Source organism: Pseudomonas sp. SZ40 (assembly GCF_052958135.1).
The window spans coordinates 284553-390656 of record NZ_JBQWIF010000001.1; the positions used below are offsets into that span (position 1 = coordinate 284553).

The window sequence follows — 106104 nt, forward strand, 5'->3', positions numbered from 1 at the left end:
TCGAGTCCATCGCCGCCATGGATGCGGACGTGATCACCATCGAGACCTCACGCTCGGACATGGAACTGCTGCAGGCCTTCGAGGCTTTCGAGTACCCCAACGAGATCGGCCCGGGCGTCTACGACATCCACTCGCCGCGGGTGCCGGACACCGGCGAAATGGTCAAGCTGATGCGCAAGGCCGTGCGCCGTATCCCAGCCGAGCGCCTGTGGGTCAACCCGGATTGCGGCCTGAAGACCCGCGGCTGGCCAGAGACCGAAGCCGCGCTGGTCAACATGGTCGCCGCCGCCCGTCAGCTGCGCAAGGAGCTGGCCTGAGGCTCCGCCCGCAGCCTCTGGTGCAGCAGTTGTAGGAGCCGGGGGGACGCCTAGTCCCTTGCCGGCGAAAGCGGTGGAAGATTCGCCGATGGTGTCGGAGCGCAGATCGATTCGCTGGCAAGCCAGCTCCTACTGTTTTTCTGTCGGTAGCCTGTGGTTTACCGCCTAACCCGCCAGGTATTGTTCGGTCGAGGTGACGGTCGCATAGGCGAAGGCCAGCGCGGCCATATAGGCTGCCTGGACCTGCGTGGCTGGAACCTGATTGCCTTCGAATTCCTGGTCGCGTGTCGCGCAGGCATCATGGATCACCGTGGTGGCGTAGCCGAAGTCCGCACTGGCGCGGGCGGCGGCATCGATGCACATATGGCTCATGGCGCCGACCAGGGTGATCTGTTCGACGCCTGCCTTGTCGAGCTGCGCCTTCAGATCGGTGTCGCGAAACGCGTTGACCTTGTGCTTGAGCACCACGCTCTCACCCGCCTGCGGCTGCACGCTGGCATGGATCTGCGCACCGCTGGAGCCTGCGGCGAAGAAGGGCGCCCCGTCTCCCTGAAATTCATGACGCACGTGCACCACCGTATCGCCGGCAGCACGAGCGGCTGCCAGCACACGTGCGGCGTTCCGCGCTGCCGCGTCGATGCCGTGCAGCGGCCATTTGCCGTCGGCGAAGTAGTCGTTCTGGATGTCGATCAGAATCAGGGCGCGCTTGCTCATGATGTGCTCCATGGGAAGGGGATGGTTTACACCTTAGCCTGTGCGCCACCGATAGGGGAGGCGGGCGGGGCCGGTCAGCGTTGTGGCGATCTTTCAGACCGCATCTTCAGCCGCCTTGCCGGCAGGGTTCTCGCGGGTCGGCATGGCGAGTATCTCCGGCAGCACTTCGCGCGCGAATACGCCGTGCAGGCGCCACAGCTCGGCGACCGGATCGAGGTGATGATCGACGCGGATATCCCACAGCGGGTACTCCTCGCGGTCGACGATATAGATCACCGCCGAGGATTCGCCATGGCGGTCACCGCCACGGGCATCACCGGCGGACAGGGCATGGATCAGCCGTTCGACCAGCGGCCGATCCTCGCCATGGCGAAAGGCGTCGGCCACGGCGTCCAGCACCTGCGGCCCGACAAGGCGATTGCCCTGCACGGAAAACTGTTCACCGGATAGCGAACCCGCCCAAGGAATGCACTGATCACCCGTCCAGCAGACACTGTCCCCCTCGCGGTCGATCAACGCCAGCTGACGCAGTTCCATGCACGGGTCGGTATCCATCAGCCGTTTGAGTGCTGCGGGGGCTGAATGGCCCTGGCGTAACAATGCCAGCCCGTCGAGGCCCAGGTAGGGATTGACCTGCGCCTGGGTCGCCACCGCCCCAGCACCTGCGGCGGCGTGGCTGAGCAGCTTGCCGACGGCGGGCATGGCGGTAGCGGCGGCAACGCCGAACTGGCCGGTTCTGGGGCAGCGGGCAACGATGGAAAAAGTCATGGCGGCTCCTTTATGCGCATGTGCCTTAGGCCGCGGACCGGTCGCGATCGTTCCGCTTGTCGGTCGTCGCAACGCTATCGGTATTTGTTGATAAGCATTATCATTCGCTGGATTGCCGCCACGCCTCTGGCGCATCGTCACGAGCAACCCCACTTCATGGTCGACCAGCCGTCTTCACTCGAGCCTCGCCAGCCCGATCCGTCCGCGACGGAGCCGGTACAGCGCGATGCTTTCCTGCGCACCTTTCTCGCCCGTCGTGAACAGATGGAAGCGGTGTTGCGGCGGCGCGTCGGTTGCCGGGCAACTGCGGCGGATCTGGTGCAGGAGCTGTTCCTGCGTTTCTGGCGACGGCCCAGTGCGCCGCTCGAAGACATGGGCAGCTACCTGATTCGCAGCGCCCACAACCTGGCCATCGACCATTTGCGCAGCGAGGGCGCGCGCAGCCGTAACGAAGCCGGACTGCTGTCCGAGCAGCGTAATGACACCAGCGTCTCACCGGATGCCGCCCTGGAAGCGGGCAGCGATCTGCGCCGTGTGGAGGCCGCGCTGCGGGGGCTGCCGGAGCGAACCCGGCACATTTTCCTGCTCAATCGAATTCACGGTCAGACCTATGGGCAGATCGCCCGCAGCATGGCGCTTTCCCAGAGCGCCGTAGAAAAACATATGATGCGCGCCCTGGAAGCCTGCAAGGCCAGCGTCATCGACACGCCGGCCAGCCACTCACACGGAAGCGTCGCGCCATGAGCCACGAGTCATTCATACAGGAGGAGTCACTGTCGCGCATCGAACAGGACGCCTGGCTGTGGCTCGGCCGTCTGCAGGGCCAGCCGGGCGACAAGGTACAGATGGCCTTCGAGCAATGGCTGGCCGCCGCGCCCGAGCATGTCGATACCTTCGTGCGCATGCAGTCGCTCTGGCACCTGAGCCGCCCGGCTGCCCAGCGCCTGGCCGAGGAAGAGGCCGCCGCCTTGCAGCAGTACCTGCGCCCGCCGTCGAGCCGCCGCCCTTACTGGGCTTCGGCACTGGCGCTGGCCGCCTGCCTGCTGCTGGTGGTCTGGGGAGGCGGGTGGCAGCCGTTGCGCTGGGTCGATGACCTGGGCGCGGACATGGTCTCGGCACCCGGGCAGGTGCGCAGCGTGACATTGAGCGATGGCTCCACCGTGGTGCTGGATGCCGACAGCGCCATCGCCGTCGAGTACGGCGAGGGCGAGCGGCATGTCGAGCTGCGGCGTGGTGCGGCGTATTTCAGTGTGGTGCCGGGCGATATTCCCTTCACTGTGGCCGCCGCCGGTGGCGAGGCACGGGTGCTCGGCACGCGTTTCGAAGTGCGCCGGTTCGATGATGGCGCCCGGGTCTCGGTGCTACAGGGCCGGGTGGCCGTTCGTGGTGGGCCACTGGAGGCACCGCGGGTGCTCACCGCCGATCAGCAACTGAGTTTTGCCGATGGCGTCAGCGGCAAGTTGCGCAGTGTCGATGCCGAAGCGCTGACTTCCTGGTGTGACGGCCGTCTGAGCTTCTACCGTACGCCGCTGGGCGAAGTGCTCGACGAACTGCGCCGCTATCACCCGGGGCGCATCGTGCTGCTCAACGATGACCTGCGCGAGCGGCGGGTCAGTGGCAGCTTCGCCAGCCAGGATCCCCAGGCGATTCTCGATGCCCTGCAGGGCGTCGTCGGCTTCCAGCAGCACACTGTGCTGGGACGCCTGATCATCCTGCGCTGAAAATATTTTCGCTGGAGGGTGAGGTAAACCCCATCGGCATCCGTGTACTGCTTTGAATGCGACTTTTTCGCAATGAGAACCAGCACCTGGGATGATGAAAGCCATGAATCACCGCACCATGCGTCGGCAGGATGCCACCTTGAAACATGTCGGCCTGGCGGCCCTCCTGCTGAGCACGGGGATGCTGCCACTGGCACCGCCGGCGCTGGCCCAGGCCGTTGCCGATCAGGCGGCGACCTATGTGTTCGCCATACCGGCGCAGCCGCTGCCGCAGGCGCTCGATGCGTTCAGCCGAACCACCGGCCTCAACGTGGTGTATACCGACGAAGCGCCATACGCCGTGCAGGCCTCGGCACTGCAGGGGCGCATGAGCGTCGAGCAGGCGCTGGCCCGCTTGCTGGCCGGCTCCGGTTTCACCTTCGCGCGAGCGGGCGCCGGCACCGTCACGCTGCAGGCAGTGCCTGCCGATGGCGCAGTGAATCTGGGCGCCGTGAACATTCAGTCGCAACGCACCACGGCCTACAGCTATCAGCCACCCGAAACCACCTCGCTGACACGCAGCGACACGTCACTGCTGGATATTCCCCAGGCCGTCGCGGTGGTGCCGGCGCAGGTGCTGCAGGATCAGCAGCCACAGAATCTCGATGATGCCCTGGCCAACGTCAGTGGCATCACCCAGTCCAATACCTTGGGCAGCACGCTCGATGCGGTGATGAAGCGCGGTTTCGGTGACAACCGTGATGGTTCCATCCTGCGTGACGGCATGCGTACCATCCAGGGCCGCAATTTCACCGCCACCGCCGAGCGCGTCGAGGTGCTCAAGGGGCCGTCGTCGATGCTCTACGGCATTCTCGATCCGGGCGGCGTGATCAATGTGGTCAGCAAGAAACCTCAGCTGGAAAGCTACCGTGCCATCACCGGCCGGGCTTCGACCTTTGGCCATGGGAAGAACGGCAGTGGCGGCACGCTCGACCTCACCGGCCCACTGGGCGAAACCGGCCTGGCCTATCGGCTGATCGCCGATTACGACGACGCCGACTACTGGCGTAGCTTCGGCACCAATCGCGACAAGACCTTCGCGCCCTCGCTGGCCTGGTACGGCGAAGACACCACCGTCACCCTCAGCCACGAGTACCGCGAGTATTCGGTGCCTTTCGACCGGGGCACGGTGTTCGTCAATGGCAAGCCGCTCGACATTCCCAGCGAACGTCGTCTGGATGAGCCTTACAACGTCACCGAAGGTCGTTCCAACCTGAGCATCTTCGACCTCTCCCATCAGCTCAACGATGACTGGAAGGCCCATTTCGCCTATAGCTACAACCGCGATACCTATGACGATTACCAGGCGCGGGTGACCAGTGTGAATACCAGCAACGGTACGGTAGGGCGCCGTCTGGATGGCACACGTGGCGCGGTCAGCACCTCGCACTTCGCGACGTTCGACCTGGACGGCAGGGTCGTGCTGGGCGGTATGCGGCACGACCTGTTGATGGGCGTGGATCACGAGTACCGCAAGTTCTACCGCGAGGATCTGATTCGACAGACAACCACGCGCCGGCTCAATTACAACCAGCCTATCTACGGGCTCGACCCGGTGCCCACGACGGTGGTTGCCAGCGACAGCGACCAAACCGATCGAGTGGTCACTCAGTCGGCCTTCATTCAGGACTCCATCCACCTCAACGAGCAATGGATCTTCGTCGCTGGTGCCCGTTATCAGCTATATGACCAGCTTGCCGGGCGTGGGCGGCCGTTCAACAAGAACACCGACATCAACGGCCAGTTGTGGATGCCGCGTGTCGGCCTGGTCTACAAGCTCAACGACGAGCTGTCGCTCTATGGTGGCTACAGTGAATCCTTCAAGCCCAACTCGACGATTGCACCGCAAAGCGGCATCGGCTCTGTCAACGAGATGGCGCCGGAGGAGGGCAAAAGCTGGGAGCTGGGGGCCAAACTGGATATGCCCGGGCGCATCACCGGTACCCTGGCGCTGTTCGATATCGTCAAGGAGAACGTTTCGGTTCTCGATCTCGAGGGCTATCGCCGAGCGGCGGGGGAAGTCCGCTCACGGGGCGTCGAGCTGGATCTCACTGGCCAACTCACTGATCGTATCAGCCTGATCGGCACGTTCGCCTTTACCGATGCAGAGGTGACCAAAGATCCGTCGATCAAAGGCAATCAACTGCAGAACGTCGCCAGGCAAAGCGCTTCGCTGTCTGCGGTCTATGACCTTGGTGCGCTGCTCGGCGGCGATCGCCTCAGAGTGGGCACGGGGGCTCGCTATGTTGGTGATCGCCAGGGGGACTCCGACAACACCTTCACGTTGCCGTCGTATACCGTTGCCGATGCCTTCGCCAGCTATGAGACGCGCCTAGGCGAGAACAAGCTGCGCCTGCAGCTCAACGCCAAGAACCTGTTCGACAAGACCTACTACAGCTCGTCGGTGAACAGTCTCAACGTGTCCATTGGCGAGCCGCGTCAACTGCAACTCTCCAGCACCCTGGAGTTCTGAGCGCGTCCACAATCGCTTCGCCCCGAGGGCGGGGCTCCTACGCGGTGTCTGGTGTCCACGCGAACGCGTAGGAGCTGGCTTGCCGGCGATTGGCAGCCATACCGCGATCTTGCTGAATGGCCACCATCGCATCGCCCGCAAGCGGGCTCCTACGCGGTGTCTGGTATCCACACGAAAGCGTAGGAGCTGGCTTGCCGGCGATTGGTAGCCATACCGCGATCTTGCTGAATGGCCACCATCGCATCGCCCGCAAGCGGGCTCCTACGCGGTGTCTGGTATCCACGCGATGGTGTAGGAGCCGGCTTGCCGGCGATTGGTAGCCATACCGCAATTGTGCAGGATGACCACCATCGCATCGCCCGCAAGCGGGCTCCTACATGGCTCTGGCATCCACGCGAACGCGTAGGAGCCGGCTTGCCGGCGAATGGCAGCCATACCGCGATCTTGCTGAATGGCCACCATCGCATCGCCCGCAAGCGGGCTCCTAGATGGCTCTGGCATCCACGCGAACGCGTAGGAGCCGGCTTGCCGGCGATTGGTAGCCATACCGCGATTGTGCAGGATGACCACCATCGCATCGCCCGCAAGCGGGCACCTACGCGGTGTCTAGTATCCACGCGATGGCGTAGGAGCCGGCTTGCCGGCGAATGGCAGCCATACCGCGATTGTGCAGAATGGCCACCATCGCATCGCCCGCAAGCGGGCACCTACATGGCCCTGGCATCCACGCGAACGCGTAGGAGCCCGCTCGCGGGCGATTCGATCGAGGGCTTCCCCAGAAACGCAGAAGCCCGGCACTTGGCCGGGCTTCTGGTTACCGCGGGGCGATGCTTACTGCACTTCCACCGCCAGGCTTTCGGCGATCTTCTTGTTCCAGATCGCCGGGCCGGTGATGTGTACCGACTCACCGTTGCTGTCGACGGCGACGGTGACCGGCATGTCTTTCACGTCGAACTCGTAGATCGCTTCCATGCCCAGTTCGGCGAACGCCAGCACCTTGGACTTCTTGATCGCCTGAGCCACCAGGTAGGCGGCGCCGCCGACGGCCATCAGGTACACGGCCTTGTTGTCCTTGATCGCTTCGATCGCGGTCGGGCCACGCTCGGATTTGCCGATCATGCCCAGCAGGCCGGTCTGTTCGAGGATCTGACGGGTGAACTTGTCCATCCGCGTGGCGGTGGTCGGGCCGGCAGGGCCAACCACTTCGTCGCCGATCGGGTCGACCGGGCCCACGTAGTAGATGAAGCGGCCTTTCAGATCGACCGGCAGTTCTTCACCCTTGTTGAGCATCTCGACCATGCGCTTGTGCGCGGCGTCGCGACCGGTGAGCATCTTGCCGTTGAGCAGGATGGTCTCGCCCGGCTTCCAGCTCTGCACGTCTTCCGGGGTCAGGGTGTCGAGGTCGACGCGCCGCGCCGACGGACCGGCTTCCCAGACGATTTCCGGGTAGGCGGAGAGGTCCGGTGCTTCCAGCTCGGCCGGGCCGCTGCCATCGAGCACGAAGTGGGCGTGACGGGTCGCGGCGCAGTTGGGGATCATGCATACCGGCAGCGAGGCCGCGTGGGTCGGGTAATCCATGATCTTGACGTCGAGCACGGTGGTCAGGCCGCCCAGGCCCTGGGCGCCGATGCCCAGCTGGTTGACCTTCTCGAACAGCTCAAGACGCAGTTCTTCGATCTTATTCTGCGGGCCACGGGCTTGCAGTTCGTGGATGTCGATGTGCTCCATGAGCACTTCCTTGGCCATCACCGCAGCCTTTTCGGCAGTACCGCCGATGCCGATGCCGAGCATGCCGGGCGGGCACCAGCCAGCGCCCATGGTCGGGACGGTCTTGAGTACCCAGTCGACGATCGAGTCGGACGGGTTGAGCATGGCCATCTTCGACTTGTTCTCCGAGCCGCCGCCCTTGGCTGCGACATCGACCTCGACCTTGTCGCCGGGCACGATGGAGTAGTGGATCACCGCCGGGGTGTTGTCCTTGGTGTTCTTGCGGGCACCGGCCGGGTCGGCCAGGATCGAGGCGCGCAGGACGTTTTCCGGCAGGTTGTAGGCGCGGCGCACGCCTTCGTTGATCATGTCGTCGACGCCCATGGTGGCGCCATCCCAGCGCACATCCATGCCCACCTTGATGAATACGGTGACGATGCCGGTGTCCTGGCAGATCGGACGGTGGCCGGTGGCGCACATGCGCGAGTTGATCAGAATCTGCGCCATGGAATCGCGGGCGGCAGGCGACTCTTCCTTCAGGTAGGCCTCGTGCATGGCCTGAATGAAGTCGACGGGATGGTAATAGGAAATGAATTGCAGGGCGTCGGCGACGCTCTGGATCAGATCGTCTTGCTTGATCACGGTCATGCGGGGCGCTCCCTTATAGGGCAGGAACTTGGGCGCCGGAACATGGCCGGCGCGTTCTAAAAGGCGCGGCAGTATACCGCGGGGCCGACGCCTGGGACACCCGTCAGGGCCCAGCGGCGATAACGCGAAGCGTCGCTAGGCTTTTTCACGGCGCGCGGGTAGAGTGGCGGCTAGTTGCCAGTATGGGACGGAGCCCATGATCCCAAGCAACCGTCGATTGACCCAACGTACGTTACAGAATCTGCTGATCAAGCGTTTCGGCATGGCTGTGGCTACCTATCTGATGATCGCTGCGCTGGCAGGGATTGCCTATTATCACGACCTTTTCAGCGCTTCTGGCAGCTCGGTCGCAGGGCTGCTGGGTATTGCCGTCGTCAGTCAGGCGCTGTTCTTCGCCCTGTTCATGTCGGGCCGCAATCTGACTTTTCGCGACCCCAGCCTCACCGAGGCGCAGGTACTGGTAGGTCTGGGCCTGATGACCGCGATGGTCGCCATGCTCGACGAAGGGCGCGGCAGCCTGCTGCTTATCTATCCCATGTCGTTGCTGTTCGGCCTGTTCCAGCTGCCGCCGAGGGTGTTCTTTCGCTGTGCCGGTCTGGCGTTCCTGGGGTTCGTGCTCATCAACCTGTACGACGCCTACCAGATGCGCATGCGCGATCCCGGTCTGGCTACGCTGCAGGTCTGCGCGCTGGGTCTCGTGCTGTTTTGGCTGAGCCTGTTCGCCTCTTATATGCAGAGCATGCGTCAGCGCATGCGGCAGCGTCGTTTCGCGTTGCAGGCGCATCAGGAAACCCTGCGCGGGATGATGCGCCAGCTCGAAGATCTGGTGGCCACCGACGAACTCACCGGGTTGTGCAACCGCCGTCATTTCCTGCGTCTGGCCGCCCGGGAGCTGGAAGGGCTGGGAGCCAAGCGACGCCATGGGCTGGCGCTGATCGATCTCGATCACTTCAAGAACATCAATGACCGGCATGGCCACGCGGCGGGCGACCGCGTGTTGCAGGCATTTGCCGGGATTGCCACGGCCTGCCTGCGCGACGGCGACATCATCGCCCGTTACGGTGGCGAGGAGTTCGTCCTGCTGGTGCCCAATACCGATGCGGATGCCTTCCTGTCCTGCTGCGAGCGGCTGCGGGTGGCGTTCAGCGAGGCCGAGCCGATAGGTGTTAAAGTGCACAACCTCAGCCTGTCCGTGGGGATGACCCTGGTATCCATGCACGACGACCTCGATGAAGCCCTGCACCGTGCTGATCAGGCGCTGTACCAGGCCAAACGTACCGGGCGCAACCGCTGCGCCTCGACCTGGGAACAGGCGGATGCCTGACCTGCTGGTCGGCGAGCGGCGCGTGAGCGTCGATCCTGCAAGTAACCTGCTCGATTCGCTGCTCGGCGCCGGCATTGCCGTGCCCTACAGTTGCCGCGCCGGCAGTTGCCAGGCATGCCTGGTGCGCTGCCTGGCCGGCGAGCCGCTGGATGCCAAGCCCGAGGCTCTCGATCCGGCGCGTCGGGAGCAGGGGTGGCGCCTGGCGTGTCAGTGCCGAGTGATCGATGATCTGCAGATCCAGTTATTCGACCCCGGACGCGATGGCATCCCTGCACGGATCCAGGCGTGCGACTGGCTGAGCGAGCATGTGTTGCGCTTGCGCCTGTTACCGCAGCAGGCCATGCGCTACCGTGCAGGGCAGCATCTGCTGCTGTGGACGGCCGACGGTATCGCCAGGCCGTATTCGCTGGCCAGCCTGCCGCAGGAAGACAGCTTTCTCGAATTTCACGTGGATTGTCGTCAGCCGGGAGCGTTCAGCGATGCGGCCCGGCAATTCAGGGTCGGGGAGCCTTTGCGCCTGGGCACCTTGAGTGGCGGGGCGCTGCACTACGATCCGGATTGGCAGGCCCGGCCGCTCTGGCTGCTGGGTGTCGGAACCGGCCTTGCGCCGCTGTACGCCATTCTGCGCGAGGCCTTGCGCCAAGCTCATCAGGGGCCGATCCGGGTCATGCATGTGGCGCGCTCGACTCGCGAGCATTACCTGGCCGGCTCGTTGCTCGAACTGGCCGCGCGTCATCCCGCTATACAGCTCGACCTGATCGAGGCGGCAGCGCTGCCCGATGCTCTGGCGGCGCTGCGTCCTGGCTCACGGCAGACCATCGTGCTGACCTGCGGTGGCCCCGACAGCGTTGATGCCATCGCTCGACGCCTCTACCTTGCCGGGCTGCCGCGCAGCCAGCTGTTCTCCGACCTGTTTCTGCCTCACGCCTGAGCGGCTACGCAGTCCGACGCCTATCTCAGAAACCAGAAGGCCCGCGTCGAACGCGGGCCTTCTGGTGGATGCCGCTGGTGGTCAGACCAGAGCGTCACCGACATGCAGGATCTTCATGCCGTTGGTGCCACCGATGGTGTGGTAGCTGTCGCCCTTGGTCAGGATGACCCAGTCGCCTTGCTGGACGAGGCCACGCTTGAGCAGTTCATCCACTGCAGCCTGGCTGACTTCGCCTGGTGGCAGGGCCGCCGGATCGAAGGGGATGGTGTACACGCCACGGAACATCGCCGAACGCGCCTGGGTGTCGCGGTGCGGGGAGAAGGAGTAGATCGGCACCGAGGAGCGGATGCGCGACATGATCAACGGCGTGTAGCCACTTTCGGTGAGGGCGATGATCGCCTTCACGCCTGGGAAGTGGTTGGCCGTGTACATGGCTGCCAGGGCGATGCTTTCGTCGCAGCGCTCGAAGGTTTTGCCGATACGGTGGCTGGAGCTCTTGCCGGTCGGGTGACGCTCGGCGCCGAGGCAGATGCGCGCCATGGCCTGCACGGCTTCCAGCGGGTAGGCGCCGGCGGCGCTTTCTGCCGAGAGCATGACCGCATCGGTGTAGTCGAGCACGGCGTTGGCCACGTCGGACACTTCCGCACGGGTCGGCATCGGGTTCTGGATCATCGACTCCATCATCTGGGTCGCAACGATCACTGCCTTGTTGTGGCGGCGTGCGTGCAGGATGATCTTCTTCTGAATGCCCACCAGCTCGGCGTCGCCGATTTCCACGCCCAGGTCGCCACGGGCAACCATCACCACGTCGCTGGCCTTGATCAGGCCGTCCAGGGTTTCGTCGTCCGCTACAGCTTCGGCGCGTTCGATCTTGGCGACCAGCCAGGCCTTGCCGCCGGACTCGTCACGCAGTTGACGGGCATATTCCATGTCCGCCGCGTCACGCGGAAAGGAAACGGCCAGGTAGTCCAGGTCCATTTCGGCAGCGAGCTTGATGTCGGCCTTGTCCTTTTCGGTCAGGGCTGGCGCGGTCAGGCCACCGCCGCGGCGGTTGATGCCTTTGTGGTCGGACAGCGGACCACCGATCAGCACGACGCAGTTGAGGGTGTCAGCGGTGGTGGTTTCGACACGCATGACCACACGGCCATCGTCGAGCAGCAGTTCGTCACCGACGCCACAATCCTTGACCAGATCCGGGTAGTCGATACCCACGACTTCCTGGTTGCCATCGGTCAGAGGATGGCTGGTGGAAAAGGTGAAGCGATCACCGACCTTCAGCTCGATACGCTTGTTGGCGAACTTGGCGATACGGATCTTCGGCCCTTGCAGGTCGCCCAGCAGGGCGACGTGGCGACCGTGCTTGGCGGCGATGTCCCGCACCAGCTTGGCACGCGCCTTGTGATCTTCGGGCGAGCCGTGGGAGAAGTTCAGACGAGCGACATCCAGCCCTGCGAGAATCAGCTGTTCCAGCATTTCCGGTGAATTGCTGGCTGGGCCGAGGGTGGCGACGATTTTGGTGCGGCGAGCGGTCATGCGCGGACTCCTTAATTGAAGCAGACCGCGAGGCTACTACGCCGCAGCGCTGTAGTCATTGTTCCTCTGCACTACTTTTCGGCAGACAGCTTGACCACCAGCAGGTCGCAGTCCACCGATTCGAGCAGGCGCTCGGCGGTGTGGCCGATGAGAATGGTGTCCAGGCGGCCTCGGGCGATGGCACCCATCACCAGCAGGTCGATTTCGTGCTTGCGCACGAAGCGCGGCAGCATGTTTTCCGGCGCGCCTTCGAGCAGGTGGGCCGATTCCGGGGCGATGCCGTGCTGGCGGACCAGCTCGTCGAACGCCTTGTGGTGCTGCTGCGCGTCGTCGCTGACGTACTGCTGGTAGGTGGCCAGCAACTCGGTATTGTTGAGCAGCGTACGTGGCATTGGCGCATGGCAGTGCACGATGTCGGCATGCAGGCCTAGCGCGGAGGAGAGCGCCAGGCTGGTGTCGATCAGGTGATGATCGAGTGCGGCGGGCTTGTCGTCCTTGTGCAGTGGATCGACGGCGGTGCACAGGTTGCGCCCGCGCCATTCGGCGTGATGCACCAGCCATAGCGGAAACGGGCAGTGGCGCATCAACTGCCAGCAACTGTCGGTCAGCAGCAGACGGCGCAGCAGGTTGTTGTGGGCGGCGGATTTGAGCACCAGATCCGGCTGCAGCTCGGCAGCCGCTTCGAGCACCGTTTCATGCAGGCGCTTGCCCCAGCGCACTTCCTGCTGCAGCGGCAGGCCTTCGTCACGCAACGGGGTGAGCAACTCCTCCAGCCATTTTCCTCGCTGCTCGAGCAGCGCGTCGCGAGCTCTGTTCTGCAGGCTGTTCTCGAGCAGGCTGCCATCCAGCGCGGCGCTATACTCCACCAGCAGCACATGCAGCCGAGCCTGAGTGCCACGGGCCAGCCAGACCGCACGTTCGAGTGCCGGGTGACTGGGTTGGCTGGCGTCGATCACGACCAGGAGCTTTTCGAGTTTCATGGGTCGACCTCGCAGGGTAATTAGGCAGCATTGCACCCCATCGTCCGATGAGGTGCCTTGACCTGAATCAGCTTAGAAGATCGAGCCCACTTGTCCGAGCTGTGCAGCGCGATAACGCAATGCAGCATGTTACCGCTGTTCAGTTTTCCGCGGCCTCGCCGATACGCTGCTCATTGGAGGAGAAACCCATGCGTATTCTGTTGCTGCTGTGCTGTGTTCTGGTCGTTGGCGGGTGTACCCGCATGTCCCTCGATCATCATCTGAACAAGGCCTATCAGGCCTACGATCTGGGCGAGTGCGAGGATGCGCTGCTCTATCTGTCGCAGGCCGAGCGCGCGAGTCGCTCGCGCAGCTACATCCAGCCGGAAATCTCCCTGCTGCGTGGCCAGTGCCTGGAGCGGCAGAACCTGTACATCGACGCGGCGCAGACCTACCAGTTCATCATTGGCCGCTATCCCACCAGTGAATACGCGTTCCGTGCCCGAGCACGGCTGGAAACCCTGCGCCAGCTCGGTCATCATGGTTTGCCGGAGCCCGCCAAGGTATCGCCTGCTCGAGCGCTTTGACGGCCCGAATATCGACTGGGGATTGTCGTGATGCGCATAGGTATCTGCCTGCTTCTTCTACTGCCCACGCTGGCGTTCGGAGAGGTTTATCGCTGGGTGGATGAGCGCGGGCAGGTGCATTACGGGCAGCAACCTCTGGCGGCGGATGCCGACGTGGTGGACGTCCGCCCGCAGGTGGTCGAGCGCGATGCCGCTACCCGGGAGCGCGAGCAGCGCAGCGAACGTTACTTTCAGGCCCGACGCGACGAGCAGGCTCAGGCCTCTCAAGCCCGCAAGCAACTGCAGGGCGAGAGGGCGAAAGAGTGCACGACGCTGCGTAACCGGCTGGCCTCTATGCCAGAGGGACGCCGCTACTACCGACCTGGCGACGATGGCGAGCGCCGCTATTACAGTGATCAGGAGCTGGATGCGGGGCGTGATTACCTGCGCAGCCAGTTATCCGAGCGGTGTAATTGAGGGCTGGTCAGCTCGCCGCACTGCCGCCATACTCAACCGACACTCATAGCGCTTCGCCATTATGAATGCCAATCGCCATATAGAACGGCACCAGCTGCCGTACTACCTCAACGTCTTCAATGCCTTTACCGACAAACCGATCGGTCACCTGGGCAACGTCTCGCTGGATGGCCTGATGTTGATCAGCCAGTTGCCGGTATTGGTGGGCGGCTGTTTCGACATGCGCCTGAAAATCCCCGGGCCGGATGCACTGCGGCACATCGACTTCAGTGCTACCTGCCTCTGGTGCCGCGAGGATGTCACGCCTGGCGGCTTCGATTCCGGGTTCGCGCTGACTGCACCGCCAGCGGAATACGTCGAGATGGTCGAGGCCTTGCGCTACTACTTCAGTTTCCATCCCCTCGCTGCGTCGGTTTGACCAGCGGCTGAACGCTTGCAGCAATTCTCTGTCTGTTCAATACAACGCGCAGAGCCAGCACTGACTGGCATGGCTCTGGTGCCGTTATTCAGCTTTTCTTCGTGCGCGTGTAAGTCTTTGCTTACACCGTCTGTAAGCATTAGTGGCGATTGGTTGTTGGAATGTGCCGCGCCACCCTATTAACTTGTTGATATAAATGATTTTTTAATTATTTGCGAATGGCTGGCTCAGCTAGGCGCGGCTTAAAGGTGCCGTTGTGATTGATACCAGGGCCGTTAATATCTGAACCGTGCTTAGGGAAAAGCACAGGTCGTTAAGGAAAATGGCCAGGACATCGCGGGACGCGATTCATCAGGATGATGAGTTGGGAGTTTAAGGGAATAGGGACAAAAGAGTGGGCGGGTAAAACCGCCCCTTTTTTTCGCCTGCAGAAAAGTGCTCGGTCACTTACGCCGCTCTGCTGATAGCCGCGTTCTCCGAGCTCAGCGGCATTGTCGCGATGGCTGTCGCCGCAACGGTGAGCCATAAAAAATGCCGCGACCCTTTCAGGTAGCGGCATCTCTAGCGGCGGTCTGCACTGCCGAACCCCCGAAGCTTAGCGCTCCAGGTGCTGCAGCTTGTCTTTCACGCCATCCCACTCTTCGGCATCTGCCATCGCGTCTTTGCGCTCGGTGATGTTTGGCCAGACTTCCGCCAGTTCGGCGTTCAGCTCGATATATTCCTGCATGCCATCCGGTATCTCGTCTTCGGAGAAGATGGCCTGCGCCGGGCACTCAGGCTCGCAAAGCGCGCAGTCGATGCATTCATCCGGGTGGATCACCAGGAAGTTCGGGCCTTCGTAGAAGCAGTCCACCGGACAGACTTCCACGCAGTCGGTGTACTTGCACTTGATGCAGTTGTCGGTGACGACGAAGGTCATTTCTAGTTCTCTCCTCGGGCTACGGCAGCGAGCCACTCCTTGATTCAGCAGCTCTCAGGCTCGGGATTGGGGCTGTCAGACCAGGCTAAAGGCTGCAGCGCTTCCGGAGCGCGCGGGATTCTAACAGCTTGTTGACTCCGGCGTTAGACTCGCGCTTTCCATGCATATAACAGTTCGAGCGCCTTGCGTGGGCTGAGATCGTCGGGATTGACCTTCTGCAGCTCTTCCAGCACGGGATGCGGCAGGCTGGAGAACAGATCGCTCTGCATCGGCGCGGCGCTTTGTCCCATGCCTTTGGTCGGCAGATCGTGGGGCAGGCTGGTGGTTTCCAGGCGTGCCAGATGCTCGCGGGCACGCAGGATCACGGTGTCCGGCACCCCTGCCAGTTGCGCGACCGCCAGACCGTAGCTCTGGCTGGCCGGGCCAGGCAGCACGTGGTGCAGGAAGACGATGCGTTCGTTGTGCTCGGTGGCATTGAGGTGCACGTTGGCGACCACCGGCTGGCTTTCCGGCAGGACGGTCAGCTCGAAATAGTGGGTGGCGAACAGCGTGTAGGCCCGCAGGTTGGCCAACTGCTCGGCAGCTGCCCAGGCCAGCGACAGGCCATCGAAGGTGCTGGTACCGCGGCCCACTTCGTCCATCAACACCAGGCTGCGTTCGCTGGCGTTGTGCAGGATGTTGGCGGTCTCGCTCATTTCCACCATGAAGGTCGAACGCCCGCCGGCCAAGTCATCGCTGGAGCCGATCCGGGTGAAGATACGGTCGACCATCGACAGTTCGCAACGCGCGGCTGGTACGAAGCTGCCGATATGGGCGAGCAGCACGATCAGCGCGGTCTGGCGCATGTAGGTGGACTTACCGCCCATGTTCGGGCCGGTGATGATCAGCATCCGTGTGGCATCATCGAGTTTCAGGTCGTTGGCCACGAACGGTGTGGTCAGAACCTGCTCCACCACCGGGTGGCGGCCTTGCTCGATCAACATGCACGGCTCTTCGACGAAGCGCGGGCGGTTGAGATCCAGATTCAGTGCGCGTTCGGCCAGGTTGCTCAGCACGTCCAGCTCTGCCAGTGCCGCAGCGCTGTCCTGCAGCGGGCCCAGGTGGCCGATCAGGCGCTCCAGGAGTTCCTCGTAGAGCTGCTTCTCGCGAGCCAGAGCTCGGCTCTTGGCGGACAGCGCCTTGTCCTCGAACTCCTTGAGCTCCGGGGTGATGAAGCGCTCGGCGCCCTTGAGGGTCTGGCGGCGGATGTAGTCGGCCGGTGCCGACTCTGCCTGTTTGCTCGGCAGTTCGATGAAGTAGCCGTGCACGCGGTTGTAGCCGACCTTGAGGTTGGCCAGGCCGGTACGGGCTTTCTCCCGGGCTTCCAGATCCATCAGGTACTGGCCGGCGTTCTCGCTCAGCGACTGCAGGTCATCGAGTTCGGTGTCGTAGCCGGTTTTCAGCACGCCGCCATCACGGATCACCGCCGGCGGATTGTCGATGATCGCCCGCGACAGCAGCTCGGCCAGCTCCGGGTAGGTGCTGATGGTGGTTGCCAGGGTCGCCAGGTGCGCGCAATCCAGTTGAGTCATTGCCGCCTGCAACTGCGGTAATGCACCCAGGGCGTCGCGCAGGCGAGCCAGGTCACGGGGGCGGGCGTTGCGCAGGCCGATACGGGCCAGAATGCGCTCCAGATCACCGATTTCCTTGAGCTGCGGCTGCAGGGATTCGAAGCGATAGCGGTCCAGCAGGCAGGCGATCGACTCCTGGCGTGCTTCGAGCACGGCGCGGTCGCGCAGCGGACGATTCAGCCAGCGACCGAGCAGGCGGCTGCCCATGGCGGTCTGGCTGCGATCGACGACGGACTGCAGGGTATTGTCGCGGCCGCCGGCCAGGTTGATGTCCAGTTCCAGGTTGCGGCGGCTGGCACCGTCGAGAATCACCGTGTCGTCGATGCGCTCATGACGCAGGCTGCGCAAGTGCGGCAGGGCGGTGCGTTGCGTCTCCTTGGCATAAGCCAGCAGACAGCCGGCCGCACCGATGGCCAGGGTCAGCGTCTCGCAGCCGAAGCCCTTGAGATCCTGAGTGCCGAACTGTTGGCACAGGCTCTTCTGAGCGCTGTCACGCTCGAAATCCCAGGGTGCACGGCGACGCGATCCGCGGCGTTTCTCGGCCGGCAAGCCTTGCGGCCAGTCATCGGGGATCAGCAGCTCGGCAGGGTTGAGGCGCTCGAGTTCGGCCAGCAGGTTTTCCCAGCCGCGGATTTCCATCACGCTGAAGCGCCCGCTGGTGATGTCCAGCACGGCCAGGCCGAACAGGCGCTCGTCACCGAGCACGGCGGCCAGCAGGTTGTCACGGTGCTCGTCTAGCAATGCCTCGTCGCTGACGGTGCCTGGGGTGATGATGCGCACCACCTGGCGTTCCACCGGGCCCTTGCTGGTGGCCGGATCACCGATCTGCTCGCAGATGACCACCGACTCACCCAGCTTGACCAGCTTGGCCAGGTAGCCCTCGGCGGCGTGGTAAGGAATGCCGCACATCGGTATCGCCTGGCCGGCGGACTGGCCGCGGGCGGTCAGGGTGATGTCGAGAAGCTTGGCGGCTTTCTTCGCGTCTTCGTAGAAGATTTCGTAGAAATCGCCCATGCGATAGAACATCAGCTGATCAGGGTGCTGGTTCTTCAGTCTCCAGTACTGCTGCATCATCGGGGTGTGGCTGGAGAGGTCGGAATTGCTGGGGTTAGCTGCTGGCTGTCTATTTGACATAAGGGATTCGTCTAAAACTCTTCGGAATTCTTGGGCATGTTCGGGGCTTGGGCGACTTTGTGTTTTCGGCCCCGGATGTAGCGTTGAGTCATGCGGCTGTCTGTGTGGCCACCCAGCCTCTGTGCGTCTTTACCTTCACCATCGGCGTCTGTCAGGGACTTCGCGCGCAGGTCGTGGATCGTGACGTTGTCTATCTGCGCCTGCTCACGAGCGCGAACGAAGGCATCTTTCACTGTTGCGTATGATACCGGCCTGCCGCCGCCTCGGGTGCAGAACAGTGTAAGGCCACGAACCTTGCGCGGCAGTGCCTTGGCCCGATCGATGACGCCCTGGATGTCATGCGTCATCACCACGATCAGCTTGGCACCGGTTTTCTTCTGGGTGAACTCGATGCCTTCGGCAGACAAATCGGCCAGGCGGATCGAGAGGACGTCGCTGATCCTCTGCCCAGTGAGATAAGCCAGTTCGAAAATTACCCGCATGTACTCCGAGCAGTGGGCCATCAGGGCGTGGAACTCCGCATCGGTTATGTAGCGATCGCGCTTTTTCTCGGCGTGCCGGCGTATCCCCGTGCAGGGGTTGCTGTCGACCAGCTGCCATTCAAGGGCGTACTGGAACACCACGCGCAGGAACGAAAGGATCCGGTTGCACATGTTCGGCGTGCTGGCCAGGTTGGTTTTGATGGCGGCAACGTGCTTGGGTAGCACCTGGTGCGGCTCGAACTCGGCAAGCATCACTTTAAGGCGCTCTGCGGCGATGGAGTATTGATCGACGGTGCTTTTTGACAGCGCTTTGCAGTGATGCTCCATGACCTGGTCTATCAGGCGGGCCATGCCGCCTTCGGCTGGAGCCATCAGCAGTTTGGCGTAAGCCAGCAGCGCCGCTTGGTAGTCGGTGTCCAGGCGCGTCCATTTGCCTTTCTTCACAAGGTAGTACGCACCGTGCTTCTGGTACATGCAGGCCGGCAGGTGCCGATCCTTCTTTCGCGGCCGCATGGCTGCTCCTTCCTGTTAGCCCGTCAAGCGTAGACGAGGCTCCTTCTTTGGTTTCGTACCCTGCCCAGCGAGGCGCGATAATACGACCTCGCGCAGCACCTTGGGTACGCCATCTCCGCCGACGACATAACCGAACTGCTCGGCCTTCAGCCATTTGATTTGAGCTGAAGGCCTGCTGTATCCGGTGAGCTCGGCCACTTCCTCTTGCGATAGAAACATGGCTACCTCGATCCCGGCTGTGGCCGGTGAGTGGGGTTACTGTTCGATGCGTTTGAACTCGACGACCCAGACCCAGGGGTTGCTCTCCCAGTCGCCGCCGGTTGACTCCCACAGTTCTCTCCACTGCTTCCGCAGGTCGACCTCAGCGTCGTGCTCACGCAGGGTAGTGCTCAGGCCTTCTGCGATGATCTGTTCAGTGCTGATGTCCTGCAGGCGCTCTACGCGTACAGCAGTTATTTCCAGCAGGAGACGGCAGGCCCAGCGAGGCATATGAATGCTTGGCCTGAAACCGTAGGTCTGGAAAGGCTTGGCCTGGGCGCCCCTGGCGACCTCTACCGGAAAGCGTCGGTGAAATTCAGTCCATGAGTTGCGCTCGTTGGCCTTGTAGACCACCACGCAGTTGTCGGTAAATTTCTCGTGCAGCTGCCAGGCCTCGCGCACCCACAACCGTTCGCCCCGGCTGCCGTTTGGGTATGTCCCGAATTCTCCGAGCTCCATTGCGCAAGCCTCTTCCGTCTCGCCAAATACGCAGAATCCGTAGCGCGCATCTCGTTGGCCCACCGCACTCCAGCGATGGCGAGTTTCTCCTTGTGAGACGTCTTCCTTCGGGATCTGCAAGCCCTTAACTGGGCGCCGCGTCACCGTCTTCCGGCCTTCGAGAATGGCGCGCACCATTGCGCCGCTGAACAGGATCGGTCTTTCCCTGGTTACTGACATGTCGCTTCCTCGGCCTTGGCTGGCGCTTTGGGGTGGGTTGGTTTCGGGTGGAACTCGTCCGCGGCGATCAGGAACTTATGGTTTGTGAACACGGGGATGCCGAGCTGTTTGGCCCGCGCGACTTCGGCAAGGGTGCCGTTGCTGTTCTGCCAGCCTGGGACGAGCACGACGGCGGCGCACTTCTCCATGAGGAGCATTGTGCCGGCCAGCCAGTAATCGTCCGGGTAGTCCAGATCCTCTTCCATGTGGGCGGTGTTGAGGTGCGGGCACACGGGAAACCAGCCTTCGCGCGCTGCGTGCACGGCGATCTCCCGGGCGTTGGCGATGTTGCGGGCAATAGATGCCCGATCCGGCCCTCGGTAGGGGCCGGCGATGTAGATGAGTTTCATGGTGACCTCGGCGCCGGCTGGCGCGGATGGTTATCGAACGGGTGGCGTGACGGGCGTGCAGCGCAGGCAACTCGAGCTGTTGGTGGGGTTGCCGCAGGAGCGGCAGAGCGGGGCGGTCAAGTCTTCTGTTCCTTTCGCTTGCGGGCGGCTATGGCGATGCTTTTCGACATCTGAGCCAGGCCGCCAACAACATCGTCCGGGAGGATTGCTCCATTGCAGTGAGGGCATAGCGGGGCCATCGTGTGGCTTCGCCAGTATTCATCCATCTTCTTGGCTGCTCGGCTCCTGATCGCGAACTTCTCGGCCTCGGCCAGTTCTTTCGCCCGGCGGTTGATCCTGACCTGGGCAGCACTGAAGACGCCAACGACCTGCATGAATGCATCGAAAGGTTCAACCTCGCTCTCGCAGTCACTGCACCAGACGCGCCGTTCGGTGCCGTCGTAAACCAACTGTTTATGCCGGCACGAAGACAGCGGGCGCCGGGTCTTTCCCCGGGCGACGCGAAGGTCTTCGATAGTCACAACCTTGGGGCCATGCAGGTAATCTTGCGGTTGGATTGGCGCGTCGCTCATCGTGGCACCTCAACGATTTTGTTGGCGGCAACAGAATGGTCTGCATACTCTCCATGCTGGGCGCGCCGCCTACTGGCTTCTTGCGCATCAAATTGCGCCTTGGTGCTGCCGCAATAACCGAACGAACAGCCGTGCTCATGGCACTCGGTGCGGTTGCATACAGATCGGTACCCCGTGCCGCCGCACATGCTGCAATCTCCGGACGCATGCTGAGGGCATCGGTAGACTTCGCCGGTATTGCCGTAGCGCTGGGCGTTAAGTCCGCCTGTTCCAGCGTCTGGAACCACGGGAACAAATAACATGGTCATGCTGATTTCCTCTTTTCGATGGAGCAGCCGCGTGCCAGCTCCACAAGCCATTCAGCTAGCGCGGGTGGGGTGTGTTCGCGTTCGGCCTTGGTAATTGATGGCAAGCGCGGATAGCTTTTGGTCGGGCGCACGCAATGGGTCGGTCGCCCAGAGCGGCGTGGGATCTTGGGAATGGCTGCAGGCGGGCATCCTACGATGTAGAGCCATGTTGCCTTCTCTGCGCGATGTCCCCAGTGGAACTGCTCAACCTCCAGCGTCCAGCCTCCGTATTCATCAGGAAACTCACCTGGGTGTGGCATGCGGCAGTGATTAAAGAGTGTGCTTTCTGCTGGGTGCTCAAGTACCCCCCCTTGTTCTCGCACTTGCTGTACAGCCCAAACTCCTAAAGCCTTTTCATCTGGTCGGCCTTTGGCGAATTGTCGAAGCCTTCCCCACATTCGACAGGGCGGATGCGCTACAAGCGGCATGCCACCGTTAAAGCTTCGGGCATCCCGGTCGATGTCGTACACGTCACAGCCATTCAGGGTCTTATAGATGCTGTCCGCACGTGCGAACAGAACGGCAACGTCCATGCGATTCTCCGAGCAAGCGCCGCCCTCAATACTGGGATGGCGGCGCATTGGTTGATGTTTAATTCTTCGGATAGGTCTTGGTAAGCCAGCCATTGACGGCATGGCCGCGCTTAAGCACCAGGTTGGCGAGCGCCGCCCGATCCTTCTGGCTGTGGGTGGCCTGGGTGAGCAGGCCGAAGTAGCTGTTGGCGGTTTCGCGTAACTGTTCGGCTGGCGTTTGGGCGGTTCGCTTGAGCGCCTGCGCAACGGAGCGCTTACGGGTGATGCGGCGCCAGGGCTTGATGACGTGGCCGACGAAGTCCAGACCGCGGTCAACGGGCTGAAGGATGGTCTTCTTGGGATTCAGCTTCGCGCCCAGGGTGGGCAGGAAGATGTTGATCTGCTCGAGCCATTCGTTCAGTTGCTGGGGGGACTCGTGCAGCAGCACGAAGTCGTCGACGTAGCGGATGTAGTGCTTGACGCCGAGGTTGTGCTTGCAGAACTGGTCGAGCGCATCGAGGTAGACATTGGCGAAGAACTGCGACGACAGGTTGCCGATCGGCAAGCCTTTGCTTGCCGGTTGAACGGCCAGTCGCTTGTGCTGCGGCACCTTGTTGAAGAGGTGCGCCGGGCTTCGTGTTTCGTAGTTCTCGCGCGGGTCGTGCATCAGCACCTGGTGGGCGAGTGAGCGCCACCATGGTTCGGTGATGCGTGGCCGTAGCTGCTGCCAGAGCACTTGCTTGTCGATGGCTACGAAGAAGTTGGCCAGGTCGCACTTGAGGTACCAGCAGGGCTTTGACCAATTCTGGCTGGCGCTGCGCACTTTCGCTTCGAGCCTCCGGCCTGCGTACAGGGTGCCGCGCCCAGGGATGCATGCACAGCTGTCGGCGATGAAGCTGCTTTCGATCCTGGCGCCCACGTGGTTGTAGAGCAGGTGGTGCACGATGCGATCGCGGAACTCGGCGGCCCACACCTCGCGGTGCTTGGGCCGGGTGACCACGAAACAGATTGAGCGGCCTGGCCGGTAGTGGCCGGCGAGCAGGTCGCGGTGGAGTTGCATCAGGTTCCGTTCCAGGTGCTGCTCGAATGCCAGCGCGCTGGCGCTGTTGCGCTTGGAGCGCCGGCAATCGTAGTAAGCCTGTACCAGATCGCTGAAGGGGTAGGGAGCACCATTCGAATCTGCGGACGGGGCGGACGCGGAGCTCGTTGTTCTTGTCGTTGTTGTTCTGATTGCCATCATCGAAGTTCATGTTGAATGCGTTGTTGGCGGAGCGCTGCGACCAATCGTGCTATCTACGTCGCCAGACCGATTGCTCAGCCTGGTAACTGCGCGAGACCTACACGGACGCTTTAGACCGGCGGTATCCCTGCTGCGCATGGCGGTGGCCAACGGGCCAGCGGCACGACCAGATTCAAGTCGCACAGTCCTGAGGGCCGTAACCCTCAGGAAGCGGGCGCGGATGCTGTGCTGCGTTTCCAGGCGTTGGCCTGTTTGCCGATAGAGGCCGTCAGCTCGATGGCGGCCGCATGCTGCGGCACGCTGATGAAGCGCTTCTCCTTGAAGAGCCGGAGAAGGAATTCGATCACCTGCACACGCTCGACGAGCTCACCCAGGTGCAGGCGCTTCTCGCGGGCCGCGTTGGCCCGTGCGATCAGCACCATTACCTCGATGCACTCGTCTCGCACCTTGGCGCCAAGCCCTGCCTTCAAGTCACGCGGGATGCTGCGCGTGATATCCGTAGATAGGCTCAGCAGGTCAAAGGCCACTTTGTGGATGGGGAGATTGGTGTGCATTGCCATCGGCTTCTTCCTTGAGGCGCCGGCCGCAAGCGGCCGGAATTAAATAAGCGAATTAATCAATTAATACGCTGCGGACGGGGCGGACGCGGAGCTCGTAGTCCTTGCCGTAGTGGTACTGATAGCCACCAGCGAAGGTCATGACGAATGCGCTGTAGGCGGAGCGCTGCGAACTCGACCAGTAGGCTCGATCCTGAAAGGCATTAGGATCTCCCGCGCGGAACCCGTCATGCGCGGTCTGGGCCGGGTAGTCCTCGCTGTACATCAGGCCGACGGGGTCACTGTTGGGGTTGTCTCCGGATCGGTTGTATTCCCAGTTCGATTCCGTGGTCGGCTTTAAGTGGCGGTACTGCAGCTCCTGGGCATCACGTGCGGGGATAGCCCAGTCGCTGAACCCGCCGATTTCTAGACCAAGTACGCGTTGGGCAAGATCGCTTCCCGCTGCCGCCATTGCTTCGGTGTTGGCCCGGCTGTCGGTGAAGCTGTCGGCGCCATTGATCTTTACGCCGTACTCACCCCACTGCCCGGTCAGCTCGAACTCTGCTGGCGCCGTGATGACGGCAAAGCTCTTGCCGTCCTGCATCAGGATGCCCGTGAAGAATCCCCCCGCAAACGGCTGGCCGATCTGCAGTGGTGAATCGGCCGATTCTTTCTGAATATTGCTCATGTGCTGCTCCTTTCTGAAGGCAACAAAAAAGGCGCTGATGCGCCCTTGGGTCGAATGAATGAAGGATTAAATGAAGAATCTGCGGACGGGGCGGACGCGGAGCTCGTCGTCCTTGACGTAGTCGTACTGACGGCCAGCATCGAAGTACATGTAGAATGCGTAGTAGGCGGAGCGCTGCGAGCTAGACCAGTAGTAGCAGTCCTTCCTGAACAGATCGGCCACATGCAGCCAGCAGTGGTAGAGCTCGCCTGCTGCAGGCAGATAGAAGTCGGTGTGACCGTCAGCCTCATAGCTGGCCGCTTCGTTCGCTGCCTGGTGATCGCCGGATTCGACGAGCGCCAATGTGTTGGCCAGTCCATCGAGCTTGCTGGTAGCGGCTGACTCTTTGCCGCGCCCGCCCCATTCGTGGGCCCCTAAATCTTCGGCTGAGACGATCAGGTAATGGGCAGGCACACCATCACTCGCAGCTACGAGGCCAGCGTTGTGCCCGCCCTGGCCTGGCCAGTATTCGCCAAGCGCTGGAACCTGCTCGATATCAAGCGACGCGGTGGTCGGCGCCGGGAGCGAAACGCTGCCGGTATGGCCAAGCAGGGCCGCAATTACAGCCGTTGCAAGCAGTTGCGCGGGAACCTTGACGGTGTAGCCGTCCGGTGTCTTTACGGTTATCTGTTCACGCTTCATGGATATGCCTCTCGGTGGATTAGGATGCAGGCGGCTGGCGCTTCCCAGCACGCATCTGGCCTGGTCATTCCTGGCCCCGGATTCGCCTGCAGGTGATCAGTGGTTTTAGTGGTCTGGATCGTCGCCAGTATTGCGCCGAAGTTCGCGGCGGCTTTCTTCTTCGAAGCGGCGCGCCACCTTTTCCGATATCCGAATTTCGTGGCGCGGTGGCTTTAGGAATGTATCGGCGCCTTCGGGGCCGAGTGCGTGCAGGTTGATGATTATGTGCTGCATGGCCTCGGTGCTCGACTTCAAGCCGCCCCAGCGCATCAGGTCCGCCATCATGGCCAGGGTTCCGGGCCGTACGCGGTGCCGCAGCTCTTCCTCGCCGGCAGCCTTCTTCTTGGCCTCCGACTTTGCCGTGCGCTCTGCTTGGGATCTGGCCATTACGCCTCCAGGTCTATCTGCGGACCGCGTTGGACGCTGTGCTTCTTCATCAGTCGCATGACTGATTTGGGGTCGATATCGGTGGCGGCTGCCATTTCCCGTATCTTGGCGCCGGTGAGAGCCATCGCCTTTATGACTTCGAGTCGCGCCTTGGCTTCGGCATGCCGGGTAGCGTTGCGGGCGATCATCTTGGCGTCGACCTGGCGAATGGCCGGACTCTGCTTCGAGGCAGCCACCTGCTTGGGCTTCTCGGGGTTGGCGATGACGAAGGGAATTCTTTTATCAGTGCCGCAGATGATGGGCAGGGTTTGCACGGGGCCGTGCTCGGCTTCGTAGGCGGCCATGAGGCTGGCCAGTTCGCTGCGCGTTGGGTTGCGCAGCTGTATTCCGGATTGATCGATCATGGTGGCTACACCTGTTATGCGGTTCCGTTTTCCAGCGCCTGCTGGAGCCAGCGTGCTTCACGGACGGTTTCACGAAAGCCGAGCACCTTGCCGGTGTCGGCATCCAGGATGCGCACCATTGCATTGCCGGTGATCTCCAGGCGGGTGGCGCGCGGTTTGATGGCAATGCGCTGTTGGGCCTGCTGACGCACTTGAGCGCTGCGCTGCAGGAGGGCTGGCAGTGCTGCCATGGTTTGGCGGGCGAGGGCGAGTGCGTTCATGTTGTGCTCCGTGCTGTGCTGTTTGCGGCGGTGTGCAGGGCAATGGCGGCGCAGAGAATGCGTGCTTCGTGCATGGCGTCGTCGAGTGCGTGGTGCTTCTCCCCGACAAAAGGGGTGTTGGCCTTTGCCTCGGGATACAGATCAACGATCGTGCGCAGGTCGCGATCATTCCAGTACGGCCAGGGGCGCTCTATGTGGGATCGCCTGAAAGCCGTTGTGATGATCACGTTGTCGAAGGTGGCGCCGTTGCCCCAGACGAATGGCCGCCCGTGCGTAGCCGTAGGCCTGTCGATAAACTCGGCCAATTCCAGCAAGGCCTCGTTGATCGGCAGGCGATTGTGGTGGTCGTAAATCTCTGCCCGCGCCGCATCGCTCTGCTGTAGCCAGAAGTCGAAGGTCGAGGCATCTGTCTCGCCACCCCAGGAGATGGAGCTTTCGGTATCCACTCGCCTGTAAAAACCGGTGCTGATGGCGCCGCTCTCGATGCGCACGCAGGCGATGGCTGCAATTGCAGCGCCCGGCGTCTTGCCCAGGGTTTCGAGGTCGAGGACGTAGTGCGTGGCCTTGATCAGCGGGTGTTGTGCCTGGTTGGCCAGGGCCAGCGTTGCGAGCTGTTGGTTCATTCCGGTTCCTTGCCTGTAGGTCAGGCGGCCATTGGCATCTCTTCGACCTTCCGAGCGATGCGCACCTGTGAATAGGTGCGCGGCTCGTTGGGGCGGCGAACGATTGGGGTTTGAGGGAGGTGCCCGGTACCGAGCATCAGGGCCAAGGCCAGAGGGGCGATGATGCCGCGGCGCATGGCCTCGACGACCAGGCCGCGCACGCTGCGCTGCATGCCGAGCTTGAAGCGCGCTTCGGTCAGGCGCTTGCCGACGGCGTCTTCGCTGATGCCCATGTGGCGGGCGATCTGCTTCTGCGTTTTGTCTTGCGCGGAGTACAGGATGGCCAGCAGCTGGCGCTCCGGCACGCCCTTGTCGCGGCGGCCCTGCCAGCCTTCAATGGTGATGGTGTTTTCCATGGATCTTCCTTGGGTAACCGCATTGGTCAGACGCCAGGCGCGGGTGACCAAACCCAGCGTGAATGGCTGGCCTGGCGTCTGCCGATGCGGTTTGGTGACCAACTGCCCTCTGGCGAGGGCAGCAAGAGCAATGAATGAATTACTGAATGAATCTGCGGACGGGGCGGACGCGGAGCGCGCAGGACTTGCCGGTGCTGTACTGATCGCCATCATCGAAGCCCAAGTGGAATGCGACGTTGGCGGAGCGCTGCGAGCTGCTCCAGACCCATCCGCTCAGCTTGCCGTTGAGATTCAGCCACACCTCGTAGAGCTCGGCCGCGGACGGCAGGTAGAAGTCGCCATGGCCTTCGGCGACGTAGTTGCTTGCTGCCTTTGCTGCTGGGTATTGAGCACCCGCTGCAACCAGTGCCTGGGTATTGGCCAGCCCATCGGTGAGGCTGGTGGCCTCGGTCAGGTCGTCGTACGGGCCCCACTCGAAGCGTCCGGGCAGTTCATCACCGAGTATAAGGTGGTAGCCCTCGGCGCCGTTGCGAGCCGGGATGAAGCCGGCGTAGATGCCGCCCTGGCCGGGGAATGGTTGGCCGATGGCGGGGAGTTGGATGGGTTGTTTGGTGGTCATGGCGTGTTCCTTGTCGGGTGATTTCCCGTCTGGCCCTCGGTGGAAGGCCAGCCAGTGAAATCTGTTCTCTCCGCATCGCGACCAGGTCATTCACTCGGTTCGGTCAGCACCTCGTTTGCAGCTCGGCCCCTCAGTTGGCTTCGCTGCAGTACGCCGGTCGCTGGTGCGCGCTGCGGTTTGTTACTCACCTGACTTTCTGTCGCCCCACAGGTGATGGCCGGGGCTGCCTCGCCGGTTTCCCGGCTAGCTGTTCATGGCGCTGGTTGTTAAAGAGCGGTGCCTTGCGGCGGCGGCGCTTTGTTCTGCGCCGCGATGGGATAAATATGCAATAACGCATAAATACCTGTCAATGCATAAGTGCATAAATATTTTCGACTGCGCAAACAAAAGCCCGCACATGGCGGGCTTGGGCAGGGCATCAGGCAGAAACGAAAAGCCCGGCGCTTGGCCGGGCTGATTTGAATCTGCTGGCGCTACTCGATATCGATGATCTCGATGAGGCGCAGAATGGTATAGAGCGCAATCTTGTCGTCGTGGGCGGTATGAACCCTCACGTCGACCACGTAGGCTTTGCGGTAAATGAACTCTTCATCAAGCACCATGCGCTGCTTGATTGACTCATCAGCAAATGAAACGCTCACTGCTCGATCTGAAATTTCATCGATCTTGCCCTTATCGCCAGCCTTGGTGCTGACCTTGCTACTGGTGCTCGCCCAGTAGAATAGAACGCCTTCGCGGTCTTTCATCTCAGTGGACTTTCGCGTGTCGGCAAGACGCTTCCTGGCGAATCCAAGAACCTCCTGAGCCTGGGTCTCCGCGAGGGTCACGTTGACGGTGACATCTCCGTTTACGGTGATTGTTCCAATGTTCATCTGCGCTCCTTGATCGTGCACCGTTGGGCGAACGATGTTGGAGATATTCTTGAGTGTCTTTCGCTCATCTGCAAGCTTGGGGCGCTCGGCTTCGCCCCTAGCCCAGTCAAACAGGGACTTCAGGTAAGTGGCGTAATCCGTGATTGACATCATGGTGTCGAGAAGCGGGAGAGTCCCGGCTATCGCGGGCGCGAGGATCGTGATTATGCTTCCGTCTCGTACTGACCCTACTATCAGGCGGCAGGCCTCCTGCTCTGTGGCGGAGACGTGCAGGGCCATGAACTGGACGTACTCGTCCTCCAGGGCGATCATGGCCTGCGCGTAAGTTGTCGCGTCTACCGGCTTTCGATTCTTGATCTCATAGCGAAGCCTTTGAAGATCACCGACTGACTCGACTGTCATCCTTGAAACCCCTTTCCGTATAGTCCGTCACCACAACACCGACGACCAGAACACCTTGCCGATGACGCTGATATTCTTCTCGGCCAGGTCGGCGCGGCTGTATTCCTCGTCCGGGTGCTCTTCGCGGTTGAAGCTGCGCACGCGCAGGCCACCGCCTGGCAGGCGGTAAAGCGTCTTCACGCGCAGCTCGCCATCATGGTCGATCGCGTACGTCTTGCCGTCGGTGACGCTGGTGCAGCCGCGATCCACGCCGACCGTGCTGCCATGAGGGAGCACGGGCTCCATGCTGTTGCCGGCCACGGACACACACACGGCATTTTCTGGCTGTACGCCTTGGTTGCGCAGGGTGATCTTGCCGAAGCGCAGCTTGCGCCGAGACGACTGCTGCACTGATGTGCGTCCGCTCCCTGCGGACAACTCCACTTCCTTGAGGAACGGCACATAGACCTCGTCATCTTCCAGCGGGGTGTCGTCATCCCAGACGTCCATCGGGCCGAGCATCACGGCGTTGGCTTCGGGCTTGTGCTGCGGATCCCCCGCGCTATCTGGTGATATCCCGCCCAAATCAGTGAGGGGCTGATAACCCCTTAATTGATCCGTGGTCACCCCAAGGTAGTCAGCCAAGGGCTTAACGGTGTCGTCTTTAGGGCTTTTGATCTTCTTGGCGAGAATGCGCTGGACAGTCGATTGCACGACTCCGGCGCCGCGCGCCGCTTCCGTTGGAGTGATTCCCTTGGCAGCAAGAAGCTCGGAGAGGATTTGATGAATAGTTCTTTTATGCATGGATGCAATGGTGCCACTCGGTAATGCATACGGGAATCCGCTGTTGCGTTGACGAATATGCGAAAATGCATAGAATGAGCATAATCGACCAAGAGGACTCTTCATGAGCACGCAGACATTGAAGGAAAAGGTCGTCGATCTTCTTGGCGTCGCCACTTACAAGGTGATTGCTCAGCGCGCTGGATGCGACACGTCGACGATTTTCAGGATTCGCAACGGGGACATCGCCAACCCGAGCTATTCGGTGGGTAAGGCGATTGACGAAATGCACCAGGAGCATGCGAAGGCCAAGCGCCGGAAGCCAGCCGCCTGACCACGCTGCACATCCTACCTAGGCGCCGGCCGATTCGGCAGGAGGGTGAGGGGGATGGTTTTTTATCCAGTGCCTGAATCGCAGGCAATAAAAAGCCCGGTGGCTAGACCGGGCTCCATGTAGCAGTACAACAAGAGGCTCGGATTATGAGCAAACCCCTTTCAACTGGCAATACCGAGCGTGGCGCGCCACGTTTTGGTGTGCTGCCAATCGTGGCGCGTGGTGATAGCCATGGCTGGTGATTGGATCAAGATGCGTACGGATCTGCTGACCAGCCCGAAGGTTGTACGCATGGCGTCCGCTTTGAATGCGGACAGGTTTCGGATCGTCGGCGGATTGCTGTCCGTTTGGAGTCTGTTTGATGCGCATTCTGCGGACGGTTCTCTCGAAGGTTACTCGCTCAGCTCTCTTGATGATCTGGCGGCATGGCCGGGGTTTTCCGCGGCCATGGTGTCAGTCGGCTGGCTGCTCGAACAGGGCGCAAGCCTAGACCTGCCGCGCTTTGAGGCCCACAACGGTGCCTCTGCAAAGCGCCGCGCGCAGGACGCTGACAGGAAGAGGGAAGTCCGTAATGCGTCCGCTTCTGATGCGGACGGAAAGCGGACTAGAGAAGAGAAGAGAAGAGATAAAGAACAACAACAGGCCGGCAACCCTGTTGCTGCAATCGAGGCTCGCCAACGCTTCGAGATGTTCGAGGGTTGGGCGCCGGATGAGGTGAGCCTGGCCACGCACCTGAAGCTGATCGGCATCACTGCCGACCAGGTGACGCCTGAGGCGATCAAGGAATTCGTTTCGTACTGGATGACTCGCGACACGATGAACAACCAGGCGGCTTGGTGCCGTGAGCTGGTGGCGTCGATCAAGCGCAGTGGCGTCCGCGCTGCTGCTGCTCCATCTGCCCGGGCCGGGCGAACTAGCCAGCATACCGAGCTGGCCAACCAAGACCCACATGCCGGACTGGAGGCCAAATCAGATGGCTCGTACAGGCTCTGAATCCCTAGGCGCGAGTTTGGCGCGCCTGAAGCAATCAGCGGGTATCACGGGAACCGCCACGGCCAAATGCCCTGAGCACGGTGATTACATCGCCAGCGTGCTGCGTGATGACGTGCTCTCGGGGTGCCCTGAGTGTTCGCGCATCGAGCAGGCGCAGGTTGAGCTGCTCGAGCGTGCCGAGCAGCAGCGGTTGGCGGTGGCTGCGCGCCTCGAACGGCAGCTTGGTCAGGCGCTGATTCCGCTGCGGTTCAAGGACAAGACCTTCGAGAACTATCGGGCCACCTCTGAGCGGCAGCAGGTAGCGTTGCAGCTGTGCATGGATTACGCGAACAACTTCCCGGACAACGCCGCGGCCGGGCGCTGCCTGATGCTGCTGGGCCACGTGGGCAATGGCAAGACGCACCTGGCGGTGTCCGTGGGCTCTGTGGTGGTTGAGCACCACCGACGCAACGTGATGTACACGACCGTTTCGAGGGTGTGCCAGCAGGTTAAGGCGAGTTACGGCAAGGAGGCGGCGCAGAGCGAGCGCGAGGCGCTGGAGGTGTTCCGTACGCCTGACCTGCTGATTCTCGACGAGGTGGGCGCGAGCTATGGGACGGACTTCGAGCGGATGGTGATGTTCGAGGTGATCAACGCCCGGTACGAGGAGATGAAGCCGACGATCGTGATTTCGAACCTGTTCGCCCAGGCCCTGGCCGGGGCACTTGGCGACCGCACGGTGGATCGGCTGCGCGAGGGCGACGGCGTGGTGGTGGTTTTCGACTGGCAGAGCGCCCGGCGGGGTGAGGCATGAACTGCCTGACCGAAGCCCAGCGCATCACCGCCAGCCTGCTGGAGCGGGACGGCTTCGCCTTCGACGGCCGTAGCCGCTCGGTTATCCGGATGAAGCGCGGGAATGACTGCCGATTGGTGCAACTGGATGGTGTGCAGAAGCGCGCACTTGGGGCGAAACGATGAAGAAGAACTGGACCGTGATTGCCGGTGGGTGTCGCTTCCTGATGGGCGGCCCAGTCGAGCTGTCCAGGGAAGAGGCTCTGCGTGAGGCGCGTTTGATTTGGGCTGATGGAGAGGTGGTTTGATGGCTGATCGTCTGCGGGTTCGTATGGACCCTGACAATCCTGCGGTGTGCCGTACGCCGGACGGTTACCTGATCTTCCGCACGATGTGGCGATTCGGGCAGGTCGCCGTTATCCGCCCGGGAGGCAGCATGCCGATTTGCTGGACCAGCACCTTTGATGACGTGGTGAGGGCGATCGAGGCGGATCGTGCCGCCAAGGCGGTGCGCTGATGGCCAAGAAGCCAGGATTCCGCACCGTGGGCGATGTGGTCGAGTGGTGGCTGTCGAGGATCGAGGGCGATCGCACTCGCAGCGAGAAGTACCGCTCGAGCATGGGCTGCCTGATGCGCAAACACGTCTTGCCCCGCGTGGGGAAAGTTGCATTGCGCAAGGTGGATCGGGTGACCCTGGATGATCAGTTGGTGTTCCCAATGCACCAAGAGCTGGCGCCGCGCACGGTGCAGAAGGCGCTGCAGGGGCTTCGCCAGGCGTTCGCCATGGCCGAGACGCAGAGGCGCATGGACAGCAACCCGCTGGCAGGCACGACCTTCCGTGATTTCTACAAGGGCAAGCTGCGGCCGAAACCGGCGGCGCTGTCGCGGGTCGACCTGGCCGATCTGGTGCAGCACCTGGTGGCAGTGTTCAGCGCGGACCCGGCCAAGGGCATGTTGCCGCTGATGATGCTGGCCCACGGCACGCGTATCGCCGAGACGCTGGCGGCGCGCTGGGGCCATATGTCTCTGGATGAGCGGGTGTGGGTGATCCCGGAGGCGAACACGAAGAGCCGCCGCGAGCATGTGCTGCCGCTGACCACCCAGGTGCTTGGTCTACTGCGCCGGTACCGCGCCGCACTGCCGGATGCTCGTTTGAAGACGGCCTGGCTGTTCCCGGTGCGTGGCGGTGCCGGTATGGCGCTGACCAGTGGCCATGCGCTGATGCGTGAGGTGAGCGGCCGGCATTGGACGAGCCATGACCTGCGCAAGCTGATGCGCTCCAGCCTGGCGGACATCGGCGTCGATCACATGGTGGGCGAACTGCTGATCAACCATGCCCTGGGCGTGACCACCGAAACCTACCTGACACGCGACGCGATGGAGCGCCGGCGCGAGGCCTTGGAGCGCTGGCATGCACGCCTCGATGAGTGCGGTTTCGCCGATGCGCACGGCCAAATAGTGGCTGTTCCTGCACTTCTTAAAAATGACTGCAAGCCAGAAGCGGCGGGCGATAGCGCCGTTTCCGGTATTTCTACGTGGGGAGGGTGAAAAATGCTGGGATACACGACGAAACGAGAGGCCATCAAGCTGGGGTGCACCCATTACGGCAGCTACTACGGCATCCCGGTCTGGATGGGTGATGTCGATTCGGAGGCGCCTCTGGTCTTCGCCAAGTGGGCGCCGCTCGACTTCCTGATCTTCCCGTTCTCGATCATCGAGGGGCTGCTACATCCCCTGGTGCACGGTCGCGATAGCCAACCGATGTTCATGTTCAAAGTTCTGGGCGAGATCAAGCCGTGACTGCCGTCATGCATCAGCACCAGCGCTGCGAGATATGCCATGGCTCCGGCGTTTACCGAGGCATCTACCACCTGAACGGCTGCGTGGCCTGCAACGGAGCGGGCGTGGTGCTGGCGTCTGGCGAGGCCATGAGCCAAGAAGAGGCGATCGCCTACCTGCGCAAGGAGCTGACCGCCGCCGAGCGCCGCGCACCACGCCCGGTCCGCAAGACCATCGCCGGCGATGCCGAGCAGTACCAGCAAGCCAACAAACGCGGCCCTGGTGGCTCGCATTACGCGGGAGATTGACCATGGCTGAAGCGATCAAGAGCTGGAGGCTGCCGAAGCTGAGCGCGCGGCGCCCGTCGGTGGACTACGAAGGAATGGAGCAGGCCGCGCTGTTCAACTGGCTGCGCGTGCGCCACCCAGCAGCCGCCGCGCTGGCATACCACGTGCCGAACGGCGGGCATCGGGTTAAGGCGGTTGCTGCCAAGCTGAAGGCCCAGGGGGTTAAGGCGGGCGTGAGCGACATCGTGTTGCCGATGGCTCGCGGCGGGTTCTTCGGCCTGTACATCGAGTTCAAGGCCTCGGCGCCGCACAGCGCCGTGGTCAGCCAGTCGCAGCGGGACTTCCTGCACGACGTGGCGCAGCAAGGCTACAAGGCGGTGGTGTGCCGCGGGCTGGACGAAGCAATCAAGGTGATCGACGCGTATCTGGCGAGCGCGCCGACGGTAGTGGTTAACGGGGGAGTAGGGCGATGATCTATCCAAGCGTGCAGAGTGCAGTGGTATCGGCCCTGGCGGCCGAGTGCATCGACAACACGAGTAAGCAGGCCTGGCAGAAGCTGATCGACCTGGACACCATGCGTGCGGGGTCGGGTGTTTCCGGTTCGGATCGCATGCAGGCCGATTGCTGGGTGTTCGCCCGGCTGCACAGCCAGCTGATCCCTAGGCACTGGAACGCGCTGGTGGCGAAGTACAGCACGCACAAGGGGCGGAAGGTGCAGGCGATCAGCGCCTTGGTGCCGGTGGTGGCGTCTCCTTCAAAGCAGCTGTTCAAGGCCAAGGCGGTGACAGTGTGGGCTATCCCGAAGTTGCGAGGCGTGGAGGGCAAGCGCTCTGCCAACATAATCGTGTTGCCGGCCGAGTTCTACGATATGAATACGTGGGACCTCGACGGCCGCCCGGAGTCGACCCGTCGCGAGTGGCGGCGCAACATCCACAAGGTGCTGGAGGAGATGGTTGGCGAGGCACTTAAGGCTGCCGAGCAGATCCTGCTGGCCGAGGGTGTTCTGCACCAGCAGGCCGCGTAAATACCTGTTGACACAACGCCAGCGCTCCATCACTATTTTTCACATCCTGCCGATCTTACGTATGAAGGATCGTCGCACAGAAGCCCCGCCAATGAGCGGGGCTTTTTCGTTTCTGCACCCAGACCTGGACAAGCCCATGTTCGAAGCCTTGCCCACAACCCTGTCGGGCTGGCTTGGATGGGTTGCCATGGCCGTGGTAACTGCCGTCGTCTACTTCCCCAAAGCCTGGGCCGAGCGCCGTGGCGAGAGCCGGGAGAACGACAGGCTGATGAATGCGCTTGCCGAAGAGCGAGCCCTTCGAAAGGAAGCCGAGTCTCAGCTCGAACAAGCCAACCAGCAAATCTACGCCCTGATCCGGGAGTTCAGCGACATCAAAGCAGCCAATGCCCAGATGGAGCTGAAGATCAGTTACCTCACCAGAGAGATCGAGGCCCTGCGGCAGCAGCTGCAGCGGAGTGACCAATCATGAGTGACGAAGAACTGAAACGCCGGATGGGTAAAGGCCGGCGCTTGTGGGACCACCACGGCAGCTGGTTGCTGCTGGTGGTGATCGGTATCAGCTGCTTCATGGCTGGCGGACAGTTCCAGGCCTACAGCGACGAGAAGACGCTGAAGACAGTAATCGAGTCGCACGAACGACAAGACGCACAGCGTGTGACTCGCATCCGAGAGCTATTGGCTCAGGTCGATGATCTGCAGTCTCGCCTCGTGCCGCAGGCTAGTCAGGCTGCGAAGAGTGCACAGCAGGCGGCAGAGAAGGCTACCGAGGCGGTAGAGAAAGCCTCGGCGTTGCCATGACTTTCAAGGTCACCTTCACCGGCCTGCGTGAGCGACTGCAGCAGCTCGATCACCTGGAGCGTGAGCAGCTGCCATTCGCTGCAGCACTCGCCTTGACCAGCACAGCCCAGGAAGTGAAGGCAGGTTTGGTAGAGGAGATGCAGTCGGTCTTCGATAGGCCAACCCGTGCCACGCTCAACAGCCTGTTCATCCAGCCCGCAACCAAGGCGCGCATGGAAGCCAGGGTATGGATCAAGGACGGTCTGTCGCAGAACTCGGCCGGCAACATGGTGGGCACGCAGCACGAGTGGGACAAGGGGAGTGCTGCGACTGTCTGGCTGACCCCTCAGGTTAGAGGGGGGCTCAGGAACCAGAAGGGTACCGAGCGGATGCTAAACAGGCGTGGTGTGCTGCCTGCTGGCAAGTATGTGATGCCAGGCAAAGGTATCAAGCTGGACTCGCACGGCAACATCCCGCGCGGAACGCTGACCAAGATCCTCTCTGGTGCTGGCCTCTTCACCGAGGAAGGCTACGACGCCAACGCTACACGCAGCGGCAGGAGCTCAGCCAAGGGCAACTCTAAGCGCTACTTCCTGATGCGCAAAGGCCGTCAGGCAATCGGTGTCGCCGAGCGCACTGGATGGGGCAAGGGCAGTAGGAACAAGATCAAGATGGTCTTGGCCTTCACCGATGCGCCGTCGTACTCAAGGCGCTTCCGCTTCTTTGAAGTGGCCGAAGCGATCGCAGAAGACCAGCTTCCAATCCAGTTTGAGAAGGCCATGGCTCGCGCCCTGGCTACACGGGCTCGATGATTCGGGGCACTGGCGTGCTACACCCCACCCCAAAAGGTACTCCCGGACGGGGGTGGCCTCGAGGGTAATTCGGGCCCCGCTCGACATCCATGTATGACCTTTTTCCAGAGGTTGGTTGTTGTTTAGTCATGGCCAAAAACGAAACAACCAGGCAGCCGGGATGGTTGAACAAATCCGAGATGGCAAAGTCGCTCGGCATTTCCCCGCAAGCCTTTGATAAATGGGACGTCGAGCCAGTCGCCCGTATCGGTCGTGAGGCGTTTTATCGCGTGCAGGATGTGGTGCAAAACCGCCTCGATAACGCCGCCAAGAAACACCAACCCAGCGGGTCAGACGGCGAGGTTCTCGATCCGCTGATCGAGTACAAGCTGATGCAGGAGCGCCTGCGCCTCACCACGGCCCAGGCATACGCCGTCGAACAGAAGAACCAGGTAAACGACAAGGTCCTGATACCGGCGCCTTTCGTCACGTTCGCCCTGGAGAAAATCGCTTCGAAGATCGGCTCCAAACTCGAAACCGTCGGCAAGACAGTCAGCCGCCGCCACCCAGACATCGACGCTCGGATACTGGAAACCACGGAGCGAGAGATCGCCCTGGCTCGCAATATCGCCGCGCAGTTCGGCGACGAACTACCGGGATATCTCGATGAGTACCTTGCAACCTTGGATTCATGACCTCGGCAAAGCCGTACGGTTAGGGTTGCAGGCCCTGTCCAAAGATCCGCCGATGACGGCGGTGCAGTGGGCCGATGAGCACTTCTACATGTCGTCCGAGTCTTCGTATCACGAAGGCAAGTGGACGACCGACCCGTTTCAGGTCGCCATCCTCAACGCGATGGGTAATGACCTGATCGCCGTCGTCAACTTCGTGAAGTCGGCGAGGATCGGTTACACCAAGCTTCTGCTGGCCAACATTGGCTACAAGCTGCAGCACAAGCGCCGCAACATCGTGATGTGGAGCCCGACGGACACAGATGCCAAGGGCATCAGCAAGCGTCATGTCGATGGTCTCGTGCGCGACGTTCCGGTCATCAAGGAATTGGCACCCTGGTTCGGTAAGAAGCACCGCGATAACACCATCGAGGCGAAGACTTTCTCGAACCGTAAGAGCCTGTGGATTCGCGGCGGTACCGCCTCGGGCAACTACCGCGAGCTGTCGGCAGACGAAACGATCTACGACGAACTGTCCAACTTCGACCCCGACATCGAGGGCGAGGGCGATGCGGTCACCTTGGGCGACAAGCGCCTGGACGGTGCCACGTACCCGAAGTCGATCCGGGGCTCCACGCCGAAGAAGGCGGGCAGCTGCCAGATCAACAAGGCCGCTGAAGAGTCACCCATTCGCCTGCGCTTCTACGTGGACTGCCCGCACTGCCAGCACGAGCAAACACTGAAGTTCGGTGGGAAGGATTGCGGCTACGGTCTCAAGTGGGAGAAGGACGCCCTCGGCCAGGCCACCAAAGCTTGGTACGTGTGCGAGAGCTGTGGCGACAACTTCTACCACCAGGACATGGTTGCTGCCTCACCGCATGGCCGCTGGATCTGCGAAGTGACCGGCATCTGGACGCGCGACTCCATGGACTGGTTCGACAAGGACGACCAGCCCATACGCACGCCCAAGTCGGTCGCCTTCTACTGCTGGGCCATTTACAGCACCTGGTCAGCCTGGCTGAAGATCGCGGAAGAGTGGCTGAAGATCAAAGGCGACCGCGAGAAGCTGATCACCTTCACCAACACCACGCTCGGCGAGATGTGGGAGGAGGTGCAATCTAAGGTCGATTGGGAAGCGCTTTACGGTCGCCGCGAGGTATGGACCGGCCAGGCTCCGCAACGCGCCGTGGTGCTGACCGGATTCATCGATACCCAGGACGACCGACTCGAAGGCCGGGTATGGGCATTTGGGCCCGGTGAAGAAGCGTGGCTAGTTTACCGGTTCATCCTCATGGGCGATCCGGCCAGCGAAGAGCTACAGCGCAAGGCAGGGATAGAACTGCAGCGGCAGTTCACCCGCGCTGATGGCCTGATCATGAAGGTAGACCGCTGGGGCTGGGACTCCGGCGGCCACTACACCGACGAAGTCTACGCCGCCAGCCGCAAGCATGGCCTGCTCTGGGTGATCCCAACCAAGGGCGCAAGCCAGTACGGCAAGCCCATTGCCAACATGCCGCGCACTAAGAACAAGGCCAAGGTCTACCTGACCGAGATCGGTACAGACAACGCAAAGGAGCTGATCTACAGCCGCCTCAAGCTGGAAGTCGACACGGCCAAATCGCAGGCCGGCGAGTGCCAGCCTGGCGTGATCCATCTGCCGGCAAACAGCGACATCTGCGACGAAAGCGAGGTGAAGCAGCTGACCTCCGAGGTCAAGGTGCCGAAGATCGTCAACGGCCTGCGGGTTCACCGCTGGGATGCCCAGGGCCGCCGCAACGAGGCGCTCGACTGCCTGGTTGGGGCAATCGCCGCGCTGCGCATCAGTCAGCAGCGTTTCGGCTTGGATCTCGACGCCCTGGCAGAAGAGCCTCAGGTCGGCGGCGAGTCAGCCGTGAGCACTGAAGAACGCCCACGGGCCAAATCCAATTTCTGGAAACGATAGCGATGGCCTACACCCTCGAGCAATACGAGGCGCTACAGGCGGCAATCGCGGGCGGCGAGCTGTCCGTCCGCTATGCCGACCGCAGCGTCACCTACCGCAGTGTCGACGAGATGCTGAAGATCCTGCGCCTGATGCGCGATGACCTGGGCCTCAATGCTGACTGTAACCGCGGTCGCACCTTAACTTCGTTCTCCAAAGGTTACTGACCATGCGCCTCATCGACGACCTGTTTCCCGGCTACGCCGCGAAGCGTGCGACGGCGCGCGTGCAGAAGCTCCAGGCTGATATCACGCTCGAGGTAATGAAGCGCCGTTTCGAAGGTGCCGCCGGCGGCCGCCGCAACGCGGGCTGGCGTGCCACCGGAGCAGACGCCAACGCCGAGAATGGCCCGGCCCTGGCTCTACTGCGCAACCGCGCCCGCGACTTGCGCCGTAACAACCCGTACGCCGAGCGCGCTATCAGCGGCATCGCTGACAACGTGGTCGGCTATGGCATCGTGCCGAGCCCAAAGTCTGCCAAGGATCGCGAAAACAAGCGGCTTGCTGATCTATGGGCAAGCTGGGGCGAAACCACCGAGTGCGACGCGGATGGCCTAGAAAACTTCTACGGCCTCCAGCACAAGGTGACCGAGTGCGCCGCGGAGGCGGGCGAGTGCTTGATCCGCCGGCGCCGTCGCTATGCCTCGGATGGCCTGAGCGTGCCGCTGCAGTTGCAGCTGCTCGAGCCGGACTTTATCGACGACGCCAAGAATGGCGATGTCGGCGCGAACACGATCATTCAGGGCATCGAGTTCGACGCCATCGGAAAGCGGGTGGCGTACTGGCTGTTCGATCAGCACCCCGGCGCCAATCGCGCAATGCGCGCGCTGCAGTCCAAGCGCGTGCCGGCAGAGGATGTGATTCATGTCTTCCTGCCGAAGCGAGTTGGGCAGGTTCGCGGTTACACCTGGTTGGCGCCGGTGATGCAGCGCCTGCGCAACTTTGACGAGATGGAAGACGCCGTCATGGAGCAGGCCAAGATTGCTGCCTGCTTTGCCGCCTTCGTCACCAACGATGGTTCGGCAACCGGTGGTAAGGCCCCACCGCTCATCGAGCGGATGGAGCCGGGCATGATCCAGCAGTTGGCCGCCGGCGAGCAGGTGAGCACCGCCGCCCCGCCAACCTTCAACGGTTACCAGCCGTACTCCTGGCAGGCGTTACACGCCATCGCCGTAGGCCTCGGCGTGCCGTACGAACTCATGGTCGGCGACCTGAAAGGCGTGAACTTCTCCAGCGGCCGCATGGGCTGGCTGCACTTCGCTCGACGGGTTGATGTGTGGCAGTGGCGCATGTTGATCCCGCAGATGTGTGAGCGCGTGTGGGAGTGGTTCATGGAAGCACAGGCACTGCTGCCCGGTGGCGTGCTGGCAGACGTGAATGCTGAGTGGGTGCCGCCGCGCCGCGAAATGGTCGACCCCAAGTCGGAGACGCAAACCGTCAAGGATCGACTGCGCAGTGGCCTGGTCACCTGGCCGAACGCCCTACGCGAGCTGGGTATTACCGACCCGGACGGCCACGCCGCCGAGATCGCCAAATACAACGAACTGTTCGACAAGCTCGGCCTGGTGCTCGACTGCGACCCACGCAAGGTATCCGACGCCGGCCTTACCCAGGCCCGGACGGCGGGCACCGTGATCCCATCGACGGACGTCGATCCGCCGGCAAACAACGACGAGAGCCAGACCAATGACGGCGACGACGAAAACGCTTGAAACACCTGTACAGCACATCCGCGCGGTAGTTCGCCCCGGCTCACTGAACATCGAAGACCGCACCGTAGAAATCACCTGGACCACTGGCTCGCGCGGCAAGCGCTGGTCCTGGTCCATCGGCGAGTACATGGAAGAGCTGGAGGTCAGCGACACCGCTATCCGCATGGATCGCCTGAACAACGGTGCCCCGTTCCTCAACGCGCACGGCCAGTGGGATCTCGACGATGTCATCGGCGTGGTTGACCGTGCCTGGCTGGAGGGTGGCCAGGGCCACGCGGTGATCCGTTTCAGCTCCCGCGACGACGTCGAGCCGATCTTCAAGGACGTCAAGGATGGCATCCTGCGCAACATCAGCGTGGGCTACATGGTGCACCGCTACATCCTCGTGGAAGAGGGTGAAGAGAGCCTGCCGATCTATCGGGCCTCCGACTGGGAGCCTACTGAAATCTCCCTGGTGCCGATCGGCTTCGACGACGGCGCCAAGGTGCGCAGCGCGGCTACGCCGGCTGAGTACAAGGGCAAGCGCACCACCACAATTTTCGAAACTCGGGAAGCCGAACAGCCACCCGAACCGCAGGCCGACGCGCCTAAAACCCCAGAGGAAACAGCAATGACCGAAGAAGAGAAGCGCGCGGCCGAAGAGCAGGTACGCCGTGAAGCCCAGGACGCCGAGCGCAAGCGCAGCCTCACCATCCGCCAGATGGCGCGCAAGGTTGGCCTGGGTGATGACGTGGCCGACGAGATGATCGAGCGTGGCCTGGCAGTGGCCGATGCGAGCAGCGAGATGATCGACAAGCTGGCAGCCAAACAGGCTGGCGAGCAGGGCCAGACTCGCAGCGCTCACGCCACTCAGGTGACCAGTGAGCTGGACGCTTCCGTGCTGGCCGCCAAGCGCGGCGCCATGGAAAACGCCCTGCAGAACCGCTGCGATCCGAAGATCAAGCTGGAAGATACCGCCCGCGAGTTCCGCGGCATGCGCCTGATCGACATGGCCCGCGAGTCCATCGAGCTGGTGGGCGGCAATGTGCGCGGCATGACGCCTCAGGAAGTGGCCCGCGCCGCCCTGGGCTGCGACCGCCAAGCATTCCGCGCCGCGGGCATGCACACCACCAGCGACTTCCCGCTGCTGCTGGGCAACACCGTCAACCGAACCCTGCGAGCGGGCTATGAGCTGGCCCCGCAGACCTGGCGCCCGCTGGGCCGCCAGACCACCGTGCCGGACTTCCGCGCGGTAACTCGCGCCGCCCTCGGTGACATCTCCGCGCTGGAGAAGGTCAACGAGCACGGCGAATACAAGTACGGCACCCTCAGCGAGGATGGTGCGCCGCTGAAGGTTGCCAAGTTTGGCAAGATTATCGCCATCACCTGGGAATCCATCGTCAACGACGACCTCGGCGCCATGACCCGCATTCCGCAGGCCCTCGGCGCTGCAGCCGCGCAGACCGAATCGGATCTGATCTGGGCGCTTATTCTGGGCGCTACCCAGTTTGTCGACGGCAAGCCGGTTTTCGATGCCGACCACGGCAACGTCGCCGCCTCCGGTGGTGCAATCAACACCACCACGCTGGCCGCTGCACGCGCCGCGATGCGCAAGCAGAAGTCCAAGGCGGGCCATTTCCTCAACATCGGCCCGGAATACCTGGTGGTCGGCCCGGACAAAGAGCTGGAGGCCTACCAGTTCACCAGCTCCAACTACGTGCCGGCCAAGAACGCCGACATCAACGACGCCCGCAACACTGCGCTGACGGTCATCGTTGATGCCCGCATCACCGGCAACCAGTGGTACCTGTTCGCCGCGCCGGGCGTGGTGGATACCTTCGAATACGCCTACCTGGAAGGCGAGCAGGGCGTGTTCACCGAAACCCGCGAGGGCTTCGAGGTGGACGGCATGGAGATCAAGGCCCGCCTCGTATTCGGCGGTGCCTGGATCGACTACCGCGGCGCCTACAAGAACCCGGGCGCCTGATCCCGACCAACACCGCATAAGGGCGCCAGAGGGCGCCCTTGTTGTTTCCGCCTTTCAGATTCGAGGGAATCACCGTGAAGAACTTCAAACAGCATGGCGACATGATTACCATCGTCGCCGCCGCAATTATCGCGTCGGGTCAGTTGGTTCGCCTCAACAGTCTTGTCGGCGTGGCCGCTGGCAATGCCGCGGTGGGCGAAGAGTGCGAGCTCAAGACCACCGGCGTATTCGAGGTGCCGAAAACCAGCGCCCAGGCATGGGAGACCGGGCAGCCCGTCTACATGATCTCCGGCAGTGGCCTGGTCACCAACGTGCCCGGTACCGGCAACTACCTGCTCGGCGTGGCTGTGAAGGCCGCTGCCAACCCATCCGCCGTCGGCACCGTTCGCCTGAACGGCACCTTCGGTCACCCGGTAACGGCCTAAGCCATGAGCTGGGCCGCCATGCGCGACCGCATGCAGAAGCGCGTGGTCGCAACCCTCAAGGACGGGCACGCCCAATACCTCGCCCCCAACAACGCCGCCCCGGTGAACTGCATCGAGGTGATCATCGATCACAACCTGGTGCAGAACGGACCGGAAGGCGTGTGGCGCAGTGATGCGATCGGGATCAGCTTCCGCGCGGAGCAGCTGCGCAGCGTTCAGCGCGGCGGTGTGTTCGTCACGCCAGGCAAGCGCTACCTCGTCGAAGACACCATATCCGACGATGGCACGTGGATTGTCGCCGCCTGCATGGAGGACAAGCCATGACCACCAACCCCCTGAGCCTCGGCCGCAAGGCCCTGGCGCAGCACCTGCTGTCGATCACAGTGGATAACGGCTACCTCACCAATGCCGGCCAGAACGTCAAATCGGGCTGGTTCAACGAGGTGTTGGAGAGCGACAAGGTGGGTTTCCCCATCATCGTCGTGCAGAAGGCGAAGGACTTGCCGCCGAAGCGTGGTCCAGAGGGGCATATCAGTCAGGTGGGCTTCTACGTAATCGGCGCCGTCAGCGTGGGGTTGGACAACTACGAGGACGCCCTCGATGACCTGCAGGTCGACCTGCAGCGCGCACTGATCACGTCAGAGGGCCAGCCCGCTGCATGGTTACCGTTCCGCAGTGGCATCACCCGCATCACCATCGGCGCGCCCGAGCAGTTCCCGCCAGGCAATGGCGAGAAGGCCGCCACCGTTCTAATCCCCGTGCACCTGCACACCGTTATCGAAAGGTAATCCCATGGAAACCAGCGCACCTGCCGCCAAGGCGGCGGAGTCGGCTGAGCCGAGAAAAGCACCGACGACCGAGGTAACCCTCGCGAAGGCTCACACCCATGCCGGCAAGCAATACGCCGCCAAGGACCCCATCAAAGTCACCGCTCGCCAGAAGGCCTTCCTGCAAGAAGCAGGCGTGCTGGCTGACGAAGCCAAGCAGGAGAAGTGATCCATGATCCGTAAAGAAACCGTGGTGATCGGTGGTCACCTCAAGGCGCGCGAGTACGGCAGCGGCCTGCCGTTCCAGAAGGTCGGTTTGGTGTCGACCATCCAGCACACCACCGAAACCAACTCGCTGACCCTGGGTGATACCACCACCCCACAGGGCGGTGAGTACGACTCGCTCGACCGCGTGACCTCCATGGGCCTCGCCATCAACTTCCGCGAGATATTCACCTGGGTGCTGAGCGCGCTGGTGTGGGGTGACTCCACCACCGTACCGGCATCCACCCACACCGCCGAGATCAAGCAGGCAGGCGTCGACGGCACCATTGCCCTCGACCACATGCCGCTGACAATTGCCGGCGTGACCAATGTGGTTGCAGGCGCCCCCGGCACCACCGAGTTCGACGAGTTCGACGACTGGGTGATGACCGGCTCTGGCATCGAAGTGGTCGCAGGTGGCGCGCTGGAAGCGGCCATCATCGCAGCTGCCCCAGGTGCACCGTACCTCGTCGCCATCGACTACAGCAGCGCTGCTGTCGACGTGATCGAGGCTCTGACCAACAGCGGCAAGACCTTCGAATTCCTGTTCGAGGGTGAGAACGCCGCCGGTACCCAGAAGCGTGTCGAAGCGCGATTCTTCATGTGCCGCCTGAACCTGGCCACCACCATGGACTGGATCAATACCGAAGACTTCGGCGCCTTCGAAGCCACCGCCAAGGTCCTGCGCGACGATACCAAGGTCGGCGCCGGCACCTCGAAGTACTTCCGAATCAAGAAGGAGCTGCCTGCCTCTGTGTAAGGGGTAGGGCCAGGGATGGCCATTTGTTCCGTTTTTAAAAGAGGTGAGGCTATGCAACCTTCAATGCCGGTCGTCACTTTGCGGCTGGGGGCCACCCTTGGCGGGATCAGTCTTGATCTTTCGGTTGGCATTTCGCGCGAAGCTTTTGAAAGCGCAGCTGCAGGCGCATCAATTGGGTCGTCGCCGACAGGTACTCAATTTGAACCTTTGGATCTAGATCTGCCGGGTCTTTGTTCCCAAATGCCTGAGCTGCTTTTGCAAGGGCTGCAAGTCCAGCATCGAAATCTGGCCGCTGAGTCATTGCGGTTGCTCCAGCTTGAAGTTGACGAGAACCGCAGCGTACTAGCGGCTAGCCCGCTGCAGTAGCTGGGATTTCGTACAGCTTGGCCGCTTTACTTAAATACCTCGGATTCGAGGGATTTAATCCAGAGCCAGAGCGGCCGCGCCGGCGGAACCTGGCTTCATCCCAAGCTGGCTGTCGCGTTCGCCCGTTGGATCTCGCCGGACTTCGCCGTCTGGGCCGACCTGCACATCGACGCACTGCTGCGCGGAGAGCTGAACGAAAAGCAGCAATTCGACCGGGCCTGTAAGCGGCTCAACGATGCCCAGGCCGTTGCCAGCCTGAGCGGCCGAGAGCTGGCGGCCTGGCGCCGCAAGAAGCCCGCACTGATCGAGAAGGTCGAGCACTGGCGACATGAGTTGCAGCTCACATTGGGGCTTGAGGTTGCTTGAACAGAATCCATGGTTTCGGCTGCTGGGTTTCGGTGCTGGCGCTGCGATGGTAGATTCCCGCCATTGAATGGGAGGGAAGCCAATGGGAAGTCCTAATCAGCATCTAGGGGTCGGGCCAAAATCAAGCCCAGCTGCGCCTGGTAGCACGTTCAAGTGGGTCATTATCCCGATAGCATTGCTCCTTCTGCTATCTGGGCTGGTGGCTAATAAGTACTTTCAAATAAAGAACCATATGGCCCCAATCGCAGATGGCGCCATTCCTGAGCGTATCGGATGTGATGATGGTTGCGACCTTCTGAATCGTTACGAAGGCTGGCAACCATATCTTGTCCGTGTAGCGGAAGTGGCGCGTAGGGATTACAGCTGTAAAAGGGTCGATTACGTAAGTGTTTCGACTGAAAGTGCGCTGTTAGACAATCCAAAATTTTTTGTCGTGTGCGATGGGCTCAACGGCGAGACCTATACGACGCAGCATTTCAAGAAAGTCGTCGATATACAGTATCGAAAACTAAACCTCTGACAAAACCCGCTTCTGCGGGTTTTTTATTACCCGGAGAACAGCATGAGTGATTCAGCGGCGAAGGGCGTCGTTAGCGTTGGGCCCCAAGACAACCGGCGAGATATCGTCGTTTCCGAGCTGACGGTCGCTCAGATGCGACAGGTTATGCTGCTCAACACTTGGCCGGGCGACGACCCTAGCCAGGAAGATCTGATGCACTACCAGTTGGACAACTTCCTATTCGATGGCTGCCGGCTGAGTGACCTGGGCGTTATGGCCAATCTCAAGAAGGAAGAGATCAGCCAGCTAACGGGTACCGAACTGCACAAGGTGCTCGCCAAGGCCAAGGAGCTAAACGCGGATTTTTTCGGCGCTCTGGTTCGAATGAAAGCGGCCCAGAGCACTTCCTGAGTGATCTCGAATCCTGCATCGCCGTGCTGGGCCGCATCGGCCACCCCAATGCAATCAACTATCCCTGGCGCCTATTTAAACGCTGCTTGAAGGAGTGACCCATGGCTGAGGTAGAACTCAAGCTGACGGCCGATATGGCTGATGCCACCAAGGGGGTAGGCGGATTCCGCAAGGAATATCAGGAGCTGGTCAAGGCGATCCAGAAGCCTATCGGGCAAATCGATGCCTTGCAGAAAACTCAGGAGACGGCAAAGAAGGCCGCCGCCGAGTTCTATGCAGCAAAGCGTAGCGTCGACAATCTCAAGGCCGCCGTCGCGGCAACGGCTCAGCCTATAAAGGGGCTAGATCGTGATTTGGCCCGCGCAGAGCGCACGCTCAGCAGCGCGACTCGCGCATTCGAGTTGCAGAAGAATAGGGTGCGCGAGCAGCGTGCCGAGCTGAAAGCGGCGGGCGTGGACTACCGCAACCTGGCCACCGAGCAGCAACGCCTGCAGGGCGCCCTGGCTGGCGCAATGGGCAAAGGCCAGGCAGATGCCAGCATCAGTCGGGCAATGGATACCTTCGGAGTTACCAAGCTTCGAGAGTTGCGCGCCCAGTTGGTGACTCTTCGTTCCGACTACGCTCGCCTGTCCCAGGCAGGGCAGATGTCCGCTCAAGAGCGCATCGGTGCGGAAATCCAGTACCAGGCTTCGCTTCGCCGTACTCAGCAGCAGATTGCGGCTCTTGGAAGTGAATCAGGAGAGGGAGGTAGTGGCTCTGGGGTTGCGGCTATCACGGCGCGTATAGCCGCGGTCACAGCAGTTGCTTACACGCTGCAGAGGGCGACAAGCTTCTATTTCAATGCTGCCGACGCCGTCGGTGAGCTTGAGGACCGGATGCGCAATGCGCTGCCTACCCAAGAAGAGTATGAGCGTTCTCAGTCTCGCCTGGAGGATGCCTCGCGCCGACTACGTGTCCCAATTGCGCAGGTTACTGAGCTTTTCCTGGGGACCCTGACGCCGTTAAAAGATATGGGGTTCTCCACCGCCCAGGTGACTGACTTGGTCGGGGCTCTGAACGCCGGTTTGGTCGCCAATAGCATCAAGGGTGAGCGAGCGGCGTCTGTAATTGATGCGATCAACAAGGGTATGCAAACCGGTGTAATCCGCGGCGACGCTTTCAATGCGGTGTTACTCAACTCGAGCGCACTGACTGACGCTCTAACCAAGAGCCTCGGTGTCAGTCGAGGTGAGCTGATTCGCATGGCAAATGCTGGCGAGTTGACGACCGAGAAGTTCGTAAACGCGATGTCCGAACAATCGGCAGCGCTAATCGGGATGGCCGATGCCATGCGTGTTACCGGTAGTGATGCGTGGGCAACTTTCACTCAGTCGGTAGAGAAGCTTATCGGAGCGATCGACAAGATATCTGGTGCTTCGGAGGCCGCCACCAAGGGACTGGATAAGATATCCGACTCTATTAACGACCTTGCGGATGGCAAAACAGAAAAGGCTTTGACTCTCCTGAATAGTCTGGCCATCACTGCCGGCAAGCAACTAGGCACGCTACTGCCAGGCGCTGGTGCTATTGCCAATTTGGCGGATGGTTACCAGCAATACAGCGCCCAGGCTACTGATGCCCTGGAAGACGTCACTGACGCCGAGGAAACTGCGAGGAGCGAGTCTGAAAGGATCAACGAGCAACGTCTCGCCGAGCAGCGCGCCTGGGCTACCAAGTTCAACGAATCCATCCAGAACGACTTGGTGAACCCGTTCAAGACGGCGCTCAATGATCAGGTGGCCGCTCAGAACCGGGCAAACTCGAAGCTGCGCAAGGCGCAGGATGAGCAGGTCGCCACACAGAAGCGCTACAGCGATGCGCTGAAGAAACTGCGTGACGGAGCAGCCGGCCCGGCATCTTTCGGTAGCGCGCAGAACCTGCGCGTAGCTGCCAACCGCGCCCTTACTGACGGGGACTTCAAGCGCGCCAAGCAGTACGCCCAGGAATCCCTGGACATGCTGATGAAGATCGCTGAAGAGGGTGGTAACACCTATGGTTTCACCGGCCTCATCAAGGGGCTGCAGGCCATCGAGCAGCAGGCGGATAAGTCGCTGATCGCCGCTGCCGACGCAGAGCGCACTGCTCAGATCGAGAAAGTTCGGGCGATGAAGAAGGAGTTCGAGGAGCTCAAGAACTTCAAGATATCGCCAACCATTGACGATGAGGCACTTGCAGCGGCCACCGCGAAGATGAAGCGGTGGTCGGAGATGATGGGCAAATCGCTCACCATCGATCCGCGCTCACCGTCAACGAGCGTGCAGCCGCCGGAAGGATGGCGGCCGCCGATGGTGCTGCCGAAATCTGGCGGGGCATCGGCAGGCAAGCCTGCAACTCCGACGAGCACAGTCAGCGTAACGAAACCGAGCACTACGCCGACTGTGCAGGCCGTGATTGAGCCCGTATCGATCAAGAAGCCCAAGACGCCCACGCTGGTGGCGCTCGAAGTGCCAACCAACCCCAACTGGATCCGTGAGGGAAATTCCTTCCGGCAGAAGCCACTGGATGTGGATGCGAAGCCGAAATGGGTGCAGGACGGCAACTCGTTCACGAACAAGCCAGTTGAGGTGGATGCAAAGCCGAAGTGGGTGCGAAACGGCAACAGTTTCTCTGACGCCCCAGTAGAGGTTGATGTGGTCGCCAAGAAGGTGGCCCCGCCAGAAGGCGAGCCGCTGAAGGTGCCAGCGCTTCTGCAGCCTCTGCCTCTGCCGGCGGATACCCCGCCAGTTGAGGTGAAGAGCGCGATCGACGAGGCGTCGAAGGCTGCCGTTACGCAGCAGTTTGGAGATTTCATCCAGACACTGAGCAATAGCGCGGTTATCACCTTCAAGATGCAGGTGCCTTCGCTGGTTACGGGGGATGTGGCGCCGCTGCCAGGGCTTGCCACTGGAGGTCCGGTTCGCGGCCCTGGTACCGGCACAAGCGACAGCGTGCTGATGTGGGGCTCGAATGGTGAGTACATGCAACCAACGGCTGCGGTGGACTACTACGGACTGGACTTCATGGAGAAGATCCGCCGGCGCGAGCTGCCGCGGCACGCAACGGGTGGGCAGATTGGCATGGCGCCGCCGCGCTCCCTGCCCGCGGCGCCTCAGGCCAGTCAGGCTCTGCTGGACCGCGCTGCCGGCCCTGAGCACATGGGCTCCTTCGACTTCAATTTCGGCGGCGAGTCCGTGACGGTGATGGTGCCGCAGTCGCAACAGCCGAACATGGAGCGACTGGCCCGGAAGTTTGGCCGCCCACGGTAACAACCAGCCCGCCACCCGGCGGGCTTCTTATTTCTGGAGCAGTACGAATGGCACTCCCTCAAATCATGTTGGGCGGTGTGCCGCTCGTGCTGCATGCCGGCGCGCCGGACGAGTCGGTGGAGCCGATTGGGGGTAATACGCTGCTGCGCATGAGTGATGGCACAGCAGTAAAGCAACAGCACTGGGCGAAGAGTGCCGGCACGATCAGCGGCAGCGGCTGGATGCCGCCAGGCCTCGACGGGCTGGACTACACCCAGCCGCTTGAGCTGCGTAGCACCAAAGTGCAGAACATGGTGGGTGATGGGCCGGAGTTCAGCCTCACCGGTACGCCACGTCCGGACGTCGCCCCCTGGGCTCAGGCCATGATTGGCCGCGATTGGGTGGCGGTGCCATGCACTTACGCCGATGGCGTGGTCACCGTACCGCCTGTTGAAGGCGCCACGCTGTACCAGGCCAGCTACCTGCCGGTGTTCTCCGTTTTCGCGAACAAGCCCGGTGGCTCGCAGAGCAGCGCCACGGCCAGCCATAGCTGGACAATCAACTGGGAAGAGGCCTGACATGATCAACGGATACCCGCTCAACAGCGGCCCGCTGAACGCGTTCCGGGCCGGTAGTGCGCCGCAGCCTGATCCAGAGTATCGGGTGCACGGCACCTCATACGTGTGGCGGGTACGGCTGCTGGTGGGGGGCGTGGACATGACGGCCATGCTCACCCGCCAGTTGGATGTCGACCGTGAGGAGGGCGCCGCCGCCGTGGCGGGCTTCAGCCTCTACCTGGCGCCCGGGCAGCCGGTTCTGCCGAACGAATGGATCGGTAAGGCCGTGACGATCGACTACATGAGCCGCGACCGCTACGGCGTTGTGACCGAGGCGCGCCTGTACACTGGCCTGCTCGAGCTGCCCACCTGGGACGCCACCACCCGCGTACTGGGCTGCGAGTGCAGCGACCAGCTGCAGCAACGCATCGAAGGTCTGAGCGTCGAACAGATAGACGTGCTGTGCGGCGGCTACTGGTCGGCGGATGTGTTCGAGCCCGTGGAGGGCCGCAGCCGCTGGGACTACGCCGGCGAGCGCATGAGCACCCGCCCGGCCAGCCTGGACGCCGACACGCAGGGCAACCTGCGCACCACCAGTTGGTACGCCGCTGCCACGCCGCACTACGTATTCGGCCCCGGCCAGACGCTGGACGGCAGCGTGCAGCTCGAGCTGCAGGCCCACGGCGGTACCACGAACTATGTCGAGATCACGCTCGACTACCGGTACAGCCGCCTGTGGCAAGCGAACCAGTCATTTGGCTGGACGCACCCTGAGACGGACGGAGCCAGTGGCCTGCAGGGCTTCTGCCGGTGGCGTACATACTCCACTGAGCTGCCGACTACAGAAATGATCGAGAGCGCCATTACCGGCAGTGGCCTGGCCCTCATCGGCGGCATTGGCGGCACACAGCTACCCATGTCGATGGCCAACCCTTGCGGGGATGGAAATCCCTGGGTTAACTCATTTCCAGGGCTTTGGCTGATCGCGACGGCTACCGGCGCACGCCGTTGGGTGCAGACCGTTACCGAGAAATACAGCCTGGTGCTGCACACCCCGCTGGGCGAGAACGAAGCCACGCGCGTGATCAGCCGAGACTCAGCCAGTTTCGAAATCGAGAACAGCCGCACCGATGACTGGGAAAGCGATGCACCGACGGGACAGGGCCGCCAGGAAGATCTGGCCGACAACGCCCGCCGAGTTGCGGCGCTGGAGTGCCTGCTGCACCGAGGCAGCACCACGCTTGTAAGCGCCCACCGCGGCACCACCCTGAGCTTTCAGGTGCCAACCGATATGGCGCTGGACATCGACCTTGTGCACACGCTGCAGGTGGCAGACAAGGCCGCGGCGACTGGCAAGTGCCGGCGCATTCAGCATGTGCTGGACCTCGGCGCGGGCACGGCAATCACCACTATCAACGTTGCGGTGATGCACGGCGGCGGCGTAAGCGACCCGCTGAATGTGCCGGCATCGCCTGACACCTCGCTGCCCAACCCATCGGGCGGTGGCGCAGCGCTCGGCACGCAGCTCGGCGGGCGTAAGAACCACCCCGTAACCGGTTTGCCTATCCAGCCCTATGACGAAACCAGGCTTGGCTTCAGTGGTAACTGGTCCGTAGCGGACGACACGAGTGCCGAGCAGTTCCCGCGCCGGTTCGACGTGGAGGCCCGCGATATCCCCGAGCAGTACCGCGACGAGCGCACCGCTACCGCCGCGGCGACCTATCGCGTGGGCATTCCCAATGATCCTTTGGAGCTGTGAGCATGTCACCAGGCGAAAGAGAGCGCCGGGCTATCCAGCCGCGCAACACCGCTGAGCGTCGAGCGGCAGATGGCGCGGCCGCCCGCCGAGCGACTGGCCAGGCCATGGTCGAGCGCCGCACAGGCAAGAGCCAGGCCGACGACATCAATGCCCTGGTTTCTCCGCCACGCCAGCAGCGCAGCCTGAGAACGGTAGAACCGCGCGGTGGGCTTCCCGCCCAACGCGGTTCTGGCACCTACGTTGCTCCGCCGGCCAGCTCCGGCGGTAGCGGCGTGGCCAGCCCGCTCACTGTGCAGCAGATCGTTTACGCGGAAGAGCCCAGCTACGTGGCCACCTTCGATGCCAGCGGCTACTTCGCAGTGAAGAAGATCGCACGGATGGTCATGGTCGACGCCGAAGGCCGGCAGATCATTGTCGAGGGCTTTGACGACCTGGACGAAAACGGCAACACAAAATCACCGGAGGCTCCAGATGGCGGGTAACTGGCCACCCAGTGCAATCACCAACATCGATCCGCTGCCGTATCACGGCCTGGTGTACACCCTTGAGGGCAACCCGCAGGTGATGCTGGACCCCATGGACGGTCGCGCGCCCGTGCCCATGCCGGCGTTCTACTCGATGTATTTGGGCGAAGGCCGCCGGATTGCGGACTACGCCGCGCAGCAGAATGGCTACTTGTGGGACATCGGCATGCCGGACCCGCGGCCCAACGCAGAGATCGAGGAAGCCGGGGGCAAGTTGCTTGGCCGGCGAATCGTCGGTGCCGGGAACCACCTGCCAGTACGGCTGGGTGAACTGACGCGTCACCTGTTCGTCTACGGCACCCTGTTCGAGGGGCAGATCCGGCTTCAGGTGCAGCCGCGAGGCGGCGTGGGCCGAATTCTCACGCAGATTCCACTGAGTGAAGTGGAGATCGACTGGTCCAAGGCGGCTATTGAGTACGACGGCTCGCTCGCGTCGCGCCAAATGCCAGAGCCCAGGTACAGCGTAGGCAAACTGGACATCAGCCCCGACGGCACACGCCATTTGTTCGGCGTGAGCCTTGCTGGTCTGGCAGACACTGCGGGTTGGGCGACCACCATGGTGGCGATCATTGAGCTGGTGCTCAGCCTGGATGACCAGGGCGAGTTAAAGGGCTCGCCCACGATTCGACACACCGCCGCCGAGCTGCTGGGCGACTACACCTTCACGGTGAACAGCAATCTCGGACGCCTGACCGGCGTAGCATCAGGTTTCCCCAGCTGTACGATGCAGCCCGAAGTGCAGAACTTTCCCAACGAGTCGTCGGGCAATGACGGCGCGCGCGGCTGGGAGAGCAAGCGCGAGGCCGTGGTGGTGGGCGCTGTTTACGGGGATGACGGAATCGACTTCATCACTGCTGACTACGTTGACCAACGCCAGGAGACGATCACCACTACGACCAGCCCATATCAGTACGGCACGCCGAACGAAGAGCTGGGCGTCTGCGAGCCTTGGCAGCCCGGGCAGTCCCCGCCCATGCCGCCTACGCGTCAGACGGTGAACCGCGTATACAGGTATGAACTGACATTCAAGTTCCGGGGATCGAGCATCAATGTCTGGATGAGCTCGGAGCGGAGCGTAAGCCTGACCAAGCCGGGCAGCGGTGCTGCAACAGGAACGACGACCGCGATTGATTCTGCCTCTGCCGGCCTGGCGCGCAGCCTTGAAGGGGCGGTTACCCAGAACTCGCTTGACTCGCTGGACAAGATCAATCCCCGCAACGACGGCGGCCTGATTTATCTTCCAGCTGCCTTGTGGGCCACGAACTACTACACGGTAAGCGCGGTGGTAAGGCGCAATTGGGTGTCCCTGGCCACGTTCGAGAGCTACAGCCAAACCGGCCAGCCCGGCTACAAGACATTCTGGGGGCCGCTGCTTACGCCGCTCGGTGTCGCTGGTGAAACTACCGAGTACCCAATACGCACAGCTAGCGGATCGGGATCATTGGTACCGAACTTCATCTACAACGCTGCCTTCAGCCCCCTCACCGGCCAGGCCGTTCGCGAATGCGACATGCCCGGGCGAACCATCGCAGGATTCATATGAACTACGTGAACAACTGGAGTCGGCCGGTGACGCTGGCTATCGGCGCGACGGCACTCGAGCTCGATCTGCCAGACGGTGAATATCGGCTGACGCTCACAGATAGTGCGGCTGAGCCCACTCGCTGGGAAATCATCGACGCGGTGGTGACCAGCGGAACAGCGACTCTCGCTCGCCAGCAGGAAGGAACGCTCGAGCAAAGCTGGCCGGCGGGCAGCACCATCTTCAACGCGGTGACTGCGGGCACGCTCATTCAGATGGATTCCCGGATAGCGGCGATCGAGGAAGGCGGCGGCGCTGGTGCGATCATAGCGGGGAGCCCGCCCGGCGAGACTGACATGCCGACAGCCGTAGGTGCGTTCTACTCGGTGCCAGGGATGGGCTTATGGGTATCGAACGGTACGGAATTCGGTAGCGACTGGATGGTATTAAGTGGGCTGATGCGCTCTGGGTTCATATACAACTCAGGTTTTCCTGGTGGCTCCTACTCGGTTGCTTACCCCGCTCGGAACTTGCGAGTTGAGGTGGACGGGCCTTTCAGCGGGACATTTCCGGCGACCCTGATCATGCCCTGGACTGGCCAGCCATATGGGCTAAGCATCGAAATTCTGCCACGGGAGGCGACCGCGTTTGCGCTGAGTCTCGATTTCAGCTTGATGGGCGCTCAGGCCTATGCGGCTATCGAAAACAGAGGGGTCGTAAGCGCTTCGGCATCAGCCGAGGGCAGCATCGTCACTGTGACTGTTGGGGAGGCATGCCTGCTCAAGCTCGTCAGCGTTCTGCGAGATGGCGAGTTCTTCGATCTTGAATTCCAGCTCGAACCGATTACCCCTTCGACTTACCTATCCACTGACGGTTAAAACCATCCTACTGGAGTAGCCAGCCATGCAGCCGGCCTGCCTTTCCCTGCGCGTGATTCCTGGCGCCACCCTGCGCAAACCTCTGCTGCTGATGCAGCCGCTCTACACCTACCGCCCCATTACGGCCATCGAGCCGACCGCGCCGCTGCGCCTGACAGTGCCAGCTCACGGCCTGCCCGGCGACTGGCCAACTTGGGTCGAGGGCGCAAGCCAGTGGAGCGCGCTAAATCGAGAAAAAGGCCGCGAGGGTTTCCGTATTGCGCGGGTGATCGACGCGGACACCATCGAATACAACGAGCTGAACGGAACTGGCCAACGCGCGCAGGGCGGCCAGCTCGTTTACCAGTTGCCTGTCGACCTGACCGGCATCACCGCCCGCCTGGTCATTGTGCCGGAGCAGGGCAAAGCCCTTGAGCTGAGCACCGAGAGCGGCGGGCTGCTTATCGAGGGCCCTGGTCAGCTGGTGCTGGTAATCAGCGCTGCTGAAACCGGGGCGCTGACATGGGCCAAGGGCGAATACACCCTCGACATCACCTGGAGTAACGGCGACGTCAGCCGGTGGCTGCATGGCCCTGTCGAGCTGAGCAACGGAGGTTGCTGCCATGGCTGACGCTCCAGTCGTGCTGGTGGATGCCCAGCCTTTTGCGCTGGTGGTCGAGCGGCAGGAAGTGTTCACCGTTGTGACTGCGGCGGGTGGTCAGGGACCGCCGGGGCGGCCGGGCATCGGCGGCGCCGAGATCAGCAAAGATGCTGGAAACCAGATTGAACAACGCCCTGACGGGCTCTTCGTCCCGCCGCATGAGTGGCAAACCACCGATTGGTAATTAGGAGGCCACATGGCCCTGACTGCTTTCTACAAGGTCACCACGCTGCCCGCCACGCTGGCAGCCAACGCCTTCTACTACGTGCTCAATGGCAACTACGCCGAAAGCTACGTGACCGACAACGCGGGAGTGGCCAAGGCCCTCGGCAACAGCTCGATGATCAACGCCCTGATCGACCAGGCTCTGGCGAACTGGTCCGGTGCCGCCAGCACTGTCTCCATCGTGGCTGACATCGCGGCGCGTGACGCTCTGATCGTCGGTCTGGATGCGAACGCCATGATCCTGGTGGTAGACGCGACGGGAGACCCGACTGTCAACGCCGGCTCAGCGCTGTACGCCTACGCGGCAGATACGGAAACCACCTACAAGATCGCGGAATACGAGTCCATGGACGTGGCGCTGAACTGGTCCGATATCGTCGGAGGGCCAAGCTCGACGCCGGCACAGATCGATACCGCCGTAAGCCAGGCCCACAGCCATGCCAACAAGTCCACGCTCGACAAGCTGAGCGAGGATGTGGAGGGCCTGCTGTTCAACGGCCAGGGCGTGAGCAGCCGTTGGGCTACCAACAATTGGTGAACACATGGCGCACGTCAAATTCCACAAGTACGTCGCTGCGTTGCCGGCCCAGCTGGATCCAGATGCTATCTACTACGTTCGGGCCGGGGCAGGATTTGACATGTACGTGACCAACGGGTCCGGAGAAATATCTGCCTACCCGCTGAATCGCGCGACACCTATGGCTGTGCCGTCGTTTCTCTCTAATGGCGCGCTTCTGCGCCTACCCCTCACCCCTAACAATTCGCTGCCGGTGGCGAGCGCCGGCGGACCTACATTAAGCATTCCGGTGATCCTCAATGGCTGAATCACGCCCGCTCAAACTTACAGACATGGGGAGCGGCACAGGCCGCCTTGAGGAGTTCGCAAATGGCGACACTTTGCCTGTATCAACTATCCCCGACCTTCCTATTGGCAAGATCAGCGGGCTTCAGGCAGCCATTTTGGCAGCTGGCACGACTATGCCAGCACTGCTCACCGCTACGCCTATCTCGGCATCCTCCGCAGTAGCGGGCTTCGAAGCTGCCAAGCTCAATAGCGCACCTGTCCGGGTGCTAAGCCAATCCAATGCGGGCGGGTGGCTGACTGCGTTAGGGACAACGGCGCCTTACATCGATATCGCTCTCCCTTTCGGCGTGGTTATCGGTGACTCGATAGCTGAAGGGCATCCCTCAACGCATGGCCGGCTACACCCAGATGGAAGCGCTGGATACATAGATAACTATGCGAGCACACCTGGGCAACCAAGCTACGAGCTTTCGCGCCTGACTGGTTCTCACTGGTATAACCAAGGGATTGGCAGCCAAACCAGCGCTGATGTGCTCGGCAGATTTGACAGGGATGCCTTGGGGCTCGTGTCGGACCCTGGGGATGGGCGAGGTAACAAAACCCTGCCCGGTAAGCCCTACATCTGCCTGGTAATCGTCGGTGCCAACGATGTAGCGGGCAATGTTTCGGAAGCTGCGCTCAAGGAAAACTTGCAAGCGATGCTTGCAAAGTTGCTATCGGCTGGCGTCATGCCCGTATTCAGTACAGTCGCGCCGTCTTCCAGCTACACCGCAAGTCAGCGGGCCGCAGCGCAGAGGATCAACGCTTGGATGCTCACGACGTTCGCGGGGTTTGGCGCGGTTGTTTTCGATCTCTATAGCTGGGGATCAGACGGCGCGGCTGGCATCAAATCCGATCGCTATATCGATACCATTCACCCTTCGCGAGCGGGCTACGCCCAACTTGCATTGGACATCTACTCCTCCATTCGCAGAGGCATCTGCAGCAGCACCCTACGGCTGGACTTCAAAGCCGACCCAGTAACCCCGCCGACCAACTGGGTGCTCCCCGCAAAAGTTAGGATTGCCAGGGAGGGCGTTACACTTGAGGGCGTGGTCTCGGGCGACTGGATTGTATTTTCTCTTGCGACGCTGCCTGCTCTGCAGTCTCCAGTAGTGCGCGTTTCGCTGGTTGCGCCCGGTACTGGGAACTCCGGCATCACCGGCGCCCAGGTGGGCCTATCTGCCGCTCGCCCGGCCGCGAGCGGTGCCTCAGGTGCTGCCGGCGTAGCCGTCGCGGCAACACTCAGCAAAACAAGCGAAGGAGTGTGGGAGTTCAACCCAGCCTTTGCCCAGCGCGGTGTTTATTCGGTCAGCGCTGGCCCTAGTGGATTGACGATCACCTGTGAGCAGGTGTCGATGATCATGTGCGGGAACGTGGGATCTGCAGCGGTTGCTAACAAGATAAAAGTCTCGGCCTCATGGGGACTCCAGCCAGTTACCTCATTCACGCTGCAATTTGGTAACGGGGATGTAGCGCTTGATCCGACCACGACTGCCGTCCCCAATGGTACCTATTACTCTCTTGTTGGTCCCTCGGTCTGAAATAGCGCCGTAGCCCGACAAAGACAAATCAGCCCGCTGCGTGCGGGCTTTTTCATGCCCGGAGAAAACCATGAGCACCAGTCGCGGCATCCGCAACAACAACCCTGGCAACATCGATTTCAACCCGCGAAACAAGTGGAACGGTCAGCTCGGCCTGGAACTGGGTGTGCCTCGCCCGCGCTTCGCTCGCTTCGACGAGCCGGAGAACGGAATACGCGCCCTTGGCAAGCTGCTGCTCAACTACCGAGGCAAAGACGGCCTGCCCGGTGTCGGTGGCCCAGGCATCGACACGGTGCGTGAAACGATCAACCGCTGGGCGCCTGGACACGAGAACGACACCGAGGCCTACATCGCTTCGGTGGCCAAAGCATTGCGCGTGAAGCCAGCTGACATCATCGATGTTCGGCAGCCCGATACGCTTCGCACATTCGTTGTGTCGATCATCAAGCACGAGAACGGCGCACAGCCATACAAGCCTGAAGTGATCGAAGAAGGTATTCGGCGGGCACTGGCATGACCTGGCTGAAGCTGATGCCCGGCAAAGCCATCGCGGCGGTGGTCACGGTGCTGCTGCTCATGGCCCTGGCCGCTGGCAGCGCCTGGCGCTATCAGGAGAAGAGCTACAGCGCCCAACTGAGCGACCAGGCCCTCAGGTATGAGCGCCAGATTGGCCAGCAGGCCGACCTGCACGCCGCAACACTGGCGGAGATCGGCCGCGCCGCCGCCGCGCAGGAGCGGCGTAACCAAGAGCAGCGCCTGCTGCTCGAGCAACAGCTGCAGGCCTCGTCCGAAACCGAATACAGGAAGCTCACCGATGCTGAAAAGAATGCTGCCCGCCTGCGTGATCGCCTCGCTACTGCTGAGCTCCGGCTGTCAGTCCTCCTTGCCAGCCCCGGCGCTGCAGGTGCTGCCAGTGGCAACGGAGTGTCCACGCCCGCCGGCCCCGGATGCTTGGTGGATGGCGCCGGCCGAGCCGACATTGACCCAGGAGCTGCTCAACGAATTGTCGGCATCGCCGATCGAGGCGATCGGGCAATAATCGCCCTGACCGCGTGCCAGGCGTGGGTGGAGAAGGTGTCGAAAGGGGGAGGGTGAATGCGCCCAGAACGGGCAAGAGGGGTGTCTAATACTAAGTTCGTCTATCTTGGATTTACCCGTCTGTAGCCCGGATAAGTGCTGGTTCAGTATTAGACGATATAGGGGTAGGGCATATGCACGGCGCGGCCTTCAGCCTCAACAATCCGCTACTGCTGCATCATCGGGGTGTGGCTGGAGAGGTCGCTTTGGCTCATCGTGTCGAGTGTCCGGCTGATTAGCAAAAGCGCCTAGTGTACGGTATCGACCCCATCACCTTTAACCCCGGAGCGCAGATGAATTTCGATGATCAGCCCCTGAGCAGACTCGCCGCTCGGCTTGGCGAGGCACTGCTGGAACGTGGTGCTCAGGTCACCACTGCCGAATCCTGTACGGGGGGCGGCATTGCCGAAGCCATCACTCGCATCGCCGGCAGCTCGGCCTGGTTCGAAGCGGGTTACGTCACGTACTCCAACACCCAGAAGACCCGTCAGCTCGGCGTGCCCGAGGCGCTCTTCAGCAGTGTGGGCGCGGTCAGCCGTGAAGTGGTCGAGGCCATGGTGCGTGGGGCCCAGACCCATAGTGGCGCGCGTTATGCCACGGCAGTAAGCGGTGTGGCGGGGCCCGCTGGTGGCAGCGCGGAGAAGCCGGTCGGCACGGTGTGGATCGCCTGGGCCGATGGCGGGCAGGTGTTCACCAGGCGTTTCCAGTTCCCCGGCTCCCGTGACGCGGTGCGCGCGCAGACCGTGGAAGCGGCCCTGCTCGGACTAATGCGACTACTGGTACAAGAAAATCCATCAGTGGGGTAGGCGAGTGACGAACCCTGTGGAATAATACTGGCTACTTATACAGTTATTGGCCGTCAGGCCCTTCTGATCACGTGAGGAATGTAATGGACGAGAACAAGAAGCGCGCTTTGTCGGCTGCACTGGGCCAGATCGAGAAGCAGTTCGGCAAAGGCGCGGTGATGCGCATGGGCGACCATGATCGTCAGGCGATTCCAGCCATTTCCACTGGCTCTCTGGGCCTAGACATCGCGCTGGGTATCGGTGGTCTGCCGAAAGGCCGCATCGTCGAAATCTACGGCCCGGAATCCTCGGGCAAGACCACCCTGACCTTGTCGGTCATCGCCGAAGCGCAGCGCATGGGCGCCACCTGTGCCTTCGTCGACGCCGAGCACGCACTGGACCCGGATTATGCCGGCAAGCTGGGCGTCAACGTCGACGACCTGCTGGTTTCGCAGCCGGATACTGGCGAACAGGCACTGGAAATCACCGACATGCTGGTGCGCTCCAACGCCATCGACGTGATCATCGTCGACTCCGTGGCGGCACTGGTACCGAAGGCCGAAATCGAAGGTGAGATGGGCGACATGCACGTCGGCCTGCAGGCTCGTCTGATGTCCCAGGCGCTGCGCAAGATCACCGGCAACATCAAGAACGCCAACTGCCTGGTCATCTTCATCAACCAGATCCGCATGAAGATCGGTGTGATGTTCGGTAGCCCGGAAACCACTACCGGTGGTAACGCCCTGAAGTTCTACGCTTCGGTTCGTCTGGATATCCGTCGCACCGGCGCCGTGAAGGAAGGCGACGAAGTGGTCGGTAGCGAAACTCGCGTCAAGGTGGTCAAGAACAAGGTGGCACCGCCATTCCGCCAGGCCGAGTTCCAGATCCTGTACGGCAAGGGCATTTACCGTAACGGCGAGATCATCGACCTGGGCGTACAGCAGGGTCTGGTCGAGAAAGCCGGTGCCTGGTACAGCTACCAGGGCAACAAGATCGGTCAGGGCAAGGCTAACGCCGCCAAGTACCTGGAAGACAACCCGGAAGTGGGCCGCGCCATCGAAGGCCTGATCCGCGAGAAGTTGCTCGTTGTCAGCCCTACCGTCAAAGCCAATTCGGGCGCTGAAGTCGACGCCGAAGTCGACCTCTGATTCCAGCTCGTGGCCGTGATACTGGATAACGTGCAAGCGGTGCGTCATACCGCCATGGATCTGCTGGCGCGCCGTGAACATGGCCGGGTCGAGCTGTCGCGCAAACTGCGACAGCGCGGCGCCAGCGATGAGCATATCGAGGCCGCTCTCGACCGCTTGAGCGAAGAAGGGCTGCTTTGCGAGGCACGTTATCTGGAAAGCTTCATCAGTTATCGGGCGCGCTCGGGCTTTGGCCCGCAGCGCATTCGTGACGACCTTTCCCAGCGCGGCCTTGCCCGTGCCGATATCGAACAGGCACTGCGTGACAGCGGTATCGACTGGCGCGATGGCCTGCAACAAACCTGGCAACGCAAGTTTGCCGGGCAGCTACCGACCGATGCCCGTGAGCGGGCCAAGCAAATGCGTTTTCTGGTTTACCGCGGCTATCCAATGGATCTGGTCGGGCAACTGATGCGCGGTTCGCTCGACGACTGACAACGCTCGCCATTGGCAGGCAGCGGTGCTCGGATTTCGCATGGGAACCATCCAATCACTCCAATCGGTGGGCTGAAGCCCACCACACTACCTGTGCGCACCCGCTGTAGGGTGGGCTTCAGGCCACCAGATTCATGCCCGCTTCCGCCACTCCCTCGCCATTGCTGCGGGAAATTCGTCGAAAAGACGACGAGCAGAAGGCTCTGAGCCGCCCTGCGCTCAGGTCAGCCAATTCTGGGGCAGGTTGATCACATCGAGCAATTCACGCAACCGCCCGGCGCTACGACCGCTGAACGCGAAGGTCAGTCTCGGTTTGTCGCGTAGTTGCGGCCCGTCCGTTTCCACGCTGCCACTGAGCTGCTGCTGTATATCGCCGCTCTTGCACAGATCGCTGAAGTGCAGATTCAGCTGCTCGAGGGCGCGATCCGTCAGTGGGTGGTGCATGCGAATAACGAACTGTTGCTTCAGCCAGCGGCTGGAGTGGAAGTTGGCGTAGAAGCGATCGATGGCCTCGGCAGCCTCGTCGACATCATGCACCAGCTGCATCAGGTTCATGTCACTGGCGAGTATGTAGCCGTTGCTGTCCAGGTTCTGCTGGATGTAGTCGAGCAAGCCCTGCCAGAACGTGCCGCCGGGTTCGTCCAGCAGAATCACCGGTACCAGTGGGCTCTTGCCGGTCTGGATCAGGGTGATGACTTCCAGCGCTTCGTCGAGGGTGCCGAAGCCGCCGGGGCAGAGCACGAGGGCGTCGGCTTCCTTGACGAAGAACAGCTTGCGCAGAAAGAAGAAGTGAAACGACAGCAGGTTGTCGCTGCCTTGCATGGTCGCGTTTGCAGATTGCTCGAAGGGCAGGGTGATATTGAAACCCAGGCTGTTTTCACGGCCGGCACCTTCATGGGCCGCGGCCATGATGCCACCGCCTGCGCCGGTGATGATCATCAGGTCGTGGCGGGCCAGGGTCGCGCCCAGGTCGCGCGCCAGGGCGTATACCGGGTGGCCGGGCTGGGTCCGGGCAGAGCCGAATACGGTAACCTTGCGGCGATGCCGGAAGCGTTCCAGCACGCTGAAGGCACGCTCCATCTCACGCAGGGTCTGCAGCATGATCTTGGCGTCCCAGCGGTTGCGGTCGGCCTGGGCCATGCGGGCCACGGTGGCGAGCATTTCCCGGTACAGCGCGAGGTTGGGGCTGTCTGGTGGCGTTATTCGAGCTGCCAGCTCGTCGAGGCTGTCCGCCAGCTCGGTGCCGGTAGCTGGCGGTTGACGGGAAAGATGGGCGTTCGCGTGATCATCCATAGCGCTTCTCCTTTTCGTCAGCGCCCCCTGGGTTACCTGTGCCGAGGCGCCTCGAGACTTGTCACTGGGTACCTGGCTTACAGCCGGCAATCGGACTTGCTGAAGCGTTCGGTGGTGACTGGGCGATTGCTCTGGATTTCACTGAAGTCATAGCGCAGTACCGCTCCGCTGGCCAGCAGCTTGCGGAAGCCGGGGTTGGCGCACACGCTGTTGGCCAGCTGCGCGCGAACGGTGTCGGGGTTGCCGCGCATCTGCGAGGCGTGCCCCGGGCGAACGCTGAGGTGGTTGATCAGCTCGTTGCCCTGCACCGTATACCCCTGATCGAGGATGTCCTCGTTGATGGCGCGGGGCGTGCCGACGCTGCTTTCGCGAGCCACTTTTTCCAGCGTTTGCGTCAGCTCGTAGCCTTTTAGCGAAGCAGCATGCGCCGTCGGGACGAGAAGGCTGACGAGTAGGGCGGAAAGGGCGAAACGCTGCATGGCTGACTCCTGAAGACGGTAAGCGGTAATAGACCCGGCTCTTCTCTTTATGTTCGCTTTGGCGAGGTGCATCGACGGGCAATGGATGGATGTTACCAATCCTGGGCGCTGCATGGAGATTGGTGATCTATCTTGCCGTCGAAGTCCAACGTGGTGCTGGCGCAATTGATAGACTACGCGCCCTTCGTTACGCGACTCCAGATGGCCATGCCCTTTTCTGCCTTCGATCCGCTGTTTTCTGCTCGTCCGGGCAAACGCTCATGAGCCACGCCGTTGCTGCACTGCGTGCCGCGCGCCTGGCGCGTAGCGTCAAGCCGTTCCTGGCCAGGGGTTCGCGGGCCGAGCGCTGCCCGGATTGTCGTCTGGCGCGCAGCCATTGCCTGTGTGCCTGGCGTCCACAGGTGTCGGCGAAGGCCGGGGTATGTCTGCTGATGCACGACGTCGAGGCGCTGAAACCGAGCAATACCGGCTGGCTGATCGCCGATGTGGTCGCGGATACCTCGGCCTTCGGCTGGTCGCGTACCGAGGTCGATCCGCTGCTGCCCGCGTTGCTGAGCGAGCCCCAGTGGCAGCCGTATCTGGTCTTTCCGGGCGAATATGCCGAGGCCGAGCGGGTGGTGAGCTCCGTGCAAGTGGGCGCGGGCAAGCGGCCATTGTTCGTGATGCTCGATGCGACCTGGACCCAGGCACGCAAGATGTTTCGCAAAAGTCCGTATCTCGATACGTTGCCGGTACTCAGCCTGCAGCCGGAGGCCTTGTCACGCTATCGGCTGCGCCGCTCCAAGCGCGATGATCACCTGTGCACCGCCGAGGTTGCGGCGTTGTGCCTGGAACTGGCGGGCGATGAACACGCCGCCGACGCCCTGAATGCCTATCTGGATGTCTTCAGCGAGCATTATCTGGCATCCAAGGCACCCCGCGCCGTGGACCTGGAAAACGAGCTGCACCAGCGTCTCAAGGCCTTTCTGCAATAACGGAAGCGGACGGTTTCGGCCAGAGCTGAGCCAGCAACATGCCACCGAACATCAACGCACAACCGAAATAGCCCCGTGCCGACAGCGATTCTCCCAGCAGCAGGGCACCGGCGATGGCCGCGAACACGGCTTCCAGCGACAGGATGATCGCCGCATGGGAGGCAATCGCGTGTCTCTGCGCCACCACCTGCAGGGTGAAGCCCACCGCCACGCCGAAGATGCCGCCATACAGAATCGCTGGCATGGCCTGGGCGATCTCGGCGCCTGGCAGGTCTTCGAAGATCAGCGCCAGCGCCAGGCTGATCAGCGCGCAGGTGACGAACTGTACCAGGGCCAGGAGCAGCGCATCGTGACGTGTGGCGAAGAACCCCACCAACAGCACGTGCACCCCCCAGACGAATGCCCCAGCCAGTTGCAGCCAGTCCCCGGACGCGACCTGAAAGCCGTCACCGACGCTCAGCAGGAACATGCCGACCACTGCCAGCGAAGCGCCCAGCCAGATGCCCATGCCGGTCTTGTGGCCCAGCATCAGGCCGAGTAGCGGCACCACGATCACGTAGAGCCCAGTGATGAAGCCCGAGTTGGTGACGCTGGTGAACAGCAGGCCAACCTGCTGCAGGTTGATGCCCAGTGCCAGTACCGCGCCCATCAGGCAGCCGCCGAGTAGCAGCGGACGGCTCAAGGGCGACGCGGGCTGTTTGCTGCGCCGACGCAGCAGCATCAGCAATGGCAGTAGCACGACCACGGCCAGAGCGAAGCGCAGGCCGCTGTAGAGAAAGGGGCCGATGGCATCCATACCCAGGCGCTGGGCCACGAACGAAGAGCCCCAGATCATGGCGGTCAGCAACATCAGCAGATCGGCACGCAGCGCTTGGTTGGGCATCGTCGGCATCCTGGCGAGAAGGGCGCAGACTTTGCCGCAAAGCTTCGCGCTTGACCACCCCGTCTGCGCTGGGCATTCTGGTGGGTGCCGTACGCCCCGCTGTAATCCGTGATACGGCCTGCCTATAAAAAGAACAGGATATGCCATGGTCGCTTACGAAATCCTGATAGCTGATGATCACCCCCTGTTTCGCAGTGCGCTGCAGCAAGCCCTGACAATGGGGCTTGGTGCTGGCGTGCGACTGGTCGAAGTGGCCAGCATCGCCGAGCTGGAAGCCCGGTTGGCGGAGAAAACCGATTGGGATCTGGTGCTGCTCGACCTCAACATGCCTGGTGCCTATGGGTTCTCCGGGCTGGTGCTGTTGCGCGGCCAGTACCCGCAGATTCCCGTGGTGATGATTTCCGCCCAGGAAGAGGCTGCCGTGGTGGTACGTTCCCGTGAGTTCGGCGCCAGCGGGTTCATTCCCAAATCCAGCTCGCTGGAAGTGATCCAGCAAGCCGTACGCCAGGTGCTCGACGGTGAAGTCTGGTGGCCACCGCAGAGCGATGAGGCCATCAGCCTGTCGTCCGAAGCCAAGGCGGCCAGCGCGGGGCTGGCCAGCCTGACGCCACAGCAGTTTCGCGTGCTGACCATGGTTTGCGAAGGCCTGCTGAACAAGCAGATCGCTTATGAACTGAGTGTTTCCGAAGCCACGGTGAAAGCTCACGTCACGGCGATCTTCCGCAAGCTCGGCGTGCGCACCCGCACCCAGGCGGCACTGCTTCTGCAACAACTGGAGTCTGTGCCCGCCGCCTGAGCAGGTGCTTGGGCAACCGATTGTGCGGGATTTTTTTCGGCCTCTGGCGTACCCTGCCGGCCTTTTCCTGTCGCGGTTCGCTGTCATGTCGCCATTCAAAGGACAAACCGGGTTAAAGCGTATTCTCAATGCCGCCGGCTATTCGCTGGATGGCCTGCGCGCCGCCTTCGTCGGCGAAGCGGCGTTCCGCCAATTGGTATTGCTCAACGTCGTTCTGATTCCGCTGGCACTGCTGCTCGACGTCAGCCGTGGCGAACGTGCCCTGATGGTCGCCGCCTGCCTGTTGGCGCTGATCGTCGAGCTGCTCAACTCCGCCGTCGAAGCGGCCATCGACCGCATTTCCCTCGACCTGCATCCCTTGTCGAAGAGCGCCAAGGACATGGGCAGCGCCGCGCAACTGGTGTCACTGACGCTGATCGCCAGCGTCTGGGGCATCATCCTGCTGGGCTAGCGCACCTCGGGCAGCACGATCTCGTCGCTGCGGCGGATACCTGCCGTCAGCGCCCGGCACATGTCGAGAAATTCGCGCATGGCTGCGGTCTGGTATTTCTGCCGATGCCAGATGAAATAGAACTGCCGGCGCAGATCCAGATCCGGGGTCTCCACCGGCACCAGGCTGCCGCGGCGGAAGGCGTCGCGCAGTGCCAGGCGCGAGATGCAGCTGATGCCCAGGCCCGACTCCACGGCACGCTTGATCGCCTCGGTGTGTTCCAGCTCCAGGCGAATGTTCAGGGCGTCGGAGTGGTGACGCATGGCCTGGTCGAAGGTCAGGCGGGTGCCGGAACCCTGTTCGCGGAGAATCCAGGCTTCGCCGCTCAGCTCCCGGATGCTCGCGTGGCCTCGCTGCGCAAGGGGATGCTGAGGGGCGCAGAACACCACCAACTCATCTTCAACCCAGCTCTGCACCTCGATATCCGGATGGTTGCAGTCCCCTTCGATCAGACCCAGATCAATTTCATAATGCGCGACCTGTTGCACGATATGCGCAGTGTTCTGGACGTGGAGTTTCACCTGGCTTTCCGGGTGGACCTTCATGAAGCCGCCGATCAGCAAGGTCGCCAGGTAGTTACCGATGGTCAGGGTCGCGCCCACTGCCAGTGAGCCGAAACCGGATTTGCCGTTGAGCAGGTCTTCGATTTCCTTGGCCTGATCCAGCAGTGCCACGGCCTGCGGAAGCAACTGGCGGCCCAGGGCGTTGAGGCTCAGGCGCTTGCCGGCCCGGTCGAACAGCTGGCAGCTCGATTGCCGCTCCAGCTCGGTAATCGAGGTGCTGGCTGCCGACTGGGAAAGGGCGAGGAGGGTAGCGGCTCTGGATACGCTCTCCTGCTGGGCGACGGCGACGAACACTTGAAGTTGACGGAGAGTAAATCGCATATCTATATAACCGATAACCTATATCTTGATAATTCATTTAACAGATATTGTGGCCGCGATTAGAATGCCGCGCAATTGCGCTTAAGAATCAGCGCGTCTGAAGTTTTTAGGAGCCCGTACATGAGCAACATGAACCACGAACGCGTTCTCAGTGTTCACCACTGGAATGACACGCTGTTCAGCTTCAAGTGCACCCGCGATCCGGGTCTGCGCTTCGAGAATGGCCAGTTCGTGATGATCGGCCTGCAGCAGGAAAACGGCCGCCCGCTCATGCGCGCATATTCCATCGCCAGCCCGAATTGGGAAGAGCACCTGGAGTTCTTCAGCATCAAGGTGCCGGATGGTCCGCTGACCTCGCAGTTGCAGCACCTCAAGGAAGGCGACGAAGTCATCATCAGCAAGAAGCCCACCGGTACGCTGGTGCTGGATGACCTGAACCCTGGCAAGCATCTGTACCTGCTCAGCACCGGCACCGGTCTGGCGCCCTTCATGAGCGTGATCCAGGACCCGGAAACCTATGAGCGCTTCGAGAAGGTGATCCTGGTTCACGGTGTTCGCTACGTCAACGAAGTGGCCTACCGTGAGTTCATCACCGAGCACCTGCCGCAGAACGAATTCTTCGGTGATGCGCTGAAGGAAAAGTTGATCTACTACCCGACCGTGACACGTGAGCCGTTCGAGAATCAGGGGCGTCTGACCGACCTGATGCGCAGTGGCAAACTGTTCGCGGACATCGGCCTGCCGCCGATCAACCCGCAGGACGACCGTGCGATGATCTGCGGCAGCCCCAGCATGCTCGACGAGACCAGCGAAGTGCTCGACAGCTTCGGCCTGAAGATCTCCGCGCGCATGCGTGAGCCAGGTGACTATCTGATCGAGCGCGCCTTCGTCGAGAAGTGAGTTAGGAGCAGCTGCGCGTCGGCCCTGCGGCGTTGAAAGCAAACTCAAAATGCTCATGTACAGAAGTACAGTCGCCCGCGACCCCGGCCGCTTTTTCGTTTGCTTTTGTGGGGGCGCCTAGCCCTTGCATGGCTCTAGCTCGCAAGCTCCTCGATTCAGTATCAAAAAATCCGGAGCGCCTAAGGCGTTCCGGATTTTTTATGCCTCTAATATTTAATTCGAGCACAAAAAAACGGGAGCCTTGGCTCCCGTTCTTGTTTGCAGCTGACCTTTACTCTTCCATCTGCGACTGCAGATAGTTCTGCAGACCAACGGCCTTGATCAGGCTGAGTTGAGTTTCGAGCCAGTCGATGTGCTCTTCCTCGGACTCGAGGATGTCTTCGAGCAGTTCACGGCTGGCATAGTCGCCCACGCTCTCGCAGTAGGCGATGGCCGCTTTCAGGTCGATGTGCGCCTTGTGCTCGATCCGCAGGTCGCATTCGAGCATTTCCTGGGTGTTTTCGCCGATCAGGATCTTGCCCAGGTCTTGCAGGTTCGGCAGGCCTTCGAGGAACAGGATGCGCTTGATCAGCTTGTCCGCGTGTTTCATCTCGTCGATGGACTCGTGGTACTCGTGCTTGCCCAGCTTGGTCAGGCCCCAGTCTTCATACATGCGAGCGTGAAGGAAGTACTGGTTGATCGCTACCAGCTCGTTGCCAAGGATCTTGTTCAAATGCTGGATAACTGTCTTGTCGCCTTTCATGGTGGAGCCCGTCCTGCCTGGAAATGAGTAACCGATGGCGAATTCTGGGCTTGCAAAATAAGACTGTCAAACGTAAGTTATTGAAATATAAGTGAAAATAAATATAAATACGAATGTTTAAGTTATGCGTCTTGGCGCTAACTCATTGAATTATGGGCATAAAAAAACCGGATACGAGATCCGGTTCTTCGAAAAACGGCCTATTTAGGCGGCAACAAAATTTCCTGGGTAGGTCATCGCCACCTGACTTTGTTGCACTTCGCCCAGTGTTTCGCGAACGACCTGCTTGGCCAAGCACGCACATTTGCCACATTGACTGGCAACGCCCAACGTTTCACGGACTTCACGGTAGCTGCAGCAACCTTCATAGATTGCTTCGCGGATCTGACCGTCGGTGACACCTTCGCAGAGGCAGACGTACATGGCTTGGCCCGTCGTTTGGCTGAGACTGATGGCGAAGGATACTAATGTTAATGAGAATGCGTGTCAAAGATAAACCGACTCTTGATTGGCTCACATCGGTAACTTTGGATGAGCGGCAGTCTCGCGAGGCCCAGAATCCGTATGCGTGGTTTTCGGATCGGTCTGAGGGCCAATAAAAAACCGGCACGAGGCCGGTTTTTCATTCGCAGGCAGGGCTCAATCGATCTGCGTGCACAGTCCTTCATCGAGGCCGAGCATGATATTGAGGTTCTGCACCGCAGCACCCGAGGCGCCCTTGCCGAGGTTATCGAGCTTGGCTACCAGCAGGGCCTGCTTGCCGTCGCTCGCACCATACACCTGCAACTCGGCGCGATTGCTACCGTTCAGGCCGTGGGGCGTGATGAACGGCGCCGAATCGGCAGGGATCTCGTTGTAGGGCAGAACCTGCACGAACTGCTCGCCCCGGTAATAATCGCTCAGGGCTTTTTGCAGCTCGACGCCGTTACTGCCTTGCAGAGGGATTATCACCAGCATGCCCTGGTCGTAACTACCGACCGCTGGCTGGAAGATGGGGCGTGCCTGCAGGCCGCTCCAGTGCTGGATCTCCGGAATGTGCTTGTGATCGAAGCCCAGGCCGTAGGCTGCGTAGACCGGCGCACCTTCCTGCTCATAGCGTTCGACCATCTTGGTACCGCCACCGGTGTAGCCGGATACGGCGTTGATGCACAGTTCGCGATCGGAGCCGAGCAGGCCCGCTTCGATGAGCGGGCGCAGCAGCAGAATGGCGCCGGTGGCGTAGCAGCCAGGGTTGCTCACGGCGGCGGCCTTGGCGATGGCCTCGCGTTGGCCCTTGGCCAGTTCGGCCATGCCGAACACCCAGTCACTGGCGGTGCGGTGTGCAGAACTGGCATCGAGCACCCGGCAGCCGACTTCACGAGCTTGAGTAGCCGTTTCTTTAGCCGCATCGTCAGGCAGGCACAGCACGGTCACGTCGACCGAACGCATCAGCTCGAGCTTGGCCTCTACGTCACGGCGTTTGTCGTGGTCAATGGTGACCACTTCGATCTGCGGGTGGTTGGCCAGCCGCTGGCGAATCTGCAGGCCTGTGGTGCCGGCCTGCCCATCGATGAAGATCTGATATTTTTTCATGGCACTCACTCGTCGAAATCTTCCCAGCCGCCCATTTCCTTCCAGCGATTGACGATGCCGCAGAACAGCTCGGCGGTCTTCTCGGTGTCATAGCGGGCGGAGTGGGCTTCACGGCCGTCGAACTCGATGCCAGCGGCCTGGCACGCCTTGGCCAGCACGGTCTGCCCGTAGGCGAGGCCGGCGAGGCTGGCGGTGTCGAAGCTGGAGAAGGGGTGGAAGGGATTGCGCTTGAGGTCACAGCGAGCGACCGCGGCATTCAGGAAGCCCAGGTCGAAGCTGCTGTTGTGGCCGACCAGAATGGCGCGCTTGCAGCCATTGGCCTTCAGGGATTTGCGCAGGCCGCGGAAAATCTCGGTCAGCGCGTGCTCTTCGCTCACCGCCATGCGCAGCGGGTGATCGAGCTTGATGCCGGTGAACTCCAGGGCCGCCTGTTCGATATTGGCGCCTTCGAACGGCTCGACCCGGAAGAAATGCGTGTGATCCGGATACAGGTAGCCGCTCTCGTCCATGCCGATGGTGGTGGCCGCGATCTCCAGCAGGGCATCGGTGGCGCTGTTGAAGCCGCCGGTCTCGACATCCACCACGACCGGCAGGTAGCCGCGAAAGCGCGCTGCCATGGGATGGCGCGGGCCGCTGCTGCTCGGCTGATCCTGGTCGTCTTCGTACTGTTCTTCGCTCATTGCCCTGCCTCCAGCAGACGCCAGCGCAGCGATTCGCCCGCGCGCAAGGGGATTACCGTCTGCTCGCCGAATGGCAGGCTGGCCGGTGCGTTCCACGACTCACGCACCAGGGTGATGGTGTCGGTATTGCGTGGTAGAGCGTAGAAGTCCGGGCCGAAGTGGCTGGCGAAGGCTTCCAGTTTGTCCAGCGCGCCACGCTGCTCGAAGGCCTCGGCATACAGCTCGATGGCCGCATAGGCGGTGTAGCAGCCAGCGCAGCCGCAGGCGTTTTCCTTGGCGTGCTGCGCATGGGGGGCCGAGTCGGTACCCAGGAAGAACTTCGGATTGCCGCTGGTGGCTGCATCGAGCAGCGCTTCCTGGTGCGTGTTGCGCTTGAGGATCGGCAGGCAATAGAAGTGCGGACGAATGCCGCCGACCAGCATGTGGTTGCGGTTGTACAGCAGGTGCTGGGGGGTGATGGTGGCGCCGACGTTGGCCGGTGCTTCCTTGACGAACTGGGCGGCATCACCGGTGGTGATGTGCTCGAATACCACTTTCAAGGTCGGGAAGCGTTCCACCAGACGACGCATGTGTTCGTCGATGAAGGCTTTTTCGCGATCGAAGACGTCGATCTCGGCGCGGGTGACCTCGCCGTGTACCAGCAGCGGCATGCCGGTTTCTGCCAGGGCCTCGAGGGCGCCTGTGATGTTGTCCAGGCTGGTCACGCCAGAGTCGGAGTTGGTGGTCGCCCCGGCTGGGTACATCTTCGCGGCATAGACGATGCCGCTGGCCTTGGCTGCGCGGATGTCGTCACCGCTGGTGCGATCGGTGAGATACAGCACCATCAACGGCTCGAACTGGCTGCCGGCTGGCCGCGCGTCGAGGATGCGCTGGCGGTAGCCAACGGCCTCGCTGGCGTTGCGCACCGGCGGCACCAGGTTGGGCATGATGATCGCGCGGGCGAAGGTACGGGCGACATCGGCCACGGTGTGCGGCAGTACCGCGCCATCGCGCAGGTGAATGTGCCAGTCGTCAGGACGCAGCAGGGTGATGCGGTCGGTCATTGAGGCTTCCAGGCGGGGGCGAAACATGCCCGGAATGCTACCGGAAAAGGCCGGCGGGGGCACGCCGCAGATAGGCCATCGCACGGCTCAAGTTTTCCCCGCCTGCACCGATACCCACAGGGAACGTTGTGTTTTCTTGTGGAGCTCGCTGTGCGCCAGCCTCTTTTCCTCATCGTCGGATTGCTCGCCGGCGCAGGCTTGAGTCTGCCTGCGGCCGCGATCAGCTTCCAGACTCGTCTGGAAAAGGTCGAATGGCAGGTGGCCGGCGACCAGTTCGAGTGTCGCCTGACGCAACCGATCACCGATTTCGGTTCGGGACAGTTCGTGCGCCGCGCTGGTGAGCAGGCGACCTTTCGCCTGCAGCCTCGGGAGCGCTGGCTGGGCAGGGGCTCGGCGACGCTGCTGGCGGCAGCCGCGCCCTGGCAGCCGGGGCGCGGCGACATCAACCTCGGTGTGGTCAGTGTCGGCAGCGGCGAAGTGCCGTTCAACAGCAGCCAGGAGCAGGCCGGGCGTTTGCTGACCGGTCTGCTGGAAGGGCGCAGCCCGCTGGTGCGCCATCGCAGCTCGATGGGCGGCGATCTCGAAGTGCGGATGCTGCCGGTGCGTTTTCGCAAGGCCTACGAGGATTACCTGAACTGCACCGCCAAGCTGCTACCGGTCAACTTCGACCAGGTCCGGCAGTCCACCATCGGCTTCCCGGGCGGCGGGGCAGAGCTCGACCCCATGGCCAAGGCCAGGCTGGAGATCATTCTCGATTTCATGAAGGCCGACCCGACGGTCAACCGCATCGAGCTGGACGGTCACTCCGACAACAGCGGCAACCGCCTGACCAACCGTGACCTGTCGCGCCGCCGTGCGTTGGCGGTGATGGAGTACTTCAAGGCCCAGGGCATCCCCGAAGAGCGCATCGTCATGCGCTTCCACGGCGAGCGTTATCCGCTGGCGCCCAACACCACTGCCGCCAACCGGGAAAGGAACCGCAGGGTTTCCATAAAGCTGGAAAAAGTGCCCGAAGCCCCCGTGCAGCCTGTCGAACAAGCTGCTCCACCGGTGCCTTCCACGCCTGCCGCCACCTCCTGATCCTGTCGCTTCAATGCCATGGCCTGTCGCACCCCTGTAAATCGCGGGCCATGGGCAGTAGAATCACGGGCTTTCCGAACAACCCGTGGAGTGGATGGCATGGCGGACGTCAAAAAGGTAGTTCTGGCCTATTCCGGTGGCCTGGACACCTCGGTGATCCTCAAGTGGCTGCAAGATACCTATAACTGTGAAGTGGTGACCTTCACCGCCGATCTCGGTCAGGGCGAAGAGGTCGAGCCGGCCCGCGCCAAGGCCAAGGCAATGGGCGTCAAGGAAATCTACATCGATGACCTGCGCGAAGAGTTCGTTCGCGACTTCGTCTACCCGATGTTCCGCGCCAACACCGTTTACGAAGGCGAGTACCTGCTGGGTACCTCCATCGCTCGCCCGCTGATCGCCAAGCGCCTGATCGAAATCGCCAACGAGACCGGTGCCGACGCCATCTCCCATGGCGCGACCGGCAAGGGCAACGACCAGGTTCGCTTCGAACTGGGTGCCTATGCCCTCAAGCCTGGTGTCAAAGTCATCGCTCCCTGGCGCGAGTGGGACCTGCTGTCCCGCGAGAAGCTGATGGACTACGCCGAGAAGCATGCGATCCCGATCGAGCGTCACGGCAAGAAGAAATCGCCGTACTCCATGGATGCCAACCTGCTGCACATCTCCTATGAAGGCGGCGTGCTGGAAGACACCTGGACCGAGCACGAAGAAGACATGTGGCGCTGGACCAAGTCGCCTGAAGCGGCTCCGGATACCCCGACCTACATCGAGCTGACCTACAAGGCCGGCGACATCGTCGCCATCGACGGCAAGGCGCTGAGCCCGGCTACCGTGCTGGCCGAACTGAACCGCATCGGCGGCGAGAACGGCATCGGCCGTCTGGACATCGTCGAGAACCGTTACGTGGGCATGAAGTCCCGTGGCTGCTACGAGACCCCGGGCGGCACCATCATGCTCAAGGCGCATCGCGCCATCGAGTCGATCACCCTGGACCGCGAAGTCGCTCACCTGAAAGACGAGCTGATGCCGAAGTACGCCAGCCTGATCTACAACGGTTTCTGGTGGAGCCCGGAGCGCCTGATGCTGCAACAGATGATCGACGCTTCCCAGGCCAACGTGAATGGTGTGGTGCGTCTGAAACTGTACAAGGGCAACGTCATCGTCACTGGCCGTCAATCCGACGACTCGCTGTTCGATGCCAACATCGCCACCTTCGAAGAAGACGGCGGTGCCTACAACCAGGCCGACGCGGCGGGCTTCATCAAGCTCAATGCGCTGCGCCTGCGCATCGCTGCTGGCAAGGATCGCAAGCTGCTGTAAGGCAGCGGCGTTCCAGCCCCCATCCACACCGGGCCCTGCATTGCTCAGGGTCCCGGTGTGCGATTCTCCGTAAGCATCACCCACGACGTATCAACCGGCTCCCTTGGCGATCTCGCTGCAGGGCGGTTTTGCTGTGGGCGTGATGATTGTCAGGAGTGCCGCCGACCGGCTAGGCAGGGCGGCGGAGCTGGCCGGGCGAGCGCCCAGCCATGGGGGCGGGAGGGCTCAGGCCTTGCGGGTCAGCGGCTGCTGTTCGAAGCTGACGCCTGCCAGGCCGCTGCTCATCAGGGCGCGGATGTTGGCGTGGTCACTGCCTTCAGGGGTGGCCAGAACGCTGCGGTAGTGTTCGCCAAAGCACAGCAGGGCTTCCTTGTCGCTCAGGTTTTCGAGCAGAGCCAGGCCGAGGGTCTTGCACGAGCCTTCGTTCTGGCCAGCCGCGTTGCTGACATCGCCGTTGCGAAAGGCGCTGGGCTGATAGGCATAGTGCTCAGTAATGAAGGCCAGGGTCTCGGCGAAGGCGAAATGCTCGCCGCTCAGGCGGGCGCGGAAGTCGTTCAGGTGGCTCATGCTGTTCCTTTCGGGGTCTTGGCGTTGAAGGCAGCCTGTTGCTCGGCGCTGGCTTCGGTCTGGTACTTGGCCTTCCATTCGGCGTAGGGCATGCCATACACCTCTTCACGGGCCTGATCCGGGGTGATCGCGATATCGAGGTCGTCAGCTGCGGCCTTGTACCACTTGGACAGGCAGTTGCGGCAGAAGCCGGCCAGATTCATCAGGTCGATGTTCTGTACGTCCGGCCTTTCGCGCAGGTGCTGAACCAGGCGGCGATAGGCGGCTGCTTCCAGTTCGAGACGTTCTTGATCATTCATGGCGATGCACTCTGGAGGGCGTGGCGGCGATGATAGAAGCCGGCGGGCAGGTCGGCAACAGGGCCGCCTGCCGATTGCGGCGGATCAGCGATGGCCGGCGAGGGTGATCGACACCGACTCGGCGAAGCGCAGGGCGTGTGGCTTGTCGACTTCCACTTCAGCGTAGCGCACCGTTTCGTTGGCCATCACCAGGTCGAGAATTTCCTGGGTCAGGCGTTCCAGCAGGGCGAAGCGGTTGCCTTCGACATGGCTGATGATGGCCTTGGTGATGGTCCGGTAGTTGAGGGCGTGATCGATGTCGTTGTCACGCACCGCGTCGACGGCCGGGTAAAGGATGGTCAGGTTGATCAGCACGTCCTGCTTGTTGTTGATCTCTTCTTCCTTGATGCCGATGAAGGTGCGCAGGCGCAGATCCTTGACGCGGATACGCGCCATGCCAGGTTCCAGTCTGGGCATGGTTACTTGCTCCGTCCGATCAGTTGCAGGAATTCATGGCGCGTATTGTAGGACTCGCGGAAGGCGCCGAGCATCACTGAGGTGCTCATCACCGAGTTCTGTTTCTCTACGCCACGCATCATCATGCACATGTGCTGGGCCTCGATGACCACGGCCACGCCTGCGGCCTGGGTGACTTCCTCGATGGCGTTGGCGATCTGCCGGGTAAGGTTTTCCTGGATCTGCAGGCGGCGTGCGTACATGTCGACGATACGGGCGATCTTCGACAGCCCCAGCACCTTGCCGGTGGGGATGTACGCCACGTGAGCCTTGCCAATGAACGGCAGCAGGTGGTGTTCGCAGAGCGAGTACAGTTCGACGTCCTTGACGATCACCATCTCGTCGCTGTCGGAGCTGAACAGCGCGCCGTTGACCACCTCCTCAAGGCTCTTCTCATAGCCGTTGCACAGGTACTGCATGGCCTTGGCGGCGCGCTTGGGGGTATCCAGCAAACCTTCGCGCTCGGGGTTCTCGCCGATGCCGAGGAGGATTTCGCGGTAATGATTGGGCAGTAATGGGTTCATCTTCATTGTCCTCGCGGCGCCTCACTTGAGGTGGCGGCCGCCGTTCACGGTCAGGGTGGTGCCGGTAATGTAGGGGGTGTCCAGCAGATAGCGCAGGCTCTGGTAAATCACATGAGGCCCGGGCTCGAAGCCCAGTGCCGATTTGCCGAGCGCCTTGGTGCGGTATTCGGCGTCGTCTTGCGGGTTGAACATCAGCAGGGCCGGGGCGATGCCATTGACCTTGATGCGCGGGGCGAAGCGCGCAGCGAAGGACAGGGTCAGGCTGTCCAGGCCCGCCTTGCTGGCGCAGTACGCCGGGCGGTTGCCGCTGCCCTTGCGCACCACGTCATCGCTGATGTGGATGATGTCCGCCTGTTCGCTGCGCTGTAGCAGCGCGGCGCAGTGCAGGTTGATCAGGTAGGGCGCCAGCATGTGCACGGTGAACAGTTGCTGGAAGGCCGCGGCTTCGTCGCCGGACGTTTCCGCGAACCAGGCCGATGCGTTGTGCACGATGGCGCGCAACGTATCGGTATGGCGCTGCAAGCGTTCGATGAAGGCGAGAATGCTCGCCTCGTCCGTGAAATCGGCATGCAGGGTCAGCACGCCGCGCTCACGCAGTTTCTCCAGTTCAGGCCTGTCACTGCGGTAGGTGACGATCAAGGAGTGGCCGTCATCGAGCAGCCGTTCTGCGCAATGGAGGCCGACACGCTGGCTGGCGCCGGTGATCAGGATCGGGGCGTTGCTGACGCTCATGGGAAATGGCCGGGAGTGAACGGGAAAGGCGCCGTTATGAAGGTCGGTAGCCTTGGCCATGCAACGTTATAGTAGCCACAGAAGCTGTACAACCCTTCGTACAGTGTGGGAAAGCGATGCGCCATGGCCTGCGAGGGCCATGGCGTTCCCGGCTCAGCGGCCGGTGGAGGGGCTCACGCGGCGCATCAGGCCGGCGGGACGGTTGCCCTGCAGCCATGGAGCCAGCAGGCGGGTGACCAGAGGGATGAACAGGTAGGTCATCAGCGGCGTTAGCGCCAGGGTGCTGAGCAGCACGCGGGTCACCAGCGGAACGTCCGCCAGCAGGCCGCCGAACAACAGGTTGAAGCCAAGTGAAACCGGGAAGAAGGCCAGCCAGATGGCGATGGTCTGCTTCCAGCGCGGAGGTTGCCGCAGGCCGCTGCCGAACCAGGCGTCTATACCCAGAGCGCGCTGCTCATGGGGCTGAGCGAAGAGCCCCTTGCCGCGGCTGAGCCAGGCACGACGAGAGGCGGAGTGCTCCCAGGCGGCCATGGTCTGCTCGTCGGTAAAGCGAAATACCATCTGGAATTCGTCGTCGTCTGGCGGCGGAGCCAGTACGCCAGAGCCCAGATAGCCGGGGAAGTCGGTAGCCAGTTGCTCGCCTTCGCGTAGCCAGGCGATGAAATCCTGATAGCGCCCGTTGGCGACACGGCGCGCCACCATGAGGGTGACCGGTTCGGTAGACATCGTGTATCTCCTGCAGAGCACCTGGCCAGGGTAGGGTCAGGCGGATAGCGCGGCTCGGGGTGGTGAGTCGCGTCTTGAACGCAGCAAGGATTATTCCTGTTTTGTACAAATTATCCAGCAATGTCGTGCGTAACCGCTAAAAAACGCTTCAAGCCCGGCAGTTGCAAGGGCTTCGAGTCTTGGTCGCCTGTCGACGTTCGGAATTTTTGCAGGCCATCATGGCCCCTTGGAGCATCAATCATGCCCTGTTTCAGGGCGCCTGCCGGTGCAATGAAGTGCTACGGAGCCGACGATCGCCCATGTACAGGATTTGTACAACTAAACTGAAAGGCACCCGCAGCTGGAGTAGACTTGCAGGCTTCTGACCCTGCTGCGGTTTTTCTTATGTCCGATCTGGTTGGTTCCGTACCTTTCAACTCAAGCGCTTTCAAGGAAGAGGAACTGTTTCCGATTCGCGAAGTGGCTCGGTTGACGGGTGTGAACCCTGTGACGCTACGTGCCTGGGAGCGGCGCTACGGCCTGATCCAGCCGGTGCGTACCGACAGTGGTCATCGCCTGTACTCACCTGTCGACGTGGAGACGGTACGCAGCGTGCTGGCCTGGATCGAACGCGGGGTGCCGGTCAGCAAGGTCGGTCGGATCCTCGCTCGCCACGCTGCCAGTGAAACCAGCGGTGCTCCGACTTACGAGTCGGCTACGTCGGGCGAATGGGCGCAGTGGCAGAGCCGCCTGCTGGAGGCCGTGCAGGCTTACGACGAGGCCGAGCTGGACCGCGTGTACGGGCAGGTCTTTTCCAGCTACCCGCTGTCGGTCACCTTTCAGGACATCATCATGCCGCTCTGGCAGCGCCTGCTGCTGCGTCATGGTCGTCCTGGGTACGGCAGTGAATGGCTGTTCTTCGATACCTTCCTGCGTGGCCGTGTGTTGCAGCGCTTGCACAACCTGCGCGATCAGCCTGGGGGCCGCCTGCTGCTGGTGGCACTGCCGGGGCGTTGCCGCGAACTGGAGCTGCTGGTCACCGGCCTGCTGCTGAACCCGGCCGATGTCGCCGTGCATGTACTGGGCATCGGTCAGTCGCTGGAAGAGCTGCCGCAGGTGTGCGGCAGGATGCGGCCAGTGGCGGTGGTGGTGTTTTCCAACCAGGCGCCGGTCGCGGATACCCCGCAGGCGCTGGAGCGCCTGGCGCTCGCTCTCGAATGCCCGGTCGCGCTGGTGGGCGAGGGGGCCGATCTGCTCGAGGAAGGGTTGCGCGGTTCAACCATCGCCTGCCTGGGAAGCGAGGGCCGTCTGATGCGTCGGCGTCTGCGGCAGTTTCTGGCGGGTCGCCTGGATACCTGAGGCCGCTTGTTTCAGAGCGGGTGGGCGCGGGGATACAGACTGCGGTGTTGCTGATAGAGGTAGCTCTGCAGGCGTTCGCCGTTGTCTTCGTCCAGCGTCAGCTCATAGGCCAGCATGCCGTCGTCGGTAACGCGCACCAGGCTGCCCTGCAGCGTGATCGGCTGCACCTCATCGACATCCAGATCGAGGCTGAAACGCTCGGGCGGCGAGGCTTTTGCGGTTTGCGCCACCAACAGACCGCTTAGCGACAGTTCATGGATGAACAGGCTGCCCGGCTGCCCGTCGCGTGCCAGCAGGGGGCGCGGCGGGTCGAGTGGCAGGCGCCAGGCGCGGTCGAACGAGCCCTCTTCGAAAATCTGCGGCACCCCCAGTTCCAGATGCGGGGTGTTCTGCTCGTCGGTGACCAGATGAGGCGTGAACGACAGGCGCTGATTGGCGACATGCGCCTCGATCGTCAGTTGTTCCATGGCGGCGCAACTGGCCAGCAGCTCGGCGGTCTGCCGCGCGGCATCGACCTGCAGGCCCGGATCGGAGTCGACCGGGGCAGGGCTGTTTTCGGTAAGTTGTTGTATGAATTCCATTTCGAGGGGAGTCAGGAGCGACGAATCTTGCATGACGGCTTTCTGCGCAAGGTGGGAGCACCCTTATGACAACTCGCCAGCGGTTTCGTTACCGTACGTCCGTCGTTTCAATTCATCCAGCTCGACTTGCAGGGCCTGCACCTCGGCCTCCAGCTTCCTGACCCGCTCCTGATTCTGCACATGCTCGCTGACGTTCTTCTGAATGCCGATGAAGTAGGTCAGTTGATCGCCTTCATTGAATACCGGGGTGATCGACAACTCGTTCCAGAAAGGACTGCCATCCTTGCGATAGTTGCGGATCACCTGGCGGCAGGGTTGCTGGGTGCGCACGGCTTCGCGGATGAGGGCCAGCGCCGGCTGGTCGCGATCCCCTGCCTGGAGAAAGCGACAGTCCTGATAGAGGATTTCTTCGCTGCTGTAGCCGGTCAGGGCTTCAAATGCCGGATTGGCGTAGATGAGGATGTTGTCCTCTCCTTCCTGCTCGGCGACCACGATGCCGTCATTCGAAGCATCGACCACCAGTTGCAGCAGTTTGGCGTTGATCATTTCCTGCGTCCCTCAGCCATTTTCGCCAGTTTATCAGAGGCCCGCCCGGCCGCTGTCGTCCTGCTGCGTGGCGGCGCCGAACGAGCGCTCGCGCAATGCGGCATAATGCTCGGCACAGCCCTGAACATACGGAGTTTTCATGAAAGTCGCGATTCTGTCCGGGTCGGTTTATGGCACCGCCGAAGAGGTGGCCCGACACGCTGAGGGTTTGTTGAAACAGGCCGGCTTCGACGCCTGGCACAACCCGCGGGCGAACCTGGAGGATGTCCTGGCGTTCGGCCCGCAGGGGTTTCTGGTGGTGACGTCTACCACCGGTATGGGGGAGTTGCCGGATAACCTGCAGCCGCTGTACTACGCGATCCGTGATCGCTTCCCTGCCTGGAGCGGCCTGCCCGGCGGTGTGATCGCGCTGGGTGATTCGAGTTATGGCGATACCTACTGTGCGGGGGGCGAGCTGGTGCGCGAGCTGTTCGCTGAACTGAGCATCCGCGAAGTGCTGCCCATGCTGCGCGTGGATGCCAGTGAAAGCGTCACCCCCGAGCAGGACGCCGAACCCTGGCTCGCCGAGTTGGTCGAGGCCCTGCGCGGGTAACGACCGTTTATCCTGCGAGGCGAACATTGTTGAACCAAGGCCGGTCGGGTGTAGGGAGCGTTCGCTTCATTGAAGAAAGCGGGCGAGCTTCCCCACCAACTTGGATGAAAGGTGACGACAATGAACAAGATGAAAATCCCAGCTCTCGTACTCAGCGGCCTGCTGGCCGGTGCCGTTCTGCCAGCCATCGCGGATTCCAGTGCTCCGGCACCGGGAACCACCGCGCCGACGTCGCCTACCACGCCAGGTGCTCCACCTAGCGACAACGGCACCATGACCCCGGGAACCACCACGCCCGGCACCACTACCCCGGGTACCGATGGCAGCACCACGGCGCCAGGTACCGGAACCGGTACGGGTAATGGCACTGGCGCCGGCTCCGACCCAATGCCCGGCGGCACCGGCGGCAATGGTGGCGGTACCGGTGGCGCAGGCAGTGGCACGGGTGATGGTACCGGTGGCGGTGCAGGCAGTGGCGCAGGTGGCGCTGGCGGTGCCGGTGGTGGTGCTGGCCAGTAAGTCATGAGCCAGGTGCAGGTGTTTCCGGCCAGCAGGTCGGGAGTGCCCGCCCGATTCGCAGGCGACCGCGGCTAGCGGTCGCCTTCAGCGATTCCCCTTGATGCCGTATTTGCGCAGCCGTGTGGCGATGGCGCTATGCGATGTGTTGAGTCGGGCAGCCAGTTGCCGAGTGGAGGGATGGCTGGCGTAGAGTTTCTCAAGCAACTCCTTCTCGAAAGCTGCGACCGCGGCCTCCAGGCTGCCGACTTCCCCTCCGGTTTGTTGGGTGACGGCGGTGTTGGCGATGTCCAGATCGCCGATCTGTACAAGATTGCTGTCGCATATCGCCGCCGCGCGAAAGATCACGTTCTGCAGTTGGCGCACGTTGCCCGGCCAGCGATTGCCCAGCAGGGCGGGGTAGGTGTCCGGGGTCAGTCGGCACTGGGTTCGCTGGATCTGCGCACAGGCGTGTTGCATGAAGTGTCGAGCCAGCAGCAGGATGTCCTGGCCGCGTTCTCGCAATGGAGGCACCTGCAGGTTGAGCACGTTCAGGCGGTAGAAAAGATCCTCGCGAAACTCCCCTTCGGCGACCATCCGCTCCAGGTTGCGGTGCGTGGCACTGATGATGCGCACGTCGACGCGCTCTTCGCGGTCCCCGCCAACCCGGCGGAAGGTGCCGTCACTGAGAAAACGCAGCAGCTTGGCCTGCAGATAAGGCGACATCTCGCCAATCTCGTCGAGAAATACCGTGCCGTGATTGGCCAGTTCCAGCAGCCCCGGCTTGCCACCGCGCTGCGCACCGGTGAACGCCCCGGGGGCATAGCCGAACAGCTCGCTCTCGGCGAGGCTTTCCGGTAGGGCGGCACAGTTCAAGGCCAGGAATGGCGCGCTGTGGCGCGTGCTGATGGCGTGGCAGGCGCGTGCCACCAGCTCTTTGCCAGTACCGGTTTCGCCATGGATCAGCAGCGGCGCGTCGAGGGTCGCCACTCGCTGGGCACGGGCCTTGAGGGTGCGGATGGGCGCCGAGTCGCCGAGCAATGAGTCGAAGCCTTCCGCATGGTCATGATGCAGCGCCGCCAGGCGTGCACCGATGCGGCTGGGCTCATAAAGGGTGAGCAGAGCGCCGGCCAGTTGGCCCATGTCGGCCGATTCACTGATGGGCGTGGCGTCGAGCAGCAGCGCCTGGCCGTTCAGCGTCACCTCGCGCAGTGGCAGGCGGAAATGCTGGTCGAGCAGTGCCTGTTGCAGATCCGTTTCGGCGAACAGTTCGCCAAGCGCCACGCCTTCCGGCTCACGGCCACACAGGGCGATCAACGCCGGGTTGGCCAGCAGCACGCGGCCGTCACCATCGACCGCCAGCACCGGATCGGTCATCGCCGCCAGCAGGGCATCGAGCTGCAGGCGACGGCGCTGTCCGGGCAGAATGTCGACCACCGTCACCGCCTGCACACCACGCACCTTGAACAGTGCTTCGCGCAGCTCGTCGAGCACCGCGGCACTGAGGGTCGGGGCGTCGATATAGACGTTGGGCGGCACCATCTCCACGGCATCGAGATTGAGGTTGCGACCGCCCAACAGGGCCAGCACTTCCTGGGTGATGCCGACGCGATCGATGAAGGTAACGTGAATGCGCATGGGGGGGCCGGGCAGCGGTGAACGGTGGCGCAGTATGCCCGGTCTGTCCGCTGACGTTAACCGGTGCGCATCGTTAACCTGAGCGTAACGTTATGACGCCGCGCTTGATTGATGGGGTTGGTCCACGCTCCTACTGTGATGCCACGACAGCGGAACTCGTGGAGTCATTAATGACAACTACAATCGCCCCACCGCCGCAGTGGTCGCGCCGCCGTGCCGAAAAGGCCCGGCGTCTCGATCAGGTGCGTGCCCTCGCCGATGGCGTGGTCTTGCCCAGCGACAAGATAGTCGCCGCGCTCGAAGCGCTGATCGCCCCAGGCGATCGCGTGGTGCTCGAAGGCAACAACCAGAAGCAGGCGGACTTCCTCTCCCGCTCGCTGGCCCAGACCGACCCGGGTCGCCTGCATGACCTGCACATGATCATGCCCAGCGTCAGCCGCGCCGAGCACCTGGATCTGTTCGAGCGCGGCATCGCCCGCAAGCTCGACTTCTCCTTTGCCGGCCCGCAGAGTCTGCGCATCAGCCAGTTGCTCGAAGACGGCCTGCTCGAAGTGGGTGCCATCCACACCTATATCGAGCTGTACTCGCGACTGCTGGTCGACCTGATTCCCAATGTCGCCCTGGTTGCCGGCTTCCAGGCCGACCGCCACGGCAACATCTACACCGGGCCGAGCACCGAAGACACGCCGGCGCTGGTCGAGCCCACGGCCTTCAGCGACGGCATCGTCATCTTTCAGGTCAACGAGATCGTCGACGAACTGCCTCGGGTGGACATCCCTGCGTCCTGGGTCGACTTCGTGGTGGTGGCGGACAAGCCGTTCTACATCGAGCCGCTGTTCACCCGTGATCCGCGCCATATCAAGCCCGTGCATGTGCTGATGGCGATGATGGCGATCCGCGGCATTTACCAGAAGCACAACGTGCAGTCGCTCAACCATGGCATCGGCTTCAATACCGCCGCCATCGAACTGATCCTGCCGACCTACGGCGAGTCCCTCGGCCTGAAGGGCAAGATCTGCCGCAACTGGACGCTCAACCCGCACCCGACGCTGATCCCCGCCATCGAGACCGGCTGGGTCGAGAGCGTGCACTGTTTCGGCACCGAACTGGGCATGGAAGGCTATATCGCTCAGCGTCCGGACGTGTTCTTCACCGGTCGCGACGGCTCCATGCGGTCCAACCGACTGATGTGCCAGCTGGCCGGCCAATACGCCGTCGACCTGTTCATCGGCGCGACCCTGCAGGTCGATGGCGACGGTCATTCTTCCACCGTGACTCGCGGTCGCCTGGCCGGTTTCGGTGGCGCACCGAACATGGGGCATGACCCGCGTGGACGCCGCCACAGCACGCCTGCCTGGCTGGACATGCGCCCTGCGCAGAGCGAAGCGCCTCTGCTGGAGCGGGGCAAGAAGCTGGTGGTGCAGATGGTCGAGACCTTTCAGGAGGGTGGCAAGCCGACCTTCGTGGAAACCCTCGATGCCGTCGGCGTGGCGCAAAAGGCGGGCATGCCGCTGGCGCCGATCATGATCTACGGCGACGACGTCACCCACCTGCTGACCGAGGAAGGCATCGCCTACCTGTACAAGGCCCGCTCGCTGGAGGAGCGCCAGGCGATGATCGCCGCCGTCGCTGGCGTTACCAGCATCGGTCTGCGCCACAACCCGAAAGATACCGAGCGCATGCGCCGTGAAGGGCTGATCGCCTTGCCGGAAGACCTCGGCATCCGCCGCGCCGACGCCAGCCGTGAACTGCTGGCGGCCAAGAGCATCGCCGAATTGGTCGAGTGGTCCGGCGGCCTCTACAACCCGCCCGCCAAATTCAGGAGCTGGTGATGAGTGCGATCCATTCCAAGCAGCCGCAGCGGTCGCTCGACGAGTACCTGGCAGATCTGGCGGTGGACGTGCTGATCGACGAAGCCGATCTGTCACCCAAGCCCGGGCTGGTCGATAAACGCGGCAGTGGTGCCCATCAGGATCTGCATCTGGGCCTGATGCATGCCTCTGCATTGTCGCTATGGCCATGTTTCAGGGCGATGGCAGAGGCTGCGCTGAGCGAAGGCGAGGTTACCCAAACACTGCGCGAAGCCCTCGGCCGTATAGGCCGCGAAGGTGAGCAGGAAATGCTGCGCGTCACCGCTGGCGTCAACACCCACCGCGGCGCCATCTGGGCGCTCGGGCTGCTGTGTGCCGCCGCGGCGCAGGACAGCCGCCAACTCACCGTCAGCAACGTGGCGGTCCGTGCTGCCCGTATCGCGTTGCTCGATGACCGAGCGGCGCCGGTCAGCAGCGATAGCCACGGTGCCCAGGTGTGTCGGCTCTATGGCGTTCATGGCGCCCGCGAGGAGGCGCAACAGGCGTTCCCGTCGGTCATTCAACATGCGTTGCCCCAGTTGGCCAGCAGCCGTGCGGCTGGCGCCGGCGAGCAGAACGCCCGGCTGGATGCCTTGCTGGCGATCATGAGTCAGTTGGCCGACACCTGCGTGCTTTACCGCGCGGGCCTCGAAGGGCTGCGCTGCGTGCAGAGTGGCGCCCGCGCCGTGCTCGATGCCGGTGGCGTAGCCAGCCTGGCTGGGCGCCGCCGTCTGCGTGAACTGGAAGGCGACATGTTGCAACTGCGCGCCTCGCCAGGCGGTGCAGCCGATCTACTCGCCGCCTGCCTGTTTCTCGACCGCCTGCAGCCTGGTCTGCCGGCCCAGCTTGGGAGTCTCTGAACATGGAAACCCTGTCCTTCCAATTCCCCGCCGGGGCACCGGCCCGTAATCGCGCCCTGGTCGGCTGTGTCGGCTCCGGCGATCTCGAGGTGCTGCTGGAGCCCGGTACCGATGGCACCCTGGCGATTCAAGTGGTGACCTCGGTAAACGGTAGCGCGCCGCGCTGGCAGCAGCTGTTCGAGCGCATGTTCCGCGAGCAGCACCTGCCGGCGCTGAACATAGAGATTCACGATTTCGGCGCAACGCCCGGCGTGGTGCGTCTGCGTCTGGAACAAGGCTTCGAGGAGCTGACCCATGACTGACGCCACCATCCAGCGGTTGCTCGAACAGCGCAGCTTCACCGAGCTCGGTGCACGTCAGCGGGCCCGCGCTCTGCTCGATGCGGGCAGTTTTCGCGAGTTGGTCGATCCGTTCGCCAGGCTGGTCTCGCCGTGGCTACCCCTGCAGGGCATCGTGCCCCAGGCCGACGACGGGGTCGTGGTTGCCAAGGGGTTGATCGACGCGCAGCCCGCGGTGGTGATTGCCATCGAAGGTGCTTTCCAGGGCGGCAGCCTGGGTGAGGTGGGCGGCGCGAAGATTGCCGGCGCATTGGAGTTGGCCGCGCAGGACAACCGCGACGGTACGCCGACCCGCGCTGTACTGCTGCTGGAGACTGGTGGCGTACGCCTGCAGGAGGCCAACCTCGGTCTGGCGGCGATTGCCGAGATCCAGGCGGCGATCGTCGATCTGCGCCAGTACCAGCCGGTGATCGGCCTGGTGGCCGGCCCGGTCGGCTGCTTTGGCGGCATGTCGATCGCCGCAGGTCTGTGCAGTTATCTGCTGGTCACCCGCGAGGCTCGCCTGGGACTCAACGGACCGCAGGTGATCGAGCAGGAGGCGGGAATCGATGAGTACGACTCACGGGATCGCCCCTTCATCTGGAGCCTCACCGGCGGTGAACAGCGCCATGCCAGCGCGCTGGTGGACCGCTACGTGGCCGACGACGTCGAACCGATTCGCCAGACGCTGATCGAGCTGTTGCGTCAGGGCAAGCCTGCGCTGGAGCGCAGTCGTCGCCATGCCTGGTTCCTCGAGCGCCTGCAGGGCGTCGACACCCGCGTGCAGGCCGATGCCGCTGCGGTGCGCAGCGCCTTTCAAGGAGAACAGTCATGAGTGGTGCAAGCGAACAACGCGGACGTAGCTGGTTTCAGGCACTGACCAGAGGCGCCACGCCGCTGGAGGGCCTGCCAGCTTCGCTGCTGGTGGCCGACGGCATGCTTGGCGAGCAGCCGGTGCGCTACCTTGCGGTGGTAGCCGATGGCAACAATCCGTTTCCCCGTGCCCGCGATGGTGAAGTAGGACTGCTCGAGGGTTGGGGGCTGGCCAAGGCGGTGGATGACGCCATTCAGGCCGATGCCGAGGGGCCGCAAAAGCGGGCGCTGATCGCCATCGTCGACGTGCCGAGCCAGGCCTACGGTCGTCGGGAAGAGGCTTACGGCATTCACCAGGCTCTGGCCGCGGCGGTCGACAGTTATGCCCGTGCCCGTTTGGCCGGGCATGCGGTGATCGGCCTTTTGGTCGGCAAGGCGATGTCCGGTGCCTTTCTGGCTCACGGTTACCAGGCACAGCGGCTGATCGCCCTGCGCGATCCTGGCGTCATGGTGCATGCGATGGGCAAGTCTGCTGCCGCACGGATCACGCTACGCAGCGTCGAGGAACTGGAAAGCCTGGCAGCCAGCATCCCGCCCATGGCGTACGACCTGGACAGTTACGCTTCCCTCGGCCTGCTCTGGGAAACCCTGTCGGTCGAGAACATTGCAGAGCCTACCGGCGGCGATCGCACGCGGGTGGAGGGCTGCCTGGTCCAGGCATTGGCTGATATCGCCGGTGGCAGCAAGGATCTGCGCAGCCGCCTGGGGGCGCCCAATCGGGCGGCGTCTTCCCGCGTACGCGAGCTATTGCGCGCCCAGTGGTAGGGGGACGGTCGTCGTTGCCTGGATCGAGGACTCGTTGATGGTCAATGAAAGGTCGCCGGTGCCCATCCCCCATGATCTGCTGTGGGGCTTGGCTGCCGCACAACTGCCGCTGGACGCTCCGGCCTGGGTGCATGGCGCCCTGAGCCGTCACGCCCCGGTGGTGGTGCGCCGTGCCCTGGCCGAGCCAGGTTGGGTTGCCGTGGGCGTTCGCGGCCGAGTGCGGGAGGAGCGTTTCGCTACCTGGATGCGCCTTGACCAGGTGCGCCGACGCGTCAGCCCGGAGGGGGTCGCGCGTAGCGGGCGCTGGCTGCGCCATGCCAACGGCGCCTGGCCGGCACTGCGTGCGCTGGCCTGGCTCGCGCCACAGCTCGACCGTGCCGGCCTGCGCTGGGGCGTGACGGGAAGCCTTGGTTTCGAGCTGGCCAGTGGGCTGTGCGCTGCGCACCCGGCCAGCGACCTGGATCTGCTGATACGCGCCGCCCAGCCAGTACCACGGGCCTGGGCCGGACAATTGTGCACATTGATCGACTCGGCACCGGGCAGCATCGACGTGCAGCTGGAAACTCCGCACGGCGCGCTGGCCCTACGTGAGTGGGCAAGTGGCGCAGCACGGGTTCTGCTCAAGAGCAACGCCGGGCCACTGCTGGTCAGCGACCCCTGGGCTGCAGAGCGATCGGTGGCATGAGCACGCTCTGGGCGTTCCCCGGCCAGGGCGCGCAGCAGCCCGGCATGTTGCATGACTTGCCGGCTGAGCCCGCCGTTCGGGCGTGCCTGGACGAAGCCGCAGCGGTGCTCAATGAGGCGCTCTGCGATCTGGATTCCGCCGAGGCCTTGCGGGGCACCCGCGCCGTACAACTGTGCTTGCTGATCGCCGGCGTGGCGGGTGCCCGATTGTTGACGGCGCGAGGACTGAAGCCCGACTACGTCGCCGGGCTGTCTATCGGAGCCTACGCCGCTGCGGTAGTCGCCGATGCGCTGAGTTTTGCCGATGCGCTGCGTCTGGTCGCTCTGCGTGGCCAGTTGATGCAGCAAGCCTATCCCCAGGGCTACGGCATGACGGCGATTCTCGGCCTCGATCTGAACCGTATCGAGCGCTTGCTGGCTGAGGTGAACGGCCCGCAATCGCCGGTGTTCCTGGCCAATATCAATGCCGAAAACCAGTTGGTGATCGCCGGCAGCCGCGCCGCCATGCAGGCCGTGGGCGAGCGTGCCCGGGCTGCCGGTGCAGGGGCGGTCAAGCCGCTGGCGGTCAGCGTCCCCTCGCACTGCGCGCTGCTCACCGAACCCGCCGCCAGGTTGAACGAAGCGTTCGCCACGGTCACCCTGCGGCGTCCGGCCGTCCGTTACCTGAGTGGTAGCAGCGCGCGACTGTTGAGCGAACCTGATGCGCTGCGCGATGACCTGGCCAACAACATGTGCCGAATCGTGGATTGGTACGGCACCTTGCAGACGGCGTTCGAGCGGGGCGTGCGGCTGCACCTCGAGCTGCCGCCTGGCAGCGTGCTGAGCGGGCTGGCCCGGCGCGTCTTCGAGCCGGGCATGGCCATCGCCTTTCAGGGCGCGCGTCTGGATACGCTGGACGCCCTGCTGCGTCAGGAGGTGAGCCAGAGCCGATAACAACGCCCGATTGCCGAAGCACAAGAACAATAACTTCGATGCGTCACGAGGATAAAAACAATGATCACCTACCGACGAACTCCACTCGCCATCCTTACTCTGGCCGGCTTCATCACGCCGCAGGCCGTCGTGCAAAGGGCGGTAGCCGCTTGGGTGTGCGCATGAGCAGACGCGCAGCACCGCACGGCCAGGCAGCACCCATGGATGGCGTGTCGCCATCGGATGAAACCAACCAGGTGTCTCGGGAGGGCGTATGAGTCCGGAAATCGCAACGATCATCGGTCTGGTGATCATGTTCATCGTGGCCACGGCCCTGCCCATCAACATGGGCGCCGTCGGCTTCGCATTGGCGTTCATCGTCGGCGGTATCTGGGTCGGCATGGGGGGCAAGGAGGTTCTAGCGGGGTTCCCCGCCGATCTGTTCCTGACCCTGGTCGGCATTACCTATCTGTTCGCCATCGCCCAGAAGAACGGCACCATCGACCTGCTGGTGCATTGGGCGGTGAAGGGCGTGCGCGGCCATATCGTGGCCATTCCGTGGGTGATGTTCATCGTCACCGCTGTGCTCACCGCCTTCGGCGCGCTGGGGCCAGCGGCGGTCGCGATCATCGGTCCGGTCGCGCTGCGTTTCGCCAAGCAGTACGAGATCAACCCGTTGATGATGGGCCTGCTGGTGATCCACGGGGCGCAGGCGGGCGGGTTCTCGCCGATCAGCGTGTACGGTGGCATCACCAACCAGGTGGTGCAGAAGGCCGGGCTGGACGTCACGGAAATGGCCGTGTTCCTCACCAGCCTCGGCTTCAACCTGCTGATGGCGTTCATCTGCTTCTTCGCTTTTGGCGGTATCGCACTGTTGCGCCGTGGACGTGCCGTGGCCGATGAGCCGTTGATCGCCGGTGTGCAGGCGTCGTCGCGTCAGTTCGCCATCGAGGGCCATGGCGCGGTGGTCAGTGCCGGTGGCGGCACCTTGTCCAATAACCCGCAGGCGCTGGATGAGGTGCGCATCAACCGCGATCACCTGATCACCCTGGTTGGTCTGCTGGGCCTGGGCATCGCTGCGCTGGTGTATGACCTCAACGTCGGTCTGGTGGCGATCACCGTGGCCGTCGCTATTGCGGTGATCTCGCCGTCCGCGCAGAAGGGCGCCGTGGACGGCATCAGCTGGTCCACGGTGCTGCTGATCAGTGGTGTGGTGACCTACGTCGCCGTGCTGCAGAAGGCCGGTGCAGTCGACTTCGTCGGTCATGGCGTCAGCGCCATCGGTATTCCGCTGCTGGGAGCACTGCTGGTCTGCTATGTCGGTGGCATCGTCTCCGCCTTCGCGTCTTCGGCGGCCGTGCTGGGCGCCACGATTCCGCTGGCGGTACCGTTCCTGATGCAGGGCCAGCTCAGCGCTGCAGGCGTGATCTGTGCGCTGGCGGTGTCCTCCACGGTGGTGGACGTCAGCCCGTTCTCCACCAATGGCGCGTTGGTGGTGGCTTCGGCGGCGAAGGAAGAGCGCGAGGCGTTGTTCCGTCGTTTCCTCGTCTACAGCGGGCTGGTGGTGGCCTTCGGCCCGCTGCTGGCCTGGTTGCTGTTCGTGGTGCCGGGCTGGATGTAACCCACCGGGCTGGCCTCAGGCATTCAGCCCGAGGCTGTACATGCGGCATTCGGCAAGGAGCGCGAGCAGGTTGGGGTCGCGCTCCTTGGCTTTGAGAAACACCACGCCGATGTGCTGCTGCAGGTGGTACTTGGTCTGAAGTGCAATCAGCTTCACGCGGTTCTCGTACACCGCCGCGATGCGCCCCGGCAGCAGGGCATAACCCACGCCGGAACTGACCATGCTGAGCAGGGTGAAGATGTCGTTCACCTGCATGGCCACATTGGGCTCGAACCCCGCCTGCTGAAATACCCGCACACCGTCCTGGTGGGTGGCGAAGCCCTGGGTCAGGGTGATGAAGGTGGATTCGCGCAGGTCGGCCAGGTCCACTTCGGCCTGCTCGGCGAAGGGCGAGTCCACCGGTACGGCGAGGAAGATGTCATCGGAAAACAGCGGCAGTTGCTCGCAATCGGGATGGGGATCGCAGTCGCTCAGGGCGACCAGAATCGCGTCCAGCTCCATGTTCTTCAGCTTGTACATGAGGTCGATGTTGGAGCCGAGAATCAGGTCGATATTCAACTCGCTGCGCCGTATCTTCAGGCCCATGATCAACTGCGGTACGGTTTTCACCGTCAGTGAATACAGCGAGCCGAGCTTGAAGCGCTCGGCCGAGAATCCGGCTGCTTCGCGGGTCAGGCGTACCGTGTCGACCACGTCCTTCACCAACTGGCGAGCCTTTTCCTCCAGCACGTAGGCGCTTTCGAGGGGAATCAGATTGCGCCCTTCGTGCTTGAACAGCGGGCAGCGCAGGGCGCTTTCCAGCGAATGAATGGCGCGGTGCACGCTAACGTTGCTGGTGTCCAGCTCGCTCGCGGCTTTGGTCAGGTTGCCGCAGCGCATGAAGGCCAGAAAGATTTCCAGCTTCTTGAGCGTCAGTTCTTCATCTATCTGCATGGGCCAGATCCACTCCTTGGCAGGGGGCTGGCCCGATTGTGACGCAGATCGGCAGGGGCTACAAAATCAACCGCAGGCGATGCGCTCGATCACTTCCGCTTCGCTGATGTCGATGTTCAGGCGTTGAGAGTCGTAATCCAGGGTGACCATGTCGCCAGGCGAGAGTACCCGTGCGGTGCGTGCGCCGGACTGCTGGCGTGCCTGTTCGACGATTTCCGCGGTGGCGACCTGACCGAGCAGGCCCTGGGCGGCTTCGGCACTGCATTTGCCGTTGTTATTGGCGGGTTTCGAGGCCTGGGTGGGCGCTGTGTCGGTCGAACTGCAGCCGGCGAGCACGGCGAGCAGGGCGGCGCCGCCAATCAGGTGTTTGAAAGCCATTGCATGATCCTTGTGTCTGAAGGGTTCACTGTGAAGTACCAGAGTGTGCCGTGTATCGGACTGTCTTGTCGTGCCCGTGTTCCGAATTCGACCTATCCACAGGCTGTCGAGGTGCGCCTGGTCGCCATCGAACCCCGTGATGGCGCGCGCTCCGCCGAGCGGGGCAGCGTGGCGTGTAGCATTTCTTTACAATGGCCGACTGTTTCCAGGATCAAGGCAATGCCGTGCAATCGGTCATTTCTATTCAGCAGTTGAACAAAACCTATGCGTCCGGGCATCCGGCGCTGAAATCCATCGATCTGGACATCCACAAGGGCGAGATCTTCGCGCTGCTGGGTCCCAACGGCGCCGGCAAGACCACGCTGATCAGCATCATCTGCGGCATCGTCAATCCCGGCAGCGGTTCGGTGACGGTTGGCGGCCACGACATCCTGCGTGATTACCGGGCGGCCCGGTCGAAGATCGGCCTGGTGCCCCAGGAGCTGTTCAACGAAGGTTTCGAAAGCGTGTGGGCAGCGGTGCGCTTCAGCCGTGGCCTGTTCGGCAAGGCGCCGGACAACGCGTATCTGGAGCAACTGCTGCGCGACCTGTCGCTGTGGGACAAGAAGGATGCGCGCATCTTCGAACTGTCCGGCGGCATGAAACGCCGGGTGATGATCGCCAAGGCGCTGTCCCACGAACCGGAGATCCTCTTTCTCGACGAGCCGACCGCCGGGGTCGACGTCGAACTGCGCCGCAACATGTGGGAAATGGTGCGCAAGCTGCGCGAACGCGGCGTGACCATCATCCTGACCACCCACTACATCGAGGAGGCCGAGGAAATGGCCGACCGCATCGGCGTGATCCGCAAGGGCGAGATCATTCTGGTGCAGGACAAGGACACCCTGATGCGTCAGCTCGGCAAGAAACAGCTGACCTTGCACCTGCAGCAGCCGTTGAGCGAACTGCCGCCGGCGCTGCAGCGTGATGACCTGCAATTGCGCGACGACGGCCACGAGCTGGTCTACAGCTTCGACGGCCAGCAGGAGGACACCGGCATCGCCGCATTGCTGCAGGTGCTGGCGCAGCACGGCATCGCCTTCAAGGATCTGCAGTCGAGCGAGAGTTCGCTGGAGGACATCTTCGTCAGTCTGGTGAGGGATCGGATATGAATTTCTACGCGATCCGCGCCATCTACCTGTTCGAACTGGCCCGCACCTGGCGCACCCTGCTGCAGAGCATCGCCACGCCGGTGATCACCACCTCGCTGTACTTCGTGGTGTTCGGCTCGGCCATCGGTTCGAGCATGACCCAGGTGCATGGCGTCAGCTATGGTGCCTTCATCATCCCCGGCCTGATCATGCTGGCGCTGCTGACCGAGAGCATCTCCAACGCCTCGTTCGGCATCTACATGCCCAAATACTCGGGCACCATCTACGAGGTGCTGTCGGCGCCGATTTCCTACCTGGAAATTCTCCTCGGCTACGTGGGCGCGGCGGCCACCAAGTCCATCGTGCTCGGCCTGATCATCCTCGCCACGGCGCGGCTGTTCGTCGATTTCGAGATTCTCCATCCGTTCTGGATGCTGGCCTTCCTGGTGCTCACGGCGCTGACCTTCAGCCTGTTCGGCTTCATCATCGGCGTGTGGGCCGACGGCTGGGAGAAGCTGCAGATCGTCCCTGCGCTGATCGTTACGCCACTGACCTTTCTCGGCGGCAGCTTCTACTCGATCAGCATGCTGCCACCGGTATGGCAGACGGTGACCCTGTTCAACCCGGTGGTCTACCTGATCAGTGCGTTCCGCTGGAGCTTCTACGGCGTATCCGACGTCAACGTGCTGGTCAGCCTGGGGATGATTCTCGGCTTCCTGCTGGCGTGCATCCTTACCGTTGGCTGGATCTTTAAAACCGGCTATCGCCTGAAAAGCTGAAAAAAACTGCTGCGCGTCGGCCCTGCTGCGTTAAAAACGGGCTCGAAATGCTCATGTACAAAAGTACATTGCGCTTTCTCGCCTGTTTTTGCCTTGCATGATCCTAGCTCGCGAGTTTTTCGCAGGGTGTGAAAGGGTGGGTTCCAGGCTTTTTTCATGCCATTATCCGGCGCAGAAGAATTCCGAGAATGGTCATGCTGGACGAGTTACTCCAACGCGTTCGAGGCTACAGCCCGCACTTCATGGAGGCCCAGGAGGGTTTTCCCGAGGCTGCGGTGCTGGTGCCCATCACCCGCAGCGATGAGCCCGAAGTGGTACTCACCCTGCGCGCCAGTGGTCTGTCCACCCACGGTGGCGAAGTCGCCTTTCCCGGTGGCCGCCGCGACCCGGAAGACCGCGACCTGATCGACACCGCCCTGCGCGAGGCCGAAGAGGAAATCGGCCTGCCGCCCGGCCTCGTGGAGATCGTCGGTCCGCTCAGCACGCTGGTTTCCAGGCACGGCATTCAGGTCACGCCCTATGTCGGGGTGGTGCCTGACTTCGTCGACTACCAGGCCAACGATGGCGAGATCGCCGCGGTGTTTTCCGTGCCCCTGGCGTTCTTCCGTGATGACCCCCGTGAAGTCACCCACCGCATCGATTACCTCGGCCATAGCTGGTACGTGCCGAGCTACCGCTATGGTGAGTACAAGATCTGGGGGCTGACGGCGATCATGCTGGTGGAGCTGGTCAATCTGGTCTTTGATGCCGGTATCGACATGCAGCGCCCACCCGAGTACTACATTCACCTCACGTGAGCCTGGCTCCGAGACTTTCGCCATGAAATACCGCCTGGGCAATGCCCGTGTCGAACAGCATCCGCAAAGCTGGGTCGCTCCCAGCGCCACCCTGATCGGCAAGGTACGCCTCGAGGCGCGGGCCAGTGTCTGGTTCGGCGCGGTGCTGCGTGGCGACAACGAACTCATCCATATCGGCGAGGACAGCAACGTCCAGGACGGTGCGGTCATGCACACCGACATGGGCTCACCGCTGACCCTGGGCAAGGGCGTCACCGTGGGCCACAACGCCATGTTGCATGGTTGTTCGGTCGGTGATTACAGCCTGGTCGGCATCAACGCCGTGGTGCTCAATGGCGCGCGTATCGGCAAGCACTGCATCATCGGCGCCAACGCGCTGATCGCCGAGGGCAAGGAAATTCCCGATGGTTCGCTGGTGGTGGGCTCGCCCGGCAAGGTGGTGCGTGAGCTCACCGAGCAGCAGAAGAAACTGCTCGAAGCCAGTGCCGCTCACTATGTACAGAACGCCAGGCGTTATGCCACCGATCTCGCCGAGCAGGAAGACTGATGCAAACCGCCGAACGTCCCGTCGCCTCACCCTGCGTGCACGTCTGTGCACTGGACGAGGAGGACATCTGCATCGGTTGCCAGCGCAACGTCGACGAGATCACCCGCTGGAGCCGCATGGAAAACGCCGAGCGCCGCCAAGTGCTGCAGCTGTGCCATGAACGTGCCCGTGACAAAGGCATCCTGCTCTAGCGGGGCGCGCCGGCCCATTGCGACGCATCCCACGCAGGCAGCGGCTCCGATCAGTCGTTACGCGCTCCGCCGAACGCCGCGCAGCCACGGATCAGCTTGCCATTGAGGCGTAGCTCGGCGCTCAGGTGCTGTACCGCGCCGCTCATGGTGTCGACGCAACGCTGCGGCGCTATCCACAGTTCCACGCGCTGGCCATTGGCTTCGCTGGTCAGGTTGATGCGGCCATCGGGCAGTTGCTCTTCCATGTAGGGCAGCGCCAGGGGCTCGTGCTCCGGACCGCTGAGCACCATGCCCTGATTGCTCACGGTCACGCTCCAGAACGGCTCCTGGCCGCTGGCGCGCACCAGTGTGCGCTTGAAGTTGGGGTCGTCGCAGCCATGGCCTTCACCCTGCAGCCGATACACGCGGCTCAGCTCGAAGCCGCCGTCGGCACCGCTGATCTTGGTCGACCCCATCTGCCCGCGCAGGTCGGCGAACAGAACGGAATGACCATCGCCCAACAGCTCGCTGCTGTCCTGGGTGATACCGGTGCTGCCCTCGCCGATGGCGAAGCGGCGTGGATCGCTACAGGGGGAAAACCATAGCTGGCCGGCTTCGCGAGTCAGCTGGCCCTGCAGGCGTGTCTGCGATTTTTCCGGGTCCACGGGCTTGCCCGTATACACCGCGCAACTGGCGAACAGTGGCAACAGGGTGAACACTAGGAATTTGCGGCTGATAGGCATGTGGCTCTCCGTTTGCGAGCGGCCACGTTACCGAGGCCGCTGGGCAATCTCAAGGGACGCCAACGATGATCCGCTGCAAGCGTGTTTACCAGGCGCAGGAGGAGGGCGACGGCTACCGGGTGCTGGTCGACCGCCTGTGGCCATGAGGTTGTCGCAACGATGCGCTGCACCACGATGAGTGGCTGCCAGCTGTAGCACCTTCCGCCGAACTGCGCCGCCAGTTCTTACCGCGTCGAGGTGTTCGACGCCTTTCGTGAGGGCTGTCGCCGCGAGTTAGCGGCACACCCCGAGTATTGGCAAAGCCTGCTGACGCGCGCCGCAGCAGGCAAGCTGACGCTGTTGTACGCCGCCTGCAACAGGGAGCACAACAACGCCCGGGTACTGCAGGATTTTCTGGAAGATGAGCTGGAGCGGCGTGGCGCGAGTAGCTCGCTGGTGCGTTATGCGGGCGAGCTGTAGGACTTACAAGCTGTTTACGATCATTCGCCGTAACTCCGCACGTAGAGACTGTAACGTGGCGGAAACGGCCGGCTGACCGCCACTTGTGGGAACGGGCCATGCCCGTGATTTCGCGGGCATGGACCAGGTGTCCCCGCCCGTTCCCACAGGTACTGCATCAATGGCTGCTCCTGCCTTATTGCAGTCGATTCCGGATACAAACTCCCAAAAAATCAAAGGTCTTTAACGGGGCTCGACACCTACCGGGCGCATGAAGCTGCGCTCGTAACTGATGATGCAGCGGTTCTGCTGTGCATAGGCGAAGGCCTCCAGGCACTCGGCATCTTGCATCGAGCGCTCACGGTACTCCTCGTAGGTGGCCAGGCTGGGGAAGCTGAACAGTGCCAGGGCCACGTTGTTGGCACCTTCCGATGGCAGGAAGTAGCCGTGATGCTGGCCGCCGAATTTCTCCACCAGGGGTATCCATAATTTTGCGTAGTGCTCGAACTCGGCCAATTGGTACGGGTCGATGATGTAGCGCAGGTAGCAGGTGATCATGAGGGGCTCCTTGACGGCGGGCAGCATAGCTCAGCTCAACAGCGCTTGGCACTTAGCCGAATGTCTGTCCCAACTGCCGCAGTGTCTCGCTGGTCTTTCGTAGCGTTGCATCCTTCGCGAAGACGGCAAGGTAGATCAACAGGCCATTGGGCAGCAGCAGAAAGCCGGCGAGCCAGAGGTTGAAAGCAATGCCGAACAGCGCGTAAAGCGACAGCCCCAGCACCACCGCCAGCAGCAGAAAAAAGCCGAGACGTGTGCCGGTGAAGCTTCTGCGTTCTATATCGAGTGGGGTAAAGCTTTTCATTCATGACACTCCTTCATACAGCCAGCAGCCGCTCCAGCAACCAGGCGGCAGCCGGGCCCAGCGGCCGTTCCCGCGACCAGACCACATCCACCGCAACCTGCTTGGGCCAGCCGTTGATGGCCAGTTCCTGCAGGCGATCCCCGCCATGGCCCATGACCAACTGGCGAGGCAGGGCAGCCCAGCCAAAGCCCAGCGTGGCCATCTCCAGCAGCAGCAGATAGTCCGGCGCCGACCAGCAGCGCCCGCCACTGCCCGGCAGATCGTCCAGTTCTTCTTCCTGCTTCGCCACAGTGCTCAGGCGCAGTACGCGCCAGTGGGCCAGATCATCCGCAGTGACTCGCGGTAACTGGCTGAGCGGATGCCCTCTGGCGACGAATAGACCGAAATCTGCACAGTCGGCCAGGCTGGCGTGGGCCAGTTCCGGCGGATAACTGGGTTGTGCAGCGAGCAGGCCAAGATTGACCCGGCCCTGGCCGACCAAGTCGAGAACATCAGCGTGCTCGGCGAAAAAACACTCGAATTCCAGATCCGGGTAGCGCTGGTCGAGCTCCACCAGACGAGCCTGATACTGGCTCGCCTGGTAGGCGTCCGACAGCACAAGGGTCAGCTTGGGCTCCAGGCCCGCAGCCAATTGTCCGGCCTGGCGCAGCAGGCGATCGGATGCGGCCAGCACATCCTGCACCCGGCTCAAGAGGCTGCAGCCGGCCTCGGTCAGCGTTAGCTGGCGCGCGCCGCGTACGAACAGGCTGACGTTGAGGTCGATTTCCAGCCGCGCAATGGATTCGCTGACCGTCGACTGGCTTTTGCCCAGGCGCCGGGCCGCGGCACTGAACGAGCCGGTGGCGGCCGCCTGGGCAAAAGCCTGGAGAGATTCGGGAGAAAGATTCATATCGGTTTTTCCGATGGTTGGCAACTTTGCTCTGGCTGTTTTTCCGATGAGGATAGCTCCATCGACGTTACCTTGCGAGTCATCAGAAATGAGTCAGTCCAATCAGATCGCCCGTCGCTCCCTCAAGGAGCGCGTGCTGCATGCAACCCTGTTCGAAGTGATCGCCGTGGTGGTGTGCGCGCCGCTGCTGGCCTGGGCCATGGGTAAATCCCTGGCGCACATGGGCGCCCTGACGCTGATGTTCTCGGCCATCGCCATGCTCTGGAACATGATCTTCAACATGCTGTTTGATGCCGCGCAGCGCCGCATGGGTTTCGAGCGCGGCCTTTGGGCGCGGATCAGCCACGCCTTGCTGTTCGAGGCAGGCCTGATTCTGGTGCTGGTACCGCTGGCGGCCTGGTGGCTGTCGATCAGCCTGGTGGCGGCATTCTTCCTGGATATCGGCCTGATCCTGTTCTTCCTGCCCTACACCCTGGGCTACAACCTGGCTTACGACAGCCTGCGCGAGCGTTACTTCCAGCGTCGCCAAGCCAGCGAACTGGCCTGCCGCTAATCGCCTGGCTTTGGCCACGGCCTGCCACGCTGCAGGCCGTCGGCCGAGCGTCATGCGGCTTGTGATCCGCTGCCGGCAACCCCTAAGCTTCGCGGTTTACGGTTCCCCCGAAGGCAAGGGCATGGCTACTCAGAGTATCGTCGTTCCGCGGATTTCCAGCTTCCCCGGCCATGAGCGCAAGGCGCAGCAGATCCTTCGCTGGCTGGCCAAGCGCGATATCGTCGAGGCGCTGCCGACCACCTGTGGGCGCAATGGCATGGCCTACGCCATCGCGCCTGGAGCGAGCAGGGTGGTCGAGTTCGCCGAGCGGCTGCCGTTCGGCCAGCCCATCAATGGGCTGGAAGTCATCTACCGGCGCTGCATCTACACGCCCGTCGACGGCTTCCTCGAAGAGGCGGGTTGCCCCGAATGCCGCAAGGAGATCGGCGAGGCGTTGTTCGAAAGCCTGGACGAGTGGACGCCAGGAGAAACCGACAACTTCACCTGCCCCGAATGCAGGCACGAAGACGACATCAACGGTTTCCTGTTCCTGCAGCCTTGCGGCTTTTCCAACCTGGGTTTCATCTTCAATGGCTGGGCCGATGCGCGGTTCACGCCTGCCTTTCTCGAAGAGTTCGCCGAACGGCTGGGGTATCCCGTCGCGCTGGTAAGCGCCTAGGTTTATTACGCAGGCAACGCCCTGCCTGGTATGGCGATCCGCCAGTGATGCGGCGTTGCAAGGGGAGGGGGAGCTCTTCCCTGAGCCTGAATAGATCAGGCTGCATGAATGCTCATCGGTTCCCCGCCAGCTGAGAATCATTGATATTAATTGCCGAACGGTCGATATCCATTCTTTACATTGAGTGACAGGGGCTGACTCGGTATAATGGCGCGCTTCCAATTTTCCCGTCTGGGAGCCCCCGCCATGCTGCGTATCAGTCAAGAAGCTCTTACCTTCGACGACGTTTTACTTATCCCCGGTTTCTCCGATGTTCTGCCGAAGGACGTCAGCCTCAAGACTCGCCTCACCCGTGGCATCGAGTTGAATATTCCGCTGCTGTCCGCGGCCATGGATACCGTGACCGAAGCCCGCCTGGCCATCGCCATGGCGCAGGAAGGCGGCATCGGCATCATCCACAAGAACATGACCATCGAGCAGCAGGCTGCCGAAGTGCGCAAGGTCAAGAAGTTCGAAGCCGGTGTGGTCAAGGACCCGATCACCATCGAGGCCGACGCGACCGTGCGCGACCTGTTCGAACTGACTCGCCAGAACAACATCTCCGGCGTTCCCGTGCTGAGCAATGGTGATCTGGTCGGTATCGTCACCTCCCGTGACGTGCGCTTCGAGAACCGCCTGGACGCTACCGTCCGTGAAGTGATGACCCCCAAAGAGCGTCTCGTCACGGTCAAGGAAGGCGCTGCCAAGGACGTCGTTCGCGATCTGCTGCACAAGCACCGTATCGAGAAAGTCCTGATCGTCGACGATGCCTTCACCCTCAAGGGCATGATGACCGTCAAGGACATCGAAAAAGCCAAGGCCTACCCGCTGGCCAGCAAGGATGACCAGGGTCGTCTGCGCGTGGGTGCTGCCGTCGGTACGGGTGCCGACACCGGTGACCGCGTTGCCGCGTTGGCCAATGCCGGTGTTGACGTGATCATCGTCGACACCGCCCATGGCCACTCCAAGGGCGTGATCGAGCGCGTGCGCTGGGTCAAGCAGAACTTCCCGGATATCCAGGTGATCGGCGGCAACATCGCCACCGGCGCTGCCGCATTGGCCCTGGCCGAAGCGGGCGCCGATGCGGTCAAGGTCGGCATCGGCCCTGGCTCGATCTGCACCACCCGTATCGTCGCCGGTGTCGGCGTGCCGCAGATCTCCGCAGTGGCCAACGTCGCCGCCGCGCTGGAAGGCAGCGGTATTCCATTGATCGCCGATGGTGGCATCCGTTTCTCCGGTGACCTGTCCAAGGCCATCGTTGCCGGTGCTTCCTGCGTGATGATCGGCTCCATGCTGGCCGGTACCGAAGAAGCTCCAGGCGAGATCGAGCTGTTCCAGGGCCGCTCCTACAAGGCCTACCGCGGCATGGGCTCGCTGGGCGCCATGTCCCAGGCTCAGGGTTCCTCGGATCGCTACTTCCAGGACTCCGCTGCCGGTGCCGAGAAGCTGGTGCCTGAAGGCATCGAAGGCCGCGTGGCCTACAAGGGCGCCATGGGTTCCATCGTCCATCAACTGATGGGCGGTCTGCGGGCCTCCATGGGTTACACCGGCTGCGGCACCATCGAAGAGATGCGCACCAAGCCCGAGTTCGTCCGCATCACCGGTGCCGGCATGGCCGAATCCCACGTCCATGACGTGCAGATCACCAAAGAAGCGCCGAACTACCGGGTAGGTTGATGCTTCGGTAATACCTGTAAGCGGGGCTGTTATCGACAGCCCCGCGTTGTTTCTGCTTACCACTGACGAGAACTAGTCATGGCCCTCGACATTCACGCTCACCGCATCCTGATCCTCGATTTCGGTTCCCAGTACACCCAGCTGATCGCCCGCCGCGTGCGCGAGATCGGCGTGTATTGCGAACTGCACCCGTTCGACATGGACGATGACGCGATTCGCGAATTCGCACCGCGCGGCGTCATCCTCGCCGGTGGCCCGGAGTCGGTACACGAAGCCAACAGCCCGCGTTGCCCGCAAGCGGTATTCGACCTCGGCGTGCCGGTATTCGGCATCTGCTACGGCATGCAGACCATGGCCGAGCAGCTCGGTGGCCGAGTGGCCGGTTCCGACCTGCGCGAATTCGGTTACGCCCGCGTCGATGTGGTCGGCAAGAGTCGCATCCTCGATGGCATCGAAGACCATGTCGATGCCGACGGCGTATTCGGCCTGGACGTGTGGATGAGCCACGGCGACAAGGTCACCGAGATCCCGGCTGGATTCCATGTGCTGGCCAGCACGCCGAGCTGCCCGATTGCCGGCATGTTCGACGACGACCGTAACTATTACGGCGTGCAGTTCCACCCGGAAGTGACTCACACCAAGCAGGGCGAACGCATCCTGTCGCGCTTCATTCTCGACATCTGCGGCTGTGAAGCCCTGTGGACGCCGTCGAAAATCGCCGAAGACGCCATCGCCCAGGTGCGCGCCCAGGTCGGCGATGCCAACGTACTGCTCGGCTTGTCCGGCGGTGTGGACTCCTCGGTGGTCGCGGCGCTGCTGCACAAGGCCATCGGCGATCAGCTGACCTGCGTATTCGTCGACAACGGCCTGCTGCGCCTGCACGAAGGCGAGCAGGTGATGGCCATGTTCGCCGAGAACATGGGCGTCAAGGTGATCCGCGCCAACGCCGAGGCGCAGTTCCTCGACAACCTGGCCGGCGAAGCCGACCCGGAGAAGAAGCGCAAGATCATCGGCCGCACCTTCATCGACGTGTTCGATGCCCAGGCCAGCCAGCTCGACAACATCCAGTTCCTTGCTCAAGGCACCATCTACCCGGACGTGATCGAGTCCGCTGGCGCCAAGAGCGGCAAGGCGCACGTGATCAAGTCGCACCACAACGTCGGCGGCTTGCCCGAGGAAATGAACCTCAAGCTGGTCGAGCCACTGCGCGAGCTGTTCAAGGACGAAGTGCGTCGCCTCGGCCTCGAGCTGGGCCTGCCCTACGACATGGTCTACCGCCATCCATTCCCGGGCCCGGGCCTGGGCGTGCGCATTCTCGGCGAAGTGAAGAAGGAATACGCCGACCTGCTGCGTCGTGCCGACCACATCTTCATCGAAGAACTGCGCAAGGCCGACTGGTACCACAAGGTCAGCCAGGCGTTCGTGGTGTTCCAGCCGGTGAAATCGGTTGGCGTGGTCGGTGACGGCCGTCGTTACGCCTGGGTCGTGGCCCTGCGTGCGGTGGAAACCATCGACTTCATGACCGCCCGCTGGGCACACCTGCCGTACGAACTGCTGGAAACCGTCAGCGGCCGCATCATCAACGAAATCGACGGCATCTCCCGCGTCACTTACGACGTATCGAGCAAGCCGCCAGCGACCATCGAGTGGGAATGATCCCGCGTCCGGTGTAAGCCGGTAGTAACTGCTCAGGAAAACCAAAAGCCCGCGTAATTGCGGGCTTTTGGCTTTTTGCGTCTGACATTCTCGCAGCCCTAAGTTACAAGGCAGCCGCTAATCTCATATGGATCAACTTTGATGGGTTGGATCATCACACTATGATGGATAGGAACCCACTGATTAACGCCATTATGGACGCTCTGATGATTGCGATGTATCAGGCCGAGACGAGCGTGGCCAAGTGCCCGAATTTCAACGGAACCAAGAGCCGCATTGGTGCTGACTGTCAGAGCAATGGCGGAAAAATAAATCTGTCCCCTTTTGTCCAACAGCAACCCTCGCTGGTCACGTCAAGCGGGGACATATCCATCAAATTCCCAGTCCATCACTTCAGCCAAGTTACCGGTACTCCTATGGGGCACAGCCGCGCGCACAAGCTCGGCTGTGTGCACTGCCCACTACACTGGCTACGCTGCTGATCGCCGGCCACCCGTGCTTGCCGCTAATAGGGCATTCCAGCAGAATGTACCGAAGCCACATGACGGCCAGCAGGTCGTTCCCACATGTGCAGACCGCCCCGAGAGAACGCCGACATGAAACTCCGCCCCTGCATCGCCGCATGCATGCTTGCACTGCTTCCTACGGCCTTGATGGCGCAGGTACCAACGGAACTGTTGGGTGGTGGCAATTCGGCGAATGACGGGAAAATGGCAAACACGCCGTTCTACAAAAGCAAGGAAGGCATTTGGGTGCTGTCGCACAAGTCGGTGAACGATGGCTACCAGTGCTCCGTAGGTTTCATCACCGAGACGGCCTCGCTGAAAATTGCAGGTCCGTGGGATGCCGAAATGGCCAAAAAAGGCGACGGGATGCTGTGGTTCAACAGCAAGGACATTCCCCAGGTAAAAGCCCCTAAGACCGTAAGAGTCACATTCGGCAATGGGCTGGGCAATGCTGATGTCGGGGCCTACCAGATACCCGGCAGTGACGGCCAGGGAGGGGGTTTCATCCTGTCGCTCAAGTTTGACTCGGTTCTGAAGGATAAAAGCGACACTGCCCACTACACCATCGGCATGGATGGCAAGTCCATGGTCGATATAAAACCCATTGCCGTGCAGGCCGCCTATAGGCGTTTGAAGGAATGCATGGCGGTGCGGGTAAAGTAAGCCCCCGGACTACAGCTCCGGGGCAGTACGTTACACCGCCTTACCGTGCCGTCTATTGGCCGGGCGCGTTCATGATGTCGGCGCAGGCATGCATGCCGCGGGTATCCCCTGCAGAGTCAGCCGTCACCCGGACATCGACAACCTTGTATACGTTGTCCGACTCGTCCGGCATCAGGACATAGCGCACGTTGCAATACTGCCAACCGCCCGCCGTGCCCATTGGGGCGCCATTGAAAGCATTCACCCACTGCACCTGGTTGTCGTACGAACTGCCGTAGGAAAGAAAGCGCATCCCACCGGCATCATTGATTGCCGGCGGCCCGTTCGCCACGACCACATCGTGTTCTGTCTTCCCCACCCACAGCTGGACCAGCGTTGACTCGGCCCGCGACAGCTTGCGCTTGCCGCGCAATTGCGCAGCCTTGGTGGTAAAGGAAAGTTCTCCGCCAAGCTTCTTGAGCGTTGCATTGGTCTCATCTGCTTCACGGTCAACTCTCGACTTGAGCTCGGCCATGTTTCGTTTGAGTCCGGCGATTTCATCCGGCGTCATTTCCCGCGCGGCTACCGAGGGTGGACGTACCGCGTCCTTCCAGATGTGCTTCCAGGTGAAATCCGCCGCATCCTCACCAGTACCTATCGGAACCGCGCCCAAAACATGGATGCCCAGCCCTTCCATATTTTTTGCAAGCAGTTCGTTATTGATGGAGCGGTCCGGGTTACCCGACGCCTGCAGTGCGCTCGAGAAAGCATCCGGCTGACAGGCAATGCGATAGGCCTGCAGCAAGGTGTAGCTCGAGGTCGTCTGCCAATCCGTGGGTTGTGTTGCTTCGTACCTGTCCTTCTTCCGGGACCAGGTTCCACCTCCATTGGAACGGAACCTGATGGTGTCTACCTCCGGCAAGGATGCAAGTTTGATCTCGACATCTTTCGGAACCCGCACATTGCTTCCGTTCAAGTCCGGCATGATCATGCGATTCATGTTGGGGCATTCGAATTGCGCCGCCATGACCGTCCAATGAGGCTTGTCCGCCGCCTCGT

At 62.2% G+C, this 106104-nt stretch carries 131 protein-coding genes and 1 pseudogene (2 of these 132 running past the window's edge); 80 read left to right on the top strand and 52 right to left on the bottom strand.

Annotated features, from left to right (window positions below):
• Positions 1 to 317: the 3' portion of a 5-methyltetrahydropteroyltriglutamate--homocysteine S-methyltransferase gene (gene metE, locus ACT9T4_RS01205; protein ID WP_499115077.1), read on the top strand. Its footprint begins 1981 nt before the window's first position; only the last 317 of its 2298 coding nucleotides appear in the window; its start codon lies off the left edge, out of view; it ends in the stop codon at positions 315 to 317.
• A 165-nt stretch (positions 318 to 482) separates the two neighbouring features.
• On the opposite strand, the gene ACT9T4_RS01210 is transcribed toward metE, so the two are convergent.
• Entirely contained in the window at positions 483 to 1031 is a 549-nt protein-coding gene (locus tag ACT9T4_RS01210) for a cysteine hydrolase family protein (RefSeq protein WP_042554537.1), read from the bottom strand.
• 93 nt (positions 1032 to 1124) lie between these two features.
• A complete protein-coding gene (locus ACT9T4_RS01215) occupies positions 1125 to 1799 on the bottom strand; it encodes a DUF1028 domain-containing protein (RefSeq protein WP_042554538.1) in 675 nt (224 codons plus the stop codon).
• A 156-nt stretch (positions 1800 to 1955) separates the two neighbouring features.
• Between ACT9T4_RS01215 and ACT9T4_RS01220 the strand changes: the two genes are divergently transcribed.
• The 3 genes from ACT9T4_RS01220 (at position 1956) to ACT9T4_RS01230 (ending at position 6032) form a co-directional block, all read left to right on the top strand.
• On the top strand, positions 1956 to 2543 hold the full coding sequence (locus ACT9T4_RS01220) for an RNA polymerase sigma factor (protein ID WP_042554539.1): 588 nt from the start codon (positions 1956 to 1958) through the stop codon (positions 2541 to 2543).
• On the top strand, positions 2540 to 3520 hold the full coding sequence (locus ACT9T4_RS01225) for a FecR family protein (protein ID WP_042554540.1): 981 nt from the start codon (positions 2540 to 2542) through the stop codon (positions 3518 to 3520). Before ACT9T4_RS01220 ends, ACT9T4_RS01225 begins: the two co-directional genes overlap by 4 nt.
• A gap of 103 nt (positions 3521 to 3623) precedes the next feature.
• On the top strand, positions 3624 to 6032 hold the full coding sequence (locus ACT9T4_RS01230; RefSeq protein WP_499115078.1) for a TonB-dependent siderophore receptor: 2409 nt from the start codon (positions 3624 to 3626) through the stop codon (positions 6030 to 6032).
• 831 nt (positions 6033 to 6863) lie between these two features.
• Here ACT9T4_RS01230 and ACT9T4_RS01235 read toward each other — a convergent pair.
• Positions 6864 to 8387 carry a fumarate hydratase gene (locus ACT9T4_RS01235; RefSeq protein ID WP_042552060.1) on the bottom strand — a complete coding sequence of 508 codons (1524 nt, stop codon included), beginning with the start codon at positions 8385 to 8387 and terminating at the stop codon, positions 6864 to 6866.
• A gap of 196 nt (positions 8388 to 8583) precedes the next feature.
• Here ACT9T4_RS01235 and ACT9T4_RS01240 point away from each other — a divergent pair, with 196 nt between their 5' ends.
• Together ACT9T4_RS01240 and ACT9T4_RS01245 are read left to right on the top strand one after the other, a co-directional pair.
• The gene (locus ACT9T4_RS01240; RefSeq protein ID WP_499115079.1) at positions 8584 to 9711 is read left to right on the top strand and encodes a GGDEF domain-containing protein; all 1128 of its coding nucleotides are present in this window, start codon (positions 8584 to 8586) and stop codon (positions 9709 to 9711) included.
• On the top strand, positions 9704 to 10642 hold the full coding sequence (locus ACT9T4_RS01245) for an iron-sulfur-binding ferredoxin reductase (protein ID WP_499115080.1): 939 nt from the start codon (positions 9704 to 9706) through the stop codon (positions 10640 to 10642). Before ACT9T4_RS01240 ends, ACT9T4_RS01245 begins: the two co-directional genes overlap by 8 nt.
• An 81-nt stretch (positions 10643 to 10723) precedes the next feature.
• Here ACT9T4_RS01245 and pyk read toward each other — a convergent pair whose 3' ends face one another.
• Complete coding sequence (gene pyk / locus ACT9T4_RS01250; RefSeq protein WP_042552057.1) at positions 10724 to 12175, bottom strand: pyruvate kinase; 1452 nt, start codon at positions 12173 to 12175, stop codon at positions 10724 to 10726.
• Between the two features lie 71 nt (positions 12176 to 12246).
• Positions 12247 to 13155: a universal stress protein gene (locus tag ACT9T4_RS01255; RefSeq protein WP_179538823.1), complete on the bottom strand. Its 909-nt coding sequence runs from the start codon at positions 13153 to 13155 to the stop codon at positions 12247 to 12249.
• Positions 13156 to 13343: 188 nt separating this feature from the next.
• Between ACT9T4_RS01255 and ACT9T4_RS01260 the strand changes: the two genes are divergently transcribed.
• The 3 genes from ACT9T4_RS01260 (at position 13344) to ACT9T4_RS01270 (ending at position 14595) form a co-directional block, all read left to right on the top strand.
• Positions 13344 to 13721 (top strand): tetratricopeptide repeat protein, encoded by a 378-nt coding sequence (locus ACT9T4_RS01260; RefSeq protein ID WP_042552055.1) that lies wholly within the window; start codon positions 13344 to 13346, stop codon positions 13719 to 13721.
• 30 nt (positions 13722 to 13751) lie between these two features.
• Positions 13752 to 14177, top strand: a complete 426-nt coding sequence (locus tag ACT9T4_RS01265; protein ID WP_042552054.1) for a DUF4124 domain-containing protein — start codon at positions 13752 to 13754, stop codon at positions 14175 to 14177.
• A gap of 61 nt (positions 14178 to 14238) precedes the next feature.
• Positions 14239 to 14595 carry a PilZ domain-containing protein gene (locus ACT9T4_RS01270; RefSeq protein WP_042552053.1) on the top strand — a complete coding sequence of 119 codons (357 nt, stop codon included), beginning with the start codon at positions 14239 to 14241 and terminating at the stop codon, positions 14593 to 14595.
• A gap of 595 nt (positions 14596 to 15190) precedes the next feature.
• On the opposite strand, the gene fdxA is transcribed toward ACT9T4_RS01270, so the two are convergent.
• The 18 genes from fdxA to ACT9T4_RS01360 form a co-directional block, all read right to left on the bottom strand.
• Entirely contained in the window at positions 15191 to 15514 is a 324-nt protein-coding gene (fdxA, locus tag ACT9T4_RS01275) for a ferredoxin FdxA (RefSeq protein WP_042552052.1), read from the bottom strand.
• A 143-nt stretch (positions 15515 to 15657) separates the two neighbouring features.
• Entirely contained in the window at positions 15658 to 18258 is a 2601-nt protein-coding gene (mutS, locus tag ACT9T4_RS01280) for a DNA mismatch repair protein MutS (protein WP_499115081.1), read from the bottom strand.
• A gap of 11 nt (positions 18259 to 18269) precedes the next feature.
• A complete protein-coding gene (locus ACT9T4_RS01285; protein ID WP_499115082.1) occupies positions 18270 to 19253 on the bottom strand; it encodes a tyrosine-type recombinase/integrase in 984 nt (327 codons plus the stop codon).
• Positions 19254 to 19268: 15 nt separating this feature from the next.
• A complete protein-coding gene (locus tag ACT9T4_RS01290) occupies positions 19269 to 19472 on the bottom strand; it encodes a DUF4224 domain-containing protein (protein ID WP_499115083.1) in 204 nt (67 codons plus the stop codon).
• A gap of 36 nt (positions 19473 to 19508) precedes the next feature.
• A complete protein-coding gene (locus ACT9T4_RS01295) occupies positions 19509 to 20189 on the bottom strand; it encodes a hypothetical protein (RefSeq protein ID WP_499115084.1) in 681 nt (226 codons plus the stop codon).
• Entirely contained in the window at positions 20180 to 20578 is a 399-nt protein-coding gene (locus ACT9T4_RS01300; protein ID WP_499115085.1) for a DUF1937 family protein, read from the bottom strand. Before ACT9T4_RS01300 ends, ACT9T4_RS01295 begins: the two co-directional genes overlap by 10 nt.
• A gap of 116 nt (positions 20579 to 20694) precedes the next feature.
• Positions 20695 to 21150, bottom strand: coding sequence for a hypothetical protein (locus ACT9T4_RS01305; RefSeq protein ID WP_499115086.1), 456 nt, complete (start codon positions 21148 to 21150; stop codon positions 20695 to 20697).
• On the bottom strand, positions 21147 to 21458 hold the full coding sequence (locus ACT9T4_RS01310; RefSeq protein WP_499115088.1) for a hypothetical protein: 312 nt from the start codon (positions 21456 to 21458) through the stop codon (positions 21147 to 21149). The genes ACT9T4_RS01305 and ACT9T4_RS01310 overlap by 4 nt, the downstream gene beginning before the upstream one ends.
• Positions 21455 to 22030: a hypothetical protein gene (locus ACT9T4_RS01315; RefSeq protein ID WP_499115089.1), complete on the bottom strand. Its 576-nt coding sequence runs from the start codon at positions 22028 to 22030 to the stop codon at positions 21455 to 21457. The genes ACT9T4_RS01310 and ACT9T4_RS01315 overlap by 4 nt, the downstream gene beginning before the upstream one ends.
• Positions 22031 to 22088: 58 nt before the next feature.
• Complete coding sequence (locus ACT9T4_RS01320; protein WP_499115091.1) at positions 22089 to 23249, bottom strand: RNA-directed DNA polymerase; 1161 nt, start codon at positions 23247 to 23249, stop codon at positions 22089 to 22091.
• A 203-nt stretch (positions 23250 to 23452) separates the two neighbouring features.
• Positions 23453 to 23809 carry a four helix bundle protein gene (locus tag ACT9T4_RS01325; RefSeq protein WP_499115093.1) on the bottom strand — a complete coding sequence of 119 codons (357 nt, stop codon included), beginning with the start codon at positions 23807 to 23809 and terminating at the stop codon, positions 23453 to 23455.
• Positions 23810 to 23861: 52 nt separating this feature from the next.
• Positions 23862 to 24473 carry an Lcl C-terminal domain-containing protein gene (locus ACT9T4_RS01330; protein ID WP_499115095.1) on the bottom strand — a complete coding sequence of 204 codons (612 nt, stop codon included), beginning with the start codon at positions 24471 to 24473 and terminating at the stop codon, positions 23862 to 23864.
• A gap of 66 nt (positions 24474 to 24539) precedes the next feature.
• The gene (locus ACT9T4_RS01335) at positions 24540 to 25154 is read right to left on the bottom strand and encodes an Lcl C-terminal domain-containing protein (protein WP_499115097.1); all 615 of its coding nucleotides are present in this window, start codon (positions 25152 to 25154) and stop codon (positions 24540 to 24542) included.
• Positions 25155 to 25259: 105 nt separating this feature from the next.
• On the bottom strand, positions 25260 to 25580 hold the full coding sequence (locus ACT9T4_RS01340) for a hypothetical protein (protein WP_499115099.1): 321 nt from the start codon (positions 25578 to 25580) through the stop codon (positions 25260 to 25262).
• Positions 25580 to 25984 (bottom strand): hypothetical protein, encoded by a 405-nt coding sequence (locus ACT9T4_RS01345; protein WP_499115100.1) that lies wholly within the window; start codon positions 25982 to 25984, stop codon positions 25580 to 25582. Before ACT9T4_RS01345 ends, ACT9T4_RS01340 begins: the two co-directional genes overlap by 1 nt.
• A 14-nt stretch (positions 25985 to 25998) precedes the next feature.
• Entirely contained in the window at positions 25999 to 26244 is a 246-nt protein-coding gene (locus tag ACT9T4_RS01350; protein ID WP_499115102.1) for a hypothetical protein, read from the bottom strand.
• Entirely contained in the window at positions 26241 to 26867 is a 627-nt protein-coding gene (locus tag ACT9T4_RS01355) for a 3'-5' exonuclease (protein ID WP_499115104.1), read from the bottom strand. Before ACT9T4_RS01355 ends, ACT9T4_RS01350 begins: the two co-directional genes overlap by 4 nt.
• A gap of 20 nt (positions 26868 to 26887) precedes the next feature.
• Positions 26888 to 27262, bottom strand: coding sequence for a sigma factor-like helix-turn-helix DNA-binding protein (locus ACT9T4_RS01360; protein WP_499115106.1), 375 nt, complete (start codon positions 27260 to 27262; stop codon positions 26888 to 26890).
• Between the two features lie 9 nt (positions 27263 to 27271).
• Between ACT9T4_RS01360 and ACT9T4_RS01365 the strand changes: the two genes are divergently transcribed.
• Positions 27272 to 27400: a hypothetical protein gene (locus ACT9T4_RS01365; protein ID WP_499115108.1), complete on the top strand. Its 129-nt coding sequence runs from the start codon at positions 27272 to 27274 to the stop codon at positions 27398 to 27400.
• Between the two features lies 1 nt (position 27401).
• On the opposite strand, the gene ACT9T4_RS01370 is transcribed toward ACT9T4_RS01365, so the two are convergent.
• From ACT9T4_RS01370 to ACT9T4_RS01380, 3 genes are all read right to left on the bottom strand, one after another.
• Positions 27402 to 27881: an Lcl C-terminal domain-containing protein gene (locus tag ACT9T4_RS01370; RefSeq protein WP_499115110.1), complete on the bottom strand. Its 480-nt coding sequence runs from the start codon at positions 27879 to 27881 to the stop codon at positions 27402 to 27404.
• Positions 27882 to 28354: 473 nt separating this feature from the next.
• The gene (locus ACT9T4_RS01375; RefSeq protein ID WP_499115111.1) at positions 28355 to 29155 is read right to left on the bottom strand and encodes a hypothetical protein; all 801 of its coding nucleotides are present in this window, start codon (positions 29153 to 29155) and stop codon (positions 28355 to 28357) included.
• Positions 29156 to 29182: 27 nt separating this feature from the next.
• Positions 29183 to 29938: a LexA family transcriptional regulator gene (locus ACT9T4_RS01380; protein WP_499115113.1), complete on the bottom strand. Its 756-nt coding sequence runs from the start codon at positions 29936 to 29938 to the stop codon at positions 29183 to 29185.
• Positions 29939 to 30041: 103 nt separating this feature from the next.
• Here ACT9T4_RS01380 and ACT9T4_RS01385 point away from each other — a divergent pair, with 103 nt between their 5' ends.
• From ACT9T4_RS01385 to ACT9T4_RS01495, 23 genes are all read left to right on the top strand, one after another.
• On the top strand, positions 30042 to 30251 hold the full coding sequence (locus ACT9T4_RS01385; RefSeq protein WP_499115114.1) for a hypothetical protein: 210 nt from the start codon (positions 30042 to 30044) through the stop codon (positions 30249 to 30251).
• Positions 30252 to 30482: 231 nt separating this feature from the next.
• Positions 30483 to 31244 carry a DnaT-like ssDNA-binding domain-containing protein gene (locus tag ACT9T4_RS01390; RefSeq protein ID WP_499115116.1) on the top strand — a complete coding sequence of 254 codons (762 nt, stop codon included), beginning with the start codon at positions 30483 to 30485 and terminating at the stop codon, positions 31242 to 31244.
• 16 nt (positions 31245 to 31260) lie between these two features.
• Positions 31261 to 32037: an ATP-binding protein gene (locus ACT9T4_RS01395; RefSeq protein WP_499115118.1), complete on the top strand. Its 777-nt coding sequence runs from the start codon at positions 31261 to 31263 to the stop codon at positions 32035 to 32037.
• The gene (locus ACT9T4_RS01400; RefSeq protein WP_499115119.1) at positions 32034 to 32201 is read left to right on the top strand and encodes a hypothetical protein; all 168 of its coding nucleotides are present in this window, start codon (positions 32034 to 32036) and stop codon (positions 32199 to 32201) included. The genes ACT9T4_RS01395 and ACT9T4_RS01400 overlap by 4 nt, the downstream gene beginning before the upstream one ends.
• Positions 32202 to 32322: 121 nt before the next feature.
• Positions 32323 to 32532: a hypothetical protein gene (locus ACT9T4_RS01405; protein WP_499115121.1), complete on the top strand. Its 210-nt coding sequence runs from the start codon at positions 32323 to 32325 to the stop codon at positions 32530 to 32532.
• Positions 32532 to 33563: a tyrosine-type recombinase/integrase gene (locus ACT9T4_RS01410; RefSeq protein WP_499115123.1), complete on the top strand. Its 1032-nt coding sequence runs from the start codon at positions 32532 to 32534 to the stop codon at positions 33561 to 33563. Before ACT9T4_RS01405 ends, ACT9T4_RS01410 begins: the two co-directional genes overlap by 1 nt.
• Before the next feature lie 3 nt (positions 33564 to 33566).
• On the top strand, positions 33567 to 33815 hold the full coding sequence (locus ACT9T4_RS01415) for a hypothetical protein (RefSeq protein ID WP_499115125.1): 249 nt from the start codon (positions 33567 to 33569) through the stop codon (positions 33813 to 33815).
• A complete protein-coding gene (locus tag ACT9T4_RS01420; protein WP_499115127.1) occupies positions 33812 to 34102 on the top strand; it encodes a hypothetical protein in 291 nt (96 codons plus the stop codon). Before ACT9T4_RS01415 ends, ACT9T4_RS01420 begins: the two co-directional genes overlap by 4 nt.
• Positions 34103 to 34104: 2 nt before the next feature.
• A complete protein-coding gene (locus ACT9T4_RS01425) occupies positions 34105 to 34554 on the top strand; it encodes a VRR-NUC domain-containing protein (RefSeq protein WP_499115129.1) in 450 nt (149 codons plus the stop codon).
• On the top strand, positions 34551 to 35105 hold the full coding sequence (locus ACT9T4_RS01430) for a hypothetical protein (protein ID WP_499115131.1): 555 nt from the start codon (positions 34551 to 34553) through the stop codon (positions 35103 to 35105). Before ACT9T4_RS01425 ends, ACT9T4_RS01430 begins: the two co-directional genes overlap by 4 nt.
• Positions 35106 to 35241: 136 nt before the next feature.
• Positions 35242 to 35574, top strand: coding sequence for a hypothetical protein (locus tag ACT9T4_RS01435; protein WP_499115132.1), 333 nt, complete (start codon positions 35242 to 35244; stop codon positions 35572 to 35574).
• Complete coding sequence (locus tag ACT9T4_RS01440; protein ID WP_499115134.1) at positions 35571 to 35903, top strand: hypothetical protein; 333 nt, start codon at positions 35571 to 35573, stop codon at positions 35901 to 35903. Before ACT9T4_RS01435 ends, ACT9T4_RS01440 begins: the two co-directional genes overlap by 4 nt.
• Entirely contained in the window at positions 35900 to 36694 is a 795-nt protein-coding gene (locus ACT9T4_RS01445) for a hypothetical protein (RefSeq protein ID WP_499115136.1), read from the top strand. The genes ACT9T4_RS01440 and ACT9T4_RS01445 overlap by 4 nt, the downstream gene beginning before the upstream one ends.
• Before the next feature lie 128 nt (positions 36695 to 36822).
• Complete coding sequence (locus tag ACT9T4_RS01450) at positions 36823 to 37368, top strand: terminase small subunit (protein ID WP_499115138.1); 546 nt, start codon at positions 36823 to 36825, stop codon at positions 37366 to 37368.
• Positions 37340 to 39286 (top strand): phage terminase large subunit family protein, encoded by a 1947-nt coding sequence (locus tag ACT9T4_RS01455; RefSeq protein ID WP_499115140.1) that lies wholly within the window; start codon positions 37340 to 37342, stop codon positions 39284 to 39286. Before ACT9T4_RS01450 ends, ACT9T4_RS01455 begins: the two co-directional genes overlap by 29 nt.
• 2 nt (positions 39287 to 39288) lie before the next feature.
• Positions 39289 to 39492 (top strand): phage head-tail joining protein, encoded by a 204-nt coding sequence (locus tag ACT9T4_RS01460; protein WP_499115142.1) that lies wholly within the window; start codon positions 39289 to 39291, stop codon positions 39490 to 39492.
• 2 nt (positions 39493 to 39494) lie between these two features.
• A complete protein-coding gene (locus ACT9T4_RS01465) occupies positions 39495 to 41036 on the top strand; it encodes a phage portal protein (RefSeq protein ID WP_499115144.1) in 1542 nt (513 codons plus the stop codon).
• Positions 41011 to 43002, top strand: coding sequence for a prohead protease/major capsid protein fusion protein (locus tag ACT9T4_RS01470; protein WP_499115146.1), 1992 nt, complete (start codon positions 41011 to 41013; stop codon positions 43000 to 43002). The genes ACT9T4_RS01465 and ACT9T4_RS01470 overlap by 26 nt, the downstream gene beginning before the upstream one ends.
• A 74-nt stretch (positions 43003 to 43076) precedes the next feature.
• Positions 43077 to 43427, top strand: coding sequence for a DUF2190 family protein (locus ACT9T4_RS01475; RefSeq protein WP_499115148.1), 351 nt, complete (start codon positions 43077 to 43079; stop codon positions 43425 to 43427).
• Between the two features lie 18 nt (positions 43428 to 43445).
• The gene (locus ACT9T4_RS01480) at positions 43446 to 43751 is read left to right on the top strand and encodes a hypothetical protein (protein ID WP_499115149.1); all 306 of its coding nucleotides are present in this window, start codon (positions 43446 to 43448) and stop codon (positions 43749 to 43751) included.
• A complete protein-coding gene (locus tag ACT9T4_RS01485; RefSeq protein ID WP_499115150.1) occupies positions 43748 to 44215 on the top strand; it encodes a hypothetical protein in 468 nt (155 codons plus the stop codon). The genes ACT9T4_RS01480 and ACT9T4_RS01485 overlap by 4 nt, the downstream gene beginning before the upstream one ends.
• A gap of 4 nt (positions 44216 to 44219) precedes the next feature.
• Positions 44220 to 44423, top strand: a complete 204-nt coding sequence (locus tag ACT9T4_RS01490; RefSeq protein WP_499115152.1) for a DUF7210 family protein — start codon at positions 44220 to 44222, stop codon at positions 44421 to 44423.
• A 3-nt stretch (positions 44424 to 44426) separates the two neighbouring features.
• The gene (locus ACT9T4_RS01495; RefSeq protein WP_499115154.1) at positions 44427 to 45218 is read left to right on the top strand and encodes a phage tail tube protein; all 792 of its coding nucleotides are present in this window, start codon (positions 44427 to 44429) and stop codon (positions 45216 to 45218) included.
• 106 nt (positions 45219 to 45324) lie between these two features.
• On the opposite strand, the gene ACT9T4_RS01500 is transcribed toward ACT9T4_RS01495, so the two are convergent.
• Positions 45325 to 45519: a hypothetical protein gene (locus ACT9T4_RS01500; protein WP_499115156.1), complete on the bottom strand. Its 195-nt coding sequence runs from the start codon at positions 45517 to 45519 to the stop codon at positions 45325 to 45327.
• A 170-nt stretch (positions 45520 to 45689) separates the two neighbouring features.
• On the opposite strand from ACT9T4_RS01500, the gene ACT9T4_RS01505 reads away from it, so the two are divergent.
• The 19 genes from ACT9T4_RS01505 (at position 45690) to recX (ending at position 62100) form a co-directional block, all read left to right on the top strand.
• Complete coding sequence (locus ACT9T4_RS01505; RefSeq protein WP_499115263.1) at positions 45690 to 45950, top strand: hypothetical protein; 261 nt, start codon at positions 45690 to 45692, stop codon at positions 45948 to 45950.
• Between the two features lie 232 nt (positions 45951 to 46182).
• Positions 46183 to 46470, top strand: a complete 288-nt coding sequence (locus tag ACT9T4_RS01510) for a hypothetical protein (protein ID WP_499115158.1) — start codon at positions 46183 to 46185, stop codon at positions 46468 to 46470.
• Positions 46471 to 46512: 42 nt separating this feature from the next.
• Positions 46513 to 46860 (top strand): hypothetical protein, encoded by a 348-nt coding sequence (locus ACT9T4_RS01515; protein ID WP_499115159.1) that lies wholly within the window; start codon positions 46513 to 46515, stop codon positions 46858 to 46860.
• A 101-nt stretch (positions 46861 to 46961) separates the two neighbouring features.
• A complete protein-coding gene (locus ACT9T4_RS01520) occupies positions 46962 to 50144 on the top strand; it encodes a tape measure protein (protein WP_499115161.1) in 3183 nt (1060 codons plus the stop codon).
• A gap of 47 nt (positions 50145 to 50191) precedes the next feature.
• The gene (locus ACT9T4_RS01525) at positions 50192 to 50701 is read left to right on the top strand and encodes a hypothetical protein (RefSeq protein ID WP_499115163.1); all 510 of its coding nucleotides are present in this window, start codon (positions 50192 to 50194) and stop codon (positions 50699 to 50701) included.
• Position 50702: 1 nt separating this feature from the next.
• Positions 50703 to 52439 carry a hypothetical protein gene (locus tag ACT9T4_RS01530; protein WP_499115164.1) on the top strand — a complete coding sequence of 579 codons (1737 nt, stop codon included), beginning with the start codon at positions 50703 to 50705 and terminating at the stop codon, positions 52437 to 52439.
• 2 nt (positions 52440 to 52441) lie between these two features.
• The gene (locus tag ACT9T4_RS01535; RefSeq protein ID WP_499115166.1) at positions 52442 to 52921 is read left to right on the top strand and encodes a hypothetical protein; all 480 of its coding nucleotides are present in this window, start codon (positions 52442 to 52444) and stop codon (positions 52919 to 52921) included.
• The gene (locus ACT9T4_RS01540) at positions 52911 to 54506 is read left to right on the top strand and encodes a hypothetical protein (RefSeq protein WP_499115168.1); all 1596 of its coding nucleotides are present in this window, start codon (positions 52911 to 52913) and stop codon (positions 54504 to 54506) included. Before ACT9T4_RS01535 ends, ACT9T4_RS01540 begins: the two co-directional genes overlap by 11 nt.
• Positions 54503 to 55363, top strand: coding sequence for a hypothetical protein (locus tag ACT9T4_RS01545; protein ID WP_499115170.1), 861 nt, complete (start codon positions 54503 to 54505; stop codon positions 55361 to 55363). Before ACT9T4_RS01540 ends, ACT9T4_RS01545 begins: the two co-directional genes overlap by 4 nt.
• 25 nt (positions 55364 to 55388) lie before the next feature.
• Positions 55389 to 55973 carry a hypothetical protein gene (locus ACT9T4_RS01550; RefSeq protein WP_499115172.1) on the top strand — a complete coding sequence of 195 codons (585 nt, stop codon included), beginning with the start codon at positions 55389 to 55391 and terminating at the stop codon, positions 55971 to 55973.
• The gene (locus ACT9T4_RS01555; RefSeq protein WP_499115173.1) at positions 55966 to 56187 is read left to right on the top strand and encodes a hypothetical protein; all 222 of its coding nucleotides are present in this window, start codon (positions 55966 to 55968) and stop codon (positions 56185 to 56187) included. Before ACT9T4_RS01550 ends, ACT9T4_RS01555 begins: the two co-directional genes overlap by 8 nt.
• A 12-nt stretch (positions 56188 to 56199) precedes the next feature.
• The gene (locus ACT9T4_RS01560) at positions 56200 to 56766 is read left to right on the top strand and encodes a hypothetical protein (protein ID WP_499115175.1); all 567 of its coding nucleotides are present in this window, start codon (positions 56200 to 56202) and stop codon (positions 56764 to 56766) included.
• 4 nt (positions 56767 to 56770) lie between these two features.
• Positions 56771 to 57052 carry a hypothetical protein gene (locus ACT9T4_RS01565; RefSeq protein ID WP_499115178.1) on the top strand — a complete coding sequence of 94 codons (282 nt, stop codon included), beginning with the start codon at positions 56771 to 56773 and terminating at the stop codon, positions 57050 to 57052.
• Positions 57045 to 58616 (top strand): SGNH/GDSL hydrolase family protein, encoded by a 1572-nt coding sequence (locus tag ACT9T4_RS01570; RefSeq protein ID WP_499115180.1) that lies wholly within the window; start codon positions 57045 to 57047, stop codon positions 58614 to 58616. Before ACT9T4_RS01565 ends, ACT9T4_RS01570 begins: the two co-directional genes overlap by 8 nt.
• A gap of 70 nt (positions 58617 to 58686) precedes the next feature.
• Positions 58687 to 59133, top strand: a complete 447-nt coding sequence (locus ACT9T4_RS01575; RefSeq protein WP_499115182.1) for a structural protein P5 — start codon at positions 58687 to 58689, stop codon at positions 59131 to 59133.
• Positions 59130 to 59711 carry a lysis protein gene (locus tag ACT9T4_RS01580; RefSeq protein WP_499115184.1) on the top strand — a complete coding sequence of 194 codons (582 nt, stop codon included), beginning with the start codon at positions 59130 to 59132 and terminating at the stop codon, positions 59709 to 59711. The genes ACT9T4_RS01575 and ACT9T4_RS01580 overlap by 4 nt, the downstream gene beginning before the upstream one ends.
• 275 nt (positions 59712 to 59986) lie before the next feature.
• A complete protein-coding gene (locus ACT9T4_RS01585; RefSeq protein WP_179538822.1) occupies positions 59987 to 60499 on the top strand; it encodes a CinA family protein in 513 nt (170 codons plus the stop codon).
• A gap of 83 nt (positions 60500 to 60582) precedes the next feature.
• Positions 60583 to 61626 carry a recombinase RecA gene (gene recA / locus ACT9T4_RS01590; RefSeq protein WP_042552049.1) on the top strand — a complete coding sequence of 348 codons (1044 nt, stop codon included), beginning with the start codon at positions 60583 to 60585 and terminating at the stop codon, positions 61624 to 61626.
• A gap of 9 nt (positions 61627 to 61635) precedes the next feature.
• Entirely contained in the window at positions 61636 to 62100 is a 465-nt protein-coding gene (recX, locus tag ACT9T4_RS01595) for a recombination regulator RecX (protein ID WP_499115186.1), read from the top strand.
• A gap of 219 nt (positions 62101 to 62319) precedes the next feature.
• Here the strand turns inward: recX and ACT9T4_RS01600 are convergent, their stop codons facing one another.
• Both ACT9T4_RS01600 and ACT9T4_RS01605 read right to left on the bottom strand, forming a co-directional pair.
• Positions 62320 to 63393 carry an LOG family protein gene (locus ACT9T4_RS01600; RefSeq protein ID WP_042552047.1) on the bottom strand — a complete coding sequence of 358 codons (1074 nt, stop codon included), beginning with the start codon at positions 63391 to 63393 and terminating at the stop codon, positions 62320 to 62322.
• 77 nt (positions 63394 to 63470) lie between these two features.
• Positions 63471 to 63872, bottom strand: a complete 402-nt coding sequence (locus ACT9T4_RS01605; protein WP_042552046.1) for a quorum-sensing-regulated virulence factor family protein — start codon at positions 63870 to 63872, stop codon at positions 63471 to 63473.
• 260 nt (positions 63873 to 64132) lie between these two features.
• On the opposite strand from ACT9T4_RS01605, the gene ACT9T4_RS01610 reads away from it, so the two are divergent.
• The gene (locus ACT9T4_RS01610) at positions 64133 to 64846 is read left to right on the top strand and encodes a tRNA-uridine aminocarboxypropyltransferase (protein ID WP_499115189.1); all 714 of its coding nucleotides are present in this window, start codon (positions 64133 to 64135) and stop codon (positions 64844 to 64846) included.
• Here the strand turns inward: ACT9T4_RS01610 and ACT9T4_RS01615 are convergent.
• Positions 64827 to 65729 carry a DMT family transporter gene (locus ACT9T4_RS01615; RefSeq protein WP_499115191.1) on the bottom strand — a complete coding sequence of 301 codons (903 nt, stop codon included), beginning with the start codon at positions 65727 to 65729 and terminating at the stop codon, positions 64827 to 64829. The genes ACT9T4_RS01610 and ACT9T4_RS01615 overlap by 20 nt on opposite strands.
• Positions 65730 to 65874: 145 nt before the next feature.
• Between ACT9T4_RS01615 and erdR the strand changes: the two genes are divergently transcribed.
• Both erdR and ACT9T4_RS01625 read left to right on the top strand, forming a co-directional pair.
• Complete coding sequence (gene erdR / locus ACT9T4_RS01620) at positions 65875 to 66525, top strand: response regulator transcription factor ErdR (protein WP_042552043.1); 651 nt, start codon at positions 65875 to 65877, stop codon at positions 66523 to 66525.
• A gap of 85 nt (positions 66526 to 66610) precedes the next feature.
• Positions 66611 to 66976 (top strand): diacylglycerol kinase, encoded by a 366-nt coding sequence (locus tag ACT9T4_RS01625; protein ID WP_042552042.1) that lies wholly within the window; start codon positions 66611 to 66613, stop codon positions 66974 to 66976.
• Here the strand turns inward: ACT9T4_RS01625 and ACT9T4_RS01630 are convergent.
• Positions 66973 to 67899: a LysR family transcriptional regulator gene (locus ACT9T4_RS01630; RefSeq protein ID WP_042552041.1), complete on the bottom strand. Its 927-nt coding sequence runs from the start codon at positions 67897 to 67899 to the stop codon at positions 66973 to 66975. The genes ACT9T4_RS01625 and ACT9T4_RS01630 overlap by 4 nt on opposite strands.
• Positions 67900 to 68019: 120 nt before the next feature.
• Between ACT9T4_RS01630 and fpr the strand changes: the two genes are divergently transcribed.
• Positions 68020 to 68799 (top strand): ferredoxin-NADP reductase, encoded by a 780-nt coding sequence (gene fpr, locus ACT9T4_RS01635; protein ID WP_042552040.1) that lies wholly within the window; start codon positions 68020 to 68022, stop codon positions 68797 to 68799.
• 271 nt (positions 68800 to 69070) lie between these two features.
• On the opposite strand, the gene bfr is transcribed toward fpr, so the two are convergent.
• The 5 genes from bfr to pyrC form a co-directional block, all read right to left on the bottom strand.
• Positions 69071 to 69541: a bacterioferritin gene (gene bfr / locus ACT9T4_RS01640; protein WP_042552039.1), complete on the bottom strand. Its 471-nt coding sequence runs from the start codon at positions 69539 to 69541 to the stop codon at positions 69071 to 69073.
• A 204-nt stretch (positions 69542 to 69745) separates the two neighbouring features.
• Positions 69746 to 69964, bottom strand: coding sequence for a bacterioferritin-associated ferredoxin (locus tag ACT9T4_RS01645; RefSeq protein ID WP_042552038.1), 219 nt, complete (start codon positions 69962 to 69964; stop codon positions 69746 to 69748).
• Positions 69965 to 70180: 216 nt separating this feature from the next.
• Positions 70181 to 71113, bottom strand: coding sequence for an N-acetyl-gamma-glutamyl-phosphate reductase (gene argC, locus ACT9T4_RS01650; RefSeq protein WP_499115195.1), 933 nt, complete (start codon positions 71111 to 71113; stop codon positions 70181 to 70183).
• A 5-nt stretch (positions 71114 to 71118) separates the two neighbouring features.
• Positions 71119 to 71793, bottom strand: a complete 675-nt coding sequence (gene rnt, locus ACT9T4_RS01655) for a ribonuclease T (RefSeq protein WP_042552036.1) — start codon at positions 71791 to 71793, stop codon at positions 71119 to 71121.
• Positions 71790 to 72836 carry a dihydroorotase gene (gene pyrC, locus ACT9T4_RS01660; protein ID WP_179538816.1) on the bottom strand — a complete coding sequence of 349 codons (1047 nt, stop codon included), beginning with the start codon at positions 72834 to 72836 and terminating at the stop codon, positions 71790 to 71792. Before pyrC ends, rnt begins: the two co-directional genes overlap by 4 nt.
• Before the next feature lie 150 nt (positions 72837 to 72986).
• Here pyrC and ACT9T4_RS01665 point away from each other — a divergent pair, with 150 nt between their 5' ends.
• A complete protein-coding gene (locus tag ACT9T4_RS01665) occupies positions 72987 to 73916 on the top strand; it encodes a flagellar protein MotY (RefSeq protein ID WP_179538815.1) in 930 nt (309 codons plus the stop codon).
• A 99-nt stretch (positions 73917 to 74015) separates the two neighbouring features.
• On the top strand, positions 74016 to 75233 hold the full coding sequence (locus tag ACT9T4_RS01670) for an argininosuccinate synthase (protein WP_042552033.1): 1218 nt from the start codon (positions 74016 to 74018) through the stop codon (positions 75231 to 75233).
• 225 nt (positions 75234 to 75458) lie between these two features.
• Here ACT9T4_RS01670 and ACT9T4_RS01675 read toward each other — a convergent pair whose 3' ends face one another.
• The 6 genes from ACT9T4_RS01675 to ACT9T4_RS01700 all read right to left on the bottom strand — a co-directional run bounded on the left by ACT9T4_RS01675 (position 75459) and on the right by ACT9T4_RS01700 (position 78576).
• On the bottom strand, positions 75459 to 75800 hold the full coding sequence (locus tag ACT9T4_RS01675) for a HopJ type III effector protein (RefSeq protein ID WP_042552032.1): 342 nt from the start codon (positions 75798 to 75800) through the stop codon (positions 75459 to 75461).
• Positions 75797 to 76099 (bottom strand): DUF1244 domain-containing protein, encoded by a 303-nt coding sequence (locus ACT9T4_RS01680; protein WP_042552031.1) that lies wholly within the window; start codon positions 76097 to 76099, stop codon positions 75797 to 75799. Before ACT9T4_RS01680 ends, ACT9T4_RS01675 begins: the two co-directional genes overlap by 4 nt.
• An 84-nt stretch (positions 76100 to 76183) precedes the next feature.
• Positions 76184 to 76555: a dihydroneopterin triphosphate 2'-epimerase gene (gene folX, locus ACT9T4_RS01685; protein ID WP_042552030.1), complete on the bottom strand. Its 372-nt coding sequence runs from the start codon at positions 76553 to 76555 to the stop codon at positions 76184 to 76186.
• 2 nt (positions 76556 to 76557) lie between these two features.
• Positions 76558 to 77118 carry a GTP cyclohydrolase I FolE gene (gene folE / locus ACT9T4_RS01690; protein WP_042552074.1) on the bottom strand — a complete coding sequence of 187 codons (561 nt, stop codon included), beginning with the start codon at positions 77116 to 77118 and terminating at the stop codon, positions 76558 to 76560.
• Between the two features lie 21 nt (positions 77119 to 77139).
• Positions 77140 to 77850, bottom strand: a complete 711-nt coding sequence (folM, locus tag ACT9T4_RS01695; RefSeq protein ID WP_042552029.1) for a dihydromonapterin reductase — start codon at positions 77848 to 77850, stop codon at positions 77140 to 77142.
• Positions 77851 to 78003: 153 nt separating this feature from the next.
• Complete coding sequence (locus ACT9T4_RS01700) at positions 78004 to 78576, bottom strand: antibiotic biosynthesis monooxygenase (RefSeq protein ID WP_042552028.1); 573 nt, start codon at positions 78574 to 78576, stop codon at positions 78004 to 78006.
• A 384-nt stretch (positions 78577 to 78960) separates the two neighbouring features.
• On the opposite strand from ACT9T4_RS01700, the gene ACT9T4_RS01705 reads away from it, so the two are divergent.
• Positions 78961 to 79914, top strand: coding sequence for a MerR family transcriptional regulator (locus tag ACT9T4_RS01705; protein ID WP_042552027.1), 954 nt, complete (start codon positions 78961 to 78963; stop codon positions 79912 to 79914).
• Positions 79915 to 79925: 11 nt separating this feature from the next.
• Here ACT9T4_RS01705 and ACT9T4_RS01710 read toward each other — a convergent pair whose 3' ends face one another.
• Both ACT9T4_RS01710 and ACT9T4_RS01715 read right to left on the bottom strand, forming a co-directional pair.
• Positions 79926 to 80495 (bottom strand): PilZ domain-containing protein, encoded by a 570-nt coding sequence (locus ACT9T4_RS01710; RefSeq protein WP_052493738.1) that lies wholly within the window; start codon positions 80493 to 80495, stop codon positions 79926 to 79928.
• Between the two features lie 63 nt (positions 80496 to 80558).
• Complete coding sequence (locus ACT9T4_RS01715; protein ID WP_499115201.1) at positions 80559 to 81041, bottom strand: PAS domain-containing protein; 483 nt, start codon at positions 81039 to 81041, stop codon at positions 80559 to 80561.
• Between the two features lie 139 nt (positions 81042 to 81180).
• On the opposite strand from ACT9T4_RS01715, the gene ACT9T4_RS01720 reads away from it, so the two are divergent.
• On the top strand, positions 81181 to 81633 hold the full coding sequence (locus ACT9T4_RS01720) for a flavodoxin (protein WP_042552024.1): 453 nt from the start codon (positions 81181 to 81183) through the stop codon (positions 81631 to 81633).
• A gap of 120 nt (positions 81634 to 81753) precedes the next feature.
• Complete coding sequence (locus tag ACT9T4_RS01725; RefSeq protein ID WP_052493737.1) at positions 81754 to 82152, top strand: hypothetical protein; 399 nt, start codon at positions 81754 to 81756, stop codon at positions 82150 to 82152.
• Between the two features lie 84 nt (positions 82153 to 82236).
• Here the strand turns inward: ACT9T4_RS01725 and gcsR are convergent, their stop codons facing one another.
• Entirely contained in the window at positions 82237 to 83766 is a 1530-nt protein-coding gene (gene gcsR / locus ACT9T4_RS01730) for a transcriptional regulator GcsR (protein WP_179538814.1), read from the bottom strand.
• Between the two features lie 170 nt (positions 83767 to 83936).
• On the opposite strand from gcsR, the gene mdcA reads away from it, so the two are divergent.
• The 8 genes from mdcA to ACT9T4_RS01770 all read left to right on the top strand — a co-directional run bounded on the left by mdcA (position 83937) and on the right by ACT9T4_RS01770 (position 91648).
• Positions 83937 to 85598, top strand: coding sequence for a malonate decarboxylase subunit alpha (mdcA, locus tag ACT9T4_RS01735; protein WP_042552022.1), 1662 nt, complete (start codon positions 83937 to 83939; stop codon positions 85596 to 85598).
• Complete coding sequence (locus ACT9T4_RS01740) at positions 85598 to 86476, top strand: triphosphoribosyl-dephospho-CoA synthase (protein ID WP_042552021.1); 879 nt, start codon at positions 85598 to 85600, stop codon at positions 86474 to 86476. The genes mdcA and ACT9T4_RS01740 overlap by 1 nt, the downstream gene beginning before the upstream one ends.
• Positions 86477 to 86478: 2 nt before the next feature.
• Complete coding sequence (locus ACT9T4_RS01745; RefSeq protein ID WP_042552020.1) at positions 86479 to 86778, top strand: malonate decarboxylase subunit delta; 300 nt, start codon at positions 86479 to 86481, stop codon at positions 86776 to 86778.
• Complete coding sequence (locus ACT9T4_RS01750) at positions 86771 to 87628, top strand: biotin-independent malonate decarboxylase subunit beta (protein WP_499115205.1); 858 nt, start codon at positions 86771 to 86773, stop codon at positions 87626 to 87628. The genes ACT9T4_RS01745 and ACT9T4_RS01750 overlap by 8 nt, the downstream gene beginning before the upstream one ends.
• Entirely contained in the window at positions 87625 to 88431 is an 807-nt protein-coding gene (mdcE, locus tag ACT9T4_RS01755) for a biotin-independent malonate decarboxylase subunit gamma (RefSeq protein ID WP_499115207.1), read from the top strand. The genes ACT9T4_RS01750 and mdcE overlap by 4 nt, the downstream gene beginning before the upstream one ends.
• Positions 88432 to 88468: 37 nt before the next feature.
• Complete coding sequence (locus ACT9T4_RS01760; RefSeq protein ID WP_499115208.1) at positions 88469 to 89116, top strand: malonate decarboxylase holo-ACP synthase; 648 nt, start codon at positions 88469 to 88471, stop codon at positions 89114 to 89116.
• Positions 89113 to 90048, top strand: a complete 936-nt coding sequence (mdcH, locus tag ACT9T4_RS01765; protein ID WP_179538807.1) for a malonate decarboxylase subunit epsilon — start codon at positions 89113 to 89115, stop codon at positions 90046 to 90048. Before ACT9T4_RS01760 ends, mdcH begins: the two co-directional genes overlap by 4 nt.
• A gap of 253 nt (positions 90049 to 90301) precedes the next feature.
• Positions 90302 to 91648: an SLC13 family permease gene (locus ACT9T4_RS01770; RefSeq protein WP_042552015.1), complete on the top strand. Its 1347-nt coding sequence runs from the start codon at positions 90302 to 90304 to the stop codon at positions 91646 to 91648.
• Between the two features lie 15 nt (positions 91649 to 91663).
• On the opposite strand, the gene ACT9T4_RS01775 is transcribed toward ACT9T4_RS01770, so the two are convergent.
• Both ACT9T4_RS01775 and ACT9T4_RS01780 read right to left on the bottom strand, forming a co-directional pair.
• A complete protein-coding gene (locus ACT9T4_RS01775; protein ID WP_042552014.1) occupies positions 91664 to 92581 on the bottom strand; it encodes a LysR family transcriptional regulator in 918 nt (305 codons plus the stop codon).
• Between the two features lie 66 nt (positions 92582 to 92647).
• Positions 92648 to 92959 (bottom strand): I78 family peptidase inhibitor, encoded by a 312-nt coding sequence (locus ACT9T4_RS01780; protein ID WP_042552013.1) that lies wholly within the window; start codon positions 92957 to 92959, stop codon positions 92648 to 92650.
• Positions 92960 to 93183: 224 nt separating this feature from the next.
• On the opposite strand from ACT9T4_RS01780, the gene ACT9T4_RS01785 reads away from it, so the two are divergent.
• The 5 genes from ACT9T4_RS01785 to ACT9T4_RS01805 all read left to right on the top strand — a co-directional run bounded on the left by ACT9T4_RS01785 (position 93184) and on the right by ACT9T4_RS01805 (position 96403).
• Positions 93184 to 94110 carry an ABC transporter ATP-binding protein gene (locus ACT9T4_RS01785; RefSeq protein WP_499115265.1) on the top strand — a complete coding sequence of 309 codons (927 nt, stop codon included), beginning with the start codon at positions 93184 to 93186 and terminating at the stop codon, positions 94108 to 94110.
• Positions 94107 to 94868, top strand: a complete 762-nt coding sequence (locus ACT9T4_RS01790) for an ABC transporter permease (RefSeq protein ID WP_042552012.1) — start codon at positions 94107 to 94109, stop codon at positions 94866 to 94868. Before ACT9T4_RS01785 ends, ACT9T4_RS01790 begins: the two co-directional genes overlap by 4 nt.
• 194 nt (positions 94869 to 95062) lie before the next feature.
• Positions 95063 to 95665, top strand: a complete 603-nt coding sequence (locus ACT9T4_RS01795; protein ID WP_042552071.1) for a CoA pyrophosphatase — start codon at positions 95063 to 95065, stop codon at positions 95663 to 95665.
• Between the two features lie 22 nt (positions 95666 to 95687).
• Complete coding sequence (locus ACT9T4_RS01800; RefSeq protein ID WP_499115211.1) at positions 95688 to 96212, top strand: gamma carbonic anhydrase family protein; 525 nt, start codon at positions 95688 to 95690, stop codon at positions 96210 to 96212.
• Positions 96212 to 96403, top strand: a complete 192-nt coding sequence (locus tag ACT9T4_RS01805; protein ID WP_042552010.1) for a DUF1289 domain-containing protein — start codon at positions 96212 to 96214, stop codon at positions 96401 to 96403. The genes ACT9T4_RS01800 and ACT9T4_RS01805 overlap by 1 nt, the downstream gene beginning before the upstream one ends.
• 50 nt (positions 96404 to 96453) lie before the next feature.
• Here ACT9T4_RS01805 and ACT9T4_RS01810 read toward each other — a convergent pair whose 3' ends face one another.
• Positions 96454 to 97125, bottom strand: a complete 672-nt coding sequence (locus tag ACT9T4_RS01810) for a COG3650 family protein (protein WP_499115213.1) — start codon at positions 97123 to 97125, stop codon at positions 96454 to 96456.
• A 65-nt stretch (positions 97126 to 97190) separates the two neighbouring features.
• Here ACT9T4_RS01810 and ACT9T4_RS01815 point away from each other — a divergent pair.
• Positions 97191 to 97584 (top strand): annotated as a pseudogene (locus ACT9T4_RS01815) (DUF488 domain-containing protein).
• Between the two features lie 222 nt (positions 97585 to 97806).
• On the opposite strand, the gene ACT9T4_RS01820 reads toward ACT9T4_RS01815, so the two are convergent.
• Genes ACT9T4_RS01820 through ACT9T4_RS01830 form a run of 3 tightly spaced genes read right to left on the bottom strand, consistent with a single transcriptional unit; the run spans position 97807 to position 99314 of the window.
• Positions 97807 to 98121 carry an NIPSNAP family protein gene (locus tag ACT9T4_RS01820; RefSeq protein WP_042552070.1) on the bottom strand — a complete coding sequence of 105 codons (315 nt, stop codon included), beginning with the start codon at positions 98119 to 98121 and terminating at the stop codon, positions 97807 to 97809.
• Between the two features lie 52 nt (positions 98122 to 98173).
• Positions 98174 to 98425 carry a hypothetical protein gene (locus ACT9T4_RS01825; protein WP_042552008.1) on the bottom strand — a complete coding sequence of 84 codons (252 nt, stop codon included), beginning with the start codon at positions 98423 to 98425 and terminating at the stop codon, positions 98174 to 98176.
• A gap of 13 nt (positions 98426 to 98438) precedes the next feature.
• On the bottom strand, positions 98439 to 99314 hold the full coding sequence (locus tag ACT9T4_RS01830; protein WP_042552007.1) for a LysR family transcriptional regulator: 876 nt from the start codon (positions 99312 to 99314) through the stop codon (positions 98439 to 98441).
• 88 nt (positions 99315 to 99402) lie between these two features.
• Between ACT9T4_RS01830 and ACT9T4_RS01835 the strand changes: the two genes are divergently transcribed.
• The 5 genes from ACT9T4_RS01835 to ACT9T4_RS01855 all read left to right on the top strand — a co-directional run bounded on the left by ACT9T4_RS01835 (position 99403) and on the right by ACT9T4_RS01855 (position 105066).
• Positions 99403 to 99867, top strand: coding sequence for a multidrug/biocide efflux PACE transporter (locus tag ACT9T4_RS01835; RefSeq protein ID WP_499115216.1), 465 nt, complete (start codon positions 99403 to 99405; stop codon positions 99865 to 99867).
• Between the two features lie 121 nt (positions 99868 to 99988).
• Positions 99989 to 100525: a sugar ABC transporter ATPase gene (locus ACT9T4_RS01840; protein WP_499115218.1), complete on the top strand. Its 537-nt coding sequence runs from the start codon at positions 99989 to 99991 to the stop codon at positions 100523 to 100525.
• A gap of 246 nt (positions 100526 to 100771) precedes the next feature.
• Positions 100772 to 102241, top strand: coding sequence for an IMP dehydrogenase (gene guaB, locus ACT9T4_RS01845; protein WP_042552004.1), 1470 nt, complete (start codon positions 100772 to 100774; stop codon positions 102239 to 102241).
• 78 nt (positions 102242 to 102319) lie between these two features.
• Positions 102320 to 103897, top strand: coding sequence for a glutamine-hydrolyzing GMP synthase (gene guaA, locus ACT9T4_RS01850; RefSeq protein WP_042552003.1), 1578 nt, complete (start codon positions 102320 to 102322; stop codon positions 103895 to 103897).
• 596 nt (positions 103898 to 104493) lie between these two features.
• Positions 104494 to 105066, top strand: coding sequence for a hypothetical protein (locus ACT9T4_RS01855; protein WP_499115220.1), 573 nt, complete (start codon positions 104494 to 104496; stop codon positions 105064 to 105066).
• Positions 105067 to 105118: 52 nt separating this feature from the next.
• Here the strand turns inward: ACT9T4_RS01855 and ACT9T4_RS01860 are convergent, their stop codons facing one another.
• Positions 105119 to 106104: the 3' portion of a hypothetical protein gene (locus ACT9T4_RS01860; protein ID WP_179538800.1), read on the bottom strand. It continues 199 nt past the right edge of the window; 986 of the gene's 1185 nt are visible here — the last part of the coding sequence; its start codon lies off the right edge, out of view — the gene reads right to left on this strand; its stop codon occupies positions 105119 to 105121.

Excerpts from the sequence above, each read along its gene's own strand:
- ACT9T4_RS01825 (WP_042552008.1), bottom strand. The coding sequence starts at position 98,425 with ATGAAAAGCTTTACCCCACTCGATATAGAACGCAGAAGCTTCACCGGC.
- mdcH (WP_179538807.1), top strand. The coding sequence starts at position 89,113 with ATGAGCACGCTCTGGGCGTTCCCCGGCCAGGGCGCGCAGCAGCCCGGC.
- ACT9T4_RS01600 (WP_042552047.1), bottom strand. The coding sequence starts at position 63,393 with ATGGATGATCACGCGAACGCCCATCTTTCCCGTCAACCGCCAGCTACC.
- ACT9T4_RS01330 (WP_499115095.1), bottom strand. The coding sequence starts at position 24,473 with ATGAGCAATATTCAGAAAGAATCGGCCGATTCACCACTGCAGATCGGC.
- ACT9T4_RS01445 (WP_499115136.1), top strand. The coding sequence starts at position 35,900 with ATGACTTTCAAGGTCACCTTCACCGGCCTGCGTGAGCGACTGCAGCAG.
- ACT9T4_RS01285 (WP_499115082.1), bottom strand. The coding sequence starts at position 19,253 with ATGCGGCCGCGAAAGAAGGATCGGCACCTGCCGGCCTGCATGTACCAG.
- ACT9T4_RS01705 (WP_042552027.1), top strand. The coding sequence starts at position 78,961 with ATGTCCGATCTGGTTGGTTCCGTACCTTTCAACTCAAGCGCTTTCAAG.
- ACT9T4_RS01840 (WP_499115218.1), top strand. The coding sequence starts at position 99,989 with ATGGCTACTCAGAGTATCGTCGTTCCGCGGATTTCCAGCTTCCCCGGC.
- ACT9T4_RS01255 (WP_179538823.1), bottom strand. The coding sequence starts at position 13,155 with ATGAAACTCGAAAAGCTCCTGGTCGTGATCGACGCCAGCCAACCCAGT.
- ACT9T4_RS01290 (WP_499115083.1), bottom strand. The coding sequence starts at position 19,472 with ATGTTTCTATCGCAAGAGGAAGTGGCCGAGCTCACCGGATACAGCAGG.
- ACT9T4_RS01630 (WP_042552041.1), bottom strand. The coding sequence starts at position 67,899 with ATGCGATTTACTCTCCGTCAACTTCAAGTGTTCGTCGCCGTCGCCCAG.
- ACT9T4_RS01385 (WP_499115114.1), top strand. The coding sequence starts at position 30,042 with ATGAGCACGCAGACATTGAAGGAAAAGGTCGTCGATCTTCTTGGCGTC.
- folE (WP_042552074.1), bottom strand. The coding sequence starts at position 77,118 with ATGAACCCATTACTGCCCAATCATTACCGCGAAATCCTCCTCGGCATC.
- ACT9T4_RS01830 (WP_042552007.1), bottom strand. The coding sequence starts at position 99,314 with ATGAATCTTTCTCCCGAATCTCTCCAGGCTTTTGCCCAGGCGGCCGCC.
- ACT9T4_RS01225 (WP_042554540.1), top strand. The coding sequence starts at position 2,540 with ATGAGCCACGAGTCATTCATACAGGAGGAGTCACTGTCGCGCATCGAA.
- pyk (WP_042552057.1), bottom strand. The coding sequence starts at position 12,175 with ATGACCGCTCGCCGCACCAAAATCGTCGCCACCCTCGGCCCAGCCAGC.
- ACT9T4_RS01645 (WP_042552038.1), bottom strand. The coding sequence starts at position 69,964 with ATGTACGTCTGCCTCTGCGAAGGTGTCACCGACGGTCAGATCCGCGAA.
- argC (WP_499115195.1), bottom strand. The coding sequence starts at position 71,113 with ATGAAAAAATATCAGATCTTCATCGATGGGCAGGCCGGCACCACAGGC.
- ACT9T4_RS01800 (WP_499115211.1), top strand. The coding sequence starts at position 95,688 with ATGAAATACCGCCTGGGCAATGCCCGTGTCGAACAGCATCCGCAAAGC.
- ACT9T4_RS01835 (WP_499115216.1), top strand. The coding sequence starts at position 99,403 with ATGAGTCAGTCCAATCAGATCGCCCGTCGCTCCCTCAAGGAGCGCGTG.
- ACT9T4_RS01605 (WP_042552046.1), bottom strand. The coding sequence starts at position 63,872 with ATGCAGCGTTTCGCCCTTTCCGCCCTACTCGTCAGCCTTCTCGTCCCG.
- ACT9T4_RS01775 (WP_042552014.1), bottom strand. The coding sequence starts at position 92,581 with ATGCAGATAGATGAAGAACTGACGCTCAAGAAGCTGGAAATCTTTCTG.
- mdcA (WP_042552022.1), top strand. The coding sequence starts at position 83,937 with ATGACAACTACAATCGCCCCACCGCCGCAGTGGTCGCGCCGCCGTGCC.
- ACT9T4_RS01495 (WP_499115154.1), top strand. The coding sequence starts at position 44,427 with ATGATCCGTAAAGAAACCGTGGTGATCGGTGGTCACCTCAAGGCGCGC.
- ACT9T4_RS01670 (WP_042552033.1), top strand. The coding sequence starts at position 74,016 with ATGGCGGACGTCAAAAAGGTAGTTCTGGCCTATTCCGGTGGCCTGGAC.
- ACT9T4_RS01350 (WP_499115102.1), bottom strand. The coding sequence starts at position 26,244 with ATGAACGCACTCGCCCTCGCCCGCCAAACCATGGCAGCACTGCCAGCC.
- fpr (WP_042552040.1), top strand. The coding sequence starts at position 68,020 with ATGAGCAACATGAACCACGAACGCGTTCTCAGTGTTCACCACTGGAAT.
- ACT9T4_RS01555 (WP_499115173.1), top strand. The coding sequence starts at position 55,966 with ATGGCTGACGCTCCAGTCGTGCTGGTGGATGCCCAGCCTTTTGCGCTG.
- ACT9T4_RS01300 (WP_499115085.1), bottom strand. The coding sequence starts at position 20,578 with ATGAAACTCATCTACATCGCCGGCCCCTACCGAGGGCCGGATCGGGCA.
- ACT9T4_RS01305 (WP_499115086.1), bottom strand. The coding sequence starts at position 21,150 with ATGAGCGACGCGCCAATCCAACCGCAAGATTACCTGCATGGCCCCAAG.
- ACT9T4_RS01435 (WP_499115132.1), top strand. The coding sequence starts at position 35,242 with ATGTTCGAAGCCTTGCCCACAACCCTGTCGGGCTGGCTTGGATGGGTT.
- ACT9T4_RS01500 (WP_499115156.1), bottom strand. The coding sequence starts at position 45,519 with ATGACTCAGCGGCCAGATTTCGATGCTGGACTTGCAGCCCTTGCAAAA.
- ACT9T4_RS01390 (WP_499115116.1), top strand. The coding sequence starts at position 30,483 with ATGGCTGGTGATTGGATCAAGATGCGTACGGATCTGCTGACCAGCCCG.
- ACT9T4_RS01795 (WP_042552071.1), top strand. The coding sequence starts at position 95,063 with ATGCTGGACGAGTTACTCCAACGCGTTCGAGGCTACAGCCCGCACTTC.
- ACT9T4_RS01460 (WP_499115142.1), top strand. The coding sequence starts at position 39,289 with ATGGCCTACACCCTCGAGCAATACGAGGCGCTACAGGCGGCAATCGCG.
- ACT9T4_RS01580 (WP_499115184.1), top strand. The coding sequence starts at position 59,130 with ATGACCTGGCTGAAGCTGATGCCCGGCAAAGCCATCGCGGCGGTGGTC.
- ACT9T4_RS01780 (WP_042552013.1), bottom strand. The coding sequence starts at position 92,959 with ATGGCTTTCAAACACCTGATTGGCGGCGCCGCCCTGCTCGCCGTGCTC.
- ACT9T4_RS01760 (WP_499115208.1), top strand. The coding sequence starts at position 88,469 with ATGGTCAATGAAAGGTCGCCGGTGCCCATCCCCCATGATCTGCTGTGG.
- ACT9T4_RS01790 (WP_042552012.1), top strand. The coding sequence starts at position 94,107 with ATGAATTTCTACGCGATCCGCGCCATCTACCTGTTCGAACTGGCCCGC.
- ACT9T4_RS01740 (WP_042552021.1), top strand. The coding sequence starts at position 85,598 with ATGAGTGCGATCCATTCCAAGCAGCCGCAGCGGTCGCTCGACGAGTAC.
- ACT9T4_RS01230 (WP_499115078.1), top strand. The coding sequence starts at position 3,624 with ATGAATCACCGCACCATGCGTCGGCAGGATGCCACCTTGAAACATGTC.
- ACT9T4_RS01405 (WP_499115121.1), top strand. The coding sequence starts at position 32,323 with ATGGCTGATCGTCTGCGGGTTCGTATGGACCCTGACAATCCTGCGGTG.
- ACT9T4_RS01585 (WP_179538822.1), top strand. The coding sequence starts at position 59,987 with ATGAATTTCGATGATCAGCCCCTGAGCAGACTCGCCGCTCGGCTTGGC.
- ACT9T4_RS01335 (WP_499115097.1), bottom strand. The coding sequence starts at position 25,154 with ATGAAGCGTGAACAGATAACCGTAAAGACACCGGACGGCTACACCGTC.
- ACT9T4_RS01295 (WP_499115084.1), bottom strand. The coding sequence starts at position 20,189 with ATGTCAGTAACCAGGGAAAGACCGATCCTGTTCAGCGGCGCAATGGTG.
- bfr (WP_042552039.1), bottom strand. The coding sequence starts at position 69,541 with ATGAAAGGCGACAAGACAGTTATCCAGCATTTGAACAAGATCCTTGGC.
- ACT9T4_RS01430 (WP_499115131.1), top strand. The coding sequence starts at position 34,551 with ATGATCTATCCAAGCGTGCAGAGTGCAGTGGTATCGGCCCTGGCGGCC.
- recA (WP_042552049.1), top strand. The coding sequence starts at position 60,583 with ATGGACGAGAACAAGAAGCGCGCTTTGTCGGCTGCACTGGGCCAGATC.
- ACT9T4_RS01455 (WP_499115140.1), top strand. The coding sequence starts at position 37,340 with ATGAGTACCTTGCAACCTTGGATTCATGACCTCGGCAAAGCCGTACGG.
- ACT9T4_RS01370 (WP_499115110.1), bottom strand. The coding sequence starts at position 27,881 with ATGACCACCAAACAACCCATCCAACTCCCCGCCATCGGCCAACCATTC.
- ACT9T4_RS01425 (WP_499115129.1), top strand. The coding sequence starts at position 34,105 with ATGGCTGAAGCGATCAAGAGCTGGAGGCTGCCGAAGCTGAGCGCGCGG.
- erdR (WP_042552043.1), top strand. The coding sequence starts at position 65,875 with ATGGTCGCTTACGAAATCCTGATAGCTGATGATCACCCCCTGTTTCGC.
- ACT9T4_RS01820 (WP_042552070.1), bottom strand. The coding sequence starts at position 98,121 with ATGATCACCTGCTACCTGCGCTACATCATCGACCCGTACCAATTGGCC.
- ACT9T4_RS01220 (WP_042554539.1), top strand. The coding sequence starts at position 1,956 with ATGGTCGACCAGCCGTCTTCACTCGAGCCTCGCCAGCCCGATCCGTCC.
- ACT9T4_RS01375 (WP_499115111.1), bottom strand. The coding sequence starts at position 29,155 with ATGACAGTCGAGTCAGTCGGTGATCTTCAAAGGCTTCGCTATGAGATC.
- rnt (WP_042552036.1), bottom strand. The coding sequence starts at position 71,793 with ATGAGCGAAGAACAGTACGAAGACGACCAGGATCAGCCGAGCAGCAGC.
- ACT9T4_RS01215 (WP_042554538.1), bottom strand. The coding sequence starts at position 1,799 with ATGACTTTTTCCATCGTTGCCCGCTGCCCCAGAACCGGCCAGTTCGGC.
- ACT9T4_RS01535 (WP_499115166.1), top strand. The coding sequence starts at position 52,442 with ATGTCACCAGGCGAAAGAGAGCGCCGGGCTATCCAGCCGCGCAACACC.
- ACT9T4_RS01675 (WP_042552032.1), bottom strand. The coding sequence starts at position 75,800 with ATGAGCCACCTGAACGACTTCCGCGCCCGCCTGAGCGGCGAGCATTTC.
- guaA (WP_042552003.1), top strand. The coding sequence starts at position 102,320 with ATGGCCCTCGACATTCACGCTCACCGCATCCTGATCCTCGATTTCGGT.
- ACT9T4_RS01710 (WP_052493738.1), bottom strand. The coding sequence starts at position 80,495 with ATGGAATTCATACAACAACTTACCGAAAACAGCCCTGCCCCGGTCGAC.
- ACT9T4_RS01325 (WP_499115093.1), bottom strand. The coding sequence starts at position 23,809 with ATGGCAATGCACACCAATCTCCCCATCCACAAAGTGGCCTTTGACCTG.
- guaB (WP_042552004.1), top strand. The coding sequence starts at position 100,772 with ATGCTGCGTATCAGTCAAGAAGCTCTTACCTTCGACGACGTTTTACTT.
- ACT9T4_RS01210 (WP_042554537.1), bottom strand. The coding sequence starts at position 1,031 with ATGAGCAAGCGCGCCCTGATTCTGATCGACATCCAGAACGACTACTTC.
- ACT9T4_RS01770 (WP_042552015.1), top strand. The coding sequence starts at position 90,302 with ATGAGTCCGGAAATCGCAACGATCATCGGTCTGGTGATCATGTTCATC.
- ACT9T4_RS01750 (WP_499115205.1), top strand. The coding sequence starts at position 86,771 with ATGACTGACGCCACCATCCAGCGGTTGCTCGAACAGCGCAGCTTCACC.
- ACT9T4_RS01530 (WP_499115164.1), top strand. The coding sequence starts at position 50,703 with ATGATCAACGGATACCCGCTCAACAGCGGCCCGCTGAACGCGTTCCGG.
- ACT9T4_RS01610 (WP_499115189.1), top strand. The coding sequence starts at position 64,133 with ATGAGCCACGCCGTTGCTGCACTGCGTGCCGCGCGCCTGGCGCGTAGC.
- ACT9T4_RS01470 (WP_499115146.1), top strand. The coding sequence starts at position 41,011 with ATGACGGCGACGACGAAAACGCTTGAAACACCTGTACAGCACATCCGC.
- ACT9T4_RS01320 (WP_499115091.1), bottom strand. The coding sequence starts at position 23,249 with ATGATGGCAATCAGAACAACAACGACAAGAACAACGAGCTCCGCGTCC.
- ACT9T4_RS01520 (WP_499115161.1), top strand. The coding sequence starts at position 46,962 with ATGGCTGAGGTAGAACTCAAGCTGACGGCCGATATGGCTGATGCCACC.
- ACT9T4_RS01265 (WP_042552054.1), top strand. The coding sequence starts at position 13,752 with ATGCGCATAGGTATCTGCCTGCTTCTTCTACTGCCCACGCTGGCGTTC.
- ACT9T4_RS01410 (WP_499115123.1), top strand. The coding sequence starts at position 32,532 with ATGGCCAAGAAGCCAGGATTCCGCACCGTGGGCGATGTGGTCGAGTGG.
- ACT9T4_RS01240 (WP_499115079.1), top strand. The coding sequence starts at position 8,584 with ATGATCCCAAGCAACCGTCGATTGACCCAACGTACGTTACAGAATCTG.
- ACT9T4_RS01550 (WP_499115172.1), top strand. The coding sequence starts at position 55,389 with ATGCAGCCGGCCTGCCTTTCCCTGCGCGTGATTCCTGGCGCCACCCTG.
- ACT9T4_RS01465 (WP_499115144.1), top strand. The coding sequence starts at position 39,495 with ATGCGCCTCATCGACGACCTGTTTCCCGGCTACGCCGCGAAGCGTGCG.
- ACT9T4_RS01720 (WP_042552024.1), top strand. The coding sequence starts at position 81,181 with ATGAAAGTCGCGATTCTGTCCGGGTCGGTTTATGGCACCGCCGAAGAG.
- ACT9T4_RS01810 (WP_499115213.1), bottom strand. The coding sequence starts at position 97,125 with ATGCCTATCAGCCGCAAATTCCTAGTGTTCACCCTGTTGCCACTGTTC.
- folX (WP_042552030.1), bottom strand. The coding sequence starts at position 76,555 with ATGCCCAGACTGGAACCTGGCATGGCGCGTATCCGCGTCAAGGATCTG.
- ACT9T4_RS01235 (WP_042552060.1), bottom strand. The coding sequence starts at position 8,387 with ATGACCGTGATCAAGCAAGACGATCTGATCCAGAGCGTCGCCGACGCC.
- ACT9T4_RS01400 (WP_499115119.1), top strand. The coding sequence starts at position 32,034 with ATGAACTGCCTGACCGAAGCCCAGCGCATCACCGCCAGCCTGCTGGAG.
- ACT9T4_RS01340 (WP_499115099.1), bottom strand. The coding sequence starts at position 25,580 with ATGGCCAGATCCCAAGCAGAGCGCACGGCAAAGTCGGAGGCCAAGAAG.
- ACT9T4_RS01515 (WP_499115159.1), top strand. The coding sequence starts at position 46,513 with ATGAGTGATTCAGCGGCGAAGGGCGTCGTTAGCGTTGGGCCCCAAGAC.
- ACT9T4_RS01575 (WP_499115182.1), top strand. The coding sequence starts at position 58,687 with ATGAGCACCAGTCGCGGCATCCGCAACAACAACCCTGGCAACATCGAT.
- ACT9T4_RS01315 (WP_499115089.1), bottom strand. The coding sequence starts at position 22,030 with ATGGACGTTGCCGTTCTGTTCGCACGTGCGGACAGCATCTATAAGACC.
- ACT9T4_RS01745 (WP_042552020.1), top strand. The coding sequence starts at position 86,479 with ATGGAAACCCTGTCCTTCCAATTCCCCGCCGGGGCACCGGCCCGTAAT.
- ACT9T4_RS01615 (WP_499115191.1), bottom strand. The coding sequence starts at position 65,729 with ATGCCCAACCAAGCGCTGCGTGCCGATCTGCTGATGTTGCTGACCGCC.
- ACT9T4_RS01260 (WP_042552055.1), top strand. The coding sequence starts at position 13,344 with ATGCGTATTCTGTTGCTGCTGTGCTGTGTTCTGGTCGTTGGCGGGTGT.
- ACT9T4_RS01625 (WP_042552042.1), top strand. The coding sequence starts at position 66,611 with ATGTCGCCATTCAAAGGACAAACCGGGTTAAAGCGTATTCTCAATGCC.
- ACT9T4_RS01855 (WP_499115220.1), top strand. The coding sequence starts at position 104,494 with ATGAAACTCCGCCCCTGCATCGCCGCATGCATGCTTGCACTGCTTCCT.
- ACT9T4_RS01680 (WP_042552031.1), bottom strand. The coding sequence starts at position 76,099 with ATGAATGATCAAGAACGTCTCGAACTGGAAGCAGCCGCCTATCGCCGC.
- ACT9T4_RS01415 (WP_499115125.1), top strand. The coding sequence starts at position 33,567 with ATGCTGGGATACACGACGAAACGAGAGGCCATCAAGCTGGGGTGCACC.
- ACT9T4_RS01540 (WP_499115168.1), top strand. The coding sequence starts at position 52,911 with ATGGCGGGTAACTGGCCACCCAGTGCAATCACCAACATCGATCCGCTG.
- fdxA (WP_042552052.1), bottom strand. The coding sequence starts at position 15,514 with ATGACCTTCGTCGTCACCGACAACTGCATCAAGTGCAAGTACACCGAC.
- ACT9T4_RS01560 (WP_499115175.1), top strand. The coding sequence starts at position 56,200 with ATGGCCCTGACTGCTTTCTACAAGGTCACCACGCTGCCCGCCACGCTG.
- ACT9T4_RS01805 (WP_042552010.1), top strand. The coding sequence starts at position 96,212 with ATGCAAACCGCCGAACGTCCCGTCGCCTCACCCTGCGTGCACGTCTGT.
- folM (WP_042552029.1), bottom strand. The coding sequence starts at position 77,850 with ATGAGCGTCAGCAACGCCCCGATCCTGATCACCGGCGCCAGCCAGCGT.
- ACT9T4_RS01525 (WP_499115163.1), top strand. The coding sequence starts at position 50,192 with ATGGCACTCCCTCAAATCATGTTGGGCGGTGTGCCGCTCGTGCTGCAT.
- ACT9T4_RS01345 (WP_499115100.1), bottom strand. The coding sequence starts at position 25,984 with ATGATCGATCAATCCGGAATACAGCTGCGCAACCCAACGCGCAGCGAA.
- ACT9T4_RS01360 (WP_499115106.1), bottom strand. The coding sequence starts at position 27,262 with ATGGAAAACACCATCACCATTGAAGGCTGGCAGGGCCGCCGCGACAAG.
- ACT9T4_RS01440 (WP_499115134.1), top strand. The coding sequence starts at position 35,571 with ATGAGTGACGAAGAACTGAAACGCCGGATGGGTAAAGGCCGGCGCTTG.
- ACT9T4_RS01570 (WP_499115180.1), top strand. The coding sequence starts at position 57,045 with ATGGCTGAATCACGCCCGCTCAAACTTACAGACATGGGGAGCGGCACA.
- ACT9T4_RS01270 (WP_042552053.1), top strand. The coding sequence starts at position 14,239 with ATGAATGCCAATCGCCATATAGAACGGCACCAGCTGCCGTACTACCTC.
- ACT9T4_RS01700 (WP_042552028.1), bottom strand. The coding sequence starts at position 78,576 with ATGTCTACCGAACCGGTCACCCTCATGGTGGCGCGCCGTGTCGCCAAC.
- ACT9T4_RS01545 (WP_499115170.1), top strand. The coding sequence starts at position 54,503 with ATGAACTACGTGAACAACTGGAGTCGGCCGGTGACGCTGGCTATCGGC.
- ACT9T4_RS01480 (WP_499115149.1), top strand. The coding sequence starts at position 43,446 with ATGCGCGACCGCATGCAGAAGCGCGTGGTCGCAACCCTCAAGGACGGG.
- ACT9T4_RS01725 (WP_052493737.1), top strand. The coding sequence starts at position 81,754 with ATGAACAAGATGAAAATCCCAGCTCTCGTACTCAGCGGCCTGCTGGCC.
- ACT9T4_RS01490 (WP_499115152.1), top strand. The coding sequence starts at position 44,220 with ATGGAAACCAGCGCACCTGCCGCCAAGGCGGCGGAGTCGGCTGAGCCG.
- ACT9T4_RS01565 (WP_499115178.1), top strand. The coding sequence starts at position 56,771 with ATGGCGCACGTCAAATTCCACAAGTACGTCGCTGCGTTGCCGGCCCAG.
- mutS (WP_499115081.1), bottom strand. The coding sequence starts at position 18,258 with ATGTCAAATAGACAGCCAGCAGCTAACCCCAGCAATTCCGACCTCTCC.
- ACT9T4_RS01380 (WP_499115113.1), bottom strand. The coding sequence starts at position 29,938 with ATGCATAAAAGAACTATTCATCAAATCCTCTCCGAGCTTCTTGCTGCC.
- ACT9T4_RS01510 (WP_499115158.1), top strand. The coding sequence starts at position 46,183 with ATGGCCCCAATCGCAGATGGCGCCATTCCTGAGCGTATCGGATGTGAT.
- ACT9T4_RS01355 (WP_499115104.1), bottom strand. The coding sequence starts at position 26,867 with ATGAACCAACAGCTCGCAACGCTGGCCCTGGCCAACCAGGCACAACAC.
- mdcE (WP_499115207.1), top strand. The coding sequence starts at position 87,625 with ATGAGTGGTGCAAGCGAACAACGCGGACGTAGCTGGTTTCAGGCACTG.
- pyrC (WP_179538816.1), bottom strand. The coding sequence starts at position 72,836 with ATGACCGACCGCATCACCCTGCTGCGTCCTGACGACTGGCACATTCAC.
- gcsR (WP_179538814.1), bottom strand. The coding sequence starts at position 83,766 with ATGCGCATTCACGTTACCTTCATCGATCGCGTCGGCATCACCCAGGAA.
- ACT9T4_RS01310 (WP_499115088.1), bottom strand. The coding sequence starts at position 21,458 with ATGACCATGTTATTTGTTCCCGTGGTTCCAGACGCTGGAACAGGCGGA.
- ACT9T4_RS01450 (WP_499115138.1), top strand. The coding sequence starts at position 36,823 with ATGGCCAAAAACGAAACAACCAGGCAGCCGGGATGGTTGAACAAATCC.
- ACT9T4_RS01485 (WP_499115150.1), top strand. The coding sequence starts at position 43,748 with ATGACCACCAACCCCCTGAGCCTCGGCCGCAAGGCCCTGGCGCAGCAC.
- ACT9T4_RS01715 (WP_499115201.1), bottom strand. The coding sequence starts at position 81,041 with ATGATCAACGCCAAACTGCTGCAACTGGTGGTCGATGCTTCGAATGAC.
- ACT9T4_RS01245 (WP_499115080.1), top strand. The coding sequence starts at position 9,704 with ATGCCTGACCTGCTGGTCGGCGAGCGGCGCGTGAGCGTCGATCCTGCA.